This window comes from Lysobacter silvisoli, from assembly GCF_003382365.1.
Lineage (GTDB): Bacteria > Pseudomonadota > Gammaproteobacteria > Xanthomonadales > Xanthomonadaceae > Lysobacter > Lysobacter silvisoli.
In genome coordinates, this window is the sequence record NZ_QTSU01000001.1 from 842,849 (window position 1) to 956,847 (window position 113,999).

The following is a 113,999-nucleotide window of genomic DNA, read 5'->3' on the forward strand; positions in this document are numbered from 1 at the left end:
AACGGAGCATAGGCATGATCGCCATCCACGGTTTCTCGCCTTCGGGCAATTGCCACAAGCTGCGCATGCTGCTGGAGCCGCTCGGCCAGCCCTACGACTGGGTCGAGGTGGACAGCCCCAACGGCGCCACCCGCACGCCCGAGTTCCTGGCGCTCAACCCCAACGGCAAGGTGCCGGTGCTGCAACTGCAAGACGGACGCACGCTGACCGAATCCAACGCCATCCTGTACTACCTGGCGCAGGGCACGCCGTTCCTGGCCGAAGACCGCTGGGCGCGCGCGCAGACCTTGAGCTGGATGAATTTCGAGCAGTACAGCCACGAGCCCTACGTGGCGGTGGCGCGCTTCATCGCCGGCTGGACGCCGCTGGATTCGCCGCGCCGCGCCGAACTGCCGCGCCTGCGCGAGCGCTCGCACCAGGCGCTGGCGGTGATGGAGCGGCACCTGCAATCCAACGACTGGTTCAGCGCCGGCGCCTACGGCATCGCCGACATCGCCCTGTTCGCCTACACCGACGTGGCCGAGCACGGCGGCGTGGCGCTGGCGCCGTACCCGGCGCTGCGCGCCTGGCTGGCGCGGGTGCGCGCCACGCCGGGCTTCGTGCCCTTGCCCGAACCCGACGCCCTAGCGGCCGACCGCATCGCCCAAACCGCCTGACCCTTTCCCGATTGGCCGCCCTCGCGGGCGGCGGAGTGCCCGATGTCCGCGCAACCGCAGTCTCCGCTCTTCAACGGCTTCCCCAGCTTCAACACCGTGCCCAGCCCGATTCCGGCGCGGATGAAGGGGCTCAACCGCGCCGAAATCTGCGACGTCAACTTCGTCGAGTTCGTGCGCCACTGGGACGGCCGCGCCGACGCGCGCCCGGCCGCGCACGAGGCGGTGCTGGAGGGCAGCGCGCTGGACGCGCGAGGCTTCGCCGACTTGTTCGAGTCGCAGTTGATCAGCCGCCATCTGGATCTGATGGCGCGCGTGCTGCGCGTGCAGAACAAGGTCTTCTACACCATCGGTTCCAGCGGCCACGAAGGCAACGCGATGGTCGCGCGCCTGACCCGCCACACCGATCCGGCGTTCCTGCATTACCGCAGCGGCGGCTTCATGGCCGAACGCTTCCGCAAGCTGCCGGGCATGGACCCGGTGATGGATTCGGCGCTGTCCTTCGCCGCCAGCAAGGACGATCCGGCCTCCGGCGGCCGGCATAAGGTGTGGGGCAGCAAGCCCCTGTGGGTGCTGCCGCAGACCTCGACCATCGCCTCGCACCTGCCCAAGGCCTTGGGCACCGCCGTGGCCATCGAGACCGCGCGCCGCCTGGGCCATGCGCTGCCGATTCCCGACGACAGCATCGCGATCTGCTCGTTCGGCGACGCCTCGGCCAACCACGCCACCGCGCAGACCGCGTTCAACGCCGCGGCCTGGACCGCTTACCAGAAGCTGCCGGCGCCGGTGCTGTTCGTGTGCGAGGACAACGGCATCGGCATCTCGGTGAAGACGCCGGGCGGCTGGATCGGCAACCGCTTCCGCAACATGGACGGGCTGGATTACTTCGCCGCCGACGGTCTGGACCTGGCCAACGGCTACGGCCAGGTGCAGCGCGCGGTCGAGCATTGCCGCCGCAGCCGCCGCCCGACCTTCCTGCACCTGCGCACCACCCGGATCATGGGCCACGCCGGCACCGACTTCGAGATCGAATGGCGCTCGGTCGATGAGTTGTGCGCGGTGGAGGCCAGCGACCCGCTGTTGAGGTCCGCCGCGATCGCGCTGGAATCGGGGCTGATGTCGAAGGAGCAGGTGCTGGAGCTGTACGAGGCCACGCGCAAGCGCTGCTTCGCCGCGGCCGAAGAGGCCGACCGCCGGCCCAAGCTGGACCGCCTGGCCGACGTGGTCGCGCCGCTGGCGCCGTACACGCCCGCCGCGGTCCAGGCCGAGGCCCAGCGCGCCGATTACGGTACGCGCCGCCTGGAGGTGTTCGGCGGCGAAGCCAAGCTGCCGGAGCAGCAGCCGCCGCGGCATCTGGCGATCCAGATCAACAACGCGCTGCACGACCTGTTCGCCAAGTACCCCGAGACCCTGCTGTTCGGCGAGGACGTGGCGCAGAAGGGCGGCGTGTACACGGTGACCAAGGGCCTGCAGAAGGCGTTCGGCCCGCGCCGCGTGTTCAACACGCTGCTGGACGAAACCATGATCTTGGGCATGGCCCAGGGCTTCGCCAACGTTGGCCTGCTGCCGATTCCGGAAATCCAGTACCTGGCGTATTTCCACAACGCCTGCGACCAGATCCGCGGCGAGGCCGCGTCGCTGCAGTTCTTCAGCAACGACCAGTACCGCAACCCGATGGTGGTGCGCATCGCCGGCTTGGGCTACCAGCGCGGTTTCGGCGGCCACTTCCACAACGACAACTCGATCACCGCGCTGCGCGACATCCCCGGCCTGGTGGTCGGCTGCCCCTCGCGCGGCGACGACGCGGCGACCATGCTGCGCACCCTGGCCGCGCTGGCCAAGGTGGACGGGCGCGTGTCGGTGTTCCTGGAGCCGATCGCGCTGTACATGACCAAGGACCTGTACGAGGCCGGCGACGGCCAATGGATGACCAGCTATCCCTCGCCCGATGAAGCGATGCCGCTGGGCGAGGGCCGCGTGTACGGCGACGGCGACGACCTGGTGATCTTCAGCTACGGCAATGGCGTGCCGATGAGCCTGCGCGCCGCGCGCGCGATCGAGGCCAAGCACGGCTGGAAGACCCGCGTGGTCGACCTGCGCTGGCTGGTGCCCTTGAACGACGCCTACATCGTCGAACAGGCGCGCAGCGCCAAGCGCATCATCGTGGTCGACGAAGGCCGCCGCAGCGCCGGCGTGGGCGAGGGCGTGGTCACCGCGATCGCCGAAGGCGGCTACGGCGGCCGCCCGTTCCGCCGCGTGGTCGGCGTGGACACCTACACCCCGCTGGCCGGCGCCGCGTTCCTGGTGATCCCGGGCGACGACGACATCGTCGCCGCGGCCGACACGCTGGCTTGATCCACAGCGCCGGGATGCTTTGGGGTAGGAGCGGCGTGAGCCGCGACCACGCAACGCCCTGACGCCGCGCCGCTGTGCGCGGCGACGCATCGCGGCTTACGCCGCTCCTACCCCAAAGCAGGCCTCGGTTGGCGTTCTGTGGGAGCGGTGGGAGCGGCGTGAGCCGCGATCGCGCGACTGCGGGCTTGCTTCGCTACCGGCAATCTGCGTCGCGGCTCGTTTCCAGGGGAATGGGGCACGGCGTCGCCTCAGCGCGCCAAGCCAGCCAGCAGCGGCAGCACTTCGCAAGCCTGCCCGCCGACCAGCAACGGCACCGGCGCCGCATCCAACGGCATCACCGCCAGGCCTTCGTCCGCCGCCGCGCAAATCAACTGGCCGGCCACGCTCGTAGCCGTATCGGCCTGCGCCTGCACTTCGGCCGGCGCGCTCACCCCCGCGCCGCGCAAACGCATCAACCCCCGCTTCGCCTTCCCCAGGAAATGCGTGCGCGCCACGATCTCCTGGCCGGGGTAGCAGCCCTTCTTCACGCTGAAGGCCTGCAGCCGCTCCAGCGACAGCTGCTGCGGCGTCCATTGCTCGGCCTGGTCCGGGCCCAGGCGCGGCAGGCCGTGGCGCAGGTCGTCCAGGGCCCAGCGCCGGGCGAAGTCGGCGTCCTCCGGCCCGGCCGCGTCGGCGGCGACGATGCGCAGGCTGCGCTCGACGCCTTCGCCGCGGTAGTCCAACTCCAGGCCCGTGGCCTCGTCGTCGGCCAGAACGGCGCCCAGCGCCGCCTGCGGCGCGCCGTAGCGGCCGACCGCGCGCAGATCGTCGCGGACGACGATCGTGGTCTTGCTGCGGAACAGGAACCGGCGCAGGGCCGCGGCGAAGGCCTCGGCGTCGGCATCGGGCAGCAGCAGCCAGATCCGCTCATCGGCCAAACGCAGCAAAGCCATCAGCGCGATCACGCGGCCTTTCGGCGTCAGCCAGCCGCTCCACTGCCAGTGGCCGGGCGTCAGCGCGGCCACGTCGTTCATGAACTGCGCCTGCGCGAAAGCCGCCGCATCGCGGCCGGAAAGCTCGATCAGGCGGTGGCCGGGCAGGGCGGTGGCCTGTCCGGACGGGGCCTGCGGGTTGTCATGCATGGGGGCGGGAATTAAGATTTAACGCTGTGATGATAGGCCAAACCACCCCGGACGCAGCGGCGGACCCCGTGCCCCCCAGCCAGGTGTCCGAGATCCCCGCACCCTCGGTTCCGGCCTCCGGCAGCGCTGCGCCGCCGAGCCAGGAATTCGGCGGCCGCGACGGTCCCGAACCCACCCGCTACGGCGACTGGGAAAAGAACGGCCGCTGCATCGACTTCTAGCTACGCCCGTCCAGCCGCACCACCCCCGACCCTTCCCCGCCACGCGGCGCCGCCGCCCAGCCGAGACAGCCATACGCTCATGGCGAACCGCGAACGTCCCTTGTCGCCGCATCTGCAGGTCTATGCCTGGCAGATCCAGATGGTGACCTCGATCGTGCACCGGATTACCGGTTGCATCCTTTCCGTCGGCGCCCTGCTGATCGCCTGGGCCCTGGTCGCCCTGGCGGCCGGTCCGGAGGCCTGGGCCCAGTTCACCGCCTGCGCGCGCTCGCCGCTGGGCTTCCTGATCCTGTTCGGCTGGACCTGGGCCTTCGCCTACCACCTGCTCAACGGCATCCGCCATCTGATCCAGGACGCCGGCTACGCCTACAAGGTCGCGACCTTCGTGCGCAACGGCTGGATCAGCGTGATCGGCAGCCTGGTGGTGACCGCGCTGATCTGGCTGGTGGCGATGATGCAGCGGGGTGGCGCATGAGCATCTTCAGCCAGAAGCAGCTGCGCAATCCGCTCAAGACCGCGCGCGGCCTGGGCTCGGCGAAGGACGGCACCCACCACTTCGTGGTCCAGCGCGTCACCGCGATCGCGCTGATCTTCCTGTGCCTGTACGTGGTCGGGCTGGTGATCTCCTGGATCGGCGGCGACTATGCCTCGGTCCGCGCCTCGGTTGCCCACCCCTGCAACGCCGTGTTGCTGGTGGCGTTCCTGGTGGCGATGTTCTGGCACGCCAAGCTCGGCCTGCAGGTGGTCATCGAGGACTACGTGCACAGTCCCGGCCTGGCGGTGGCTTCGCAAATCGCCGTCGTTTTCGTCTGCGTCCTCGCTGCGCTCGCTAGCGTGCTCGCCGTTATCCGCATCGCGCTGGGAGCCTGACCGTGGCCGCTGCCTACAAGATCCAGGAACACAAGTTCGACATGCTCGTGGTCGGCGCCGGCGGCGCCGGCCTGCGCGCCACCTTCGGTCTGGCCCAGAAGGGCCTGAAGACCGCCTGCATCACCAAGGTGTTCCCGACCCGTTCGCACACCGTGGCGGCGCAGGGCGGCATTTCCGCCGCGCTGGCCAACATGGGCGAGGACGACTGGCGCTACCACTTCTTCGATACCGTCAAGGGTTCGGACTGGCTGGGCGACCAGGACGCGATCGAGTACATGTGCAAGGAGGCCATTCCGGCCATCATCGAGCTCGAGCACCAGGGCGTGCCGTTCTCGCGCACCGAAGAGGGCAAGATCTACCAGCGCCCGTTCGGCGGCATGACCACCAAGTACGGCGAAGGCCCGCCGGCGCAGCGCACCTGCGCCGCGGCCGACCGCACCGGCCACGCGATCCTGCACACCCTGTACCAGCAGTCGCTGGCGCACGACGCGCAGTTCTTCATCGAGTACTTCGCCCTCGACCTGATCATGGACGCCGACGGCGCCTGCCGCGGCGTGCTCGCCCTGGACATGGCAGAAGGCACGCTGCACCTGTTCCGCGCCCAGGGCACGGTGCTGGCCACCGGTGGCTACGGCCGCGCCTATTTCTCCGCGACCTCGGCCCACACCTGCACCGGCGACGGCGGCGGCATGGCCCTGCGCGCCGGCCTGGGCCTGCAGGACATGGAGTTCGTGCAGTTCCACCCCACCGGCATCTACGGCGCCGGCTGCCTGATCACCGAGGGCGTGCGCGGCGAAGGCGGCATCCTGCGCAACAGCAACGGCGAGCGCTTCATGGAGCGCTACGCGCCCAGCGTGAAGGACCTGGCGCCGCGCGACATGGTCAGCCGTTCGATGACCATCGAAATCCGCGAAGGCCGCGGCGTGGGCGAGCACAAGGACCACATCCTGCTCGACCTGACCCATCTGGGCCCGGAAGTCATCCACGAGAAGCTGCCGGGCATCGCCGAGTCGGCGCGCATCTTCGCCAACGTGGACGTGGAGAAGGAACCGATCCCGGTCATCCCGACCGTGCACTACAACATGGGCGGCATTCCGACCAACTACCACGGCGAAGTGGTGCAACTGCGCAACGGCGACCCCGACGCGGTGGTGCCGGGCCTGTACGCCATCGGCGAGGCGGCCTGCGTGTCGGTGCACGGCGCCAACCGCCTGGGCTCGAACTCGCTGCTGGACCTGGTGGTGTTCGGCCGCGCGGTGGCCAACCGCTGCGCCGAGACCGTCACCCCGGGCGCCACCCTGCCCAAGCTGGCGGCCGACGCCTGCGACACGGCGCTGGCGCGCCTGGACAAGCTGCGCAACGCCAACGGCGGCACCCCGACCTCGGTCATCCGCGACAAGATGCAGCGCACCATGCAGGCCGACGCCGCGGTGTTCCGCACCGGCGAGACCCTGAGCGACGGCGTGCGCAAGATCCGCGACATCCACGCCTCGTTCGCCGACGTCAAGGTGACCGACCGCTCGCTGATCTGGAACTCGGACCTGATCGAGACCTACGAGCTGTCGAACCTGCTCGGTCAGGCGCTGGCGACCATCGTCTCGGCCGAGAACCGCACCGAATCGCGCGGCGCCCATGCGCGCGAGGATTTCCCGACGCGCAACGACGCCGAGTGGCAGAAGCACACGCTGTGCTACGTGGACGAGAGCGGCCAGACCCGCATCGACTACCGCCCGGTGCACAACTACACGCTCACCGACGACGTCGCCTACGTCCCGCCCAAGGAGCGCAAGTACTGATCGGCCTCCATGGCGCGCACCCGCTGCGCGCCGCCCCCGACCCGTACCGACGCTAGCCCAGAGACCGCCAGCATGGCCCAATTCGTCCTACCGAAGAACTCGCAGATCCAGAAGGGCCGCCATTGGGCCTCGCCGGGCGCCAAGCAGCCGCGCACCTTCAAGGTCTACCGCTGGAACCCCGACGACGGCATGAACCCGCGCGTGGACACCTACGAGGTGGACATGGCGACCTGCGGTCCGATGGTTCTGGATGCGCTGATCAAGATCAAGAACGAGATCGACCCCACGCTCACCTTCCGCCGCTCCTGCCGCGAAGGCATCTGCGGTTCGTGCGCGATGAACATCGACGGCACCAACACCCTGGCCTGCACCAAGGCGATTTCCGACTGCAAGGGCAAGGCGGAGGTGCCGATCTACCCGCTGCCGCACATGGACGTGGTCAAGGACCTGGTGCCGGACCTGACCCACTTCTACGCCCAGTACGCCTCGATCAAGCCCTGGCTGCGCACGCAGAGCGCGGCGCCGTCCGACCGCGAGCGCCTGCAGACGCCGGAAGACCGCAAGAAGCTCGATGGCTTGTACGAGTGCATCCTGTGCGCCTGCTGCTCGACCAGCTGCCCCAGCTACTGGTGGAACGGCGACCGCTACCTGGGCCCGGCGATCCTGCTGCAGGCCTATCGCTGGATCATCGATTCGCGCGACGAGGACACCGGTGCGCGCCTGGACGATCTGGAAGACCCGTTCAAGCTCTACCGCTGCCACACCATCATGAACTGCGCGCGCACCTGCCCGAAGGGCCTGAACCCCGCGCAGGCCATCGGCGAGATCAAGAAGCTGATGCTGGCGCGCCGGGTCTGATCCCGGCCGCCATCGCCGGAGCGGCGCTACGTTCCGGCGCCGCGCTGGGCGGCCTCGCGCCAGCCGGGTATGCGCCGAGCCCCCCGCCGGCCCGCGCGCACCGCTACCATCCGCATCGATCCCCTCAACGCAGGCGAGCGATGGACCCCAAGACCCTGTTCCTTCCCGCCGCCGCGATGGCGGCGCTGAGCCTGCTGGTCTGGCTGCGCCTGTATTGGGTGCGCATCGGCCAGATGCGCCGCGACCGCATCCATCCGCAGGCGGTGGCGACGTCGGCCCAGGCCGCGGCCAGGCTCACCCAGAGCACGGCGGCCGACAACTTCCGCAACCTGTTCGAGCTGCCGGTGCTGTTCTACCTGGCGCTGACCATGGCCGCGCTGACCCAGTTGGGCGACCGCACCGTACTGGCGCTGGCCTGGGCCTTCGTGGTCTTGCGCGTGCTGCACAGCCTGATCCATTGCGGCTACAACAAGGTGATGCACCGCTTCCTGGCTTACGTCGCCGGTGCCCTGGTGTTGTGGGCGCTGTGGGGTTACCTGGCGTGGGGCCTGTTGCGCGCATGAACGGCGTATTCGTAGGGTTCGTTCCGCGTCAACGGCCACTGCCTCTGCGAGGCATCGATATGAGCATGGAGCCCATGACCCACCGTACCCCTGCGAGCCAGCCGCGCGCCTGTGGCGTTGCCAGGTTCTCGCTGTCGGCCGCGCTCGCGCTGGCATCGTTGTCCGCCGCTGCGGCCGAGCCGTCGGCCGAGTCGGTGGCGCTCGCACGCGACTACGTGGTCAGCGCGCGCTTCGTCGATCTGCTCGACGGCATCGTCAACCGTTTCGCCAGCGAAGCCAATGTCGCCACCGATCCCAAAGACCTGGAGATGAAGCGGCGCGTGGTGCGCGACATGTCGCGCGAGGTCATGGCCGATTCGCTGGCGCGCTCGCTGGCCGCCGATACGCCGGTCGCGGTGCTGCGCGACGGCGTTGCCCATGCCAAGAGCGACATAGGCCGGATCGAGTTCGGCTGTCTGGCGGACATGGCCAAGGGGCCGGAGGGTTATCCCGCCTGCCTGGAATCCAAGACCGACGAGGACCAGCGTTCGCGCATCCTGGCGCACAGCCAGACCGAGTCCGGCGTGGCGCTGATGACCAAGGTGCTGGAGAGTGATGCCATCGTCGATGCCCTGAACGCCAGCACCCGCGACCTGGTCGCGCGCGATCCCGAAGTGGCCGCGCAGCTGGCCGACTACTGCGAGCGCAAGCCCGACGAGGGCATGTGCGGATACCGGGCCGAGGCGGCGGCTGAGACCGGCGGGAAGAGCGATGAGCGACGCTGACGACACCGAGCTGCGCCGCCTGCGCTGGCGCAGCCGCCGCGGCATGCGCGAACTGGACCAGTTGTTCGGCCGTTATCTCGACCGCGCCTGGGCGCAGGATTCCGAAGCCCAGCGCGGGGTTTTCCTACGTCTGCTGGATTGCGAGGACGATAAGCTCTGGCGCTGGTTCATGGGCTACGAGGCCTGTCCCGATGCCGAGCTCGACGCGCTCATCCAACGCATCCGCGCCATGCCGGCCCCCGCCTAAGGCACGCGAGGGCAGGCTTGACTGGCTGCCCTCGCGCGGCCTGGCCGCCGCGCTGGCCCTGATCGGCCTGCTCGCCGCCGTGGCCGTGCTGAACTGCGAGCTGCCGCGGCCCTGGGCCTGGCCGCTGGCCGCCGTTGCGGCGCTGTACGGCGCCTGGCTGGCGCGGCGCGAACTGCGCCGGCCGCCGCAAGCCCTGGTCGTGGCCGCGGGCCGATTCCATCTGGACGGCGTGGAGTTGTGCCAGCCGCGCCTGCACTGGCGCGGCCCTTTGGCCTGCCTGTCGTTCCGGCAGGGGCGCCGCCGCCGTTACCGGATCGGCTGGCCCGACGCCCTGGGCGCCACAGCGCGGCGTGAACTCCGGCTGGCTGCTTCGGTCATAACGCCTACGCCAGACCCGCGTTCGATGGCACCATAGCCGGATATGTTCAAACCCGTCCCCGTCGCCATCGGCCTGCGCTACCTGCGCGCCAAACGCCGCAACGGCTTCATCTCCTTCATCTCGCTGGCCTCGGTGCTGGGCATCGCACTGGGCGTGATCGCGCTCATCACCACCCTGGCGGTGATGAGCGGCTTCCAGCGCGAGATCCGCGACCGCATGCTGCAGATGGCCGCCCACGCCACCGTCAGCGCCTACGGCGAGCCGCTGCTGGACTGGCAGCGCGCGGTGGACGTGGCGGTGGCCGACAAACGCGTCTCCGGCGCCGCGCCCTACGTGGAAAAAGAAGCCCTGCTGTCGGGCGCGCGCAATCAGCCGGCGATGGTGCGCGGCATCCTGCCCGAACAGGAGCGCAAGGTGTCGGTGCTGGCCGAGAAGATGGTGCAGGGTCGCCTGGAGGACCTGACCCCCGGCAGCTACAACATCGTGCTCGGCAAGGAGCTGGCGCTGTGGCTGGGCGTGGGCGTGGGCGATCACGTGGTGCTGATGACGTCCGACTTCCGCAGCACCCCGATGGGCGCGCTGCCGCAGCTCAAGCGCTTCACCGTCAGCGGCATCTTCGAGGCCGGCTACAACGAGTTCGACAAGGGTCTGGCCGTGGCCAACCTGCACGACATGCAGCGCGTGTTGCGCATGGGCGAGGGCGTCACCGGCGTGCGCCTGAAGCTGCACGACATGGACCGCGCCTGGGACGTGGCCCGCGACCTGGCGCTGAGCCTGGGCGGCCCGTATCAGGTCAGCGACTGGACCAGCGACAACGCCAACATGTTCCGCGCGCTGAAGATGGAAAAGACCATCATGGCGATCCTGCTGTCGCTGATCATCGCCATGGGCGCGTTCAACCTGGTGTCCTCGCAGGTCATGCTGGTCACCGACAAGCAGGCCGACATCGCGATCCTGCGCACCCTGGGTCTGACCCCGCGCGGGGTCATGCAGGTGTTCGTGGTTCAGGGCACCCTGATCGGCGTGATCGGCACCGTGCTGGGCGTGATCGGCGGCATCGCCCTGACCTTGAACCTGGAGCACATCCTCAAGGCCATCGAAACCGTGCTGGGCGTGCAATTGCTGCCCGAGGACGTCTACTACATCACCGGCCTGCCCACCGATCTGCAATCGAGCGACGTGATCGCGATCGCCGCGGTGGCCCTGGTCATGGCCTTTCTGGCCACCATCTATCCCGCCTGGCGCGCCGCGCGCACGGCTCCGGCCGAGGCGCTGCGTTATGAGTAAGGCTACCGACGCGGCGCCTGCGACCGACACCGACGGCGCGGTGATCCAGTGCACCGGCCTGGGCATGACCTATGCCGAAGGCAAAATGCGCACGCCGGTGTTCGACGGCCTGGATTTCGCCGTGCAGCGCGGCGAAACCGTGGCTATTCTCGGCGCCTCCGGCGCGGGCAAGAGCACCTTGCTGCACCTGCTGGGCGGCCTGGACACGCCCACCGCGGGTGAGGTCTTCGTGGCCGGGCAGCGCATGAGCGCGCTGTCGGACGCCGCGCGCGGCGCCTTGCGCAACCGCGCGCTGGGCTTCGTCTACCAGTTCCACCACCTGCTGCCCGAGTTCACCGCGTTGGAGAACGTGATGATGCCGGTGCTGCTGGCCGGCACCGCGGTGCCCGAGGCCAGCCGCCGCGCCCAGGCGCTGCTGGAATCGGTGGGCCTGGGCCACCGCCTGGCGCACAAGCCCGGCGAACTGTCGGGCGGCGAACGCCAGCGCGCCGCGGTCGCGCGCGCGCTGGTCAACCAGCCCGCCTGCGTGCTCGGCGACGAGCCCACCGGCAACCTCGACGAGAAGACCGCCGCCACCGTGTTCGAGCTGATGCTGGGTTTGAACCGGGAGCAGGGCACCAGCCTGGTCCTGGTCACCCACGACCGCCGCCTCGCGCGCCGCTTGGACCGCGTGCTGGAACTGCACGAAGGCCGGTTGCGGCAGCTGGCGCAGTCGGAAGTTTGAGCGACCTCACACGATCCGCCACCGATAGCGGAGGCGGCTTTGGGGTAGGAGCGGCGTTAGCCGCGACCGCGCAACTTCGATGACGACAAGCGCGCCGACCTGGCGCGCTCGTCAATCCCAATAGATCGTGTACACCCGGTAGCCCTCGGGCGGCTCAGGCGACGCGGCATGCTTGCCGTAAGGCCAGCCTTCGCTGATGCCGTCCGATTCCAGCCCTTCGATCCAGCTGTCGGCTACTTCCGGCGGCGCGCTGGAATACACGTGCACGTTCTCGGCCGCCGGCCACAGCTCGTCGTCGTCCAGCGCCTCGCCCCATTCCTGATGCAGGCCCACATATATGCCTTGCACATCGGCGCGTGCCTCAATGGCCTTGAGGCGCGCATACAGCTCGCGTAGCGGCGGCCGCCCGTAGCCCCATTGGTTCGGCGCGATCGAATCCTCCTGGTCGTTCTGGCTGAAGTACTGATCCAGAGTGACCAGCGGGAAATGGTCCGGGTCCTGATCGTCCAGGTCGCGCAGCAGGGCTAGTAGTTCGTTGCGGCTGGTCATTGACGGTCCTTGCGCGGAGGGGTGTGACGCGGCGGAAGTGGGTGGGTGTGACGGGTCGATCTTAGTGCGTGTCGCGTCTATTCGCTCCAGCGCCCGCGATCTTCTCGGCGGGCCCGCGGCGAATTGCACTACGCCAACATCAGGACATTCCTACATCGCCACCGCGGCAAGCCCGATGCCGCGCAGACCCTGCTGCCGCGAAGCTGATGCCATCTCCGCAGCAAGCGCAGGCATGGCCAACGCCCCACCAAATCCGCCGTTCGCTCCTCTAGGCCCCGCGGTCGCCGCAGCCGCGCTGCTGGGCGCCGTCGCCGGCCTGAGCGTGCCGCAGCTGTGGCCGGTGCCGGCCTTGCTGGCGTTGCTGCTCAGCGCACTGACGCTGTGGTGGCGCAGTCGCCGCAGCGTTCGCCTTTTGGGTGCGTTGATCCTGGGTTTCGCCTGGGCCGGTCTGCACGCGGCATATGCCTTATCGCTGCAGCTGCCGACCGATTGGGGGCGTAGACCGATCGAAGTAGCGGGGCGCATCGTCGACCTGCCGGTGCACGAGCCGCGGCGCACGGTGTTCCTGTTCCGCGTCGACGACGACGCCACGCAATCCAACGCCCTGCGCGGCCGCGAGCTGCGCCTGTCCTGGTACAGCGAGGATCGCGCCGCACGCGCGCGCCTGCGCGCCGGCCAGGCCTGGCGCTGGCAGGCGCGCCTGCGCGCACCGCGCGGTCTGCGCAACCCTGGCGTCGGCGATGCCGAGAAGTACGCGCTGATGCAGGGCCTCACCGCCACTGGCGTTCTGTTTGCGCCTGAGCGCGGCAGCTTGCTGACGCCCGCGAGCGGACTGCAAGCGCTGCGCGAACGTCTGTCAGGCCGCATCGCCGAGTCGGTCGTGGCGCCGTCTTCGCGCTTCGTGCGTGCACTGGCGCTAGGCGACACGCGGGCGCTGGACGACCGCGACTGGGAGCTGCTGCGCGCCAACGGCCTGACCCACCTGATCGCGATCTCCGGTTTTCACGTTGGCCTGGTCGCGGGCTTCTTCGCCTTGCTTGCGCGCGGGCTGTGGTGGGTCTGGCCGGCGTTGGGCCGGCAGGTACCCAGACCGATGGGCGCAGCTACGGCGGCAGCGATAGGCGCCTTGCTGTATGCGGCGCTGGCCGGCTTCGCCCTGCCGACCGTGCGCACCTTGCTGATGATCGCGGTGGTGGCCGGTTTGCGCCTGTCGCGTCGCCGCTTCGATGGCGCCGCGACGCTGGCGCTGGTCGCGCTGGCGGTATGGCTGGTCGATCCCCTGGCCCTGCTGGGCGCGGGCTTCTGGCTGAGTTTCCTGGGCGTGGCCTGGCTGATGTGGTGCCTGCCGCACGGCGCAGGCCAGCGCTCGCTCCTGCGCGACTTCCTGTCGGCGCAAGGCGTGGCCACGCTGGGTTTGCTGCCGCTGTGCGCGGCGTTGTTCGGCCAGGCTTCGCTGGCAGGCCCGTTCGCGAACCTGATCGCGGTGCCATGGTGGAGCCTGGTGGTGGTGCCGCTGGCGTTGCTGGGCACCGGTCTGGAGTTGCTGCACGCAGGATGGGGCAGTGCCGTCTGGCGTTTGGCCGCGTGGTGCTTCGATGCGAGCTGGCCGTTGTTCGAGCATCTGGGGTCGGGCCGGCTGGCGCTGTGGTGGCTGCCGGAGCCGCGCTGGTTCGCGCTGCCGTTGGCATTGCTGGGTGCGTTCTGGCTGCTGCTGCCGCGCGGCACGCCGGGCAAGCCGCTGGCGGCGTTGCTGTGGCTACCCCTGTTATGGCCGGACCGCGACCTGCCCGTGCCGGGGCAGGTGGAGCTGAACGTCATCGACGTAGGGCAGGGCTTGTCGGTGCACGTGCGCACCGCCCGTCACGAGCTGCTCTACGACTTCGGCCCCGCCGCGCCCGAGGGCTACGACGCTGGCGAGCGCGCGGTGGTGCCTGCCTTGCGCGCCTTGGGCGTGCGCAGCCTGGATCGCGTGGTGCTCAGCCACGGCGACAACGACCATGCCGGCGGATTGCAGGCGGTGTTGCGCGCCTATCCGGCCCGGCAGCGGTCCGCGCCCGAGGGCGTGGGCCTGACCGGCCTGCGGCCCTGTGTGGCCGGCGAGGCCTGGACCTGGGATGGCGTGCGTTTCCGCTTCCTGCACCCGCCGCCGTACTTTCCCTACCTGCGCAACGAATCCAGCTGCGTGCTGCGCATCGAGACCGACCGGGGCGCGGTGCTGCTGACCGGCGACATCGGCCAGATCGTCGAGCGCGATCTGGTCCGCCGCGCGCGCGAGCGCGGCGGCGGCGCCCTGCGCGCCGAGGTGGTGCTGGTGGCCCACCACGGCAGCCGCGGCTCCTCCGATCCGGCCTTCGTCGCCGCCACCGGCGCCCGCCACGCGCTGGTGTCCAGCGGCTACGGCAACCGCTATGGCCACCCCAAGCCGCAGGTGCTGGCGCGCTGGCGGGCGGCCGGCGCGCGGACCTGGGACACCGCCCAGGCCGGCGCGCTGCGCCTGCGCCTGGGGCCGCCGATCGCGGCCGGCACGGTCCGGGTGGAAACGCGACGCCAGGCACATCCGAGGCTGTGGGACGCGGCCCGGCGGACCGGGGCCGCACCGGCTGGGCTATCCTATCGGCCGGAATGAGGCGGCCGTTGGGCCGGAGGTTCGCGAGTGCTGGAACTGGTCAAGGCCGGCGGTTGGCCGATGATCCCGCTGTTGCTGCTGTCGGCCATCGCGCTGGCGATCATCATCGAGCGGCTATGGACCCTGCGGCGCAAGGCGGTGCTGCCGCCCGACCTGGGCAAGGAAGTCCGCGCCTGGGCCAGCCGCGGCAAGCTGGACCCGGCCCACATCGAGTCCCTGCGCGCCACCTCGCCGCTGGGCGCGCTGCTGGCCGCCGCGCTGGACGTGCGCGGCCGTCCGCGCGAGGAGATCCGCGAGCGCATCGAGGACGTGGGCCGCCATCTGGTCCACCGCATGGAGCGCTACCTCAACACCTTGGGCACGATCTCCGCCGCCGGCCCGTTGCTGGGCCTGTTCGGCACCGTGGTCGGCATGATCAAGATGTTCATGGTGATCGGCAAAAGCGGCATAGGCGACGTCAACGAACTCGCCGGCGGCATCGGCTACGCGCTGATCTGCACCGCCACCGGCATGATCGTGGCGGTGCCGGCGCTGGTCGCGCACCGCTGGTTCCGCGGCCGCATCGCCGAGTACATCGTGGCCATGGAGCACGAGGCGATCCAGTTGCTCGACACCCTGGACACGCGCCCGCTGGCGCGTCCGGCCGCCGCCAACCCGGCCGCCGCCGGCAGCGCGCCGCCGCCGGCGCAACCGCAGGCCGCGGGCTGAGACGGGGCGGGCAGGGCATGCGCATCCGCGACCACCGCGCCGACGACGAACCGGAGATCAACCTGGTCCCGTTGATCGACGTGATCCTGGTGCTGATCATCTTCTTCGTGGTCACCGCCACCTTCGACGCGCGTTCGGTGCTGAAGCTGGAGCTGCCGCGCGCCAGCGGCGAGCCGTCCAGCGACACCTCCAAGGCGCTGATCGTGCTGGTCAACGCCGAGGGCCGCTATTTCGTCGACGACCGCGAAGTGCTGCGCGACGATCTGCAATCGCTGAAGACCACCATCGCCGAAGTCGCCGGCAGCGACCGCGACCGCCAAGTGCTGCTGCGCGCCGATGCGCGCACGCCGTACCAGGCCGTGGTCACCGTCTACGACGCGCTGGGCCAGCTCGGCTTCCGCCGCATCATGAGCGCGACCGCGCCGCCCACCGGCGCCGGCGGCAGCGAGGGCCTGCGGTGACCGCCCAGGTCTCGCCCTGGCAGACCTACCGCCGCCTGCTGGGCTTCGCCCGTCCGTACGGCGGGCTGCTGTGGCTGGCGCTGATCGGCATGCTGATCGAGGCGGCGGCCGCCGGCGCGTTCACCACCTTGATGACGCCGATCATCAACCTGACCTTCATCGAGAAGGAAAAACAGCTCAGCACACTGCTGCCGCTGGCCATCGTCGGCCTGTTCCTGCTGCGCGGCATCGCCGGCTACATCACCGACTACCACATGGCCAAGGCCGGCCGCAGCATCGCCCGCGACCTGCGCGTGAACGTGCTGGGCAAGTACCTGCGCCTGCCCGGCCTGCGCTTCGACACCGAGCCAGTGCCGTCGATGCTGGTGCGCCTGGGCTCGGACAGCGACCAGGTCGCGCAGGCCGCGGTCGACGCGATGAAGGTGATGCTGCAGCAGAGCTTCCAGGCGCTGGCGCTGCTGGGCGCGATGCTCTACGCCAGCTGGCAGGTGACCCTGGCGGTGCTGCTGATGGCGCCGCCGCTGGCCTTCGTGATGGACAAGATCGGCCGCCGCTACCGCCGCATCAGCCACCGCATCCAGGAAAGCGCGGGCGCGCTGCTGCAGTCGGCCGACCAGGCCCTGGGCAACCAGCAGGAGGTCAAGGTCTACGGCGCGCAGGGCGTGGAGTTGCAGCGCTACGGCGCCATCGCCGACAACCACCTCAAACTGAGCATGAAGGTCGAGTCCACGCGTTCCATCGCCTCGGCGATGGTCCAGCTGATGGGCGCGGTGGGCCTGGCCCTGCTGCTGTTCGTCGCCGGCCGCGAGGCGCTGGCCGGACGGCTGGACGCGGGCAAGTTCGTGACCCTGATGACCTCGATGATCGCGATCATTCCGGCGCTGCGCCAGCTCACCAACGTGCAGAACATGCTCCAGCGCGGCGTGGCCTCGGCCGAGCGCCTGTTCTCGGTGCTGGACTCCGACGACGAGCCCGATAACGGCAGCCGTAGCGTGCAGCGGGTGCGCGGCGAGATCGAATTCCGCGACGTGGTCGCGCGCTATCCCGGCCAGACCCAGCCGGCGCTGGACGGGGTGAGCTTCAGCGCCCGTCCGGGCACGGTCACCGCCATCGTCGGCCGCTCCGGCAGCGGCAAGTCCACCTTGATCAAGCTGCTGCCGCGCTTCTACGAACCCGAATCCGGGCAGATCCTGCTCGACGGCGAGCCGCTGCAGGACTACCGACTCAGCGACCTGCGCCGGCAGATCGCCCTGGTCGGCCAGCAGGTGATGCTGTTCGACGGCACCGTCGCGGCCAACGTGGCCTACGGCGAACTGCAGGACGCCGCGCCCGAGCGCCTGCAGCGCGCGGTGGCCGGCGCCAACGCCCAGGAGTTCGTCGAACGCCTGCCCGAGGGCGTGCAGACCCACATCGGCGCCAAGGGCGGCCGTCTGTCCGGCGGCCAGCGCCAGCGCCTGGCGATCGCCCGCGCCATGCTCAAGGACGCGCCCATCCTGATCCTGGACGAGGCCACCGCCGCGCTGGACACCGAATCCGAACGCCTGGTCCAGGACGCGCTGGAACGGCTGATGCCCGACCGCACCACGCTGGTGATCGCGCACCGCCTGTCGACCATCGAACACGCCGATCAGGTGCTGGTCATGGATCAGGGCCGCATCGTCGAGCGCGGCAGCCACAGCCAGCTGCTGGCCCAGGGCGGGCTGTACGCGCACCTGCACCGCATGCAGTTCCGCGAGGCCGAGTAAGCCATGGCCGCAGGCAGCAACGAACGTCGCACCCGCGTGCCGGCGTACTGGTACGGCGATGCGCCCATTCCGGTCAGCGCGCGGCTGCTGTCGGCGCTGTACGGCGCGGTCACCGGCCTGCGCCGCAAGCTGTATTCGAAGGGTTGGCTGCGCCGCCGCCATCCCGGCGTACCGGTGCTGGTGGTGGGCAACATCACCGCCGGCGGCGCCGGCAAAACGCCGATGACCATCGCCCTGGTCGAGCGCCTGCGCAGCGAAGGCTGGACACCGGGCGTGGCCAGCCGCGGCTACGGCCGCGATGACGGCGCCGGCGCGCTCTGGATCGAAGCGAGCACCGACCCGCGCCTGGGCGGCGACGAGCCGGTGCTGATCGCCGCGCGCACCGGCGCCAAGGTGCGCGTGGACCGCGACCGCTACGCCGCCGCGCGCGCCCTGGCCGAGGCCGGTTGCGACGTGGTGATCTGCGACGATGGCTTGCAGCATTACCGCTTGGCGCGCGATATCGAAATCGAAGTGGTCGACGGCCGCCGACGCTACGGCAACGGCCAGCTGTTGCCGGCCGGCCCGCTGCGCGAACTGCCCGAGCGCGCCTCGCTCTGCGATTTCCGCGTGGTCAACATCGCCCAGGTCAACGGCGGCGCGGGCTTCGCCGCCGGCGAGACCGGCTTCGGCGAATGGCCGATGCGCCTGGTCGCCGACCAGGTGCAGCCGGTGCTGGGCGGCCGCGGGCGCAAGCTCAGCGCCTATTCCGGCCAGCGCGTGCACGCGGTCGCCGGCATCGGCGACCCCGAGCGTTTCTTCGGCATGCTGCGCGGCTTCGGCATCGCCGTGGTCCCGCACGCGTTTCCCGACCATCACCGCTACGTCGCCGCCGACTTCGAATTCGGCAGCCAGCTGCCGGTGCTGATGACCGAGAAGGACGCGGTCAAGCTGGCCGGCGTGGGCGAGGGCGGCTTCGTTACCGAGCAGTACTACAGCGTGCCGGTGCGCACCGAACTGCCCGAGGCGTTCTGGGTGGCGTTGCTGGCCAGGCTCGGTGCGCTGCGCACGCCGTAATCCGATCGTTGCGGCCCGGCGCCGCGCAAGCGAAGATCGACACCCCAAGCCCCAGCGCCACTATCGCCAGGAGCCCCATGCACAAGTACAGCGCACTACTGGCCGTTTGCTTGCTGCCAGGCTGGGCCCTGGCCGCCGACGACGACCAGGTCGATCCGGAACAGGCGGAAAGCGACATGACCGCTGCCTATCAGGCCACGCTGGATCGCCTGACCGCCTTGAGCGCATCGCGGCCCGAAGCCGCGGCGGCGCGCCAGCGCTTCATCGAGGCGCAGCAGCTATGGGAGCGCTACACGACCGAGCAATGCGCGGCCGAAGCGGCGCTGCACCCGTTCAAACAAAGCCCCAGTCGGGCCGAGGCCTATCAGAAGATCCTGAGCATGCAGTGCCGCGGCGTGCACGCGCAGTTGCAAGCCGATCACTTGAACAATTACTTGCGCAACATCCTGCCGCAAACCTGAGTTTCGAGGCATCGGTGCCGCCGACCCAACAGAGTCGGCGGCATCGCCACGCCCTCAGAATCGATAGTCCAGGCTCAACATCGCATTGCGCGGAGCGCCGTAATATCCCTGCGCCCAATACAGGCTATTGATGTATTTGCGATCGGTGACGTTGTCCAGGTTCAGGCTCGCGCTGAACTTTTCGTTGAAGCGATAGCGCGCCATCAAACCCAGCAGCGCATACGATGGCTGTCGGGTGACGATGGGGCGCCCGGCCGTGTCCTGCGCGCCCTGGTCGCGGTGGATCTCGTCCTGCCAGCGCAGCTGCGCGCCCACGCTCAATCCCTCGATCGCGGCGATGTCGTAGGTGGTGGACAGCCGCAGCGTGCGGCGCGGCACGTAGGTGCGCGCGTCGTCGCCGTCGGCGTCCTCGATGCGCAGCTGGGTGTAGCCCGCGGCCAGCTGCCAGCCCGGCGCAACGCGGCCGGTCACTTCCAGCTCGAAGCCGGTCGAGGTCGCGTCGATGCCGCGGTAATACGAACTCAGGGTCTGAGTGTCGTAACCCGCGTACTCGGCGGTGTTGTCCTGCTCCACGCGGAACAGCGCCAGGCTGGCGTTGAGGCGCTGCTCGAACCATTCGCCCTTCAAGCCCAGCTCGGTGTGGCGGCCCTGCACCGGCTCCAGCACCCGGTGGTTCACGTCCACCTCGGTCTGCGGATTGAAGATGCGCGCATAGCTGGCGTACAGCGACAGATTCGCGTCCAGGTCGTAGACCGCGCCCAGGTAGGGCGTGGTGCGGTCGGCGCGGTAGCGGTGCGCGGTACCGTAGCTTTGGCCGCTGCTTTCGATGCGGGTGTGGTTGGCACCGGTGATCAGCTTGAGCCGGTCCGACAGGTTCCAGCGCGCGCTCGCGTACAGGCTGTCGCGGCGGGTCAGGAAATCCGCGCCGTTGGCATAGGCGTCGAAGCTCGGACGCGGATAAGCGCCGGTCCATTGCTCCATCGGCGGCAGCGGCGTGCCGATGTCGGCGCTGTACCAGGACAACTGATTGGACTGGTTGCGCGCGCTGTTGAGGCCCAGCATGAGCTCGTGGCGGCGCCCGCCCAGTTCGAAGCCGCCGCTGGCGTACAGGTCGGCCAGGCTTTCGTACTCGGTGCTGTTGAAGTTGGATGGATACGAAAACAGGCCCAGGCCGGTAGCGCGGTCGGGCGTGCCGTAGACGTAGAACAGATCGCCGCCGCCTTCCAACTCGCGATAATTCAGCGCGGCGCGCAGGGTCCAGTCGCCGCCCAGCGCCTGCGACAGCTCGGCATAGGCGCGGGTGTCGGTGGTGTTCCAGTACGACCAAGGCACCGACGGATTGGTGGACACGTCGTAGTCGGTGGCGCTGCCGTCGCTGTAGTACAGCGGCAGCGCGCCCCACATCGGCGCGGTCGGCCGGTTGCGCTGCTGGCTGAAGCCGACGGTAAGCAGGGTGCCCGGGCCCAGGTCGGCCTCGAGCGCGCCGGCGAACACGCGCTTGTCCAGCGCATAGCGGTCCAGGTAGCTGTCGCCGTCCTGGTAGGCGGCCACCGCGCGGCCGCGCAGGCTGCCGGCCTCGTTGAGCGGGCCGGACAGGTCCAGGTCCAGGCGGCGGCGGTTCCAACTGCCCAGGCTGAGCCCGGCCGTGCCCTGGAACTCGCGGGTTGGGCGCTTGCGCACGAAGTTCACCGTGGCCGACGGGTTGCCGGTGGACGAGAGCAGGCCGTTGGCGCCGCGCAGCACCTCGATGCGCTCGTACACCGCGGTGTCCAGGTCGCCTTCCTGGCCGCCGTTGGTGAACGGCAGGCCCAGCCCGTCCATCTGGAAATTGGTCACGTCGAAGCCGCGCGCGCTGTAGTAGGTGCGGTCGGTCTCGATCTTCTCCACGTTGACGCCGGTGGCCGTGGCCAGCACCGCGTTGGCGTCGTCCAGGCCGAAATCGTCCATCTGCTCGCGGGTGATCACGCTGATCGACTGCGGCGTCTCGCGTGGCGACAGGTTCAGGCGGGTGGCGGTGGCGCTGTTGCGCACCGCGTAGCCGTCCAGGCGCTGCGCGGTGACTTCCACGCCTTGCAGGTCGGTGGCGTCGCTGCCGTCGGGCACGGTCTGCTGGGCCTGGGCCAGCGCGGGCGCGAGCGCGGCCAGCAGGCACAGCGCCAACGGCGAGCGCGGCAGGGAACGGAGGGGGAGCGGGGCGGTGACGCGCGGGCGAGGGGAGGGCATCGTGGTTGTCGATAGAATGAAAGGGGCACGGAAACGGACGCGCGCGCCGCCGGTGCGGCGGCGAACGGTCGTCGGAGGGATGGCTGGCCGGAGCGCTGGCAGGACCGGCTGGCTGGCGGCGCCCCGGGCGGGCGCGCGGCGCGGCATCCTTGCCGAATTGCTAATGAGATTTATTCTCATCTTTATCAGGACAAAGGTCAAACCATGACGGCTGCCGCCGCACTCGAATTCGTCGTCGCCATCCCCGCGCGCTACGCCGCCACCCGCCTGCCGGGCAAGCCGCTGCGCCTGCTCGGCGGCGAGCCGCTGGTGCTGCACGTGGCGCGGCGCGCCCTGGCCGCGGGCGCGCGCGAGGTCTGGATCGCCACTGACGACGAGCGCATCGCCCAAGCCCTGGACGGCAGCGGCGTGCGCATAGCCATGACCGACACTGCGCACGCCTCCGGCACGGACCGTCTGGCCGAATGCGCGCGCATCGCCGGCTGGTCGGACGACACCGTGGTGGTGAACCTGCAGGGCGACGAGCCGTTCGCGCCCGCGGCCGGCGTGCGCGCCTGCGCGCAGGCCTTGCTCGACAGCGGCGCACCCATGTCGACCCTGGCCGCGCCGGTGAGCGACGTGGAGACCCTGCTCGATCCCAACGCGGTCAAGCTGGTGCGCGCCGACAACGGCGATGCGCTGTACTTCAGCCGCGCGCCGATCCCATGGCCGCGCGACGAGTTCGCGCGCGACCGCACGCGCATGCCGCAGGGCGGCCCATGGCTGCGCCATATCGGCATCTACGGTTACCGCGCCGGCTTCCTGCAGCGTTTCGCCGCGATGCCGCCGGGCCGGCTGGAGCGGATCGAATCGCTGGAGCAGTTGCGCGTGCTCGAAGCCGGCCACCGCATCGCCGTGGCGCTCACGCCCGCGCCGTTCCCGCCCGGCGTGGACACGCCCGAGGACCTGGCGCGCGCCGAAGCGCAGCTGGCGCGGGAAGCCTGAGCATGCGATTGCTCGTTGTCTGCCTGGGCAACATCTGCCGCTCGCCGGTGGCCGAGGGCGTGCTGCGCGCGCGCATCCAAGCCTCGACCCTGGCCGGCCAGGTCGAGCTGGATTCGGCCGGCACCGGCGACTGGCACGTGGGCCAGCCGCCCGACCGCCGCGCGATCGCCAACGCCGCCGAGCACGGCATCGACATCGCCGGCCTGCGCGCGCGCCAACTAGGCCCCGCCGACTACCGCGACTTCGATTGGCTGCTGTGCGCCGACCGCGCCAACCTGCGCGACGTGCGCGCACGCATGCCGCACGGCGCTCACGCGCGCGCGGCGCTGTTGTTGGATTGGACCGGGGTGGAGCACGAGGGCGAGGTCCCGGACCCCTACACCGGCGGCCCGGCCCAGTTCGAGCATGTGTTCCAGCTGCTGGACCGCGCCGCCGACGGCGCGATCGCGCGTTTGCGCCAGGAATTGAGGCTGCGCTAGCTGACGCTTGCGAGCCTCAAGGCAAAGCCGCCCTCATCCGCCCTCCGGGCACCGTCTCCCGCAAGCGGGAGAAGGGACCGCTCTATGGCCCCTCTCCCGTTCACGGGAGAGGGGTTGGGGTGAGGGCTCGCGCAACGCCGCACTCGCGCCGCGAGCCTCCATCACCCACCTGAATCCAGATCCCGGATCGCGCATCTTGCGTTCGCGCATAATCGGCCTTATTCACCAACCGATGCCCGTGCCAGCGACCGCCCGCCCGAACCCAGCCTCATCGCCCGCCGCGCGGCGCGCACAGGAGCGCGCATGAACGCGGCCGCGTTCGACGGCAAGGCCTTCGTCAAGAAGCTCAGCACCGCGCCGGGCGTCTACCGCATGATCGGCGCCGACGACAAGGTGCTCTACGTCGGCAAGGCCGGCGCGCTGAAGAACCGCGTTTCCAGCTATTTCAACGCCACCCCCAAGTCGGCGCGGATCATGGCCATGCTGGCGCAGACCGCGCGCATGGAGGTCACGGTCACCCGTACCGAGACCGAAGCGCTGATCCTGGAAAACCAGCTGATCAAGTCGCTCAAGCCGCGCTACAACGTGCTGCTGCGCGACGACAAGAGCTACCCCTACGTGCTGATGACCCAGGAGGCCTGGCCGCGCATCGCCATGCACCGGGGCCCGCGCGCGATCCCGGGGCGCTACTTCGGCCCTTACGCCAGCGTCGGCGCGGTGCGCGACACCCTCAACCTGATGCACAAGCTGTTCCGCCTGCGCAGCTGCGAGGACAGCGTGTTCCGCAACCGCTCGCGGCCCTGCCTGCAGCACCAGATCGGCCGTTGCAGCGCGCCCTGCGTGGGCCTGGTGCAGGCGCGCGAATACGCCGAGAGCGTGCGCCGCGCCGGCCTGCTGCTGGACGGGCGCAGCGACGAGCTCACCGACGAGCTGGGCAAGGCGATGGAAGCGGCCAGCGCGCGCCTGGATTTCGAGAGCGCCGCGCGCCTGCGCGACCTGGTCGTGTCCATCCGCACCTTGCAGGCGCGCCAGTACGTGGACGGCCGCGCCGCCGACCTGGATGTGCTGGCCGTGGCCATGCAGGGCACCGCCGCCTGCGTGCTGCTGCTGGCCTTCCGCGACGGCCGCAACCTGGGCACGCGCGCCTTTTACCCGCAGACCCACGGCAACGACAACCCCGAGGAAGTGCTGGCCGCGTTCGTGTCGCAGTATTACGGCGAGCAGCTGCCCCCGGGCGAGATCGTGCTCGACCGCGACATTCCCGACCGCGAACTGATCGAACAGGCGCTGTCGGCCGCGGGCGAGCGCCGCGTGCAGATCAAGTGCAACGTGCGCGGCGAGCGCGCCGGCTATCTGGACCTGGCGCGCCGCAACGCCGAGCTGTCGCTGGCCGCCGAGCGCACCAGCCACGCCGCCCAGCTGGCGCGCGCCGAAGCGCTGCGCGACATGCTGGGCATGGCCGCGCTGCCGGCGCGCATCGAGTGCTTCGACATCAGCCACACCATGGGCGAGGCCACCGTGGCCTCGTGCGTTGTGTTCGACGCCGAGGGCCCGGTGCGCGGCCAGTACCGCCGCTACAACATCGCCGGGATCGAGCCGGGCGACGACTATGCGGCGATGAACCAGGCGATCGAACGGCGTTTCCGCCGCGCGGTGGAAGACAACGGCGTGGTCCCGGACCTGCTGCTGATCGACGGCGGCGCCGGCCAGGTCGCGCAGGCGCGCGCGGCGATGGCGGATTTGGGCGTGGAAGGCGTGATCCTGGTCGGTGTGGCCAAGGGCCCCGCGCGCCGCCCCGGCGACGAGGAACTGCTGCTGCCCGACGGCCGCACCCTGCGTCCCGGCGCCGAATCGCCGGCGTTGCAGCTGATCCAGCAGGTCCGCGACGAGGCGCACCGTTTCGCCATCACCGGCCACCGCGGCCGCCGTCAGAAGGCGCGCAACAGCAGCCGGCTGGAGGACATCCCGGGCATCGGCCCGCGCCGCCGCGCCAGCCTGCTGCGGCATTTCGGCGGCCTGGGTGGGCTAAAAGCGGCCGGCGTCGAAGAAATTTCCCGGGTCGAGGGCGTGAATGCCGCCCTGGCAGAGCGCATCTATGCGACCCTGCACGGGTTGGACGCGCCGGATGCCGGCGCCCCGGCCAAGGCCACCCCCAAAGCGGCCAACGGCGGCACGCGGAGCGAAGGATGAAGTTGACCGTACCCACCATGCTCACCCTGGCCCGGATCGTGCTGATCCCGGTCCTGGTGGTCGTGTTCTATCTGCCGTTCAAGTGGACCAACTTCGCGGCGGCCTTCATCTTCGCCTTCGCTTCGATCACCGACTGGCTCGACGGCTGGATCGCGCGCCGCTACAACCAGTACTCGGCCTTCGGCGCCTTCCTCGATCCGGTCGCCGACAAACTGATGGTGGCGGTGGCGCTGCTGCTGATCGTGCAGAAGCATCCGACGGTGTGGATGACGCTGTGGGCGGCGGTGATCGTGGGCCGCGAAATCGCGGTTTCCGCGCTGCGCGAATGGATGGCCGAGCTGGGCCAGCGCGCGACGGTGAAAGTGGCCAGCATCGGCAAGATCAAGACGGTGGTGCAGATGCTCGCGCTGGTCTGCCTGCTGTACCAGGAACCGCTGATGGGCCTGCCGACCTTCCGCATCGGCGAGTGGATGCTGGCCGCGGCCGCGCTGCTGACCTTGTGGTCGGGGCTAGCGTATTTGCGTGCGGCATGGCCTATAATGCGCGCAGACGCGAAACGGCCCACCAGTTGAAGCTGGCCGGTCCAATCGAGTCGCCGGACCCGGCAACGGGGCCGGGGCGCCAGGGCTGAACGCCGGGCGCCGGGCTGTAAAGAAAACGGCGACAGGGTGTTGACAGTTTTCTTTCCATGCCTAAAATGTCGCTTCCTCTGCGGGAATAGCTCAGTTGGTAGAGCACTACCTTGCCAAGGTAGATGTCGCGAGTTCGAGTCTCGTTTCCCGCTCCAAATTCGAACGAAAACAGGGCCCCCCGGGCCCTGTTTTCGTTTGCGCGCCTCTATATTGGCGCGCCTCTTTGAATGTTCGCGTAGCTCTTGCTCGTCATCCCCGCGAAAGCGGGGATCCAGAGACTTCAGAGTCGTGCTTCGATAGAGCCCGATGTCCGCTTCGCGGGAATGACCAGCAAACGCAGCACCAAGGAACCTCCGTGCCCGAACTCGCCCTGCAGATACTCCTGCTGCTGTTCCTGGCCGGCCTGCTGGCCGGCTTCATCGACGCCATCGCCGGAGGCGGCGGCATGGTCACCATTCCGGCCATGCTGCTGGCCGGCATACCGCCGCTGCAGGTGCTGGGCACCAACAAACTGCAGTCGCTGTTCGGTTCGGCCTCGGCCAGTTGGGCCTACGCGCGTCACGGCCACGTCGATCTGCGCGAACAACTGCCGATGGCGCTCACCGCCGCGCTGGGCGCGGTGCTGGGCGCCTTGCTCGCCACCGTGGTGCCTGCCGGAGTGCTCAAGGCGGCGCTGCCGTTCCTGCTGATCGCCATCGCCGTGTACTTCGGCCTCAAGCCCGGCATCGGCGATGTCGAACGCCACCGGCGCATGAGCGCGTTCGCGTTCGGCGCGACCGTGGTGCCGCTGATCGGTTTCTACGACGGCGTGTTCGGTCCGGGCACCGGCTCGTTCCTGATGCTGGGCTTCGTGAGCCTGGCCGGTTACGGCATTCTCAAAGCCACCGCGCACACCAAGTTCCTCAACTTCGGTTCCAACGTGGGCGCGTTCGCGGTGTTCCTGGCCTTCGGCGCGGTGCTGTGGAAGGTGGGCCTGGTCATGGGCCTGGGCCAGTTCGTCGGCGCGCAGCTGGGATCGCGTTTCGCGATGAAGCAGGGCGCCAAGGTGATCAAGCCGCTGCTGGTCACCGTATCGGTGCTGCTGGCGCTGCGCCTGCTCGCCGACCCCGCGCATCCCTTGCGGCTGTGGCTGGGATTCTGAGGCCCGCCGGCGTGGAGATTGCCTTGGGTGGTCGGATCGGGCCATAATCGCCAACCCGCTCGGGGCAGGGAGGCAGCACGTCCCCGCACCGTTCGGATCGAGGCAGGGCTTAGGCCCGCCTGCTCGGTATTCGGGGAGCGATCCCCAGACAGAGCCCCGCATGCGGGGTTTTGTTTTACCGGCGCGGCCCGTTTGGGCAATCGCCGGTGCAAGCGTTATGCTTGCGACCGTCACCTGGCCGGGTGGCAGAGTGGTTATGCAGCGGACTGCAAATCCGCGTACGCCGGTTCAATTCCGACCTCGGCCTCCAAATTGAAACCCCGCTACGGCGGGGTTTTTCTTTGCCCGCGATAGACGCACGGCCGCCGCGCCGTGGCGTAAGCTATCGCCGCGCGGTCCATGCCCGGATGGCGGAATCGGTAGACGCAGCGGACTTAAAATTCGCCGGCCTCGCGGCCGTGCCGGTTCGAGTCCGGCTCCGGGCACCATCAGGCCTTGATTTGAACCAGTTGGATCAAGTTGCCGCAGGTATCGTCCAGTATGGCCATGCGTACGTTGCCGGCATCCTTGGGCGGTAGTTGGAAGCTCACGCCCACCGCTCGCAGCCGTTGGTACTCCGCGTCGATATCGTCCACCTGAAACGAAGTCGCCGGAATCCCGTCCTCTACCAGCGCCGCCTTGTAAGGCGGGACGGCCGGGTGCGCGCCGGGTTCGAGCAACAGTTCGGTGCCGGCCGGATCCTCGGGCGAGACCAGGGTCAGCCATCGGTATTCGCCCAAGGGAATGTCGTGCTTGAGCACGAAGCCGAGCTTTTGCGTATAGAAGTCCAGCGCCGCAGCCTGGTCGTCGACGAACACGCTGGTGACATAGATTCTCATGGCCGATTTGCTCCGTTGAGGTGTTGGGACAGCCAGGCATCCGCCGCGTCTTGCAGCGGCTGCAGTTGCACGGTGTGCAGCTTGGTGCGGCCCGTCCAAGTGATGCCGATCAGCCCGGCCTTCTCCAGCATGTCCAGATGCTGGGTGACGGCCTGCCTGGACACGGCTTGGCCGCCCGACGCTGCTGCGAAGGCGCAGATCTGAAACAAGGACTGCCCGGGCTCGCGGCGCAGTTGATCGATGATCTGGCGCCGCCGCGGGTCGGCCAAGGCCTTGAAGATGCGGTCCATCTGCTCCGGGTCCATGGCTCATTAAATGCAATAAAAGTATTGCATGTCAATAGCCCGGGACCGAGCGCCGGTCGCTGCAGCGCGCCCGCGGTTGCTGCGGCTGCGCATCGACAGTCGTCAATCGCCGGTCATTTCGCGCTGGGTAATCCAGGCCGACTTGCGCGCGTCCACCTCCAGGGTTTCGCGCAGCAGGCGCAGCGCGCGCGCCTTGCGCGCCGGGGTCAGCGCCGCGGTGCAGTCCTCGGGCACGTACAGGCGGTAGTGGCGCATGTGCCCCTCCAGCGAAGTGGCCAGCACGCAGCTATCGGTGGCTATGCCGGTGATAACCAGCTTGCTCACGCCCAGACGCTCGAGCAGGGCCTGCAGCGGCGTGTCGTGGAACGCCGAATGCGCAGGCTTGAGTACGAAGTAGTCGTCTGCCTGTGGGTGCAGCAGTTTGATCAGGGGCGCACCCAGCTCGCTGTCGCCGCAGGTGGCGACTACTTGGCGGAAGTCCGATCGCCACTGGCCGTAATTGTCGTTGGCGTAGATGATCGGCAGGCCGAGCGCAGTCATGCGCGATTTCAAACCGGCGATGCGGCGCGCACACGGCAATGCCGCCCGCGCCAGCGCGTCCCCACCTGGGAAGTCGAAAGCGTTGATCATGTCGACCAGCAGCAGCGCGCTGGCTGTCGTCGGCTTGCGCCGAGGGGACGGGCGAGCCGCCTTGGCCATGCGTCAGCCGATTAAGGCCGGCATCGGCATCGCGCTGCGGCCCATGCGCAGCGACAGCAGCCGCTTCAGTGCGCTCAGATCGTTGCTGTCGCAGGAATAGCAGAAGTCGTTGCGCACGCCATGGTAGTACTCGTAACGGGCGCCATCGGCGCTCTTGCGGATCGTGCCGAGATCCTGCGTGCCGTGCGTGACGTTGATGCGCCAATTGTGATCGGCGCCGATCTCGTTGTAGCCCAGTTCCATGAGCACCTCCTGCAGCCGGATCCATGAATGGTTTTGGGCTGCTAAAGCCACCATAAACCCACACGGGTTGCTCAGAGGTGAAGCGAACGTTTTCTTGATGAATTGTTCAGTGTTGCTTTTCGTTCGTCGCCGTTCGTTCGACGCCCGCGTCACGCTCGCGCGCTCAGGCTGATGCAGGCGCAGATGAACACGCTGCTGCGTGCGTTAACCCACTTAAGGAGCGATGGACATGGCCAAGAAGCACGAATACCGCGCCGACCAATTGCAGGAACTGCTGCTGCAGGCGTTGGAAACTGAACGCGGTGGCATCAAGATTTACGAGACGGCGGTCACGCTGGCCGTCAACGAAGACCTGAAGAAGGAATGGGGCGAGTATTTGGAAGAAACGCGCACGCACGAACGTGTGCTGATGAACGTGTTCCAGACGCTGGGCCTCGATCCCGAGCAGCAGAGCCCTGGACGCAGCGTGGTCGCGCATCAGGGCGCGTCGCTGGTCGCGGCGATGGAAATGGCGCGCGATCAGGCCGGCGCCGATGCGGCGCAGTTGGTGGCCGGCGAATGCGTGGTGCTGGCCGAAACCAAGGATCATCTGAACTGGCACCTGATCGGCCATCTGGCCGAGCACGGCCGCGGCGATGAAGTCGCCGTGCTCAAGGCCGCGTTCGAAGCGGTGGAAAGCGACGAGGACCATCACCTCTATCACACCACCGGTTGGACCCGCGAGCTGTGGATCGAGTCGCTGGGCCTGCCGGCGGTGCTGCCGCCGCCGGAAGAGGTCAAGCAGGTCGAAACCGCCATCGGCGCCTCGCGCGCGGAGCAGGCGCGCGACGACATGGTCAAGCGCCGCCATTGATCTGCAGCGACGCTGAGGCCGCATCCAGACAGGAGCCACCGCCATGACCCGCAAGGCCGCGAAAGCCGATACCGGCGCCGACAAAACCGCTAGCCGCCAGCGTGCGATCCAGCGCGATGTGGACGCGCGCGACCGGCGCAAGCCCGACCAGGGCAAAGACGAACCCAAGCCCGTGCAGGCGGGCCTGGCCGAACAGCCGAAGAATCCGATGCCCGCACAGCATCTGCGCAAGCCCGGCAACGAGGCCGACCTGGCGCTGCAGCCGCGCTTCCTCGCACCGGATTACGCCGGCAGCGGCAAGCTCGAAGGCATGGTCGCGCTGATCACCGGCGGCGACTCGGGCATAGGCCGTGCGGTCGCGGTGCTGTACGCGCGCGAAGGCGCGCACGTGGCCATCGCTTACTTGAACGAGCACGAGGACGCGCAGGAAACGGCGCGGTATGTCGAGGAGGAAGGACGCCAATGCCTGACCCTGGCGGGCGACGTGCGCGATCCCGAGTTCTGTGCAGACGCGGTGCGGCGCACCGTCGAGGAGTTCGGCCGCCTGGACGTGCTGGTCAACAACGCCGCCTTCCAGCTCCACAGCGAACGCCTGGAAGACTTGAGCGACGCGCACCTGCAGGAAACGTTGCAGACCAACATCGCCGGTTATTTCCACATGGCGCGGGCGGCGCTGCCGCATCTGCAGCGCGGCGCGTCGATCATCAATTCCGGTTCCGAAACCGGCCTGTTCGGCAGCAAGGCGCTGCTGGACTACTCGGCGACCAAGGGCGCCATCCACGCCTTCACCAAGTCGCTGGCCAGCAATCTGCTCGAGCGCGGCATCCGCGTGAACGCGGTCGCGCCCGGGCCGGTGTGGACGCCGTTGAATCCGGCCGATCGCCCCGCCGAGGACGTGGCCGAGTTCGGGCGCGACAGCGACATGGGCCGGCCGGCGCAGCCGGAGGAAATCTCGCCGGCCTATGTGTTCCTGGCCTCGCCGGTGTGTTCGTCCTACGTCAGCGGCATCGTGCTGCCGGTGATGGGCGGTCCGCGCGGCTAGCCTTGCCGGCAACCGCGTCCGCTCGCGCTGCGCGGCTAACGACAGGCGCCGGCCACGTTGTAGGCCTATCCTTGGTCGTGGGATGCTGAGACCTGCTACCAGGCAGGGACGGCATGATCTTCTCGCGACGCGCGCAGCAGCGCCGGTTGGATACGTTGGCCACGGCGTTGCCGGCGGCCTCGCTGGCCGGTCTGGTGCAGCGCCTCAACGGCCCGGTCGATGGCCGCATGGCGGCGGAATGGGAACTGGTGTGGCTGGCGGCGTTGGCGCCCTCGGTATCGCTGGCTTATGAGCAGGCGCTGGCGGACGGGCGCGAGCCGGACCTGCATCTGACCCTTGCCGGCGGACGCGAGCTGGTCGGCGATATCACCTACGCCTCGGACAAGGGCCTCAACGAACGCAATCCTGTGGATCGGTTAGGGCCGGAGCTGAGCCGCCTTGCGCGCAAGCATGGATTGGTGGCGAATCATTTTCGCCTCGATATCGGCAGCGAGCGCGAAGGCGAGTACGGCGACGAGACGGTCAGGCTTGCCTTGCCGGAGAGGTCGCAGTTGCAAGCGCTGTTCAAGCGCCATGTCGAACCTTGGTTGCGCGCGGTCGCCAAAGAAGACTTGCGCGAGCCCCTGCGGTATCGCGAAGACGGCGTCGAGTTCACCCTGTCGTACCATCCTGAGCAGGCCTACTACAGCAGCAGCTATGCATCCTACGCCACGCCGTACTCGCTGACCCAGAACCCGATATACGCGGCATTGCGCAAGAAGGCGCGGCAACTGGGCGCGGCGCCCGAGGCTGCGCTCAAGCTGGTGCTGCTTTGCGACGGCGGCTGCAATGCGTTGCGGGCGAGCAACTACAACATGGGAGGAGCGGTGTCGGCCGAGCAGATCGTGCAGGAGTTCCTGCGGGGGACGAAGTCGGTGGATGCGGTTCTGCTGGTCGCGGTGGTGGAACCGGGTCCTATGCCGTTCGGACAGCGTAAGCCGCTGTACCTGGAGCATCGACTGCTGGTGTCGTCGCGACTGGGCGATCCACGCAGCGGACCGCACGCGCGCGACCTGGCCGAATTGGAGGCCTTATTGAGCGCTGCCGCCGGTCGCCTGCCGATGCCGGTGCGCACGCCGCTCAACGCCACGCACCGCCTGGACGAACTCAGGCGCAAGAAGCATGGATACCCTTCGCACACCGCGGGGCGATACCACTATGGGGGAGAGGGCTACATGATCTCGTCGCGACTGCTGCACGAGCTGCTGGCCGGCGCGCTCAGCTTCGAGGAATTCCAGCGCGCGCACGGCTGGGACCGTCCGGAGCGTCAACCCGGAAACATCTTCGCGCACATGCTGGCGCAAGGCCGGCCTATCGCGGCGATGGAGATCGTGCCGGGCGAGGCCGACGACGATGACGATTGGTATCGGGTGCGCTTCGGCGAAGCGGATGCGGCGATCGGGCCGTTCCGCCTGCCCGTTGCGCGGTCGGGCCGCGGGCAGGCGCCCGACTAGGGTAAGTTCAATCCTGCCGCTGCGTGGTCGCCAGGCGCAGGAAGGCTTCGTGCTGGTAGCGGCTCATGCGCAGCTGCTGGCCGGTGTCCATGGTGACCACGTGGTGGCCGTTGAACCAGGGGTGGATGGCCTGGACCCGGCGCACGTTGACGATGGCCGAGCGGTGGACGCGGGCGAAATGGCGCGGGTCCAGACGTTCGGCCAAAGCGGTCATGGTCTCGCGCAGTTCGTGCACACGGTCGGCCAGATGGATCTGCACGGTGTTGCGCGAGGCGCGGATCCAGACGATGTCGTCCACCGCCACGAACACCACGCGTTCGTCCACGCGGATAGGAATGCGCTCCAGGTAGTCCTCGCGCTTGCGCAGCGACTCCAGGGTTTGCAGGATGCGCGCGGCCGACACCGCCTCGGCGCCGGCCGAGGCCAGGCGCGCCTTGGCCCGCTGCAGGGTGGCGGCGAAGCGTTCGCGGCTGAAGGGCTTGACCAGGTAGTCCACCGCGTTGGCCTCGAACGCGCGCACCGCGTACTGCTCGTAGGCGGTGACGAACACGGTGGCCGGCATGCGCTCGGCGCCGATGCTGGCGACCACGTCCAGGCCGGTCATGACCGGCATCTGGATGTCCAGAAACACCAGGTCCGGCGCCTGATTGCGGATCGCCGCCACCGCCGAGGCGCCGTCGCCGCATTCGCCCAGGATCTCGATCTCCGGGTCCTGGCGCAGCAGGCGCAGGATCGCGTGGCGCGCGATCGGTTCGTCGTCGATGACCAGGGTCGCCAGGCTCATGCCGGTGCATGCTCCGGCGCGTCCTCGGATTCTTCCAGTTCGCGGTAGGGCAGGCGCAGGCGGCAGGCCACACCCTGCGGCCAGATCATGTCCAGACGCAGCTGGCCGGCCTCGCCGTACAGCTCCCGCAAGCGCAGGCGGGTATTGGACAGGCCGATGCCGTGGCCGGCCGGGCTGGCGTCGGCGTCGAGTTCGCTGTTTTGGTTGCGTACCTCGATGCACAGGCTGTCGCCTTCACGCCGCGCTTCGATCTCGATGCGGTCCTCGCCCAGGCGCTGGCCGATGCCGTGGCGGATGGCGTTCTCGACGATGGGCTGCAGCACCAGACTGGGCACGGCGCAGTCCAGCACGTCGGGGGCGACGTAGATGCGCGTGCTCAGTCGGTCCTTGAAGCGCCGGTTCTGGATGCCCAGGTACAGATCGAGCAGGGCCAGCTCGCGGCGCAGGGTGATTTCCTGACCGTCGTAATCCTCCAGGAACGCGCGCAGCAGATCGCTCAGGCGCAGCAGCATGTCCTCGGCCGACAGGGTGTCCTCGTCGAGCAGGGTGGCGATGGCGTGCAGGGTGTTGAACAGGAAGTGCGGCTGCAGCTGGGTCTTGAGCACCTGTAGGCGCGACTGCGCCAGTTCGGTGGCCATGCGGCTGGCCTCGAGTTCGCGCTGCGCCTTTTCGGCTTGCAGGCGCAGCAGGTGCTGGATGCCGAGCAGGGCCGAGTAGGTGATCAGACCGGTCAGGAACTGCTTGCCGACGAACTGGCCGAATTGGTCGCCGAAGGAACTGGGCTCGAAGGCGGTGGACACCGCCGCGCCGACGAACACCGCGACGAAGGTCAGGCCGACGCTGGCCAAGGCGTGCCGGAGGATCGAGCGTAGCCGCACCGGCGTCTGGATCGGATGGCGCTCGCCCAAGCCGAACACGATCGGCGCCAGCGCGGCCCAGGCGAACCATTGGATCGCCGACCAGCGCCAGTAATCGAACGGCGACCACACCGTGCCTTCCTGCACGTCGCGCAGGCAGCCGTGCAGGGCGAACACCAGCACCACCACCGACCACAGGGCCAGGTAACGGAACAGGCCGATCTCGTTGTGGCCCAAGCGGACGGTCATGGACGGGCGTGCTGGCGGGGTTTGCGCATCCTAGGCACAGGCCGGCGGAGCTGAAAAGCGCCATGAGCGCCCGGCTGCGATTGGTCACGCGGCCACGACGATTCGTCCCGAATCGCTATCGCGACCCCCGCCGCCTACGCGCAGATGGATGCGCCGGCAGCCCGCCGGCCCTCGCCGACCGACGGAGATCGCCCCATGCGTCCGATCCGCTATGCCGCCCCGATCCTGCTGTGCGCGCTCGCCGCGCAGGCCGATGCCCATGCGCGCACGCGCTACCTGGAACTGGTCAATCGCGCCCGCGACAGCGTGGTGTCGGTGGCCGTGACCGACGGCAGCGGCTCGCGCGAACTGCCGATCGGCGAGCCGCTGCGTGGCGGCGGCGCCTCGACCACGCTGCAGATCGACGGCGAAGGCTGCCGCTACGAACTGCGCGTGACCTACCTGGACGGCAGCAAGCAGCGTTATCCGGACCTGGACCTGTGCCGTCAGCGCAGCCTGCACTTGCGGCCCAGTCCGCGCGCGGCGGCCGGGCAGGGCGGCTGAGGCGCATTGCGCGAGCGCCCTGGTTTATGGCCAGGGCCGGTTTACTGCGGCAGCGCCACTTGGGTCAGATCGCCCGGCAGCAGCCGCAGCGGCGCACGCGGGGCCATGAGCTCGCTGTAGCGCACCTGGGTGCCGACCGTGAGCCGGCCGCAGGGGCCGAAGATCTGTACGCGCACGTCCACGCGGTAAGCCTTGGCGTGCTCGACCGCGTCGCGGCGTGCCGCTTCGCTGGCCGCGCGCAGGCTGGGGTGGCACTCCACCGTGGCCGGCGAGCAGATCGGGCGGCCCAGCGGCCGGGGTTCGTGCAGTTCGACGCGGTACGGCATGGGACGGTTCCGTGAGCCAGGAAGAACCGCGACGGCCGCGCAGGTGGGCGTCCCTGTCCGCCGCGGTGCGGCGTCCCTATCCCTGGACCCGGCGCGGCGGTCGGGCCAGGGCAGTGTGCGCGGGCGTCCGCGCCGTCGCAGTCGGGGGATGCCGCCAAGGCGTGTAGGAAAAGTCCGACAGCGCGGCCGCCGCCTATAATCCGGGAGGCCCGCCGCACGCACCGCGGCGGGCGCACGCACGGGGCCCCGGCTCCGCGGACGACTCCCAGCCAGGACCGCGCATGCCCAAGGTCGACCTCCCCAATGCGCGCATCGCCGTGGTCGGCCTGGGTTATGTGGGCCTGCCGCTGGCGATCGAGCTGGGCAAGCGCTACGACACCCTGGGCTACGACATCGACGCCGAGCGCGTGGCCGCGCTGCAGGCCGGCCGCGACGGCAACGGCGAAGCCGGCGCCGAGGAGTTTGCCGCCGCGACCCGGCTGCGCCTGAGCGCGGACGCCGCCGACCTGGCCGGGCGCGAGGTGTTCGTGGTCACCGTGCCCACGCCGGTGGACGAGCACAAGCGCCCGGACTTCGGCCCGCTGGTGCGGGCCAGCCGCGCCATCGGCGAGCGCATGCAGGCCGGCGCGCTGGTGATCTACGAATCCACGGTCTACCCGGGCGCGACCGAGGAGATCTGCGTGCCCGAACTCGAGCGCGCCTCCGGGCTGCGCTACAACGTGGACTTCTTCGTCGGCTACAGCCCCGAGCGCATCAACCCCGGCGACCGCCAGCGGCGTCTGGTCGACATACCCAAGGTCACCTCGGGCTCCACGCCCGAAGCGGCGGATCGGGTCGACGCGCTCTACGCCAGCATCATTCGCGCCGGCACCCACAAGGTCTCCAGCCTGCGCGTGGCCGAGGCGTCCAAGGTGATCGAGAACACCCAGCGCGACGCCAACATCGCCCTGGTCAACGAGTTCGCGCTGATCTTCCAGCGCCTGGGCCTGGACACTACCGAGGTGCTGGAGGCGGCGGGGACCAAGTGGAATTTCCTGCCGTTCCGCCCGGGCCTGGTCGGCGGGCATTGCATCGGCGTGGACCCGTACTACCTGATCCAGAAGGCGCAGGCGGCCGGCTACCACCCCGAAATCCTGCACGCCTGCCGCCGCATCAACGACGCCATGGGCGAGCACGTGGCCGGCGACCTGGTCAAGCGCATGATCCAGCGCGGCCTGGCCGTGGCCGATGCGCGCATCCTGATCCTGGGCCTGGCGTTCAAGGAAAACTGCGCCGACCTGCGCAACACCCGGGTCATCGACCTGGCCAGGCAGCTGGGCGAATACCGGGCGCGCGTGGACATCCACGATCCCTGGGTGGACGCCGGGCACGCGCGCCGCGAGTACGGCGTGGAGGTGCTGGCGCAGCCGCCGCAGGGCGCCTACGACGCGGTAGTGCTGGCGGTGGCGCACGAGCAGTTCCGCGCCCTGGGCGCGGCCGGCGCGCGCGCCTACGGCCGCCCCGGCGCGTTGCTGTACGACATCAAGAGCCTGTACCCGCGCGATCAAGTCGACGCGCGCCTGTAATCGCGGGGGTGGGTCCGGCGCGCGGCCCGGCGCGCTATGCTCGGCGCAGCCCGCGAATTCCCAGCCCGCCGATGCGTTACGCCGTCTACGTCGCCAGCCTGATCCTGTTCCTCGCCGCCCTGGTGGCGTCGCTGTGGTTGAGCCCGGATTGGTGGTGGGCGGTGGCCGTGTGCGGCGCGGTCGCCGCGCTGGGCACCTGGGACCTGCTGCAGACCCGCAGCACCTTGCGCCGCAACTATCCGGTGCTCGCGCATTTCCGCTACGGCCTGGAGTCGATCGGGCCGGAGATGCGCCAGTACTTCATCGAGGCCGATACCGCCGAGGTGCCGTACTCGCGCCAGCAGCGCGCCCTGGTCTACCAGCGCGCCAAGTCGGTCAACGACGTGCGCCCGTTCGGCACCCAGCAGGACGTGTACGGCCACGACTACGAATGGATCAACCATTCGCTGGCGCCCACACCGCACATCGATCACGACTTCCGCATCGTGATCGGCGCGCAGTCGGCGCAGCCGTATTCGGCCAGCGTGTTCAACATCTCGGCGATGAGCTTCGGCTCGCTGTCGGCCAACGCGATCCGCGCCTTGAACAAGGGCGCGCAGTTGGGCCGCTTCTACCACGACACCGGCGAGGGCTCGATCTCGCCCTACCACCGCGAGCACGGCGGCGATCTGGTGTGGGAACTGGGCTCGGGCTATTTCGGCTGCCGCGACGAGCAGGGTCTGTTCGACGAAGCGCGCTTCGCCGCGGCCGCGGCCGATCCGCAAGTGAAGATGATCGAGGTCAAGCTGTCGCAGGGCGCCAAGCCCGGCCACGGCGGCGTGCTGCCGGCGGCCAAGGTCAGCGCCGAGATCTCGGCCACGCGCGGCGTGCCGATGGGCTTCGACTGCGTGTCGCCGGCCAGCCACAGCGCCTTCGACACCCCGCGCGGGTTGCTGGAGTTCGTGGCCCGGCTGCGCGAGCGTTCCGGCGGCAAGCCCTGCGGCTTCAAGCTGGCCGTCGGCCATCCCTGGGAATGGTTCGGCATCGCCAAGGCCATGCACGAGACCGGGCTGCTGCCGGACTTCATCGTCGTCGACGGCGCCGAGGGCGGCACCGGCGCGGCGCCGGCGGAGTTCATCGACCACGTCGGCGTGCCCATGCACGAGGCGCTGATGCTGGTGCACAACACCCTGGTCGGGCTGAACCTGCGCGACCGCATCCGCATCGGCGCGGCCGGGCGCATCGTCAGCGCCTTCGACATCGCGCGCACCCTGGCGATGGGCGCGGACTGGTGCAACGCCGCGCGCGGCTACATGTTCGCGCTGGGCTGCATCCAGGCGCAGAGCTGCCATACCGACCGTTGCCCGACCGGCGTGGCCACCCAGGACCCCAAGCGCTGGCGCCGGCTGGACGTTCCGGACAAGGCCACGCGCGTGTTCCACTTCCACGACAACACGCTCAAGGCGCTGCGCGATCTGCTGTGCGCGGCGGGGCTGTCGCATCCGGAGCAGTTGGGGCCGGAGCATATCCTGCGCCGGGTCTCGGCCACCGAGGTGCGCTCGCTGGGCGCGCTGTACAACTTCCTGGAGCCGGGCGAACTGGTCGGCCGCATCCCGTCGCATGCGGTGTTCCAGCGCTATTGGGCCAGCGCGCGCAGCGACAGCTTCGCCGCGCCGGAGCAGGTGGCGTCGTTGCGCGCGAGCAAGTCGCTGTAGCCACGCTGCTTTGGGGTAGGAGCGGCGCAAGCCGCGGCCCTGAAGTGCGCACGGCCGCGTAATCCCATTGGGCTGGGATTTCCGGCGACGGCTTATGTCGTCACTGACGAGATGTTCGACTGACCGCGCGATGCGCCGCGACTGGATCGCCCGCACGTCCTCGGGCTTGCGCCGCCGTTCGTGTTTCAGGGTCGCGGCTTGCGCCGCTCCTACAGGGGGCGGTCGACTACAACAACTCCAGCACGCGCTCCGGCGGGCGGCCGACCACGGCGCGGTCGCCGTGGATGAAGATCGGGCGTTCGATCAGGCGTGGGTGCGCGGCCATCGCGGCGATCAGCGCGGCTTCGTCCAGGGCGGGATCGTCCAGGCCGAGCTGCGCGTACTCGGGCTCGCCGCTGCGCAGCAGGGCGCGTGCGGGCAGGTCCAGCAGGCGCAGCAGCGCGCGCAGTTCGGCCGCGTCGGGCGGGGTGTCCAGGTAGCTCACCAGCTCCGGCTCCAGGCCGCGTTCGCGCAGCAGTTCCAGCGCCCCGCGCGACTTGGAGCAGCCGGGGTTGTGGTACAGGCGGGCGACGGCCACGGCGGGGCTCCTGGCGATGCGGGCCCGCGGCGCGGGGGCCGGAAAGACGAAGGCCGGCTTGCGCCGGCCTTGTCCGTAAATGGTGGGCGGTACAAGTTTCGAACTTGTGACCCCTGCCGTGTGAAAGCAGTGCTCTACCGCTGAGCTAACCGCCCAATTACTTGGGCCGCAGATTGTAGGGGGCCGCCGCGAACTAGGCAAGCCCACCCGTTCATGCGGCCGCGGGGTTTATTCCAGCTGTTCGCGCGCGTAGGCCGCGTCCAGCGCTTCCATCGCGTCGGCGGGCTTGAGCTTGGCGGCCTTTTCGTAGGCCGCGGCGGCCGCGTCCTCCTGCTTGTCGCCGTGCAGCAGCATCAGCACGTTGCCCTGTTCGATGTGGGCGATGGGCGAGTCGGGGGTGAGCTTGAGCGCGGTCTTGATGTGCTTCTCGGCCTCGGCGGCCTTGGCGCCGTAGGTCAGGCCGCCGATCATCGAGCCGACCTTGCCGATGATCTCGGCGTGGTACAGCGCCATCGCCGTGTGCGCTTCGGCGTGCTTGGGCGACAGTTCCAGGGCGGCGTCCAGCGCGGCGCGGACCTTGCCTGCGATGCCGGCCTTGAGCGCCTTGGCGATGCTCAGGCCCTGGCTGTAGCGGCCCAGGGCGAAGGCGTGGCGGTAGTGGCTGTTGACGTCCTCGGGCAGCGCCTTGACCGCGGCTTCGGCGAGCTTGGCGGCCTGCTCGTAGCGCTTGAGCTTTTCCTCGTCGTCGTCGACCAGGTAGGTGGCGTGGATGCCCAGCGCCTTGACCGCGACCGAGGCGCCGACCGGGCCCAGCGCCTGGCCGGCATCGAAGGCGGCCTTGAAATCGCCGCGGTGGAAGGCGCGCCAGGCGTCCTGCAGCGCGGTCGCGAGGGCGTCGGCGTCCAGGCCCTTGGGCGCGGCCTTGCCGGCGGCGGCGATCAGCGCCGCGGCGCGCTTGGCGTCCGGGTAGGGTTCGGTGTCGCCGGCGTGCAGCTTGGGCCAGGCTTTCTTGAGGGCGTCGCCGGCATAGGCGTAGCCCTTGGCGTCGTGCGGAAAAGCGGCCCAGGCGGATTTCGCGGCCATCTGCTGTCCTAGTCGAAGGTCGGGAGCGCAGCATCCCGCCGCGGGCGGTGTCCTGGCAAGAGGCGCGCATGCGCGCGGCTAGTGTGATTGCTCGATCCGGCCGGGCCAGGATGCGCTCAAGAAACCGGCCGTCCGGTCGGTCAGCGGAGCACCCCCATGGCAACCGTCAAACGCAAATCCCGTCCGGCCAAGGAAACCACGCTGCGCCACCTGTGGCTAGCCGGCCTGGGCCTGGTCGCGATCGCCCGTCGCGAAGGTTTCAACGCCGCCGGTCGCGCGGTCGAACGCGCCGACCGCCTGCAGCGTCGCGCCACCCGTTTCGTCGCGCAGGCGCGCCAGAGAACGCGCGCGCAGCTGGACGGCGTGCGCGGTCAGGTCGAGCCGCAGGTGCTGAAGTTCAGCGCCCAGGTCGAGCGCCGCCTGGCGCCGGTGCTGGACAAGCTGGGCCTGTCGCCGAAGCCGCAGCGCGCCGCTCGCAAGGGCAAGGGCAAGACCCAGGCGCGCAAGGCCGCCAAGCCGGCGGCGCCGGCGCGCCGCGGCGTGCGCAAGCCGGCCGCCCGGCGCGGTGCGCGCAAGGCCTGAGGCCTGCGCCACTACGGTGGAAACGAAGGGCGCCCACGGGCGCCCTTCGCGTTTGCGCGACCGGCTCAGGGGATGGGGCAGCCGTAGCTCTGCAGGCAGCGGTAATAGGCCAGTTCGCAGGCGGTTTCGTCGCCGCCGCCATTCAGGCACTGGTGGTAGCGGGTGGCGCAGTTATTGGGGCGGCATACGGCCCAGGCGGTGCTGGAGCAGGCCAGCAGGGCGATGGCGACGAACAGGACGCGCTTGCGGCGGAATACGTTCATGACACTCCTCTCCTTGAAGTGATCGCGGGGTGGGCCCCCGCAAGGATCAGACTAGGGCGGGCAGGCACGTGAATTCGCGCGCGGCTGCGCGGTTTGCGTTGTTGCGCTACGGCAATGGGGCAGCGAGGGGAATCGTGGCTCACGCCGCTTGCGCGGCCGTGCGGATTTCAGGGTCGCGGCTCACGCCGCTCCTACCCCAAAGCGCAGGTTTGATGAGGCTTGCGCGGCCATGCGGTTTCAGGGTCGCGGCTTGCGCCGCTCCTACAGAAGGCGGGTGTCGTGCGGCTCTTGGGTAGGAGCGGCGTGAGCCGCGACCGGGTCCCGAGCGCGAACGCAGCTTGCGCGGCCGTGCGGATTTCAGGGTCGCGGCTCACGCCGCTCCTACCCCAAAGCGCAGGTTTAAAGAGGCTTGCACGGCCGTGTGGTTTCAGGGTCGCGGCTTGCGCCGCTCCTATAGAAGGCGGGCGTCGCGCGGCTTTGGGGTAGGAGCGGCGTGAGCCGCGACCGCGCCAGAGGGCGGCGAGCGTTAGCTTCGAAGGGGCATCGCGGCTGCGCGGACGACGGCAACCGGATCCGCGCCGGAGGCCCAGGGTTCGCGGTCGCGGCTTACGCCGCTCCTACTCCAAGGCATCGCCGGCTCAGTCGAGGTAGGCGCGGATCAGGGTGTTGAGGTGGACGCGTTCGGCGTCGCGCAGGAACGGGGCCAGCAGCATCATCACCTGGACGATGCCGTCGCGGATCGCGGCGTGCTCGTCCTTGTCGCCGCGGGCGGCGGCGTAGTTGAGCCAGAAGGTGGCGATCACCAGCACGTTGGTGGCGGTGGCGGCCAGTTCGTCGCTGGAGGCGCGCATGACCCCGGCCTGGGACAGGCCGCGCATGACGGTGTGGGCCTGCTCGTCGGCGCGCTTGAGGATGCGGGCGAAGCGCAAGCGCAAGCGGCGGTTGCGGCTGAGGATCTCGACCAGGTCGCGGTACAGGAAGCGGTAGTCCCAGATGCACTCGAACACCAGGTGCAACTGCAGCCAGATGTCCTCCAGCCCGGGCAGGCGGCCCTGCGGCGCGGCCAGGGCGCTGTCCATGCGCTCCTCGAAGCGCGCGAACAGCTGCTCGATGATGTCGTCCTTGTTGCGGAAGTGGTAATACAGATTGCCCGGGCTGATCTCCAGCTCGTCGGCGATATGGTTGGTGGTGACGTTGGGCTCGCCCTGGGCGTTGAACATGGTCAACGCCGCGTCGAGGATGCGCTGGCGGGTCTGTTTCGCCACGGGATCAACCCGCCCTGCAACGTCGCGCCGCCGGTCGGCGCTCCCGGCGCGGCATCAGCCGCGCAGCTTCTTCACGAGGTCGACGTACTTCTTCATCGCCTCGTCCTGGCCGGTGCCCGTGAGCTTGGCCCAGGCCTCGTACTTGGCGGTGCCGACGAAGTCGAAGAAGCCCGGCTTGGGGCCGCTGACGTCGCCTTCGGCGCCCTGCTTGTACAGCGCGTACAGGCGCAGCAGGGTGTCGTTGTCGGGGCGCTCGGACAGCGACTGCACATCCTTTGCGGCTTGCTCGAAACTGGACTTCAGATCGGACATGGCGTGCCCCTCCCGGCGGCCAAGGTGGATGCGGCATTACCGCATGCGTGGCCGGGGTGGTCAATACGGAAGGGAATTGTTCGCCGGCCCGGGCTCTGGCAAGTTAGGCGCATGTGGGTACCTGCCGCCGCCGCGCGGCCGAATGGGGTCAAGGAGAGGGGCATGAGTTATTTCGTTACCGGCGCGACCGGGTTCATCGGCCGGTTTCTGGTCAGCAACCTGCTCAAGCGCAAGGGCACGATCTATGTGCTGGTGCGCAAGGATTCGCAGAAGAAGTTCGAAGCCACGGCCAAGAAGATGGGCTGGGACATGAAGCGGGTGGTGCCGGTCAACGGCGATATGACCGCGGCCAAGTGCGGTCTGAGCGCCGCCCAGATCCGCAATCTGAGCGGCAAGGTCAGGCACTTCTTCCATCTGGCGGCGATCTACGACCTCACCGCCAGCGCCCAGGCCCAGCGCGCGGCCAACATCGACGGCACCCAGCACGCGCTGGACCTGGCCGCCGCGCTCAACGTGGGCTGCTTCCACCACACCAGCTCGATCGCCGCCGCCGGCCTGTACCCGGGCGTGTTCCGCGAGGACATGTTCGACGAAGCCGAGGGCCTGGACGATCCCTACCTGCGCACCAAGCACGACTCCGAGGGCCTGGTGCGCGCGGAGAAGCGGGTCAAGTGGCGCATCTACCGCCCCGGCATGGTGGTGGGCCACTCGCAGACCGGCGAGATGGACAAGATCGACGGCCCGTACTACTTCTTCACCTTCCTCAAGAAGCTGCGCGAAATGCTGCCGCCGTGGATGCCGATGCTGGGCATCGAGGGCGGGCGCATCAACATCATCCCGGTCGACTACGTGGTCGACGCGATGGACCACATCGCGCACAAGCCCAAGCTCGACGGCCACTGCTTCCACCTGACCGACCCCGAACCGCAGCGGGTGGGCGAGGTGCTCAACACCTTCGCCCGCGCCGGCCACACGCCGGAAATGACCATGCGCATCGACGCGCGCATGTTCGCCTTCGTGCCCAGCGGCATCCGCGGCGCGGTCGGCAACCTGCCGCCCGTCAAGCGCTTCGTCGGCATGCTGCTGCGCGACTTCAAGATCCCCAAGGAAGTGATGAAGTTCATCACCTATCCGACCCGCTTCGACAACCGCGAGACCGAACGCGCGCTGCGCGGCAGCGGGATCAAGGTGCCGAACCTGGACAGCTACGCCTGGCGCCTGTGGGATTACTGGGAACGCCACCTGGACCCGGACCTGTTCGTCGACCGCACCCTCAAGGGCAAGGTCCGCAACAAGGTGGTGGTGATCACCGGCGGCTCCTCGGGCATCGGCCTGGCGACGGCGGAGAAGGTGGCCGCGGCCGGCGCGATCACGGTGATCGTGGCGCGCGGCGAGGAGGAGCTGTACAAGGCGCGCGACGCGATGAAGGCCGCCGGCGGCAAGGTTTTCGCCTATACCGCGGACCTGGCCGACATGGCCGACTGCGACCGCCTGGTCAAGCAGATCCTGGACGAGCACGGCCACGTCGACATCCTGGTCAACAACGCCGGCCGTTCGATCCGCCGCTCGATCGAACTCAGCTACGACCGCTTCCACGATTTCGAGCGCACCATGCAGCTCAACTACTTCGGCAGCCTGCGTCTGATCATGGGCTTCATGCCGAAGATGACCGAGCGCCGCAAGGGCCACATCATCAACATCTCCTCGATCGGCGTGCTGGCCAATTCGCCGCGCTTCTCGGCCTACGTGGCCAGCAAGGCGGCGCTGGACGCGTTCAGCCGCTGCGCCCAGGGCGAGCTGTCGGGCAAGGGCATCAGCTTCACCACGATCAACATGCCGCTGGTGAAGACGCCGATGATCGCGCCGACCAAGATGTACGACAGCGTGCCCACGCTGACCCCGGACGAGGCCGCCGACCTGGTGGTCAAGGGCATCATCGAGCGGCCCAGCCGCATCGCCACCCGTCTGGGCATCTTCGCCTCGGTCATCAACGCGCTCGCGCCCAAGGCCTACGAAGTGGTGATGAGCACGGCCTTCGAGCTGTTCCCGGACTCGGCCGCGGCCAAGGGCGACCGCAAGGGTCTGAAGGACGAGCATGCCAGCAACGAACAGATCGCGTTCGCGGCGCTGATGCGCGGCGTGCATTGGTAAAGGTGGGGTAGCTCACCCATCCCTCCAACAGTTCCCCCCTTTGAAAAAGGGGGGCACAGCAAAGGGGGCTTTGTATGGGCGGGCTCAGTAAGGCGGCTAGGCGCGGACTACGCGCCTAAGCGCTCAATACGTCTTGCATTGCAAGAACCGCACGCGCTGGGTGCTGCCCGGCGGCGGTTGCAGTTGCAGGCGCGAGGAGCGCAGGAAGGCATAGCGCTCGAGGATGCCGCAGATCTGCTGCACGTCGGTGCTGGATTCGTCCAGGCGGTAGACCACCAGGGTCGAGGACGTGGACCACAGCGCGCGCTCCACGCCGGGCAGCGAGGACACCATGCGGATCACCTCGCCGCGCTCGTACTGCTCGCGGTTGGGGTCGGCCGGAGCGGCGGCGCTGAGCGCCGGCTCGGCGGCCACGGGCGCCGCGGGCGCAGGTTCGGGCGCGGCAGTCACCGGCGCCACAGGCGCGACGGGCGCCTGCGCGGGCTTGGGCAGCAGCAGGAACACCGCGGCGCCGACCACCACCGCGGCGGCCCAGCCGAACACGGTCTCGCGCACGACCTGCTTGCGCGCAGCGGCGCTGAGGTCGTCGCGCAGCGATGGCGGCAGCAACGGGCGCACCAGCGACCACAGCGCCGGGCCGTCGTAGAGCTCCAGTTCCACGCCGCGCACTTCCGACGCGGCGATGCGGCCGGGCGTGGCCAGCACGCCGCCGCTGGCGCCGGCGAAGCGAACCGCGTTGGCGAACTCGGCCACCACCGCCGCGCCGACCAGGTAGTTGGCATGGCCCTGCTTGCAGGCCAGCAGCCAGGGGTGGCCGTCGCGCTGCAGGCGCAGTTCCTCGGACTGGGTGCCGCGTTCCAGGGTCTGCTCCACCGATTCGGCCTCGAAGCCGCGCGGCTGCAGGGCCTCGATCACCAGCCGCGAAAACTCGCGCCAGCGCATGTTGGCCAGCGCCTCGATGCCGGCGCGGGTCTCGGCGCGGCGCCGCCGGTGCAGCCACAGATAAGCGCTGATCGCGCCTCCCAGCAGCAGGGCGACGATCAGAGCGGTCAGCAGCGACACGACTGGGGACATGCAGGCCTCAGGCCGGATGTGGGGCGCAAAATATACGCCACCCGGCACCCTTCGCCGCGGCCATGGTTCACGGTCCGGGGTGTGCTAGGCGCTGCGGCCGTGGTCCGGCGCCGGTTATCAGCCCAACGCGACGGCGCGCGGGCGGCGGACAAAGAAAGCCCGCCAGTCCGGAACCGTAAGGGGAGGGGAGCATACGGGCAGACGGACTGGCGGGCTTGGAGCGGCGCGCCGGACCGGCCGGCGCGCGGTATTGCGGTACCGCTGAACTTACGGCGCGACCGGCGGCTTGGGCTTGGCGACGGCCTTGCGCGGCGCCTTGGCGGCGGCCTTCTTCAGCGCCGGCTGCTTGGCCACCTTCTTGGCGGCGGTGACCTTCTGCGCCTTGGCGGCGGCGGGCTTGGCGGCCGCCTTGGCAGCGGGCTTGCCGCCCTGACGGCGCAGCTCGGCGGTCAGCGCATCCACGCGCTGGCTCAGTCCGGCCAGGTCGTCGCGGCCGGGCACGCCCAGCTTGACCAGGGCGCGCTGCACGCGCTCTTCGAACACCTTTTCCAGGCGATCCCAGGTGTCGGCGGCGCGTTCGCGCGCGTGGCCGACCTTGGACTCGACCGCATCGCGCAGGGCGTCGGCCTGGCCGCCGGTGAACTTGCGCGCGGTCTGCTCCAGGCTCAGGCCTTCCTTGACCAGGCCTTCGAACAGCTTGGTGCCCTCGGCCTGGGCGCGGCTGAAGGCGCCGACGCCGGCCAGCCAGATCTGCTGCGCCGATTCGCTCAGGGTCTTGGACAGGCGCTCGGCCTGTTCCTGGGCGCTGGCGCTGGCCGTGGTCTTGCTGGCGGAAGCGGTCTTCTTCGCGTTCTTCTTGAACTTGGCCATGAGCTGCCCTCCGAGCGGGCGTAGATTCGATGTCACCGCACGATGGCGGTGGTGTCTAGAGCTTTCACACCATTGGACGGCACGCGCCGCCAAGGCCGATGGAAATCAGCGAAGCCCGAGCGGCGCCAGCGCTTTCATCCATTCCCAGCGAACCCATCCAAGCCCGCGCACAGCGCAGTTACTTGGCCTTGGCCCGGCTGCGCCGGCGCTCGACCAGATGGTCCACGTCGTCCAGTGCGCGGCGCAGGCGTGCCGTGGTCTCGGTGTCGCGCGGTGGCGCGCCGATGCCGTCGAGGATGGAGCGGTCGGTCTGGGCCAGCACCTCGTCGCGCAAGCGGATGCCGTGCGCGGCCAGCACCGGACGCAGGGCGTCGGCGCGCTGGCGCAGGTCGGCCAGGGTGTTGCGGTAGGCGATCTCGCAGATGCGCCGGCGCGAGGAGAAGCTGAAGGCGTTGGTGAAGAACAGCTCGCCGTCGTCCGGATTGGGCTCGAACACCAACTGGTCGATGTTCGGGTACTGCTGGGCATAGCGCGCCAGGCCCACCTGCATGCGCGACTGCAGCAGGGTGCGGAAGGTCTGCGACAGCACCGCCGGCAGGCCGCCGGCGGCCAGGCTGCGGTCCTCGTCCACGCTGGCATCGCGGTTGTGGCTGAAGGGCACCAGCGGATTGATGCCGATCAGCAGGTCGATGCCCTGTTCCAGCACCAGCGAGGCGTGCATGGTGCGGCGCAGGGCGCCGTCGACGAAATGGCGGCCGCGGATCTGCACCGGCGGGTACAGGCCGGGCAGGGCGGCGCTGGCCTGCACCGCCTGGGAGATCGGGATGTCGTTCCAGTCGTCGCCGCCGAAGCGCACCGCGTCGCCGCTGTCGATGTCCACCGCGACCACGTACAGGCGCGCGTCCAGCTCGCGGAAATCGTTGCTGCGGCCGCGGCGGGTGAACACGTTGCGCAGGAAGCGCTCGACCTCGCCGTTGTCGAACAGGCCGTTGGGGATCAGGCCGCCGAAACGGGTGACCAGGTCCGACCAGCGCGCCTCGCGCGGCGAGAACAGCAGCTCGCGCCACCATTCCGCGGCCAGGCGCGGGAAGCTGGCGGCGCGCTTCATGTATTCGAAGAAGGCCGGGCGCATGAACGCCTCGGGGCGGAACTGGACGTCGTCGCTGTCGCCGGTGATGAAGATCCGGCACATCTGCGTGGTGTCCATGCGGTTGGCCAGTCCGGCGGCGAGGAAGGCGCCGCTGCTGACGCCGACGTAGCAGTCCAGCCGGGTCAGGTCCAAGCCTTCCAGGGCCTCGTCCAGCGCGCGCAGCGCGCCCAACTCGTACATGCCGCCGATCGGACCGCCACCGGCGATGGCCAGGCCGATTTTCGCCGGGGTGCCGGTGGTGCGCGCCCGTTGCCGGGCGGAGTGGAGTGACAGCATGGGGTGAGCGGCGACCGTGCGGAGGAGTATCCGTCCGAGTGTAGCCGACCGCGCCGGCCGCGCCAGACCCCGCCGCCGGCGGTTGCGGGGCGCAGCCGCGGCCGCGATCATGCAGGCGATGGCCAGGACGAACGATCTCTCCGCGCGCCTGGGCGGCCTGCTGGCGCGCCATCAGGCCCTGACCGACCCGCGCCGGGAGCCGCGCAACCGATTGCGCTGGCTGACCGAGCTGCGCAGCTGGCAGGCGCGCCGGCTGGAGGCCAGCTTCGACCGCTTCCTGCGCGACCCGCAGCGGCGGCCGGCGGCGCAGTTCTTCCTCAGCGACGTCTACAACGATCACGACTTCAGCCGCCGCGACGCCGACATCGCGCGGGTGCTGCCGATGATGCAGCGCCTGCTGCCGGCGGCGCTGCTGGCCACGGTGGCCGATGCGATCGAGCTGGGCCTGCTGACCCATGCCTTCGACCTGCGCATGGCCCAGGCGCTGCAGCGCCTGGCGCCGCGGCGCAAGCGCCTGGACGCGGCCTTGTACGCGCAGGCCTACCGCGACTGCGGCCTGCCGCGGCTGCGCGCGCACCAGATCGACCTGATCGCGCGCGTGGGCCTGGGGCTGGGGCGGGCGGTGCGGCTGCCGGGCATCTCCACCTTGCTCAAGCTCTCGCGCGGGCCGGCCAAGGCGGCCGGGCTGTCGGAACTGCAGGGCTTTTTGGAGCGCGGCTTCGCCGCGTTCGGGCAACTGGGCGACGTGCGCGAGTTCATCGCCGAGATCGAGGCCGACGAGCGCGAGGTGGCGCGGCGGCTGTTCGCGGGGGAGGCGCGGCCGTTTGCGGGGATGGAATAGGGACGGTCCGGACCGTCCCATCGCGCTGAAGCCACTGGTTCCCGCCTGCGCGGGAATGTCGGCGAAAGCAGCGGTGGTCACGGGTAGCGCGCGAATCTCCACCCGTCATTCCCGCGAACGCGGGAATCCAGTCGGCCGGCGTGGCTACGTGTCGGAATCGGGGTTCCCGCCTGCGCGGGAACGGCGGACCCCAGGCCCGCGGGCGCGTTCCGCCTTACTTGAAACGCTCGTCCAGCACCCGGCGGATCTCGCTTTCGATCGGGCCCTTGAGCGCGCCCAGCAGGAAGCCCAGGCTGGCGGTCACGCGCAACTGCTTGGGGCCCAGGGCGATCTTGCCGTCCACGCCGCTGCGGGCGAAGTTGAGGATGTCGCCGTTCCAGTCGTACTCGATGCCGAAGCGCTCGGCCAGTTTTTCGGCGACTTCCTCGACCGCCTTGCGCGCCTTGGCGTGGGTCAGCGAATGGTCGTGGCGGATATCGATGTTCGACATTGCGGTGGTTCCTCCCAGGTCGCGGCTATTGTGCGGCCGGGGCTGCGCGCATCCAAGCCCGGCGCGCACGATGCGCGCACTCCGACAACCTGCTAGATTGCCGCGGCGTGGAAGCCTTAAGACTGCGATACCCCAACCGTGAACATGCCGACCTGGCGTTGAGCCCGGGCGTGCATGCGATCGGCCGCGACGCCAGCGGACGCGCGGCGCTGGTCCGCGACGGCAACGACGCGGTGGCGCAAGTCTGCGTCGACCGCCGCGGGGTCTGGCTGCAGGTGCGCGAAGGCGTGCGCGGCCTGCACGTCAACGGCCGCCCGGTGCGGCGCATGGCCATGCTGCGCGCCGGCGACACCATCTTCCTCGACGGCGTGGAGCTGTTGCTGCTGGCCGGCGAACCGCTGCAGGCGCCGGTGGACTACGGCTTCGGCGAGGCCGCCGAAAGCCGCATGGTGGTGCGCGGCGTCGCCGGTCCGCATCACGGCCGCTGCTACACCCTGGACCGGCCGCGCACCATCGGCCGCGCCTCCGAATGCGACATCCGCATCGACGATGCCTCGTTCGCGCCGCGCCACGCGCGCCTGGAGGCCCATGCCGACGGCGTGGTCCTGCGCGACATGGGCTCGGTCGAAGGCAGCCTGGTCAACGGCCGGCCGGTGCGCAACGCCCTGCTGCAGCCCGGCGACCAGCTGGTGCTGGAATCGCAGCACCGCTTCGTGATCGAGGCGCCCAGCCGCCGCGGCGCGGCCGAGCCCGCGCCCGCACCGCACCTGGCCGAGTTCGAGGCCGAGGAACGCGCGCGCCCGGCGCCGGCCTTGCCGTCCTCGGTGCGGCGCATGCCCTGGCTGTTGCTGGCGGCGGCTTTGCTGGCGGCCGCGCTCAGCCTGCTGCTGCTGTACGGCGCGCGCTGAGCGCGCGCAGCCGCTTCCACAGCCGCCAGCCCAGCAGCGCGGCCAGGATCGCGGCGTACAGCGCCGGTTCGCGCACGTCCGATTTCACCAGCCACCAGAAGTGCAGCACCGCCAGCACCGCGATGGCGTAGATCAGGCGGTGCAGGCGACCCCATAGCCGGCCCAGGCGCCGCATCATGCCCTGGGTGGAGGTCAGCGCCAGCGGCACCAGCAGCAGCCAGGCGGCGAAGCCGACGGTGATGTAGGGGCGCTTGGCGATCTCTTCGAAAATCTGGGTCCAGTAGCCGCGCAGGTCCAGCACCAGGTAGGCGGCCAGGTGCAGGCTGGCGTAGGCGAAGGCGTACAGGCCGAGCATGCGGCGGAAGCGCAGCAGCACCGGTTGACCGCTGAGCTGGCGCAGCGGCGTGATCGCCAGGGTCAGCAGCAACAGGCGCAGCGCCCACAGGCCCAGGCGGTGCTCGATTTCGGCCACCGGGTCCGCGCCCAGGCCGCCGCTGCCGGTGAGGTATTCGGCGCGGATCTGCCAAGCCAGGATCGCGGCCGGGGTCAATGCGAGCAGGTGGACCAGGGTCTTGGCCGCGATCAGCGCCGGCGAGGCGCGGCGGCGTGGAGTGGGGGTCGGCTTGGCGGAACTCATGCGCTCAGAACCACCGCTTCAAATCCATGCCGGCGTACATCGACGCGACCTGGTCGGCGTAGCCGTTGTACAGGCGCGTGGGGATGCGTTCGGCGAACAGCTTGCTGGCGGTGCCGGCGATGCGGCGCTCGGTCTTCTGGGTCCAGCGCGGGTGGTCGACGTTGGGGTTCACGTTGGAGAAGAATCCGTACTCGCTGGCCTGGGCGTCGTTCCAACTGGTGAACGGCATGCGCTCGACGAAGGTGATGGCGACGATGGACTTGATGCTCTTGAAGCCGTACTTCCACGGCACCACCAGGCGCAGCGGCGCACCGTTCTGCTGCGGCAGCGGCTTGCCGTACAGGCCGGTGGCCAGCAGGGTCAGCGGATTCATGGCCTCGTCGATGCGCAGGCCCTCGCGGTAGGGCCAGTCCAGAGCGGGGTAGGCCAGGCCCGGCATCTGCTTGGGGTCGGACAGGGTGGTGAAGGCCACGTACTTGGCCTTGGAGGTGGGCTCGAAACGCTTGAGCACGTCGCCCAGCGGCACGCCCAACCAGGGGATCACCATCGACCAGCCTTCCACGCAGCGCAGGCGGTAGATGCGCTCCTGCGGGGTCAGGCCCTTGATCAGGTCTTCCAGCGCGAGTTTGCCGGGTTTGGCGCAGGCGCCGCCCACGGCCACGGTCCAGGGTTTGACCCGCAGCAGCTTGGGCGCGCGGCCGGGGTCGGCCTTGCCGGTGCCGTACTCGTAGTAGTTGTTGTAGCTGGTGACGTCCTCGTACCGGGTCAGGGTCTCGCTGGTGCGGAAACCCGAGGCGGCCTGGGCGGGGGTGATCGCGGTCTTGGGCGCGGGCGGCGGATCGGCGTCGGCGCAGCCGGCCAGGCCCAGCGCCGGCAGCGCGGCGAACGCGGCCAGCAGGCGCCGGCGTTCGCGGTAGACCGCCTCGTCGGTGATTTCGCGGGCGGGGACGGCTAGGGCATCGCGCAAGGACATCGGGGTACGGCTCCTGCGGGGCGGCCGGAACGGCCGCGGCGGCAATGATGGGTGTACCACCATAGAGGTCGCGACAGGGACAAAAGTTGCGCGGGAAACGAAGGCCCGCGGAAGTGTTGCAGTGCGGCATACTGGGGGTTCACCCCCTCAGCCTACGGAGCACCCGATGTCCCGCGCGTACAACTTCAGTGCCGGCCCCGCGACCCTGCCCGAAACCGTGCTGCAGCAGGCCCAGGCCGAGCTGCTGGATTGGCACGGCGTGGGTGCGTCGATCGTCGAGCTCAGCCACCGCGGGCCGGAATTCCTGCAGGTGGCCCAGGAGGCCGAAGCCGACCTGCGCACGCTGATGTCGATCCCGCAGGACTACGCGGTGCTGTTCCTGCAGGGCGGCGCCACCACCCAGCAGGCGCTGATCGCGCTGAACTTCGCCGCGCCGGGCCAGACCGTGGACTACGCCGTCACCGGCCACTGGGGCAAGACCGCGCTCAAGCAGGTCAAGCCCTACGTGGACGCCAAGGTGGCCGCCAACGGCGAGGCCGGCGGCTTCCGCGATATTCCGGCCTACGGGCAATGGCAGCTGTCCAAGGACGCCGCCTACGTCCACTACACCGCCAACGAGACCATCCACGGCGTCGAGTTCCGCGACATCCCCGACACCGGCGACGTGCCGCTGGTGGGCGACTTCAGCTCCAGCATCGTCTCCGAGCCGCTGGACGTGTCCAAGTTCGGCATCCTCTACGCCGGCGCGCAGAAGAACCTGGGCCCGGTGGGCGTGAGCGTGGTGATCGTGCGCCGCGACCTGCTCGAGCGCGCCGGCCAGCCGCGCGCCGAAATCCTGGACTACCGCGCCCACGTCAAGGGCGAGTCCATGCTCAACACCCCGCCGACCTGGAACTGGTACCTGGCCGGCCTGGTGTTCAAGTGGATGATCGCGCAGGGCGGCGTGAGCGAGTTCGCCCAGCGCAACGCGCGCAAGTCGGCGCTGCTGTACCGGACCATCGACGAGTCCGGCGGCTTCTACCGCAACGAGGTCGCCGCCGGCGCGCGTTCGCGCATGAACGTGCCGTTCTTCCTCAAGGACGAGGCGCTGGACAAGCCCTTCCTGAAGGAGGCCGAGGCTGCGGGCCTGATCTCGCTCAAGGGCCACCGCGCCCTGGGCGGCATGCGCGCGTCGATCTATAACGCGATGCCGGAGGAAGGCGTGCAGGCGCTGGCCGACTTCATGCGCGATTTCCAGAACAGGAACGGGTGAGCGCCCGCGCTTAGCCGATGCCCTATCGGCATCGGCTGCGGGCGCGAACGCCCGGCCATGGAGGGCCGGGCCGGGCGATCCGAAGCGCTCGAACGTCGCGCCAGGGACGGCAATACGCCAGTAGACGCAGCCCCGTTGTTGCCTCTCCGTCAACCGATTCGGTTCGCAGCTGGAACACGCGCAGCGCGAACTCACGAGACCCACGATGGCCACCAAACCCACCAAGCCGCGGTCCGGCGCGGCCAAGCCCGCCAAATCCAAGGCTGCCGCCGCGCAACCGGCTAAGGCCGCCAAGGGCAAGGCGGCAGCCGCCGCCGCCGCGCCCGAGACTCCCGCGCTGGACCTGCCGACCCTGCGCACGCGCATCGACGGCATCGACCAGCACATCCAGCAGCTGATCGCCGAGCGCGCCCAGTACGCCAACCAGGTCGGCAAGGCCAAGGGCAAGCTGGCCGCGGCGGTGGACTATTACCGGCCCGAGCGCGAAGCCCAGGTGCTGCGCCGGGTGGTGGACCGCAACGACGGCCCGCTGCAGGACGAGGTGCTGGTGCGGCTGTTCCGCGAAATCATGTCCGCCTGCCTGGCCCAGCAGGAGCCGCTGAAGATCGGCTTCCTCGGCCCGGAGGGCACGCATTCGCAGCAGGCGGTGTTCAAGCACTTCGGCCATTCCATCCACGGCCTGCCGCTGGGCAGCATCGAAGAGGTGTTCCAGGAAGTCGAAGCCGGCAACGCCGACTTCGGCGTGGTGCCGGTGGAGAACTCCACCCAGGGCACGATCCAGTCCACCCTGGACATGTTCCTGACCTCCAAGCTGAAGATCTGCGGCGAAGTCGAGCTGCGCATCCACCAGCACCTGCTCTCGCGCAGCGGCCGCATCGAGGACATCGAGCGCGTGTACTCGCACCCGCAGTCCTTCGCCCAGTGCAAGGCCTGGCTGCGCGAGTACCTGCCCAAGGCCGAGAAGATCGCCGTAGCCAGCAACGCCGAGGCCGCGCGCCGCGCGCGCAACGCCGACGACGCCGCGGCGATCGCCGGTGCCAGCGCCGGCAACGTCTACGGTCTTAAGAACGTGGCCGGCCCGATCGAGGACCGCCCCGACAACACCACCCGCTTCCTGGTGATCGGGCGCGAGCTGTTCACGCCTTCGGGCAACGACCGCACCTCGCTGCTGATCTTCATCAAGGACCAGCCCGGCGCGCTGTACAACGTGCTGTCGCCGTTCGCCAAGCGCGGTCTGAGCATGAACCGCATCGAATCGCGCCCCGGCCACACCGGCCGCTGGCAGTACGCGTTCTTCGTCGACATCGGCGGCCACGTGCTCGAAGACGCCATGCGCGAAGCGCTGGCCGAGCTGGACGAGCTGGCGCACGAAGTGAAGGTGCTGGGCTCCTACCCGGTGGCGATCGCATGAGCCAGGCGGCCGCGCAGGCTTCGGTGCCCGCCTACGACGAGGCCTGGTTCGCCGCGCGCGCGCAGGCGGGCGTGCAGGGGCTCAAGGCTTACGATCCGGGCCACGACCTGGTCGCGCTGCGCCGGCGCTTCGGTGAAGCCAACCTGGTCGAGCTGGGTTCCAACGAGAATCCCTACGGCCCGTCGCCGGCCGCGCGCCAGGCCGTGCTGGACTCGCTGCAGGCCTTGCATCGCTATCCCGATCCGCTGGGCGCCGACCTCAAGCGCGCGCTCGCACGCACGCACGGCGTGGACACATCGCAGATCCTGCTCGGCAACGGCTCGCACGAGCTGCTGATGCTGTTGGGCCAGGTCTTCGCCGGCCCCGGCGACGAGGTGGTGTTCTCGCGCTACGGCTTCGCCGTGTTCGCCCTGGCCACCCAGGCCGCGGGCGCGCAGATGCGCATCGTCGAGGCGCTGCCGCGCGAGGCGGCCATGCCTTGCGGCCACGACCTGGATGCGATCGCCGCCGCGGTGGGGCCGCGCACCAAGCTGGTCTATGTGGCCAACCCCAACAATCCCACCGGTACCTGGTTCGGGCGCGAGGCGCTGACCGCTTTCCTGGACAAGCTTCCGCCCCACGTCATCGTGGTCATGGACGAGGCGTATGCGGAAATGGCCGATGCACCGGACTACGAAAGCGCGCTGAACGTGTTGCAGCGCTACGCCAACGTCGCCGTCACCCGCACCTTCAGCAAGGCCTACGGCCTGGCCGGCCTGCGCGTGGGCTACCTGATCGCGCGGCCGGGGCTGGTGGCGGTGATGGAGCGTTTGCGCGAGAGCTTCAACGTCAACGGCCCGGCGCTGGCCGCCTGCGAGGCCGCGCTGGGCGACGGCGAACACCTGGCGGACTCGTGTGCGCGTAACGCCGAACAGCGTGCGGCGCTGAGCGCGGCCCTGGCCGAGCGCGGGCTGCGCGTGTTCCCGTCGCAGACCAATTTCGTCCTGGTCGAGTTCGGCGCCGACACCGCCCGCATCGAGACCGCCCTGGTCGCGCGCGGCGTGGTGCTGCGGCCCATGGGCGGCTACGGCCTGGGCGACTGCCTGCGCATCACCGTAGGCGACGCCGACGAGAACCGGCGCTTGCTGGCGGCGCTGGACGCGGTGCGCGCATGAGCGCGCGCCAGGACTGGATCGCCGGCAGCGGCGCGCCGCTGCGCGGCCGCGTGCGCGTGCCGGGCGACAAATCGGTTTCGCACCGCGCGGTGATGCTGGGCGCGCTGGCGCAGGGCGTCACCCGCGTCACCGGCTTCCTGGAAGGCGAGGACACCCGCGCCACCGCGCGCGTGTTCCAGCAATTGGGCGTGCGTATCGACACGCCCAGCGTCAGCGAACGCATCGTCCACGGCGTGGGTCTGCATGGCTTGCGCGCGAGCGCGGCGGCGCTGGACTGCGGCAATGCCGGCACCGGCATGCGCCTGCTCGCCGGTGCGTTGGCGGGGCAGGGCTTCGATTCGGTCCTGATCGGCGACGAGTCGCTGTCCAGGCGGCCGATGCGGCGCGTGACCGAACCGCTGGCGGCGATGGGCGCGCGCATCGACAGCATGGAGGGCGGCCTGCCGCCGCTGCGCATCCACGGCAGCCGCGCTTTGCAGGGCATCGAATACACGCTGCCGGTAGCCAGCGCGCAGGTGAAGTCGGCGCTGCTGCTGGCCGGCCTGTACGCGCAGGGCGAGACCGTGGTGCGCGAGCCGCACCCCACCCGCGACTACACCGAGCGCATGCTGGCCGCGTTTGGCTGGCCGATCGACTATGCGCCCGGCTATGCGCGCCTGAGCGGCGGCCATACGCTGCGCGCCACCGAGGTCGCGGTGCCGGCGGATTTCTCCTCGGCCGCGTTCTTCCTGGTCGCCGCCAGCGTGATCCCCGGTTCCGACCTGACCCTGGAGGCGGTGGGCATGAACCCGCGCCGCACCGGCTTGCTGCAGGCGCTGCGGCTGATGGGCGCCGACATCGACGAGACCGAAGCGCGCGAGCAGGGCGGCGAACCGGTCGCCGATCTGCGCGTGCGCCATGCGCCGCTGCGCGGCATCGCCGTGCCCGAGGCGCTGGTACCGGACATGATCGACGAGTTCCCGGCGCTGTTCGTGGCCGCGGCCTGCGCGCAGGGCACGACCACGGTCAGCGGCGCGGCGGAGTTGCGGGTGAAGGAATCCGACCGTATCGCCACCATGGCACAGGGTTTGCGCGCGCTGGGCGCGACCATCGACGAACGCCCCGACGGCGCCGCGATCCTAGGCGGTGCGGCGCTGCACGGCGGTACCGCGGACAGCCACGGCGACCATCGCATCGCCATGAGCCTGGCGGTGGCGGCGCAGCTGGCCGACGGGGATGTGCACATTACTGATGTATCAAATGTGGCCACGTCGTTCCCCGGCTTCGATGCGCTGGCGCGCGACGCCGGTCTCGCCTTGCGCATGGCGCAGTAGACAGCGGGACATCACCGGAATTCGCTAAACTGCGGCCACTGATCGCAACGCACTCCGGTGTGCGCGAACAGGGAGGTACAGGCCGTCGCGATCGCCCCCGCGGCGCGGCGGCCGCACGTATTCGCGCCATGCCCGGCGCGATGGCGAGAGGAACCGACGCGATGCCGATCCCCCGATACTGCGGACCTGTTCCGCGTGCTGGCGCCGCTTGCGATGGAGTCCGTGCATGAGCGGACCCGCCGCTGCAGCGCCGCCGTCCGCGCAAGCCGCAACGTCCTTGCCCGCATGGATGCGCCGCACCGCGATCGCAGCGCTGGCCTATACGGCGTTCTTCGCCTTCGCCGACTTCGATCTGTACCTGCGCCCGGAACTCGGCGCGGGCCTGCTGCTGTTGTTGATGTGCATGGCCGGCGCGCGCCCCTGGCGCGAGCTGCGGCGGCAGCCGGCGGTTTGGGCGCTGGCCGCGCTGATCGTCTATGCGATCGCGCAATCCTTGTATGCGGGCCTGCGGGTCATGCCTGCGCTGCCGTTGTCCGAGCACCTGACCGATACCGCCAAACTGGTGCGGCTGGCGGTGTTCACCGCGGTGGTCGGCTGGTGGCTGTCGGTGTTGCCGCGCACCCTGCCGATGCTGTTGGCGCTGATGGGCCTGGGGCTGGCGGCCTCGATCCTGACCTACCTGCCGTGGACGCAGCTGCCCGCGCTGTGGAGCGGTGCGCTGCGGCCCGAATTCGGCGTGACCGAAAACCTCACCGGCCTGCTCGCCGCGGTGGGCGGCTGGATCGCCTTGTGGCTGGCGATGACCGCCTGGAGCGCGCGCCAGGCGGGCGCGCTGCGTCTGACCCTGGCGGCGCTGGCCTACGCGGTGTGCTTCTGCGTGCTGCTGTTCTCGCAATCGCGCGGCGCCTGGCTGGCCTTCGCCTTGGTCGTGCCGGCGGCGGTGCTGGCCTATGCCTGGAATCACCGCCGTGCGGGGCCGTTGCCGTGGCTGCCGGTGCTGGCGGCCGCGTCGCTTTCGGTCCTGTTGCTGTGGTCCGCGCGCGATCTGGTCGCGTCGCGCTTCGCCGGTTCGCAAACCCTGGCGGCCGAAGCGCAACAGGCGGCGGTGCAGGGCAGCGTGGCGATCGCGCCGTCGGCGCCGGCCGCGGCATCGGCGGGCGCCGAAGCGACGACAGCTCCGTCCGACGCCGCGCAGGCGCAGCAGACCCAGGTCAACAACAAGGCCGTCGGCGTGCGCATGGCGCTGTATCGGCTGGGCGTGGAGCAGTGGCTGCAACGGCCGTTGCTGGGCTGGGGCCTGCGCAGCACGCCCGAGCTGATCGCCCAGAGCCGTCGCGACATGGCCGGACAGCACCACGTGCATCTGCACAACACCTATCTGGACGCGCTGGTCGGCTTGGGCGCGGTCGGCGTGGCCCTGCTGGCGCTGGCGCTGCTGGCGCTGCTGCGCGAACCCTGGCGCGCCTGGCGCCAAGGCCGGATGCCGGTGCCGGCGTTCTGGGCCTTGGCGGGCTGCGTGGGCCTGGTGCTGATCACCAACAACTTCGATTCGCTGCTGTGGCGTTTCGAATACGGCCGTGCGCCGCTGGAGTTCCTGTTCGGCCTGTGCCTGGCCTACGGACTGATCCGCCGCCGCGCCGCGGTCGGGCGCGACGGCGCCTGAGTCGTGCATCGCTCCGGCCGCGCCGATGCGCGGCCGGAGCCCGCTTCCCCTGATCCTGCTGCGCGTTCGTCGGGGCGCTTAGGCCTGCGGCTGGAACGTGATCGGCACTTCCACCACCGCCGGCACCGGCTTGCCGTTGCGGGTGGCCGGAGTAAAGCGCCACTTGCGCACCGCGTCCTGCGCGGCGCGGTCCAGATCGCGCGAGGCGCTGCGGCGGGCGAAATCGACCTCGCCGGGCACGCCGTCGCTGCCCACGTTCACGCGCAGCACCACTTCGCCGCCTTCGCCGCGACGCAGCGCGGTGGCCGGGTACTCGGGTTCGGGGCTGCGGCCGGCGATGCGCTCGGGCACCGTCTCGCGCGGCGTGGCCGCGATCGGCTTGTCGGTCTTGGGCTTGGACGCCTCGGCGGCCGGCTTGCGCGCCCCGGTGCGGTCGCCGCGCTCGGCGGGGGCCGGCGTATCGGTGGACTCGGCCGGCACCGGCGTCATGGCGGCATCGGGCGACACCACCACCGGCGCCGGCGCACGCTGGCTCAGCAGGTACCAGATCAACAGGATTGCGGCCAGCAACAGCAGCAGCCACAGACCGGTACGGTTGCGCGCGGGCGCGGCGGCGCCCGCGTCGGTCGGCGGGTTCGTTTGGCGGTTTTCCAGCGTGTTGTCCGTCATGTGTCCCTCCTCGTTCGCCCCGGCGGGGGCCGGGTCGATCCGAGCTTCCTCACGCCGGTGTTAGCGGGCGGTGGAGGCGAGGGGGCGGACGCGATCTTCGTTCAGCGATTGGCATCGAACGTGATGGGGACCATCACGGTACCCGGCACCGGCTGGCCGTTGGCCAGGGCCGGGCGGAAGCGCCAGCGCCGCACCGCGTCCTGGGCCGCGCGGTCCAGGGTGCGCGAGCCGCTGCTGGTGGCCACGGCCACCCCGCTGGGCACGCCATCGGGACCGATCTGCACGCGCACGGTGACCGTGCCGCTCTCGCCGCGGCGCAGCGCCTGCGGCGGATAACGCGGCGAGGGGTTCTGGCCCGCGATCGGGCTGGGGTCGGACGTGGCGGTCGCGGCCGGGGCCGCGTCCTGCGGGCGCGACGGCACCGCGGCATCGGCCGGCGGCGGGGGCGGCGCGGTTTCGACCAGGCGCGGCTGCTCGCCGCTGGCGGCGGGCGCGGCCGCCTGCGGCGTACCTACGCCGCTGCCCTCGTCGCCGGACATCGGCGCCGGCAGCGGCGCGTAGTCCGGGCCGGCCGCGGTCGGCGGCGCGATGTCGTTGGCGCGGTAGAAGTCGTACTCGCGGCTGCGCGACCACACCAGCAGGAACAGCGCCAGGCCCAGCGCGAACGCGCCGAGCACCCACCACAGGGCTTTGCGCTGCGGCCGCCACGCGGCCAGGTCGAAGGCGGGACGGGTGGGCGCGGGGACAGGCTTGGACATGCGGTATCCGGCAGAGGCGGGCAGGGCGGGGCTCCCGCATTCTGCCTTCATCCGGGTTAATCCGTCGGCAACCGGTCGCGATTTCCGCCCCCGGTTTGAGTCCGACCATGGCCCAGGGCGCGCCGGACACGCGATAATCGCGCTCCGCTTCCCCACCGGTTCCGTCATGCTCGATCCCGTCCTGCTGCGTCAGCACCTGTCCGATACCGCCGCGCGCCTGCGCCAGACCCGCGGCTATGAGCTCGACGTGGCGGCGCTGGAGTCGCTGGAAAGCGAGCGCAAGCAGATTCAGACCCGGACCCAGGAGCTGCAGAACCTGCGCAACACGCGTTCCAAGGCGATCGGCCAGGCCAAGGCCAAGGGCGAGGACACCAGCGCGCTGATGGCCGAGGTCGCCAGCTTCGGCGACGAACTCAAGGCCAGCGAAGTCCGCCTGGACGAGATCCGCGCCAAGCTCGACACGCTGACCGCCGGCATCCCCAACCTGCCGCACGCATCGGTGCCGCAGGGCAGCGACGAGAGCGGCAACGCCGAACAGCACCGCTGGGGCACGCCGCGCAGCTTCGATTTCGCGGTCAAGGACCATGTCGAACTGGGTGCGCGCAAGGGCTGGCTGGACGGCGACACCGCGGCCAAGCTCTCGGGTGCGCGCTTCACCGTGCTGCGCGGCTCGCTGGCGCGGCTGCACCGCGCGCTGGCGCAGTTCATGCTGGACCTGCACGTGGACCAGCACGGTTACCAGGAAGCCAATGTTCCGCTGCTGGTCAACGCCGATTCCATGCGCGGCACCGGCCAGCTGCCCAAGTTCGAGGACGATCTGTTCGCCACCGTGGTCGGCGAGGGCGAGGCGGCCAGCAAGCGCTATCTGATCCCGACGTCGGAAGTGCCGCTGACCAACATCGTGCGCGACGAGATCGTCGAGGCCGATGCGTTGCCGCTGCGCATGGCGGCGCATTCGATGTGCTTCCGCGCCGAGGCCGGCAGCCACGGCCGCGATACCCGCGGCATGATCCGCCAGCACCAGTTCGAGAAGGTCGAGCTGGTGACCATCGCCTCGCCGGAGCACAGCTACGACGAGCACGAGCGCATGACCCGCTGCGCGGAAGTGGTGCTGGAGAAGCTGGGCCTGCCTTACCGCCGCATGCTGCTGTGCACGGGCGATATGGGCTTCTCGGCGGCCAAGACCTACGACCTGGAAGTGTGGCTGCCCAGTCAGGACACCTACCGCGAGATTTCCTCGTGCTCCAACTGCGAAGACTTCCAGGCACGGCGCATGCAGGCGCGCTGGCGCAATCCGGCCAACGGCAAGCCCGAGCCGGTGCACACGCTCAACGGCTCCGGTGTGGCCGTGGGCCGGGCGCTGATCGCGGTGATGGAGAACTATCAGAACGCCGATGGCTCGATCGAGGTGCCCGAGGCGCTGCGGCCGTACATGGGCGGGGTCGAGCGGATCGACTGAGCCGGCGCGCGTTTCCTATCGGACGCGATTCTTCGCTTTGGGGTAGGAGCGGCGTAAGCCGCGACCGCGAATCCACAACCACGACGAACGCCGCGCCTGCCCCTGTAGGAGCTGCGCAAGCTGCGACCGCGAACCCACAGTTACGACCAAGCCCTCGGTCGGCGTGCTGTCTGCTCTGACGCTTTGGGGTAGGAGCGGCGTGAGCCGCGATCCGCTCCGAACTCGCGAAGGTGTATGGGTGTGTTGGTTGAAGCAACAGCAACAGCTTCCGTCCGCAAGCGGCCGGGTCACTTTCTTTTGATAAGCGTCAAAAGAAAGTAACCAAAGAAAAACGCTGTCCTTGGACAGAGCTCCCCTGCGAGAGCGCAGCGCGCGCCGGGATTTTCCGATCGGGCCTCCTGCCCGAACGGAAAACGGCGCACGTCCTGTGCGCCGCCCTCCGGGTCTCCTATTTGCGTGGCGAGTTCGGTGCCCGATCATGAGCATTCGCGCTTTGCGCTCATCCCCTCACCCTAGCCCTCTCCCGCAGGCGGGAGAGGGGACAGATCCGACGCCGCTTTGCTTTAGCCCCTCTCCCGCTTACGGGGTGAAGGGCAGCGCTTGCGAGCCATTGGCTCGCGCTGCACTGAACGCCCGACCGCTATGCGGGCGGGCCGGGGTGCGGGTTGGGGTGAGGGCACGCGAAGCCGCAGGCTTGCGGCGAAACTAGCGAAGCCCTATTCGCACCAATGCACGTGCAAAGGCGAAGCGTGCGCGGCGTCCAGGGCCGCGAGCACGGGGTAACGCTTCACATCCCCGCTGCGCAGCGCGGCCTCGAATACCTCGCGCTTGCGCTCGCCGGTGATCAGCAACAAACGCGTCTGCACGCGGGCCAGGCCGGCGGGAGTCAGGCTGACGCGGCGCGGCCAGCCTTGTGCGCCGGGTACGCCGTCGGCGTCGACGGCGACATAGGCCTGGCGGCTGCTCAAGGCGCGTTCCAGGTCGCGGCTGCCGGGGAACAGCGAGGCGGTGTGGCCGTCCTCGCCCATGCCCAACACCGCCGCGCTGGCGCCGAGTTGGGCGTGCGCATTGGCCGCGGCCACCGCGTCCTCGATGCGGCGCCCGGCCAGGGTCAGCGCTTCGAAGCGCGCGGCCGCGGCATGGTCCTGCAGCAGTTGGCTGCGCACGGTGCGGGCGTTGCTGTCGGGGTCGTCCGGCAGCAGCCAGCGTTCGTCGACCAGACCGATATCCACGCGGCTCCATTCCAGCGGCGCCTTGGACAGCGCGCGGTAGACCGGGCCGGGCGTGGTGCCGCCGGACAGCAGCAGGCGCGCGCGCGGGCGCAGCAGCAGATCGCGGCGCAGTTCGGCGGCGATGGCCACGGCGCAGGCCCACGTCCACACGTCGCGGCCGCGGTGCGCGTGCATCACATAGCGGGCTGTCTCCGGCTCCGGTGAGCCGGGCATGGCGGGCGACGGATCGTCGAGCATCGCCCGATCTTCGCACGATCCGCCTTAGCTTGGCGTGTGCCTGGCCAAGGCGGCCGCGCCGAGCAAACCGGGCTGCGGATGGGTCACGGCGAGGGTGGGAATGCGCGCCATCGCGGGCGAGAAGCGGCCCTTGTGCTCGAAGCGCTGACGGAAGCCGGAATGCTGCAGCCACGGCATCAGGCGCGGCACCAGGCCGCCGGGCAGGAACACGCCGTCCCAGGCGCCCAGGGTGAGCACCAGATCGCCGGCAGCGGCGCCGTAGACGGCGCAGAACACGTCGATCGCGCGCAGGCAGCGCGCATCGCCCTCGCGCGCCATCGCGGTGATGTCGGCCGGTTGCAGCGGGCCCGGGTCTTCGCCGGCGATCTGGCTCAGCGCGCGGTGCAGGTTGACCAGGCCGCTGCCGCTGACCAGACGCTCGTTGGAAACGCGGCCGAATTCGCCCGACAGGCGCTGCAGAATCTCGATCTCCTCCGGTGTGCCCGGCGCGAAGCTGACGTGGCCGCCTTCGGTCTGCAGCGGGTAGTAGCGGCCGTCGCGGCGGATCAATCCGCCGACGCCCAGGCCGGTGCCCGCGCCGATCACCGCATAGGTGCGGTCGCCGTCGCCATCGCCGCCGCGCCACGGCGCGCCGCCGATCGCCACCACGTCCTCGGGCTGCAGCAGCGACACCGCCATGGCCTGCGCGGCGAAGTCGTTGACCAGGCGCAGGCGTTGCAGGCCCAGTGCCTGGCCGGTGCGCGTGGCGGAGATCACCCAGGGATGGTTGGTGATGCGCGCCTCGTCGCCGTCGACGCGGCCGGCCACGGCGAACACGGCTTCGCCAGGCGCCGCGCCGACGCGATCCAGGTAGTGGCGCGCGGCGTCGGCCAGCGACGGGAAGTCGGCGACCGCGAACACCTGCACGCTGTCGGCGCGCAACGGCGCGTCCAGTTGCGGCGCGGCCAGGGCGAAGCGCGCGTTGGTGCCGCCGATGTCGGCCAGCAGTACTTCGCTCATGCCTGGCCTCCGCGCGACTGGCCCAAGGTGGCCGGCAGGAACGCTGCGGCTTCGGCCGGGCCCCAGGAGCCGGCCGGGTACTCGATCACCGGCTGCGCGGTCGCGCTCCAGGCGCGTTCCACGCTGTCGATCCATTGCCAGGCCGATTCGACTTCGTCGTCGCGCACGAACAGGGTCTGGTTGCCGCGCAGCGCATCCACCAGCAGGCGCTCGTAGGCGATGCGCCGCTGCGGCGAGTTCGACATCGACAGGTCCAGCGACATCGGCCGCAGTTCCAGCGCGCCCCATTCGGGCGCGGCCAGGCTGCCCATCAGGCCCAATTCCACGGTCTCGTCGGGCTGCAGGCGCATGCGCAGGCGGTTGGGGCGCTCGCGCCCGCGCGCGGGGCGTTCGAACAGCCAGTGCGAGACCGGCTTGAACGACACCACCACTTCGGTCGCGCGCGCAGCCAGGCGCTTGCCGGTGACCAGGCGGAAGGGCACGCCGGCCCAGCGCCAGTTGTCGATCCAGGTGCGCAGGGCGACGAAGGTTTCCACCGGCGCGTCGTGGACGAAGCCTTTGACCGCGCGGCCTTCGACCACGCCGGCGCCGTAGCGCCCGCGCACGGTGTCCTGGGCGGCGTCGGCCTGGCCCATCGGCCGCAGCGCGCGCAGCACCTTGCGCTTTTCTTCGCGGATGCTGTCGGCGTCCAGGTTGGACGGCGGCTCCATGGCGATCAGGGCGAGCAGCTGCAGCATGTGGTTCTGGACCATGTCGCGCAGCGCGCCGTAGCCGGCGTAGTACTCCTCGCGGCCGTCCACGCCGGCGGTCTCGGCCACCAGGATGTCGACCGATTCGATCCAGCGGTGCTGCCACACCGCTTCCAGCAAGGTGTTGCCCAGGCGCAGCGCGAGCAGATTCTGCACCGCGGCCTTGCCCAGGTAATGGTCGATGCGGAAGATCCGCGACTCGTCCAGGCAGGCGCGCAGCGCGGCGTTGATCTCGCGCGCCGAGGCCAGGTCGCGGCCGATCGGCTTTTCCAGCACCAGGCGCGAAGGATCGGCGAGCACGCCGGCCGCGCTCAGGCCCTGCGCCACCGGCACGAACAGATCCGGCGGCGTGGCCAGGTAGCTCACGCTGGGGCGGTCGGCGTAGGGCGACAGCGCCGCGGCGATCGCGGCGGTGTCGCGCAGGTCCACCGCCACGTAGTCGATGCTGCGCAGCAGGCCGTCCACGGCCGCGGCGTCGTCGGCCGCCTCGGCGGCCATGCGTTCGCGCAACCAGCTGCGGAAAGCCTCGCTGCTCATCTCCTGCCGGCCCACCGCGACCAGGCGGAAGCCCTCGGGCAGCAGCCGGTCCCGCCACAGGTGGATCAGCGATGGGAACAGGTAGCGCTGGGCCAGGTCGCCGGTGGCGCCGAACAGCAACAGGGTGTCGTGCATCGCGCCGGGACCTGATCGGGAAGGGGGACCTTAAGGTAGCGGCTCCGCCAGCGAGCGGCCATGGCTGGCGATCACGTTGGAGTACCAGCGCGCGCTGTCCTTGGGCGTGCGCTCCTGGGTGCCGTAGTTCACGTGGACCACGCCGAAGCGCTTGGAATAGCCCAGCGACCATTCCAGGTTGTCCAGCAGCGACCACACCATGTAGCCGCGGATGTCGCAGCCGGCCTGGATCGCGTCGTGCACCGCGCTGATGTGCTTTTGCAGGTAGTCCATGCGCAGCGGGTCGCGCACGCGTCGCTCGCCGCTGGCGTCGGGCTCGGCCACCGGCGGATCGAAGAAGGCCGCGCCGTTCTCGGTGATGTACATGGGAATGTCGCCGTAGCGCTGCTTGACCCAGGTCAGGGTGTCGGTCAGGCCCTGCGGGAACACTTCCCAGCCGGTCTCGGTGTAGGTGCCCGAGGGCTGGCGCACCACGCCGGTATTGAGCGGGTAGCTGATCGCGTCCTTGGTGACGCTGCGGGTGTAGTAGTTGACGCCGATGAAGTCCAGCGACTGCTTGATCAGGGCGTAGTCTTCGGCCGGCCATTCCGGCCAGGCCTCGCCGAAGATCTCGCGCAGCTCCGGCGGGTAGGAGCCGAGCAGGGCGGGATCGAGGTACTGCTCGTTCATGTAGGCGTGCGCGCGCTTGACCGCGGCCGCGTCGGCGGCCGAATCGGTGGCCGCGTACTTGGGCTCGATGTTCACCACCAGGCCGATCTCGTGCTGGCCGATCGCGCGGTAGGCCTGCACCGCGGCGCCATGCGCGCGCATCAGGTTGTGGCTGGCGATGGGCGCCTCGAAGCGGCTGCGGTGGCCCGGCGCGAGCGCGCCGTGCAGGTAGCCGCCGTCGGTGATGACCCAGGGTTCGTTGAGGGTGACCCACTTCTTCACCCGGCCGTCGAGGGCGCGGTAGAGCACGCTGCCGTACTCGGCGAACCAGTCGGCGCAGTCGCGGTTGAGCCAGCCGCCGCGGTCGTCCAGTGCCGCCGGCATGTCCCAGTGGTAGAGGGTCAACAGCGGCTCGATGCCGTTGGCCAGCAGTTCGTCGACCAGGCGCGAATAGAAGTCCACGCCGGCCTGGTTCACCCGGCCGGTGCCCTCGGGCAGGATCCGCGACCAGGACACGCTGAAGCGGTAGGCCTGCAGGCCCAGCTGCTTCATCAGCGCCACGTCGTCCTTCCAGCGCCGGTAGTGGTCGCAGGCGACGTCGCCGGTGTCGCCGTTGAGGGTCATCCCCGGGGTATGGGCGAAGCGGGTCCAGATGCTGGGGCCGGCGCCGTCGGCCAGGGGCGAGCCCTCGATCTGGTGCGCGGCAGTGGCCGCGCCCCACAGGAAACCCTCGGGAAAGACTCGAACTTGGCTCATCGCTGTTTGGCTCCGGTGCGGGGGCTCGTCGCTGGTTCGACGTGCATGTAAACGGTTACATGGCAGAATAGCCCAGGGCGGCGACAATTGCATCGTCGCTACACCGCATCTTGGAACCGGTTGGGAGAATTCATGGCGAAGGTCACGCTTGAAGGGCTGCGCAAGGTCTACCCGAACGGGTTCGTCGGCGTGGACGGCGCCAGTTTCGATATCCGCGACGGCGAACTGCTGGTGCTGGTGGGCCCCTCGGGCTGCGGTAAGTCGACCCTGCTGCGCATGATCGCCGGGCTGGAAACCATCAGCGCGGGCGAGCTGCGCATCGGCGAGCGCCGGGTCAACGAGGTCGCGCCCAAGGACCGCGACATCGCCATGGTGTTCCAGAGCTACGCGCTATACCCGCACATGACCGTGGCCGAGAATCTGGGCTTCGGCCTGAAGCTGCGCGGCGCGTCCAAGGACGAGATCGCGCGGCGCGTGGCCGAGGCGGCGGACATGCTGGAGCTGGCGCCGCTGCTGCAGCGCAAGCCGGCGGCGCTGTCCGGCGGCCAGCGCCAGCGCGTGGCCCTGGGCCGCGCCCTGGTGCGGCAGCCGCAGGTGTTCCTGCTCGACGAGCCGCTGTCCAACCTGGACGCCAAGCTGCGCATGGGCATGCGCGTGGAGATCGCGCGCCTGCACCGGCAGCTGGGCACCACCATGATCTACGTGACCCACGACCAGATCGAGGCCATGACCCTGGGCCAGCGCATCGTGGTGCTCAAGGACGGCAAGATCCAGCAGATCGACACGCCGATGGCGCTGTACCGCCATCCGGTCAATTTGTTCGTGGCCACCTTCCTGGGCAGCCCGAAGATGAACCTGCTCTGGGGCGAAGTGACCGAGCGCGAGGGCCGCCTGGCCCTGCGCATCGCCGAAGGTGTGGAGCTGCCGCTGCAGCCGGAGCCCGCATTGCGCGAGACCGTGCGCGGCTATCTGGGCCGCCAGCTCACCGTCGGCCTGCGTCCTGAGGACATGCACCTGGCGCAGGCCGCGCCCGAGCGCCTGCCCGCGCGCGTGGAAGCGGTGGAGCCGGTGGGCAACGAAGCCTTCCTCAACCTGGGCTGCGGCGGCTGCGAACTGGTGGTGCGCCTGCCGCCCTACGATCTGCCGGTGGCCGGCGACACCGTGCACCTGGGCTACGACGCGCAGCGCATGCATTACTTCGACCCGGAGAGCGAGCTCAATCTGCGGGTGCCGCCTGCGGCCGAGGCGGTCGAGCGCGCGGCGTGAACTCTGGAACCCGCATTTCGTGTGGAATTCAAGCGGGTGATGCGGGGCGAGGGGACGATGAGCCGTTGCAGGCGTCGTTGCCGTTGTAATTGCGTAGGCTGAAGTGCCGGTTCTTAGTGACTCGATGTGCTTGAATGCACCGTTGATGCGCAAGTCGAGTGCGAATGCAAGAAGTGATCTATGTAAGCGTTCCGCCTGCGCTTTCGCAGCGATTGCGACCGCCCTAAGTTAGCCTGCACACTGTACTTCAGGGGACCGGTCAGGCCGGTTTTAGTTCGAACTCAGCATCGCCCGATCGGGCCGGCAGTACCTCATCGCATGCATATCCAATCTTATGCTTCCGCTCCCGCGCTGTCCGGCGGGGACGCGGCTTGTTTCGTTCGTTCCGTGCTTCGACAAGCGGGCCAAGTCGCGTTAATGCTCGCAATGGGGATCGGATCGGTCGGCGCCCAATCCATCACCTCCGAAGCCGAGTACCAAAGGAAGATTCAGGCCGCATCCACGATCACCGCTGCCGCCGAGGGTCTGTTCGGAAACAGGACATCGGACGCCACGGGCAAGACCGAGTTCGTCAACGTCGATATCGACGTGCCGGGCAACAATGGCTTGCCCGTGCAACTCGGCCGGCGCCTGCCGATCGACTGGCTGTACTTACCCGAGCAACTAGGAGGTTTCGGCAATTGGGATGTCGAGGTTCCGTACATCCAGACCACCGTGTCCAGCAACATGGGCTGGTCCGTTGCCTCCAGTTCGTCTCCCAACCGCTACAAGCGCTGCTCGTTTCCGAGCCTGCCGTTCGTCGAAGGGCTGTTGATCAGCCCGGAAGAGGTGTCCCACGGCTACCGCCTGCATATGCCGGGCGTCGGGGACGAGTCGATGCTGGTCGATCATAATCTCAACACCGACCCGTCCAACGGCAGCAGTTACCCCTGGGTGCTGAAATCGATGGGGCGACTGAGCTGCCTGTCCACCGTGAAGAACGGCTACCCAGGCGAAGGCTTCCTACTGCTCACTCCCGAGGGAGTGAAGTACTACTTCGACTATCCGGTCGAGCGCACCGCCATGACCATCCGCAAGGGGCCGAAAGGATTGCCCGGCTACACCATGGCGCGAAAGAACGTGTACATGCTGGCGTCGCGCATCGAGGACCGCTTCGGCAACACCGTCGACTACAACTACAGCAATGGACGGCTGTCCAGCATCGTCGCCAACGACGGCCGCCAGATATCCCTGCAGTACGGGACTAACTCGGTGACGGCCAGCAGCCACGGGCGCACCTGGACCTACACGCTGGCCAATGGTCATTTGACGCAGGTGGCCAATCCGGACGGTTCGACCTGGCAGTACCCCGCATTCGGATTCACTTCGCCCTACGATCAGCAGCAGTCGGACATGCTGCAGCTGTCGTACTTCGATCCTGGCGTCATGTGCCAGAGCGAAATCAGTCGCGAACGCTATGCCGGAACGTTCCCGTTCGTGGTCAAGCATCCTAGCGGTGCCCAGGCAGCATTCCAGTTCGAAGGACGGCGGTTCCATCGCAGCCGCGTTCCTTATTTGTGCTACATCGACTTCTTCGATCACCAGGTCAGGAAGTCTGGCGGAAGCACCAACATCACCGCCAGCTATATCGATTGGAATCAGATATTCAAAGCTCTCATAGAGGGCGATGACCTGCCGACAGTCATTGAAAACTACGACACTCAAATGCTCACGGAGGAGTATGTCGACGTTTCAGGCTACGCACGCATTGGTACCCCCAACTACTTCGATGTGTTCTCGCTCAAGTCGCTGAGTATCTCGGGCCCAGGGCTGGCCACGCAAACGACCGGCTACGCGTATCAGGAAGATACCTACCCCTACTGCGACGTTTACGATCACCAGAGCGGCGTGCCGAGCGGCTCGGCGTGCAATGAGGATCCATGCGCGGGGCAAGCCTGCGGCGACGGCGTGGGCAGGGCGACCACGATCACGCTGCCGAACGGAGTGGTCGTCAAGAAGCGCTATGGCGTGATCTTCGAAAAAAACGAAGGCATGCTGCTCAGCGAGCAAGTGCTGGACGCTAGCGGCGCTCAGGCGCAGAAAACCGACTACGTTTATGTGCAAGACGAGCAAATGGCGCAACAGCCATTCCCAAGCCTGGCAGGGTACGACTTCGGCGACCAGATGGCGTCGAAGATTCGCCCGCTGATATCGACTTCGTTGTTGCAAGACGGCGTCACCTACACCCGCACCGTCAACGCCTTCGACGCCATGGCTCGGCCCACCTCGGTGACCCGCGCCAGCAACATCAGCTACGGCTACAGCCGCAGCGACGGCATCGCGTATCACGACAACCTGAGCAAGTGGGTGCTGGGCCAGAGCGCCTCGGTCAGCACCGGCAACGCCGTGCCCGCGCAGACCACGTACGATCCCGTTACCGCGTTGCCGCTGCACAGCTACGAGTTCGGCATCCGCAAGCAGAGCTTGAGCTACAACGCCGACGGCACCGTCGCCACGGTCACCGACGCCAACAACAACGTCACCACGCTATCGAGCTGGAAGCGCGGCATTCCGCAAACCATCCAGTACCCGGCCACCGCCGAGTCGCCGGCAGGCAGCACCGAGTCGGCGGTGGTCAACGACAGCGGCTGGGTCATCGCTACCAGCGACGAGAACGGCTACACCACCAACTACGGCTACGACGCCATGGGCCGGGTGAGCAGCATTACGCAGCCCACTGGCGACAGCGTCGACTGGTACCCCACCACGCGCACGTTCGAGCTGATCAACACGCCCGAACTGGGCCTGCCCGCCGGCCATTGGCGCCAGTCGGTCAGCACCGGCAATGCGCGGCATTACACCTACTACGACGCGTTGTGGCGGCCGGTGGCCAGCGAAAGCCACGACATCACCGATTTCGCCAACACCCGCACCCAGACCTTCCAGCGCTACGACTTGGCCGGGCGATCGGCGTTCGCGTCCTATCCGCTCAACAACGGCACCGACTTCCAGCAGGTGGTCGCCGGCACCTACACCGACTACGACGCGCTCGGGCGGCCGGTGCGGGTGCGCCAGAGCAGCGAGCTGGGCACGCTGAGCACCAGCACCGAGTACCTCAGCGGCGGCGAGATCAGGGTCACCAACCCGCGCGGCCAGGTCACGCGCACGCGCTACGCCGCCTGGGACGAGCCGACCACCGACTATCCCATCGAGATCTTCCAGCCCGAGGGCGCCGTCACCCAGATCTGGCGCGACGCGTTCTTCAAGCCCACCCAGCTGCGCCGCTCCGGCCCCTACGCCGGACAAACCGTGGAAGCGGTGCGCAAGTACTACTACGACGGCGCCCACCGCCTGTGCCGCAGCGACGAGCCCGAAACCGGTTCGACGGTGATGGGCCTGGACAACGCCGGCAACCTGGTCTGGTCCGCCGCGGGCCTGAGCGGGCTGAACACCACCGACTGCGACCACCTGGCCGCCTACAACGGCGGCCGTACCGTCACCCGCAGCTACGACGCCCGCCACCGGCTGACCGCGCTGACCTTCCCCGACGGCCTGGGCAATCAGGTCTGGACCTACACCAAGGACGGCCTGCCGGCTCAGGTCACCACCTACAACGGCGCCGACAACACCCTGCCGGTGATCAACGCCTATCACTACAACAAGCGCCGCCTGCTGGGCGGACAGGGCGAAACCGTCGGCCAGACCAACTGGTACACCTGGGCCCTGGGCTACGGCTACGACCGCCACGGCAACCTGTCCACGCACAGCTACCCCACCGGCCTGACGGTGGCCTACGCGCCCAACGCGCTGGGCCAGCCTACCCAGGCCGGCAGCTACGCCACCGGGGTGAAGTACCACCCCAACGGCGCGATTAGCAGCTTCACTTATGGCAACGGCGTGGCGCACGCCATGTCGCAGAACCTGCGCCAGCTGCCGCAGGTGGTCAGCGACGTGGGTGTGGCCGGCTACACCTACACCTACGATGCCAACGGCAACCCCACGCGCATCGACGACAATGCGCAAGGCACCAGCTTCAACCGCTACCTGGATTACGACGGCCTGGACCGCCTGACCCGCGCCAGCTCGGCCATGTTCGGCGGCAGCCTGCACCGCATCGATTACGCCTACGACCCCATCGACAACCTGCGCGCGGTCACCCACGCCGGCGTGCGCGAACACAGCTACTGGTACAACGGCAAGAACCAGCTGACCAACGTGCTCAACACCGCCGGCGCCTCGGTGGTGGGTTTGGACTACGACCCGCAAGGTAACCTGCGGCAGAAGAACGGCCAGGCCTACGGCTTCGACCACGGCAACCGCCTGCGCTGGGTGACGGGCAAGGAGACCTACTGCTACGACGCCCTGGGCCGACGCGTGGAAACCGTGCAGGACGACGGCACGCTACGCCTGTTCCAGTACAGCCAGGCCGGCCAGTACCTGTTCGGCTGGAAGAAGACGCCGGCCGGCGCGGAGACCACGACCGAGAACGTCTACCTGGGCGGCAGCCTGGTGGCGACCATCGACCATAACTGGCCCAGCAATACGGTCATCGCGACCAAGTACCAGCATACCGATGCGCTAGGCAGCCCCGTGGCGGTGACGGATGCGAGTGGCGCGTTGGTCGAGCGCACGGATTACGAGCCGTACGGCAGTGCGATCAACAAGACGGTAGACGGGATTGGGTACACCGGGCATGTGATGGATGGGGCCACCGGTCTGACCTACATGCAGCAGCGGTATTACGATCCGACATTGGGGCGGTTTCTTTCGGCTGATCCAGTTGCTGCGCGCCTGCTCGGTGATAATTTCAATCGGTACTGGTACGCAAATGGCAATCCATACAGGTTCACGGACCCAGATGGGCGCGACTCTGTAGGCGAAATGATCGACAAGGCTGCAACTGGCTGTGGGCCTGTGACGTGCGCGGGCTGGGCTGCGACCCATGCCCTTTGGGAGGTCTTTGGAGCAGAGGGTGTCAGCCAAGTTTACGGCGGAAGAGCGGCGCCGGGCCGTGGCACTATGGTGTTGGCAACGTTTGAAGTTGTCACTCTGGGGAAGGGCAATGCTGTCGCTAAGCCGATTAAGTCACTCATTAAAGCGGATTCCCTGCTTGTGAAAGCGGCTCAAGCGGCCGGAAAATCGGTTCAAGGGTCGCTTGACAATCTGATCAGTCGACTGGCTAGCGGAAATATGAATCCGGGAACTGGAACAAGGCATTTGTTCTCTGGTGTTTACGAAGCGCGCGCACGTGACGGTGCCAGGGTATATTATCGACAATCAGGGGATGGTTTAGAGATACTTGCGAAAAGTTCAAAGGAAAATCAGGATCAGGTCATTGCTCGCCTAAAGAGTTTGTATGGAAAATAACGCATATCCGATTGAAATAGAGATTCTGCATACGATTGAGGATATGCATGACGATAACGTCGATGTGCATGTGGTTCTCTCGAATGGAGAAAGGTATTCGGCCACGTTCTTCACGCTAAAGAATGTGGAGAGGTTGATGCGCAGTTATCAGGAAAGTGGGGAATGCTTGAATGGAAGTTTCTTTTGGGCAAGAGATATGATTATTGTTACGATGATTACGCCGGAAGAGGTTTCTAGGGTTGTATGGGATTTAGTAAGTAGTGGTGAGTTGAAAGGTGCTATGAGTCTCATACGTAAAAACCCATAGAGGTCTGTGAGAACGTGGTCACCGGACTCATGCCACCGCGATACGCGCCTCGGCCCGCTGCGACTGCCGGCGCAGGCCGACGATGGCCAGCAGCAGCAAGGCCATCGGCAGCAGCGACAGGTAGAACGCGGTTTCGCCGCCGGCGCGCTGGAACAGCTGGCCGGTGAGGAAGGAGCCGGTGGTGCCGCCCAGGGCCGAGAACACCACGATCAGGCCGGTCATGGCCGCGTGCCGCGACTTGGGCAGGGCGCTGAGCACCACCGAATTGATCGCGGGGTAGATCGGCGCCATGAACAGGCCGATCAGCGGGAACACGTAGGCCGCGGCCGGCGCGTGGGTCCAGCTCGCGTTCGCGTCCGGGCGCACGCCGGCCGCCAGCGGCAGCGCCAGCAGCACCAGCGCGGCCATCGCCAGCACGCAGCCGATCAGCAGCCAGTGCCAGGCCAGGCGCCGCAGCAGCAGGCCCGCGCCCAGGCGGCCTAGTGCCAAAGACACGGCGAAGATGCTCGCCGCCTGCACGCTCATGGTCGTGGGCAGGTGCAGGATTTCGCGGTTGAAGGTCGGCAACCAGGTGCCGATGCTCTGTTCGATCAGCACGTACAGGAACGCCGAGACCAGGAACACGCCGATCAGCGGCTGCGCGAGCAGGCGGAACATGTCCAGGAACGCGGCGCCGGCGGCGTGGCCGTCGCTGGCCGCGGATTCGTCGATGCGCGTGCTCGCCAGCAGCAGCGCGGTGAGCGCGGCCACCGCGGCGATCACCCAGTACACGCGCAGCCAGCGCGGGTCGGCCGGCGCGTCCGCATCGATGAACGCGGCGAACAGCCAGTAGCCGGCGAGCACGCCGACCATGAACCAGCCTTCGATGGTGCTGGTCAGGCTGGCGTGCTGCTGGCGGTCGTCGGTGAGCAGGCCGATGGACGAGTACACCGACACCTTGGCCAGCGCGAACGAGGCGCCGACCGTGGCGAACAGCAGCTTGCTGGCCCAGAACGCATGCAGCAGCGGCATCAGCGCGCAGGCCGCGGCCACCAGCGACAGGCCCAGCATCATCGCCCGGCGGTAGCCCAGGCGCGGCAGCAGCGAAGCGGTGAGAAAGGACACCAGCGCGATCGGCAGGTCCTTGAACGCTTCCAGGTAGCTGGCCTCGGCCTTGCTCACGCCGAAGCCCTGGATCGCCTGCAGGATCACCGTGCCCACGCTGTTGAGCAGCACGGCGAAGACCATGTAGGTCAGGATCATCGCCAGGATCATGCGGCTGCGCTGCGGGCTGGAGGTCATGCCTGGCTCCGACGCGCGGTCATGGCGCGTGCTTGGATGAAGAAAGATGCGTTCGCGGGCGGCGCCGACGCCGCGCGTCCCGTGGGGGCGGATGCGCGCCGTGGGATACGGCGCCGCACCGCGAACGCAGGTGAAACGCGTCCAGGTGGATCCGTTGGAACTCGGCGCGGCGACCGCGGGCGCAGCATCGCATGCGCGCCCGCCGTCGCCGCCACCGTCACCAGCGGTAGGCCACCGAGAACTGGTAGGCCCGCCCGGCGATGGGCCGGCCCAGGAACACGCCGCCGGTGGCCGCGCCGGGCACGCGTACGTTGCCTTCGGTCAGGCCCAGCTCGTTGCTGACGTTGCTGCCGCTGGCGGTGAACTCCCAGTGTTCGCCCACGTGCAGGTTCGCGCCCACGTCCAGGGTGTGGTACGAGGGCAGACGCTGGGTGTTGGCCAGGTCGGCGTAGCGGTCGCCGATGTAGCTGTAGGTGGCGAACAGCTTCAGATCGCCCACCGGCAGGGTCCAGTAGTAGCTGGGGGTGAGCCGGAACTGGCGCTTGGGCTGGCGCATGACCTGGTTGCCGGTGAACTCGCGGTAATTCTCGTACTTGGCGTCCAGCCACACGCCGGTGGCGGCCAGCTCGAAGCCGCCGAACGGCCGCACCGCGCCTTCGACTTCCAGGCCGTAGGCGCGCGAATCGCCGACGGTGGTGAAGTTGGTGCCGTCGTCCAGGAAGGCCTGGAACGGCGAGTTGGTGAAGCTGTTGTAGAACGCGGTCAGGTACAGGTCGTAGACCTGGTTGCCGGCTTTGAAGCCCAGTTCGTACTGGTCCACTTCCTGGATCTTGGTATTGCCGTCGCGCAGGTTGTCGAAGGCCGGCATCTTGTAGCCCGAGTTGGCGCGGGCGAACACGCTGGCGCTGTCGTTGAGCTTGTAGTTCAGGCCCAGGGTCCAGGAGAAATGCTGGTCGTCCTGGTCGATGCGGCGGGTGCTGGGCAGCGAGATCGAGGTGTTGTTGTCGTACAGGGTGGCGGGGTTGCCGTCCAGGTCCACGGTGGCCACGTTGTGCACGGTGCCGTCCACCTGCTGCCACTCGTAGCGGATGCCGGCGTCCAGGCGCAGGCGGTCGTTGACCTGCCACTCGTCGGCCAGGAACACGGCGGTGTTCTGGCCGTCGTAGTCGCCGCGCAGCGAGAAGAACGAGGTGCCGACGAAACCGTCGCGGGTGACCCGGCGGCCGTCGGCCAGGACCACGTCGATGCGGCGCGCGTTGTTCTCCGCGCTGAGCAGCATGTTGTTGCCCAGGTACCAGGTGTCGGTGGACGAGTAGCGCGCGTAGTACACGCCCGCGGTCAGGGTGTTGCCCTCGAACAGGTCGCGGCTGAAGCGCAGGTCGTTGGTGAAGGACTGGATGTCCTTGTCCACCACCCAGAAGCCGGCGGTCAGCACCTGCTGGTTCGGGTCCACCGCGCCGCCGCCGTTGGTGTAGGTGGCGGTGCCGGGGCTGCCGAAGCTGGCGATGTAGGAGCTGATGGTCTGCGGGCTGGCGCCGGTGAACAGGCCGTTGGTCGGCGCGTTGCCGTCGACGAAGTTCATGCGGTCGCTGATGGTCCAGTCGCCCACGTAGAAATCCATCGAGGCGCCGAACACGTCCAGCTTGAGGCCGCGCCCGTCGGCCAGATCGCGGCTGATGGTCTGGCCGTTCGGGCCCACCGGCAGGGTCACCCGGCGGAAGTCGTTGCCCAGCAGGGTGCCGGTGAGCGCGTCCAGGCCGGGGAAACTGGACAAGTGCTCGCCGTTGTTGCGCGACAGCAGCGGGATCGGGGTGAAGAAGGCGTTCTTGTCGTCGGTGTGGCGCGCGTACAGGGTGATCTCGCCGCTGTCCCAGCTGCGGGTCACGGTGGCGCTGAACTGGCCGCCCTTGTCGGCCGGAAACTGGGTGTCGCGCACGCCGTCGGTGACGCGGTAGAAGCCGCCGATGCTGTAGTACCAGCCTTCGCCGAGCTTGCCGCTGTTGAACACGTCGACGCGGCGCAGGTTGTCGCTGCCGGCGGTCACGCGCAGGCTGCCTTCGGTTTCCTCGCCGCCCTTCTTCTGGATGAAGTTGACCGTGGCGCCGGGCTGGCCGTTGGAGAAGATCGGGCTGGGACCGCCGCGCAGCACTTCCATGCGGTCGATGGTGTCGTCCATGCGGAACAGGGTGGAGTTTTCCAGGAACGACAGGGTCGGCGGCGGGAACAGCGGCGCGCCGTCCATCTGCACGGTCACGAACGGCGCGTCGCCCTCGGAGGGCATGCCGCGCACGAAGATGTTGGCGCCGGTGCTGCCGCCGGCCGATTCGGCCCAGATGCCGGGCACCACCTTGAGCGCGTCGGCGGTGCTCAGCGGCACGGCCTCCTGCAGCTGTTCCAGCGAGGCGGTGGTGATGGAGAAGCTGGCGTCGCGCTTGCGCACGCCCTTGAAGCGCGCGGTGCCGCTGACCACCACCGCGTCCAGGGTGGTGGCGTCGCTTTCGCTGGCCGGCGCCGCGTCGGCGGCCGGCGCGGCGTCCTGCGCCAGCGCGGTGGCCGGGACCAGGGCGGCGGCGATGGCCACCGACAAGGCGTAACGCATGAGCTTGGGCCGCATCAACGAAGCTTGGATCGACGACGACTGCATGATTCTCTCTCCCTCTCTCTCAAGAATGTCAGGTCGGCGCGCCGTTGCGGCGCGCGGTGTGCTCAACGGCTAACGAAAGCGTTCAGATCGAATGCGGCGATGGCCGGCAGCCAGGCGTCGGCGCCGGGCAGGTCGGCGGGCGCGCCGATGCCGACCGCGGGCATGCCGGCGGCGCGGATCGCGGCGATGCCGGCGGCCGCGTCCTCGATGCCGATGCAGGTCTGCGGCGCCACGCCCAGCGCGCGCGCCACGCTCAGGAAAATCTCCGGGTTGGGCTTGGCGCGCGCGATCGCGCCGGCGTCGGCCACGTAGTCGAAGCGGTCGGCGATGCCCAGGCGCCGCAGCAGCGCCGGCGCGTTCTTGCTGGCCGAGGCCAGGCCCAGCTTGAGCCCGCGCGCGCGCGCTGCGTCCAGCAGCGCGAGCACGCCGGGGAACAGGTCCTGTGGCCCGACCTGTTCGATCGCCGCGCGGTAGTAGCCGTTCTTGCGCTCGGCCAGGGTGTGGCGTTCCTCGGCGCCGTACTCGCGCGTGGCGCGTTCCAGGATGATCGCCAGCGAAGCCTCGCGGTCCACGCCCTTCAGGCGCAGGTTCACAGTCTCGTCGAAGGGCACGCCGATCTCGTCGGCCAGGCGCTTCCAGGCCTGGTAGTGGGTGTGCGCGGTGTCGGTGAGCACGCCGTCCAGGTCGAAGATCAGCGCCTGCGCGGGGCGCGGGAACGTTGCCGCTGCGGGCGCCAGCGCGACGTCCACCGGCTGCGCCACGCTCAGGCGCAGGCGCTGACCGTGGTGCGCGATCTCCAGCGGCTCACCGTCGAGCAGGGCGTAGCGCACGCGCTCGCCGTCCACGCGCAGTTGCAGTTCGCGCCCGCGCCAGCGCAGGCCGAAGCCGTAGCCGCGCCAGCGCGCGGGCAGAGTGGGGGCGAAGCGCAGCTCGCCCGCGCTCACGCGCAGGCCGGCGAAGCCCTGCACCAGCGCCAGCCAGCTGCCGGCCATGGCCGCCATGTGCACGCCGTGGTCGGTGTTGCCGTGCAGGTCGTCCAGGTCCACGCGCAGGCTGGCGTCGAAATAGTCCAGCGCCTTGTCGGCCAGGCCGACTTCGCTGGCCAGGATGCCGAACATCGACGCCGACAGGGTCGAGTCGTGGGTGGTGACGGCTTCGTAGTAGTCGTAGCTGCGGCGCTTGCGGCCCGCGTCCACGTCGTCGCCGGCCAGCACCAGGGCCATGACCACGTCGGCCTGCTTGCATACCTGGTAGCGGTACAGGGTCAGCGGGTGGTAGTCGAGCAGCAGCGGGCGGTGTTCGCCTTCGCGGCGCGGGAACGGCCACTGCGGCTTGTCCAGGAAACCGTCGTCCTGCGCGTACACGCCCAGCGCCTGGTCGTAGGGCAGGTACATGGCGTCGGCGGCACGGCGCCACAACGCGACCTCGCTCTCGTCCAGGCCCAAGCGCGCGGCTAGCGCCGCGGCCTGTTGCGGGCGCTGCGCCCGCAGCTGTTCCCAGGCCTGCGCCGCGCGGCGCAGGTGCTGCTGGGCCATGCGGTTGGTGTAGTAGTTGTTGTCGACCATGGCCGTGTACTCGTCCGGCCCGGTGACCTCGTGGATGCAGAACGCGCCGCCGCGGCGAGCGTTGAAGTGACCGACCTGCGGCCAGATGCGCGCGGTCTCGAACAGCATTTCGGCGCCGGCCTCGGCGAGGAAGTCCGGGTCGTCGCTGGCGTCCAGGTACAGGCCGATGCCGTAAGCGATGGCGGCGTTGATGTGGTACGCGGCCGAGCCGGAGGGGTAGTGGGCCGAACATTCGCCGCCGGCGATGGTGCGCCAGGGATAGAGCGCGCCGGCCGGGTGGTTCATCTCGCGCGCGTGCTCGCGCGCGGCAGCGAGCATGCGGTAGCGCGCGAGCAGCATGGCGCGGGCGACCTCGGGCGCGGTGAAGGCCATCACCGGCAACACGAAGGCTTCGGTGTCCCAGAAGCAATGGCCTTCGTAGCCTTCGCCGGTCAGGCCCTTGGCCGCGGTGCCGGACACGCCGTCGCGGCCGGCCGACTGCCACAGGTGGAACAGGTTGAAGCGCAGCGCCAGTTCGGCGCCCGGGTCGCCGTCCACGGCGATTTCTGCGTCGCGCCAGAACTCGGCCAGGGCGCCGGCCTGCAGCGCGGCAAGGGCCTCGTAGCCGGCGCCCACGGCGGCGGTCAGGGCTTCGTCGGTGCGCTCCTCCAGCCCCTGCGCTTGCGCGGCGCTGGCGTAGGCGACGAACTTTTCCAGCACCGCTTCGCCGCCCGGCTGCAGTCGCGCGCTGAAGATCTGCGCGGCGCGGGTGTCGTCGGCTTGCGCGGCCGCGAAGGCCAGCGGCGCGCTCGCCGCCGGCAGGCGATGGCTCTGCGCGCACAGCACCGCGCCGGTGCCGTGCTGGGTGCGCTGGCCGTAGCGCGCGCGCTCGCCGTCGGCCTGGCTGCCGGTGGACAGCAGCCCCGCGCTGGCGGCGCCGATGCGCGGATCGTCGCCTTGCGCGGCCGCGCGGCGCGCGCTTTCGATCGCCGACACCAGGCGCAGTTCGCCGCTGTAGTCGATCGAGCGCACGCGGTAGCGGATCGCCAGCAGGTCGCAGGCGCCGGGGTGGACGTGGGCCGGCACCACGCGCTCGGATTCGATCTCGACCGTGGCGCCCTGCGCGCTGCGCAGGCGCAGGCGCCGCCGCAGCACGCCGCTGCGCAGGTCCAGTTCGCGTGCGAAGGCCAGCACCTCGGCGGTCTCGGGCTGCAGCCGGTGCTCGCCCAGCCAGACCTCGATGCGCTTGCCGTCGGCCACCGGCACGCGGGTGTCGGTGCGCAGGGCGAAACCGCGGAAACGTTCGTGGTAGTGGATCGGGTTCTGTTCGTAGACCGCGGCCAGGTAGCAGCCGTCGCCTTCGCCGTCGCCTTCCTCGAAACCGCCGCGCACGCCCAGCGAGCCGTTGGCCAGGGCGTACAGGGTCTGGTCGCGTTGCCGGCGCGCGGGTTCGTAGCGGTCCTGGCGCAGGCACCAGGCGGCTGCGTCGTGGGCGTCGGCGGGGGTGGGGTGGGGCTGGGTCACGCGGGTTCGGCCTCGTCTTGCATCCGCTGGGGGTAGCGGTCGGGCTGGACCCTAGGAGGTCATTGTTATCGATGTCAAGTTATCGATAACAAGAGCGGCGACCCACGCGCGGCTGGCGACGAAATCGCATCTGACGCGGTGCGAGCACGGTGTGCGGAAGTTTGTTTATGTTTTTGATTTGAAAGGAATGCATCGCGTCGATCACGCCGCCCGAGCGGGCGGCGCTGGCGGCGGCCCGTGCGATCGCTTCACGCTGCGGCGCAGCAAGCGCCAGCGCGACACGGAGGGGCGGTAGCTCCTCGCTTTGGGGTAGGAGCGGCGTAAGCCGCGATCCGGCAATACGAACGGCCGCGACCTACCCACCGCCGGAATGGGCGGTCGCGCTTACGCCGCTCCCACCGTGGGGTCTTAGGAGTTGCGTGATTTACCGCCGGGGCCTCAGGTCACCCGCACCACCAGATTGGTCGGCAGGATTTCCGACTGCGCCGGCCGGCCTTCGATCAGCGCCAGGATCTTGCGCGCCAGCAGCACGCCGGCGTCGGTGAAGTTCTGGTGCACCGAGCTCAGCGGCGGCAGATAGGTCGCGCCCAGCGGGGTGTCGTCGTAGCCGATCACCGACACGTCCTCGGGCACGCGCCGGCCGCGCTCGATCAGGGCGCGGATCGCGCCGATGGCGAGCAAGTCGCTGGCCGCGAACAGGGCGTCGAACTGCGGCTGGTTGTCGAGCAGGGCATGCACGGCCGCGGCGCCGGCGCTGACGGTCAGGCCGTGCACCGGCGGCGTCAGCGGGCTGAGGCCGTGCCCGGCCAGGGCGCGGCCGTAGCCCTCCAGGCGCTCGGCGAACTCGCCGTGCGCGGCATCGCCCAGGAACACCGGCTGGCGCCGGCCCAGAGCCATGAAGCGTTCGGCCGCGAGCGCGCCGCCGCGCTGATTGTCGCTGCCCACCACCACCTGCGATTCGTGGCGGCTGACCGCGCCCCAGACCACCATCGGCCGGCCCCAGCGCCGGACCTGGTGCATGGCGTCCTCGTGCGCGCCCTGGCCGAGCAGGATCACGCCGTCGGCGGCCTGCACGCTGGGCAGCGCGCCGCCCTGCAGCGAGGTCAGCAGCACGGCGTAGCCGGAGGACGTCAGCTCCTGGCTGATGCCGCCGAGCAGGTCCAGGGGATAGGGGCCGGACATCTGCCGTTCGATGGTGGGGGTCATTTCCACCACCACCGCCACGGTCATGCTGCGGCGCAGGCGCAGGTTGCGCGCGGAGATGTTGAACATGTAGCCCTGGCGCTCGGCCAGGGCCTTGATCTGGGCGCGGGTCTCGGGATTGACTAGCGGGCTGTCGCGCAGCGCGCGCGAGACTGTGATCGCCGAGACGCCGGCCAGCTTGGCCAGGTCGGCCATGGTCGGGCTGTCGCCAGGTTCCTTCTTGCGGCGCTGGGCGCGGGGGCGGCTCATGCGGGCGGATCGTTCCAGGATCGCAACAAACGTCGGACCGCCCCTATTTACCATGCGCCGCCGTTCGCGCGCGTGTCGGCACTTGACCGGGTGTGTCGGCCGCGAACCCGGTGCGGAGAACCGTTTCCGGGAAGCCGGCGATCGAAACGGCGAACCCCGCTGGCGCACGGACAGGGCCGAAAAGGCGGCCGTTCCAGCGCCTGGGCGCGCGCCCGTCGGCTCCGAGCGGCGGCCTAGCCCCCGGCCCGCTATACTCCGGGGTGAGCGCGGCCAAGAACCGCTGCTGGCCTTGATGATTCAATCACTTGGCCGCACTGTCTAACCTAATTTCACGGTCGCGTCCGCCGCGTCCCTAAAGGCCCACACGCCGCATGCGTCTGTCCACGATCAAGCTGTCCGGTTTCAAGTCCTTCGTCGATCCGACCACCTTGCACCTGCCCACCAACATGACCGGTGTGGTCGGTCCCAACGGCTGCGGCAAGTCCAACATCATCGACGCGGTGCGCTGGGTCATGGGCGAAAGCTCGGCCAGCCGCCTGCGCGGCGACTCGCTGACCGACGTGATCTTCGCCGGCTCCTCGGCGCGCAAGCCGGTGTCGCAGGCGATGGTCGAGCTGATCTTCGACAACTCCGACCACACCATCACCGGCGAATTCGCGGCCTTCAACGAAATCTCGGTCAAGCGCGTGGTCAGCCGCGACGGCCAGAGCCAGTACTACCTCAACGGCGGCAAGTGCCGGCGCCGCGACATCACCGACCTGTTCCTGGGCACCGGCCTGGGCCCGCGCAGCTACTCGATCATCGAGCAGGGCATGATCTCGCAGATCATCGAGGCCAAGCCCGAAGACCTGCGCGTGTATCTGGAGGAAGCCGCCGGCATCTCCAAGTACAAGGAACGGCGCAAGGAAACCGAAACCCGCATCCGCCACACCCGCGAGAACCTGGACCGCCTCAACGACCTGCGCGAGGAAGTGGGCAAGCAGCTCGAGCACCTGCGCCGCCAGGCGCGCCAGGCCGAGCAGTACCAGGCGATCCAGGCCGAGCGCCGGATCAAGGACGCCGAGTGGAAGGCGCTGGAACACCGCGCCCTGGATCAGAAGCTGCAGTCGCAGCGCGAGAAGCTGTCGCAGCAGGAAACCCGCCTGCAGCAGCTGATCGCCGAGCAGCGCGAGGCCGAGCGGGAGCTGGAAACCGGCCGCGTGCGCCGCGAGGAAGCCGCCGAGGCCTTGAACAAGGCCCAGGCCGCCAGCTACGAGGTCGGCGGCGCGCTGGCCCGGATCGAACAGCAGATCCAGCACCAGCGCGAAATGACCAGCCGCCTGCAGCGCGCGCGCGACGAAGCCGCCGCGCAGCTGGCCGAACTGGGCAGCCACATCGGCAGCGACCAGGACCGCCTGGACGCGCTGCGCGCCGCGGTCGAGGACGCCGAACCGCGCCTGGAAGCCTTGCGCGACAACGACGAAGCGCGCCAGGACGCGCTGCGCGAGGCCGAAACCAAGCTCGGCGACTGGCAGCAGCGCTGGGACGCGCACAGCCGCGAGCAGGCCGAGGCCGCGCGCGCGGCCGACGTCGAGCGCACCCGCATCGAAGGCCTGGACCGCCAGGCCCTGGACGGCGACCGCCGGCGCGAGGCGCTGAGCAACGAACGCATCGGCCTGGACGTGGCCGCGCTGGCCGCCGCCTTCGAGCAGATCCAGTCGCAGCACGATATCCAGAAGGAATCGCTGGAAGGCCTGACCCACGAGCTGGAAACCCGCAAGCGCAGCGTGACCGAGCTGCAGGAACAACAGCGCGGCACTCAGTCCGAACTGGCCGAAGTGCGCAAGCAGGCGCAGGCCGCGCGCGGTCGCCTGTCCTCGCTGGAAACCCTGCAGCACGCGGCGCTGGGCCAGGAGCAGGGCGCGGCCCTGAGCTGGCTGAAGGCGCGCGGGCTGGACAGCGCGGCACGCGTGGGCGAACGCCTGGACGTGGACGCGGGCTGGGAAAACGCGGTCGAAGGCGCGCTGGGCCAACTCATCGAAGGCGTGCTGGTGGAATCGCCGGAAGCCCTGGTCGAGGCCATCGGCGAACTCGGCGACGGCCGCCTCAGCCTGGTCTCGCCCGAGACCGACGACAGCCACTATCCCGCGACCTCGCTGGCGGCCAAGGTGCGCGGCCCGCGCGCGATCCGCCGCCTGCTGGCGCGCCTGCACGCGGCCGAAGACCTGGCCGCCGCGCGCGCGCTGCAGCCCAGCCTGGGCGAGGGCGAATCGGTCGTCACCCGCAACGGCGAACGCCTGGGCGAGGGTTGGCTGCGGGTGACCCGCGCAGGCAGCGCCCAGCAGGGCGCGCTGCTGCGCGAACGCGAAATCCAGAGCCTGCGCGGCGACATCGACGCGCTGATCGCGCGCGAGCGCGAGCTCGAATCGCTGCAGGTACAGCTGCGCGACCGCACCCTGGCCGCCGAACAGCAGCGCGAGGACGCGCAGCGTTCGCTGTACATGGCCCACCGCGGCGTGTCCGAACTGGCCGGTCAGCTGCAGAGCCAGCAGGGCCGCCTGGATTCGGCGCGCGGCCGCATCGAGAAGATCGACGCCGAACTCGAACAGCTGATCGCCACCCTGGACAGCAGCCGCGAGCAGGCGCGCGACGCGCGCGCGCGCCAGGAAGCCGCGGTCGAACGCATGGGCGAGCTGGAAGACGCGCGCCAGCAACTGGAATCCGAACGCCGCGCGCTGGGCGAGGCCCGCGACGCTGCGCGCAACGCCGCGCGCGAATCGCGCGACACCGCCCATGCGCTGGCCCTGACCCTGGAGGCGCAGCGCACCCAGATCGTCGGCCTGTCGCAGGCGCTGGACCGCATGGGCGGCCAGCGCGGGCAGTTGGACACGCGCCTGGGCGAACTGGCCGCGCAGCTGGCCGAGGGCGATCAGCCGGTGCAATCGCTGGAAGCCCAGCGCCAGGTCGCGCTGGAGCAGCGCGTGCTGGCCGAGCAGACCCTGACCAGCGCGCGCAGCCACCTGGACGGCATCGACAACGACCTGCGCCGTTTCGAGCAGACCCGTCACCAGCGCGACGAGCAGGCCCTGCAGCAGCGCGAGGGCATCGGCCAGCGCCGCCTGGAGCAGCAGGCACTGGTGCTCAAGGCCGAGCAGTTGGCCGCGGCCGTGGTCGAGGCCGGCTTCGTACTCGAGGACGTGACCAACACCCTGACCGACGACATGTCGCCGCAGGTCTGGGAGCGTACCGTAACCGAGCTGGACGCCAAGATGCGCCGGCTCGAGCCCGTCAACCTGGCCGCGATCGCCGAGCATGCCGAGGCCGCGCAGCGCAAGGACTACCTGGACGCGCAGCACACCGACCTGACCACCGCGCTGGAGACCCTGGAAGACGCGATCCGCAAGATCGACCGCGAGACCCGCGGCCGCTTCAAGGACACCTTCGACCGGGTCAATTCCGGCGTGCAGGAGCTGTATCCGCGCCTGTTCGGCGGCGGTCACGCCTACCTGGAACTCACCGGTGAGGACCTGCTCGACACCGGCGTGGCGATCATGGCGCGCCCGCCGGGCAAGCGCGTGTCCAACATCTCGCTGCTGTCCGGCGGCGAGAAGGCGATGACCGCGGTGGCCCTGGTGTTCGCGATCTTCCGCCTCAACCCGGCGCCGTTCTGTCTGCTGGACGAGGTCGACGCGCCGCTGGACGAAGCCAACGTCGGCCGTTTCACGGCGATGGTCAGCGAGATGAGCGAACAGGTACAGTTCCTGTTCGTGAGCCACAACAAGGCGACGATGGAGGCCGCGCATCAGCTGTCCGGCGTCACCATGCGCGAACCCGGCGTCAGCCGCCTGGTGTCGGTGGACCTGGCCGAGGCCACGCGCCTGGCCGGCGCGGCTTGAGGTTCGATTCGCAACCGGCCACGGCGGCCGGCGCGTCGTACCGATGCGTCATCCCCGCGAAGGCGGGGATCCAGGGCTGTATCGCGGCATGCGTCTGAAGTCTTGGGTTTCCCGCTCGCGCGGACACGACGAGCAAAAGCAACAACCTAAAATTCAAGGAGCTACCGAATGTCCGAAGTGACCCTGCTGCGGATCGGCATCCTGATCGCTGGCTTGATCCTGATCGCCGCGATCGTGTTCTTCGGCCGCCCGCGCAAGCCCGGCCAGGGCAAGCGCCTGGCGCGCGAGTCCGGCGACGAGGCCCGCGGCAAGGGCGACAGCGGCCGGCGCGAGCCGACCCTGGGCGAGATGATCGAAGGCGATGCGCAGACCGCGTCCGCGGCCGGCGATGCCACCCGCCAGGCCGAGCTGGAACTGTTCGAGCGCACCCTGGACGGCGGCGCCGCGACCAGCGAGCTGGGCCGCCGCGCCACCGAGGAATTCGACAAGATCGTCACCCTGTACCTGGCCGCGCGCGCCGGCGCCAAGCTGCACGGCCCCGACATCGTCGTGGCGGCCGAGAAAGCCGGCCTGGTCTACGGCCACATGGGCGTGTTCCATCGCCTGGTCGAGGGCCATCCCGAGCGCGGCCCGGTGTTCAGCGTGGCCAACATCATGAAGCCCGGCAGCTTCGACATGGCCCAGATCCAGGCCCTGGAAACTCCGGCCATCGCCTTCTTCCTGACCCTGCCCGCGCCGGTGCCGGCGCTGGACGCCTGGGAAACCATGCTGCCCACCGCGCAGCGCATGGCCGAACTGCTGGACGGCGTGGTCCTGGACGAGCAGCGCAACGCGCTGGGCCGCCAGCGCATCGCCCACCTGCGCGACGAACTGCGCGCCTACGACCGCCAGCGCGAAGCGCCGCCGCTGACGCGGCCTACGCGCTGGTAACAGCGCAGGCAAAGCAAAAGCGAATCCCCTCAATCCTCCTCTCGCAAAGGGGGAGACGGCATTCGCGTGCGATCTAGCTTTGGCTGTTCCCCCCTTTGAAAAAGGGGGGCAGGGGGATTTGCTTCACCCGCATCTAACTAACAACGCCCCAAACCGTTCAAAATGCATCCACCGCACTGCCCACCGCAGCGCCCTGGATCGCCCGCGATGACCGACGCCGCCCAAGCCGCCAAACGCGCCGCGCAACTGCGCAGCCAGCTCGAAGACGCCAACTACCGCTATCACGTGCTCGACGATCCGAGCATGGCCGACGCGCAGTACGATCGCCTGCTGCGCGAGCTGGACGAACTGGAGGCCGCGCACCCCGAGCTGGTCAGCCCCGATTCGCCGACCCAGCGCGTGGGCAACGCGCCGTCCTCGGCCTTCGCCCCGGTGCGCCACGCCATTCCCATGCTGTCGCTGGGCAACGCCTTCACCGACGAAGAGGTGGCCGACTTCGAACGCCGCATCGAGGAGCGCCTGGACCGCAGCGCGCCCACGTTCTCGGTCGAACCCAAGCTCGACGGCCTGGCCATCAGCCTGCGCTACGAGGACGGCCGATTCGTCCAGGGCGCGACCCGCGGCGACGGCGCCACCGGCGAGGACGTCACCGCCAACCTGCGCACAGTCAAGGCCATTCCGCTGCAATTGCGCGGCCAGGGCTGGCCGCAGGTGCTGGAAGTGCGCGGCGAGGTCTACATGCCGCTGGCCGCGTTCAAGGCCTACAACGAACGCGCCCTGGCCGAGGGCGGCAAGGTGCTGGCCAATCCGCGCAACGGCGCCGCCGGTTCGCTGCGCCAGCTCGATCCGCGCATCACCGCGCAGCGCCCGCTGGCCTTCTACGCCTACGCCGTGGGCGTGGTCGAAGGCTACGAGCTGCCGGCCACGCATTCGGCCACGCTGGCCAAGCTGCGCGACTGGGGTTTCCCGGTCAGCGGCGAAAGCCAGGTGGTGTCCGGCACCGAAGGCCTGCTGGGCTACTACCGGCGCATCGGCGAGAAGCGCCACGCGCTGCCGTTCGACATCGACGGCGTGGTCTACAAGCTCGACGACTACGCCGGCCAGCGCGAGATGGGCTTCGTCTCGCGCGCGCCGCGCTGGGCGATCGCGCACAAGTTCCCGGCCCAGGAACAGTCGACCACGGTCGAATCGGTCGAGGTCAACGTCGGCCGCACCGGCGCGGTCACGCCCTGGGCGCTGATGGCGCCGGTGCAGGTGGGCGGCGTGGTCGTGACCCGCGCCACCTTGCACAACGCCGACCAGGTCGCGCGCCTGGACGTGCGCAACGGCGACACCGTGATCGTGCGCCGCGCCGGCGACGTGATTCCGGAAGTGGTGCGCGTGGTGGTCGAACAGCGCCCGCCCGGCACCCAGCCCTGGTCCATGCCCAGCCACTGCCCGGTCTGCGGTTCGGAACTGGTGCGCGAGGAGGGCGAAGCGGTCTGGCGCTGTTCGGGCGAACTGATCTGTCCCGCGCAGCGCAAGGAAGCGGTGATCCATTTCGCCTCGCGCCGGGCCATGGACATCGAAGGCCTGGGAGAGCGCTACGTCGAAGTGCTGTCGGACCTGGGTTACGTGCAGTCGGTGGCCGACCTGTACAAGCTCAGCGTCGACGACCTGCTGGAAATGAAGCGCCGCGCCGACGAGCGCGACGGCACCACGCCCGAGACGGTGAAAGCCGGCAAGGTCGCCAGCAAATGGGCCGAGAACCTGATCGAGGCCATCGACCGCAGCCGCGCCACCACCCTGGAGCGCTTCCTCAACGCCCTGGGCATCGAACACGTCGGCGAGAGCACGGCCAAGGCGCTGGCCGCCTGGTTCGGCGACATCCAGCTGATCCGGCGCCTGCCGTGGCCGCTGTTCAAGCGCGTGCCCGATATCGGCGGCGAAGTCGCGCGTTCGCTGGGCCACTTCTTCGACCAGGCCGGCAACCAGCAGGTCATCGACGATCTGCTCGAACGCGGCGTGCGCATCGAAGACAGCCGCGAACCCTCGCCCAAGCTGCGCGAGGGCCTGGACCTGGCTACGGTGCTGGCCGACATGGAGATCGCCAAGGTCACCAAGGTGCGTGCGCCGCAGGTGGTGGCCACCGGCGCGCTCGATACCGCCAAGCCCGCGGACGCTGCGGCGACGCTGGCGGCGTCGGACCTGCCCAAGGACGTGATCGACAGCCTCAGCGCCTGGCTGGACGAACCCGGCCACTGGGCTTTGCTGCAACAGCTGCGCACCGCGTTGCCCGAACTGCTCGCGCGCCTGCCGGCCGGCGCCGAGGCGGCGGCCGGCCCGCTCGACGGCCAGACCGCCGTGCTCACCGGCACCTTGTCCGCGCTCAGCCGCGACGAGGCCAAGGCCAAGCTGGAAGCGCTGGGCGCCAAGGTCGCCGGCAGCGTGTCGAAGAAGACCAGCTTCGTGGTCGCCGGCGAGGCCGCCGGTTCCAAGCTGGACAAGGCGCAGGAGCTGGGCGTCGAAATCTGGGACGAGGCGCGCCTGCTCGCGTTCCTCGAGCAGCACGCGTGAATCGATGAGCGCGTTCGAATGAGCACGTCCCAAACCGGCCCCGGCTGGCGCCACGGCCTCGATGCGCCTGCCCAGTGGACGCCCAGCGCCTCGCCCGACGCGCTGCGCCTGCGCGCCCGGGTCAACCGCCTGATCCGCGAGTTCTTCCACGCCCGTAACGTGCTCGAAGTGGAAACGCCGGTGCTCTCGCGCGCCGGCAACACCGATCCCAACATCGCCTCGTTCTCGCTGACCTTCGCCGGACGCACCGACGGCGCGCCGCGCACGCGCTGGCTGCGCACCTCGCCCGAATATCCGCTCAAGCGCCTGCTCGCCGCGGGCCTGGGCGATTGCTACGAACTGGGCCGGGTCTTCCGCGACGGCGAGGCCGGCGGCCGCCACAACCCAGAATTCAGCATGCTCGAGTGGTACCGTCTGGGCTACGACCACCAGCGCCTGATCGACGAGACCGCCGAACTGGTGCAGGCCGCGCTGGCCCTGGTCGGCCGCAGCGCCACGCTGCGCCGGGTGAGCTATCGCGAGTTGTACCGCGAGCGCCTGGGCCTGGATCCGATGCAGGCCGGCGAACCCGAATTGCGCGCCGCACTAGGGGACGTCGTGATCGATCCCCAAGGCCTGACCCGCGACGACTGGCTGGACCTGCTGATGACCCACCGCCTGCAGCCGGCCTTCGCCCGCGACGAACTGCTGGCCGTGTACGACTACCCGGCCTCCCAGTGCGCGCTGGCGCGCGTGCGCGCGGACGATCCGCCGGTGGCCGAGCGCTTCGAGCTCTACCTGGGCCCGCTGGAACTGGCCAACGGCTACCACGAACTGGCCGACGCGGACGAGCAGGGAGAACGTTTTCAGCGCGACCTGGCGCTGCGTGCGCAACGCGGCGATGCCGCGCCGCCGCGCGACGAATTCCTGCTCGCCGCACTGGGCGCGGGCCTGCCGGCCAGTGCCGGCGTAGCGCTGGGCGTGGACCGCCTGCTGATGGCCCTGCTCGACAGCGGCCGCATCGCCGATGTGCTGGCGTTCGATTTCGCGCGCGCATGACATCGCTGAACGACAGGCGCACGCCGCCAAACTTGGACCAGGTTTTGATTGACCGTTCAGGGACGCGGGTTAGAGTGATCGCGTCTGACCTTGGGGAGTCTCGGATGCGCGTACGCACGGCCACGATGGTGACGCTGGCGCTGGCCTTTGCGGCCGGCACGGGGACGGCGTCGGCGCAAGCCGGCGGCGAAACCCTGTACGGCGACCGCGTGCTGCGCTGCGAATCCGCCGGCGACGCCCCGCGCCAGTGCCCGGCCGACACCAGCGGCGGCGTGCGCCTGCTGCGGCGTCTGTCCGGCAGCGACTGCGACGAAGGCAAGAGCTGGGGCGTGGACCGCAGCGGCGTCTGGGTCGCGCGCGGCTGCAGCGCCGATTTCCTGCTCGGCCAGGGCGGCAGCGGCAAGGACAGCCGCAGCGGCGACCGCGTGCTGCGCTGCGAATCCAAGGGCGGGCGCTGGAACCATTGCCGCGCCGACGGCAGCGGCGGCGTGCAACTGGTGCGCCAGCTGTCCAAGCGCCCCTGCATTCGCGACCAGACCTGGGGCGCGGACGGGCAGGGCCTGTGGGTGTCCGGCGGCTGCCGCGGCGAATTCCAGGTGGTGTCCAGCGATCCGCGCGTGGTCTACCCCACGGTGCCGCGCGCGCGCCTGGTGCGCTGCGAATCGATCAAGAGCCTGGCCCAGCGCTGCGCGGTGGAAACCGGTGCGGGCGTGCGCCTGCACAAGCAGCTTTCGCGCTCGCAGTGCGTGGAAGGCCGCAGCTGGGGCTACGACCGCAACGGCATCTGGGTCGAAGAAGGCTGCCGCGCCGAGTTCGAAGTGGGCGTGGCGCGCAACGGCGGCTGAGGCGCGGCCGGACCATGGCGCCCCTGCCGTTGGTCATGACACGCTTAAGCCGTAGATGAACGCAATACCGGCGGGCAGGACCTCGCCACGAAATCTTGAACTCGCGTTAAGCGGACGCGGCTAGAGTTTTCCTCAACTGACAACGGAGTGACGGACATGGTCGTACGCATCGTTTCCACTATCGCCCTGGCGCTCGGCGTCAGCGCAGCCGCGCACGCCCAATACGGCGGTTATCCGGGTTACGGCGACCAGCAGAACGTGCGCTGCGAATCCGACGACGGACGCAGCCGCACCTGCTATGCCGACACCCGCGGCGGCGTGCGCCTGGTGCGCCAGCTGTCCAAGTCGCAGTGCGTGCAGGGCCAGACCTGGGGCTACAACCGCGACGGCATCTGGGTCAGCAACGGTTGCCGCGGCGAGTTCGAAGTCGGCCGCGGCGACGGCGGCTGGAACGGCGGCGGCGGTTGGAACGGCGGCGGTGGCGACACCGTGCGCTGCGAGTCCGACGATGGCCGCTACCGCACCTGCAACATCAACGGCAACCGCGCGCGCCTGGTGCGCCAGTTGTCCAAGTCGCCCTGCGTGGAAGGCCAGAGCTGGGGCTCGCAGCGCGGCAGCGTGTGGGTCAGCAACGGCTGCCGCGGCGAGTTCAGCAGCGGCCGCGGCAATGGCGGCTGGAACGGCGGTGGCGGTTGGAACGGAGGCGGCGGCAACCAGTGGCGCAGCATGACCTGCGAGTCCAACGACGGCCGCGAAGGCCGCATGCGCCGCTGCAACACCACCATCCGCGACGGCGCGCGCCTGATCCGCCAGACCTCCAAGAGCGCCTGCATCGAAGGCCGCACCTGGGGCTGGGACAACAACGGCATCTGGGTGCAGATGGGTTGCCGCGGCGAGTTCAGCGTGCGCTGATCGTCCGCAACACCCGCACCAGCGAAGGCCCCGCAGCGATGCGGGGCTTTTTCTTCCCCCTTTGAAAAAGGGGGATTGAGGTGGATTGGCTCCGCACTCGCCGTCCTCCCACACCCCCTGCGATAAACTGGCCGCATGACCGACATCGACTTCGACCGTTACGACCGCATCCGTCCCATCCGCTGGACCGGCGACGCCCTGGAACTGCTGGACCAGCGCCGCCTGCCGTTCCAGGTCGAGTACGTGCGCTGCGGGGACAGCGACGCGGTGGCCGCGGCCATCCACGCGCTGACCGTGCGCGGTGCGCCGGCGATCGGCATCGCCGCCGCCTGGGGCGCGGTGCTGGCCGCGCGCGAGGTCGAAGCCGCCGACGGCGTGGCCGCGCTGGCCGCGCTGGAGCCGGCGCTGCAGCGCCTCAACGCCGCACGTCCGACCGCGGTCAACCTGGCCTGGGCGCTGGCGCGCATGCGCGGCGCGCTGGCCGGCGCGGGCGCCGACTGGCGCGCGCGCCTGGAGCGCGAAGCCCAGGCCATCGCCGAGGAAGACCTGGCTGCCAACCGCCGCATGGGCGCGCTGGGCGCGGCCCTGATCGCGCCCGGCAGCGGCGTGCTCACCCATTGCAACACCGGCTCGCTGGCCACCGCCGGCTTCGGCACCGCGCTGGGCGTGATCCGCGCGGGCGTGGCCCAGGGGCGCATCGACCGCGTCTACGCCGGCGAGACCCGGCCCTGGCTGCAGGGCGCGCGCCTGACCGTGTGGGAGCTCGAGCAGGACGGCATCGCCCCGACCCTGATCGCCGACGCCGCCGCCTCGCACCTGATGAAGAGCGGGCAGGTGCAGTGGGTGGTGGTCGGCGCCGACCGCATCTGCGCCAACGGCGACACCGCCAACAAGATCGGCACCTACCAGCTGGCCATCGCCGCGCGCCACCACGGGCTGAAGTTCATGGTCGCCGCGCCTTCGTCCACGGTGGACATGGCCACGCCCTCGGGCGACGCGATCGAGATCGAGGAGCGCGACCCCGGCGAGCTGTTCGGCGTGGGCGGAGTGCGCACCGCGGCCGAGAACGTGGGCGCCTGGAACCCGGTGTTCGACGTGACCCCGCACGAGCTGATCGACGCCATCGTCACCGAGCGCGGGGTGATCGAGCGCCCCGACGCCGCCGCCATGCGAGCCGCGTTCCCGGGCTGAACCCGAGTCCCGCGCGGGGCCTGTGCCAGGCCCCGCAATTCACCCCGCAAGTGCTTGTTTCTGCGTGGGAATCGGACTGCCGTGAAAGCGGCGTTCGTGCTATCATTTCCTGTCCTCCTACGCCGCTGCGCGCGGGCCGCGAATCCAGCCCGCGCGGGCCGGTTTTTGCCGCCGCCCGGCACGGCCGACGGGGACGCCACACCACCGCCCGTACGGAACCCTGATGGCCGAACTCGCCAAGGAAATCATCCAGGTCAATCTCGAAGACGAGATGCGCCGCAGCTACCTCGACTACGCCATGAGCGTGATCGTGGGGCGCGCGCTTCCCGACGTCCGAGACGGCCTCAAGCCGGTCCACCGTCGCGTCCTGTACGCGATGAACGAACTCGGCACCCACGCCAGCAAGCCGCACGTGAAGTCGGCGCGTATCGTCGGCGACGTGATCGGTAAGTACCACCCGCACGGCGACCAGTCGGTCTACGACACGCTGGTGCGCATGGCCCAGCCGTTCTCGCTGCGTTACCTGCTGGTCGACGGCCAGGGCAACTTCGGTTCGGTCGACGGCGACGACGCCGCGGCCATGCGTTACACCGAGGCGCGCATGACGCGCCTGACCCACGAGCTGCTGGCCGACATCGACAAGGAAACCGTCGACTTCCAGCCCAACTACGACGAGAAGGAACTCGAACCCACGGTCCTGCCGACGCGGGTGCCGAACCTGCTGGTCAACGGCTCGGCCGGCATCGCGGTGGGCATGGCCACCAACATCCCGCCGCACAACCTCACCGAGGTCATCAACGCCACCATCGCGCTGATCGACGAGCCGGAGATCGACGTCGACGGGCTGATGGCCTACATCCCCGGCCCGGACTTCCCGACCGCGGGCATCATCAACGGCACCGCCGGCATCGTCGCCGCCTACCGCACCGGCCGCGGCCGCGTGCGCATGCGCGCGCGCGCCGAGATCGAGGTCAACCAGGACACCGGCCGCGAGGCCATCGCGGTCACCGAGATCCCGTACCAAGTCAACAAGGCGCGGCTGATCGAGAAGATCGCCGAGCTGGTGAAGGAAAAGAAGCTCGAGGGCATCAGCGAGCTGCGCGACGAGTCCGACAAGGACGGCATGCGCATCTTCATCGAGATCAAGCGCGGCGAATCGGCCGAGGTAGTGCTCAACAACCTCTATCAACAGACGCAGATGGAGTCGGTGTTCGGCATCAACATGGTCGCCCTGGTCGACGGCCGTCCGCAGCTGCTGAACCTCAAGCAGGTGCTGGAAGCGTTCGTGCGCCACCGCCGCGAAGTGGTCACCCGCCGCACCATCTTCGATCTGCGCAAGGCGCGCCAGCGCGCGCACATCTTGGAAGGCCTGACGGTCGCGCTGGCCAACATCGACGAGATGATCGAACTGATCAAGACCTCGGCGAACCCGAACGAAGCGCGCGAGCGCATGCTGGCCAAGACCTGGGAGCCGGGCCTGGTCGGCGCGCTGCTGGCCGCGGCCGGCGCCGAGGCCTCGCGTCCGGAAGACCTGCCGCCGGGCGTCGGCCTGACCGATGGGCGCTACCAGCTGACCGAGGTCCAGGCCACCCAGATCCTGGAAATGCGCCTGCACCGCCTGACCGGCCTGGAGCAGGACAAGCTCACCGAGGAATACCGTGCGCTGCTGGACACCATCCGCGGCCTGATCGAGATCCTGGAAAACCCCGACGTGCTGCTCGAGGTGATCCGCACCGAGCTGCGCAACCTGAAGGAAGAGTTCGGCGACGAGCGCCGCAGCGAAATCCGCGCCAGCGAAGAAGACCTGGACATCCTCGACCTGATCGCGCCGGAAGACGTGGTGGTCACACTGTCGCACTCCGGCTACGCCAAGCGCCAGCCGGTCAGCGCCTATCGCGCGCAGAAGCGCGGCGGCAAGGGCCGCAACGCCGCGGCGACCAAGGACGAGGATTTCATCGACAAGCTGTGGCTGGTCAACACCCACGACACCCTGCTGACCTTCACCAGCACCGGCCGGGTGTTCTGGCTGCCCGTGCACCAGCTGCCCGAGGCCGGCCCGAACGCGCGCGGCCGCCCGATCATCAACTGGCTGGCGCTGGAGCAGGGCGAGCAGGTGCAGGCGGTGCTGCCGGTGCGCGAGTACGACGAGGACCACTTCGTGTTCTTCGCCACCCGCAACGGCCGGGTCAAGAAGACGCCGCTGACCGAGTTCGCGTTCAAGCTCGCGCGCGGCAAGATCGCGATCAACCTGGGCGAGGGCGACGCCCTGGTCGACGTGGCCCTGACCGACGGCCAGCGCGACGTGATGCTGTTCGCCTCCAACGGCCGCGCCGCACGCTTCGCCGAAAGCACGGTGCGCCCGATGGGCCGCACCGCCGGCGGCGTGCGCGGCATGCGCCTGCTCGCGGCCTCGGCCGCCGAGAGCGAAGCCGACGATGCCGTCCTCCCCGCCGAGGGCGATATCGACACCGGCGACGCGCCCAACGACACCGGCACCGTGGTGGTGAGCCTGGTCGTGGTCGAAGGCGACGGCGACATCCTCACCGCCAGCGAACGCGGCTACGGCAAGCGCACGCCGGTGGACGACTACCCGCGCAAGGGCCGCGGCACTCAGGGCGTGATCGCGCTCAAGACCACCGAGCGCAACGGCGCCCTGGTCGGCGCGATCCAGCTCAGCGACCACCACGAAGTGCTGATGATCTCCGACGGCGGCACCCTGGTGCGCACGCGCGCGGCCGAGATCTCGCAGGTCGGCCGCAACACTCAGGGCGTGACCCTGATGCGTCTGGCCGACGACGAGAGCCTGCAGACCATCGAGCGCGTGGACGCCTCGCTGGACGAGGACGAGGTCGGCGAGAGCGCGGCGGGCGAGGGCGAGACCCTGCCGCCGCCGGCCAGCGGCGAGACCGCCGGTGAATCGCCGTCGGCCGACAGCTGACCGGTTCGCGATAGGCCACACGGACAACGCCGCCTTCGGGCGGCGTTGTCTTTTGTGCCAGCCCAGGCGGTATGCGCGCCATCCGCGGCGCCAAAATTCCCCACTTTCTGGACCTTGATGGCGATTTGCGTCCCGTGGTCGACTTTGCGGGCTGGAAACCGCCGGCATTCGTGGGCCATAGGGACGTGAACCAATCCGATGTCACCGCCGTCGGTTACCTGCTGGTAACGGCTTGCGTCGCCAGCAATTTCTATGCGGCCAGCCTTATAGACGACTCCGCGCTGAGAAAACGCGCCAAGAACATTGCGGCTTTGGTGGTGATCGCGCTTTTCGGTTATTCGCACTGGCTGACCTACCTTGCCGCGGACCTATGAGGGCGACCGTGGCGGCAGGCAAAAAAGAACCCCGGCTCGCGCCGGGGTTCTTGGTTTGCTTGTTGATCTTGACTTGGGCCAGGATCAGAACGTGATGCTCCAGCTGTTGATGTAGCCCACGTCGATCGCCGCACGGTCGGACACGCGCAGCTTCCAGGTGCCGTTGAGGGCTTCCGTGGTCAGGTTGCGGCTGTACGTGGTCACGATGTTGTCGGCGCTGCCGCCGCTGCGGTTGTGCAGGTTGTAGACCGAGCCGTCCGGCGCGATCAGGTCCACGATCAGGTCGCCCTTGTAGGTGTGGACGATGTTGACCGCGATCGAGGCGTTGCTCGGCGCATTGCCGGTACGGCCCGACACCGTGATGTTGCTGGTCACGCCGGTGGCGTTGTTGTCGGGAATGTTGACGTCGGTGGCGTTGGTGTAGGTCTGGGTGCCGCCGGTGCCGCCCACCGTGACCGAAGCGGTCTTGGTGTTGGTGGCGCCGTCGTCGTCGGTGACCGTCAGCGCGACCGTGTAGGTGCCGGCGGTGCTGTAGGTCTTGCTGGGGTTGGTCGCCGTCGAGGTGGTGCCGTCGCCGAAGTTCCAGCTACGCGAGGCGATGGTGCCGTCGCTGTCGGTGGAGGTGTCGGTGAAGGTGGCGGTCAGGCCGCTGACCGAGGAGGTGAAGTTGGCCACCGGTGCGGCATTGCCGCCGCCCGGGCAGTCCACACCCACCAACGCGAACGCCGCGCTGACGTCGGCGACGTTGTAGCCCAGGTCGGTGGCCGCGGTTTCGACGCCGCAGGAGCCCTGGATGAAGTTCGTGCTGGCCGTCCAGTACAGCTGGTTGGCGCGGGCGAAGGCCTTGAACGCCTTCTGCGTATCCCAGCCGGAGGTGGTGGCCAGCTTCCAGAACGCCTTGTTGTACACGCCCGACGAGTAGTGCACGTCCATGCCGTTGGTGTAGTTCGAGGCGTGGCCGATCGAGCGGCCGTCCTGCGGCGGGTTGGCCATGTAGCGCAGCGCGCCGGTGGCCTTGAAGATCTGCGCGCCGACCAGGAAGTCGTTGCTGCCGTTCATGTAGAACTCGGCGGCTTCGCCGGCCATGTCCGAGAACGCTTCGTTGATGCCGCCGGACTGGCCGGAATAGATCAGGCCCGAGTTCTGCTCGGTGAAGCCGTGCGAGACCTCGTGCGCGGACACGTCCAGGCTGACCAGCGGGTAGAAGGTCGAGCCGCCGTCGCCGAAGGTCATCGCCGAGCCGTCCCAGAACGCGTTCTGGTAGCTGTTGCTGTAGTGCACGCGCATGGTCAGCTGGAAGCTCAGCGGCGCGGTGCCCACGTAGGCGCCGTACATGTCGTAGACGACCTTGCCGAAGTAATGCGCGTCGTTGAGCGGCGAGTAGGCGCCGTTGATGGTCTTCACGGTGTTGCGCGGGCAGGTGTACGAGAACGCGGTGCTGCCGCTGGTGCCATGGTTGAGGTTGACCGTCTTCACGTTGGCGTTGTTCATGGTGCAGGTGCTGCCGCTCTGCGCCACGTCCAGATAACCGAAGTTGGTGCCGTACTCGTACTGGCCGGTCTTCTGGTTGCCGCCGGGGCCGGTGCCGTTGGCGTGCGCCAGCGCATCCCACTGCTTAAGCACGCGGCCGTTGTCGGCATCGACGATCACGAACGGGCGGCTCGGCTCGCCGCCGCCGGCGATGTCGGCGACGTAGGACACCACATAGGCCAGGTGGGCGCGGCCGGCGTCGTCGACGTAGATGACCTGCTCGGTCTTCTCGTCGCGCGTGGCCATCAGGCCCTGGCGGCTGCCCAGGCCGGCACGCTTGCCCAGGTTCAGGGCCTGCGCGCGCGCGATGCGCGGGGTGACGGTGGGCACTTCGGCGGACAGGTCGGTGACCATGCGGCCGAACAGGGTGCGCACGTTGCCCGACGCGTCCTCGCTCACCACCACCTGCTCGCCGAAGATCGGCACGCCGCGGTAGCTCTGCTGGTAGCGATAGTGGCGGGTGCCGTTGCGGTCGGACTTGACCGCCACGGCCTTGAGGCTGGAGTTGGCGTCCAGCGCCAGCATTTCGGCGTGGCGCAGGCCGGCGTCGGCGTTGGCGCCCACGCGTGCGGTGGCGCTGCGGTACTGCTGGCTGACCTGGCCCACGTCGAGCTGGTGCAGGTCGTGACGCTGGGCCGCGTCGGCGACGCCGGCGACCAGGATCAGCGCGGCTGCGGCCGACAAGGCATGCAACTTCGGTACGGAACGACGATTCATTGGTATTACCCCCGAACAGGTGTGTAGGTAGGCCGCATCCGCGGCCGGCTCACTGCAGGTGGTGCATCCGCCCCCTGTCACCAGCACGCCCGCCCTGCGCACCGTTACGTCCTTGTGCGTGCGGAAGGTCGTGGGTCCATCGGATACCGCCGCGGACTCCTACGCGGCGGCGGGGGGGACGCTAGGCCCGCCTGCGTTGCGGGGTCAAAGCGGCGGAACTGAATCACATCCGTTAAGCAAGGCCGGCGTACGGATGCGGTGCAGCATGTTTGCAAGGGAAACCGTTTTTTTGCCGGGTTTGGCGCGTGAATCTTTCATTAATGAGAAGGAAATCTGTTTGTAATAATGTTTTAAAACTTTTGTTGCAGCGCGTCATGATGGAGCGCGTTTACCGCTGGCGCCGAAAGTGCATTATGTGATCGACAACATCTTTAACGAAATCAGTCACTTTCATTCATAGTCTGGAGCGTGCTCCAGGCCGGTTTTGAATATTCAAGTCCGCGCTGTGACGAGATTCTCACGTGAAAATGAGCGGCGGGTTACGGATCGCTCCGCGGCCGGCAAAAAGAAAACCCCGGCCGGAGCCGGGGTTGTTGGTCGAGCGCGGCAGGCGGGTGCGCGGACCCGCCCGGCGATCAGAAGGTCAGGCTCCAGCTGTTGATGTAGCCCACGTCCTGGCCGGCGCGATCGGCCGCACGCAGCTTCCAGGCGCCGTTGAGCGTCTCGCTGCTCAGGTTGATGGCCTGGTTGCTGATGATCACGTTGTCGCCGCTGGTGCCGGTGCGGTTGTGCAGGTTGTAGACCGTGCCGTCCGGGGCCAGCAGGTCGACGATCAGGTCGCCCTTGTACGGGTGCTGGATGTTCACCGACACCTGCGAGTTGCTGGGCGCGTTGCCCGAACGGCCGGAGACGGTGATCGTGCTGGTTACGCCGGTGGCGTTGTTGTCCGGGATGTTGACGTCGGTGGTGTTGCTGTAGGTCTGCACGCCGCCGCCGCTGCTGACCGTGACCGACGAGCTCTTGGTGTGGGTGGCGCCGTCGTCGTCGGTGACCGTCAGGGTGACGGTGTACGTGCCGGCCGCGGCGTAGGTGCGGCTGGGGTTGGTCGCGGTGGAGGTGCCGCCATCGCCGAAGTTCCAGCTGCGCGAGACGATGCTGCCATCGCTGTCGCTGGAGCTGTCGGTGAACGTGGCGGTCAGACCGCTGGTGCTGGAGCTGAAGTTGGCCACCGGCGCCGCGTTCGCGCCCGGGTCGGCGCGGAACGCCGCCATGGTCGCCTTGGTCTGCACCAGCACGCGCTGGTTGTGGCTGAGGTTGGTGTTGCCCATGGCCACGCCGTTGTAGGTCACGTCCGGGTTGGACCAATAGTTCAGGCGGGTGCAGGCCGCGCCGCTGCACTGGTAGGCCATGATCGTGCGCCAGCGCGCGCCGCTGGCCGGCGCGTACTGGTAGCCGTGACCGTAGGCGTAGGGGGTGCTGGTCGGGTCGTTGGCCGGATCGTGGCGCGCCGACAGCAGGTGGCCGATCTCGTGGGCGAAGCTGTAGTAGCCGGTCGCGCAATCCCAGTACACGGTGGCGAAGGCGCTGGCGGCGTTGGAGCCGATCGCGCGGGCGCGGCCGCAGTTGCTGTCGTCGTCGATGACCAGCACGTTGACGTCGGCGGCGTTGGCGTCGCGGCTGGCATGGATGTCGTCCATGTAGCCGTCGTTGGTGACGGCGAAGCGCGCCACGTCGGTGGCGTGGCCGTCGCCGACCGAGGTGTACTCGACCGTGCGGTAGTTGGCCAGGACCATGTTGATGCCGACGTTGGAATTCACGTAGCCCTGATTGCTCTCGGCCACGGCCAGTTCGATCAGCGCCTCCATGTCGCCGCCGTAGGCCGCGACGGCCTGGTTGGTGGCCACCACCTGCACGCGGATGGTCGCGGTGGCGCCGGGATCGATCGCGGCCGCGCCGACCAGGCCGCCGGAGCGAGCGGCCGTGCCGCGCATGTCGAACTGCGGCATCGAGGCTTCGTTGTAGTCCGCGGCGTGGTCCGGCGGCATCCGGCTTTCGTCGACTTCGATCACCGCGTTGGTGCCGTCGGGCAGCGACTGGATGCGGTACAGGGTGCCGTCGACGCGGGCATTGCCGGTGATGCGGTCGCCGTGGCGGACCAGGGTGACGGTGTTGCGTGCGTCGCGACCGACTTCGCGCGCGCCGCGCAGGGCGGCGGCGTTGCGCGAGTCGCGCAGGCGGCCTTGCCAGACGGTGTTGCCGCGCGGGGTCTTGCGCGCATCGTCCAGCACCGCGGTGACCAGCTGCGAGCCCAGGCGCAGTTCGATCTCGCGCGTCTGCGCGCTGACCACCGAGGCGTCGGCGCGCTGGATGCGCATGGCGCGGGTGGGGGCGGCCTGGGCCAGGTGCCGGGCGGCGGCGAGCGCGGCGCGCTGCGGGGCCGGCGCTTCGCCCACGAACAGCGGCTTGGCGGCGAAGGCCGGCGCGCTGGCGATGGACAGGAGCAGGGCGGCCCGGGCGAGGGGCGCGGCGTAGTGACGGGTGGTCATCGGGTTCTCTCTCTGGTCGGCCGCGGACGGCCGTGGCGATGGCGGTGTCTCCGCGCGCGGCTTCCGTGCTCGCCGACGCGCCGAGGGTGGCAGGAGCCGCGCGGCGATCGACGCACGCCGCGCTGCGCTCCTTTTCCAACCTAGCCAAGCAGCGGCCGGCCTGGAGAGAGGGAAAGACCCGCCGGCGGCGCGCGCAAGCGTGACCGCAATCAAGCATCGGCGTTTACGTTGCGCTGCGGGATACACACTGGTTATGAATTGAAACAGTGTTCTAAATCCGGTCTTGGCACATCCGGCATGCAAGTGCCGTGCCGGTAACGCCGCCGAACCGGTCGCTAAATATTTGCCAACGTCGCTGCTGCGTAACACATGCGCCGCTCTATACTCGTCGCAACCCGAGGGGAGACGACATGGAAAGCGTGGGTTCGGCTGCACGTGCTGTGGTAACTGCGTTGGTAACTGATTCTTTCCGCCGCGCCTCGCGCGCCGTCGCCACCCTGGCCCTGACGGCCCTGATCGTCGCCGCGCCGGTGGCCTGCAAGCGCGACACCTCCGGGCAGTTGCCCGACGTCAGCGGCGAGACCATCCAAGCCAAGCGCGAGGTGGTACAGGGCTTCGGCCTGGTCGCCGCCTACCCGGACCAGAAGTCCGACGAACAACTGGCGATCGCGCTGGAATTCAGCCAGCCGCTGGTCGGCACCCAGGCTTTCGACGAACTGATCGCGGTCACCGACAAGAACGGCGCGGTGGTCAAGGGCAGCTGGGTGCTGGACGAAGGCGGCAAGCTGCTGCGCTTCCCGCACGTTGAAGCCAGCAAGGACTATGTAGTCACGATCAAGGGCGGGCTGACCGCCGCCGACGGCGACCGCATCGGCAAGACCGTGACCCGCAACGTCTACACCGGTCCGCTGGACCCGGTGGTCGGCTTCGCCTCGCAGGGCAGCGTGCTGCCGGCGCGCGAGAGCCGCGGCCTGCCGGTGGTGTCGATCAACGTGGCCGAGGTCGACGTCGAATTCATGCGGGTCAAGGACAAGGAACTGCCCAAGTTCTTCGCCGAGTACCAGCGCGGCGGCCGTCGCGGCAGCTGGGAGCTGGAACGCGACTGGGACGACAAGACGCCGCTGTCCAAGCTGGCCGAGCCGGTCTACGTCAACCGCTTCGTGCTGGGCGGCAAGCCCAACGAACGCGTGCTGACCTACCTGCCGCTGCAGGACATCGAGGAACTGCAGAAGCCGGGCCTGTACTTCGCGGTGATGAAGCGCGCGGGCCAGTTCAAGGACGAGTTCGAGACCGCGTTCTTCACCGTCAGCGACCTGGGCCTGCACGCGCGCGCCTACAAGGACAAGCTGTTCGTGCACACCGCCTCGCTGGAGAACGGCGGCGCGGTCGGCGGAGTGGAACTGAAGGTGCTCGACGGCAGCGGCGAGACCGTGCTCAAGGGCGAGACCGACCGCAACGGCAATGCGCTGCTGAACTACAAGCTCGACGCCGCGCACGTGCTCGTGGCCCAGCGCAGCAACGACGTGTCGATGCTGCCGTTCAACCAGCCGGCGCTGGACCTGTCCGAATTCGCCGTGTCCGGCCGCGAGCAGGCCTGGTTCGACGTATTCGCCTGGTCCGGCCGCGACCTCTACCGCCCCGGCGAAACGGTGCGGCTGTCGGCGCTGCTGCGCGACCAGGACGGCAAGCCGGTCGCGCTCAAGGGCAAGGCGCTGCAGCCGGTGTTCCTGCGCTACGTGCAGCCCGACGGCAAGACCTTCCTGGAAACGCGCCTGCAGCCCGATACCCAGGGCTACGTTCGCCACGCCCAGGTAATTCCGGCCGACGCCGCCACCGGCCGCTGGCGGGTGGAGTTCCGCACCGACCCGGCCAGCAAGGAAGCGGTGCAGGGCATGACCCTGCGCATCGAGGAATTCCTGCCCGAACGCCTGAAGCTGGACCTGAGCGCGCAGCCGCTGATCAAGCCCGGCGAGGCGCTCAAGCTCGACGTGACCGGCGCCTACCTCTACGGTGCGCCGGCGGCCGGCAACCGCTTCACCGCCAAGCTGGCGGTGGCGGTGGAACAGCACCCCTTGGAGCAACTGCCCGGCTACTTCTTCGGCGACCCGACCCTCAGCCTGCCCAAGGAAGCCAAGGACGTGGTCGACACCGCGCTCGACGCGCAGGGCAAGCTGCAGCAGGACGTGGTCCTGCCCAGCGAGGCCAAGCCGCTGAGCCCGATCGCCGCGATCCTGACCGGCAGCGTGTACGAGAGCGGCGGCCGCAGCGTCAACCGCAGCCTCAAGCGCGTGCTGTGGCCGGCCGACGCGCTGGTCGGCGTGCGCCCGCTGTTCGACGACAAGGAGGGCACCGACGCCAACGGCAACGCCGGCTTCGAGCTGACCCGCGTGGGCGCCGACGGCAAGCCGCGCCCGGGCCGTGCCCTGCGCGTGACCCTGGTGCGCGAACACCGCGACTACCACTGGAACTACGACGCCGACGGCGGCTGGGACTACGACTTCAACCGCCGCTACGAGGACGTGGAAACCCGCACCGTCGACAGCGGCGCCGCGCCGCTGCGCCTGGACTTCCCGGTCGAATGGGGCGAGTACCGGGTGGACGTGTACGACCCGGCGACCAAGCTGACCTCGCGCTATCCGTTCACCGCCGGCTGGAGCTGGGACGACCAGAACCGCGGCCTGGACGCGCGCCCCGATAAGGTCAAGCTGGCGTTGGACAAGACCGCCTACAAGGCCGGCGACACGCTCAAGGTCACCCTGACCCCGCCGCACGCGGGCAAGGGCCTGCTGATGGTCGAAAGCGACCGCATGCTCTATGTGCAGGCGATCGACGCAAAGGCCGGCAGCACCTACGAGATTCCGGTCACCAACGACTGGGAGCGCCACGACGTCTACGTGACCGCGCTGGTGTTCCGCGGCGGCAGCGCGCCCAGCAAGATCACCCCGGCGCGCGCGGTGGGCGTGGCCCACGTGCCCATGGACCGGCGCGACCGCACCGTGGCCGTCGGCCTGAGCGTGCCCAAGCTGATGCGGCCGGAGCAGAACCTGCCGGTGACGGTGAGCGTGCCGCAGCTGGCCGGGCAGGAGGCCTACGTGACCGTGTCCGCGGTGGACGTGGGCATCCTCAACATCACCCGTTTCCCGGTGCCCGACGCGGCCGCGCATTTCTTCGCCCAGCGCCGTCTGGGCGTGGACGCCTACGACGTCTACGGCCGGGTGATCGAGAGCTTCGAAGGCGGCTCGGCCAAGATCCGCTTCGGCGGCGACGCCGCGCTGGAAGCGCTGCCGCAAGCGCGGCGTCCCACCGCCAAGGTGCAGACGGTGGACCTGTTCGCCGGGCCCGTGCGCCTGGACGCCAAGGGCCTGGCCCAGATCAAGCTGGCGGTGCCGGACTTCAACGGCACCCTGCGGGTCTCGGCGCTGGTGTACTCCAACGGCAAGTACGGCAAGCGCGACCGCGAAACCATCGTGCGCGCGCCGGTGCTGGCCGAGGCCAGCACGCCGCGCGTGCTCGCGCCGGGCGACCGCAGCAACGTGACCCTGGACGTGCAGAACTTCACCGGCCGCGCCGGCGAGTTCGACGTGCGCGTGGAGGGCATCGGCCCGCTGAGCCTGAGCGAGGGCAACCGCAAGGCCAGCCTGGGCGTGGACGCCAAGACCACCTACACCTTCCCCATCGTCGCCCGCGAGGGCTACACCGTGGCGCAGGTGCGCGTGCGTGTGGAAGGCAACGGCTACAAGGTCGACCGCCGCTACGACGTGCCGGTGCGGCCGGCCTGGCCGCAGGTGCTGCGTGCGCGTACCCAGGTGCTGGACTCGGCAGCAACGGTGCGGTTGGGCGCCGACTTCGCCGACGGCCTGATGCCCGGCTCCGTCAACGCGCGCATGACCGTCAGCGCGCTGCCGCCGATCCCGTTCGCCAGCGCGCTGCAGGGCGCCTTGGAGTACCCCTACGGCTGCGCCGAGCAGACCACCAGCAAGGGTTACGCCGCGCTGGAGCTGGACGAGGCCACGGCCAAGATGCTGGGCGTGAAGGGCCTGGACGCCAAGCAGCGCCGCGCGCGCATGGAAGGCGCGTTCGGCCGGTTGGCGGCGATGCAGATCGGCTCCGGCCACTACTCGATGTGGGGCGACGGCGACTACGTCAATGCCTCGATCACGCCCTACGTGGTCGAGTTCCTGCTCGACGCGCGCGAGGCCGGCTTCGCCGTGCCCGAGGCGATGCTGCAGAAGTCGCTGAAAGTGCTCAACGAGGACCTGCTGTCCGGCGGCCCGCCGTTCTTCGGTTACGACCGCCGCGAGCACCTCAAGTTCGCCTACCAGGCCCACGCCGGTTACGCGTTGGCGCGCGTGAACCGCGCGCCGCTGGGCACCTTGCGCGCGCTGTACGATAACGAGCGCAAGCACAGCCTGACCGGCCTGCCGCTGGTGCACCTGGGCCTGGCGCTGTCGCTGCAGGGCGACAAGGCGCGCGGCAAGAAGGCCATCGCCGAAGGTTTCGCGCGCGACTCCAAGGACCGCCCGGAATACCTGGGCGACTACGGCAGCCGCGTGCGCGACGACGCGCTGATGATCGCGCTGGTGCACGAACGCGGTTACGCGCAACCGTCCTTCGACGCGCGTGCGGTGACCCTGGGTCAGGAACTGGATGCGCGCCGCAACAGCGGCTGGCTGTGGCTGAGCACGCAGGAGCAGGTGGCGCTGGCGCGGCTGGGCAAGGCGCTGATGGCCGACCAGGGCAAGACCGTATCCGGCCAGTGGAAGGTCGGCGACGCGGCCTCGGACGCCAGCGCGGCCAAGATCGTCGGCCGCGTGTTCGACTACGACGCGCTGGCCGCGGGCGTGGCTTTCGACCCGGTCGGCCAGCCGCCGCTGTACGCGAGTATGGAAGTGGCCGGCGTGCCGCGCCGCGCACCCGAGCCCGACGCATCGGTGATCGAGGTCAAGCGCAAGTACTACACGACCAAGGGCGAGGAATGGACAGGCGGCACCCTGGAAGAGGGCGACGCCTTGATCGTGCAGGTCAGCATCAAGGCCAGCCGCGCCATGCCCGACGCCTTGCTCACCGACCTGCTGCCGGCGGGCCTGGAGATCGAGAACTTCAACCTGGGCGACGCCAAGCAGTGGGCCGGCGTGGTGGTGGACGGCATCGAGATCGCCGACCGCGACGACGCGGCCGAGGTGCGCCACGAGGAGTTCCGCGACGACCGCTACGTGGCCGCGCTGAAGCTGGACGTGGGCGACACCGCACGCGTGTTCTACCTGGTGCGCGCGGTCACGCCGGGCACCTACACCGTGCCGCCGTCGCTGGTGGAGGACATGTACCGTCCGGACCTGCGCGGCGTCGGCCGCGCGGTGCCGGCGATGCTGACGGTGAAGCAGCCGGGGCGGTGACGCCCCGGCATTCCGGCTCCGCCGTCGATTCCTGGACTCCACATCCGGTCATTCCGGCGTAAGCCGGAACCCATCTTGATTTTCGCTTGCGCTCGCACCAGACCTAAGCGGGAACAGCAACGGCAACATGGGTTCCGGCTTGCGCCGGAATGACGGTAAGGGGAGGGCGGCATCGGCTTGGTGGAGCGCAGCGCCTCCTCTATCAGTTTCGTAATCGAGCAGCACCCTTATCTCCGCCCAGCCCGCCAACGCCGCCGCCGAGCACCCGCGCCAGCCACGCCGCCTGGCCCTGAAATCGCTGCTGGCCGCGCTGCTGTTCGTCACCGCGGCCATGCTGCTGGACCTGGCGTTTCCGCTGCCGTTGCCGCGTGAGGGCCAGGCCGGCGCGGTGGTGGTCGCCGCCGACGGCACGCCGCTGCGCGCCTTCGCCGACCGCGGCGGCATCTGGCGCTATCCGGTGCGCACCGAACAGGTGTCGCCGTTGTACCTGCAGGCCTTGTTGAACTACGAGGACCGCTGGTTCTGGAAGCATCCCGGCATCAATCCTTACGCGCTGGGCCGCGCCGGCCTGCAATGGCTGCGCAGCGGCCGCGTGGTCTCCGGCGGTTCGACCCTGACCATGCAGGTCGCGCGCATCCTGGACCCGCATACGCGCACGCCCTGGGGCAAGTTCAAGCAGCTGCTGCGCGCGCTGCAGCTGGAAGTGCACCTGTCCAAGCACGAGATCCTGGCGCTGTACCTGCAGCGCGCGCCGTTCGGCGGCACCGTGGAAGGCGTGGAGGCGGCGAGCTGGGCCTACCTGGGCAAGCCCTCTGCGCGCCTGTCGCACGCCGAGGCGGCGCTGCTGGCGGTATTGCCGCAGGCGCCCAGCCGCCTGCGCCCGGACCGCGAGCCCGAGCGCGCGCGCAAGGCGCGCGACAAGGTGCTGGCGCGCATGGCCGAGCTGGGCGTGTGGTCGCAGGCGCTGGTCGCCGACGCGCGCATCGAGCCGGTGGTGGCGCGCTCGCTGCAGCCGCCGCAGCACGCACCGCTGCTGGCCCAGCGCTTGCGCTTCGAGCAGCCGCGCGCGGCGCGGCTGGTGTCGACCATCGACATCGAACTGCAGCGCACCCTGGAAGACCGCGTCGCCTCGTACTTCTCCAATCTGCCCGAGCGGACCTCGGCGGCGTTGCTGGTGATCGACAACGCCAGCCTGGAGGCGCGCGCCTACGTGGGCTCGGCGACCTTCGCCGACGCCGCGCGCCTGGGCCATGTCGACATGGTCCAGGCCTGGCGTTCGCCGGGGTCCACGCTCAAGCCCTTTCTGTACGGCCTGGCCCTGGACGACGGCCTGATCCATTCCGAAAGCCTGCTGGTGGACGCGCCGCAGACCTTCGGCGATTACCGGCCCGGCAATTTCGACGCCGCCTTCAACGGCCCGGTGAGCGCGGCGCAGGCGTTGCGGCTGTCGCTCAATGTGCCGGCGGTGGACCTGCTCGATCGCGTCGGCCCCAACCGGTTCTCGGCGCGGCTGGCGCATGCCGGCATCGAACTGCATTGGCCGCGCGGCGCCACGCCGAACCTGGCGATGATCCTGGGCGGCACCGGCGCGCGCCTGGAAGACCTGGTCGGCGCCTACGCCGCCTTGAACCGCGACGGCGTCGCCGGTCGCGTGCGCTATCGCCCGGATGCGCCGCGCCTGGAACGCCGCCTGCTGTCGCCGGGCTCGGCCTGGATCGTGCGCGAGATACTCGAAGCCAATCCGCGCCCCGGCAGCGTGGCCGACACCTTCGACACCTCCGGCCGCCCGCGCGTGGCCTGGAAGACCGGCACCAGCTACGGTTTCCGCGACGCCTGGGCGCTGGGCGGCACGCGCCGTTACACCGTCGGCGTCTGGGTCGGCCGCCCCGACGGCACGCCGCTGCCGGGCCAGTACGGCGCGGTCACCGCCTTGCCGCTGCTGTTCGAAGTGGTGGACAGCCTGCCGCGCCAGCGCGGCGATGGCGCGCAGCGGCCGCCACCGGCCAACGTGGAGCGCATCGAGGTGTGCTGGCCGTTGGGTTTGCCGCCGGATCCGGACGCGCCTGGGCTGTGCCAGAAGAAGCTGGACGCCTGGACCCTGGACGGCTCGGTGCCGCCGACCTTCGCCGAGCGCGATGCGCGCCTGTGGAATGCGGGCGTGGAACGCTACGAGGTGGATGCGCGCAGCGGACTGCGCTTGTCGGCCGATTGCAGCGCGCCGCACCAGCGCCGCCAGGCGCAGCTGGCGCGCTGGCCGGCGCTGGCCTCGCCCTGGCTGGCCGCCGATACCCGCCATGCCTCGCGCCTGCCGGCGCTGGCGCCGGACTGCGCCGACGACGGCCGCGACGCCGCCGAGGAACTGCTGATCGAAGGCATCGCCGACCGCGCCACGCTCGCGCGCGCGCCCGGCAGCGTCAAGCCGCTGAGTTTGTCCTTGCAGGCCATCGGCAGCGAACGCCGCGTGCGCTGGCTGCTGGACGGGCGTTTGATCGGCGAGTCGCAGGGGCAGGCGAGCTTCGCTCACGATTTCGCCGAGCCCGGCGACCATCAGCTGACCGCGCTGGCCGATAGCGGCGCGTGGGCGAGGGTGAGGTTCCGGATCCTGCGCTAGCGCTAGGCTGCGGCGGCAACCGCATCATCGCGGCATCCGGCGCTGCGGTTATTCGCTTTCGCCGCGCGTCTGGTAGGCCGCGACCACGTCGCCGATCGAATCCGCGCCGGGCGCGTAGCGCGCGCCGGCATAGCCCATGCCGGCCAGCAGCAGGGCGATGGTCAGGGTGGGCAGGAAAGTCTGGCGCAACACCGTGCGTAACCAGTATTCCGAGCGGATGCGGCGCAGGCGGCGGTATAGACCGCCGGCCAGGGCGACGTCGAGCAGCACCTCGGCCATCAGCGAGGGCGCGATCCACACCACCCAGGTAGTGAGCAACAGCAGCGCGGCCAGGGCCGCCAGCGCGGCGATGGCGGCGAGCAGGAGCCAGCCCAGGCCGTCGTCGCCGGCGCAGCCGTCGGCGCCGGGCAGGTCGAGTTTGGGCAGGGGTTGTTCGGCCAGGGACGTTTGCATCGAGGAGGCCGGTGAGTCGAACGAAGCCGATGCGCCGCCACCGCCGCTTTGGCCGCCACCGCCGCCGAAGCTGCCACTGGAGCCGCCGTTGCCCGGGGACACATCCAGATACTCGTAGGCGCGGCTTTGGAAGGTGACCGCCCACAGCCACAGCAGCGCCATGAAGACGAGATAGGCAATGCCCACTGCGGCCGGGTAGCGCTGCCACATCGCCGTCATGCCCGCGTCCAGCAGCAGGTAGGAGGCGAGGAAGCCGATGCCGCCGGTGAGGGCGACGATCACCATCATCTGCAGGCGCGGCCAATGCGCGTGCTCCAGGTGGCTGCGCAGGCGGGCTAGGTGGAGCATGCGGCTCATGCGCCGAGTCTAGCCGCAACTGCACCCGGCCGCCGTACGCGGCCGCCGGGCCGTGCCCGGGCGCATTGCGGCGGCGCTCAGCCGCCGGTCCAGCCGTCGAGCAGGTCGGCCAGCTCGTCGGCGTGTTCCTCTTCCTGGGCCAGGATGTCTTCCATCATCCGCTTGGTGGTGGTGTCGCGGTCGCCGAGGTAGTCGATGATGGCGCGGTAGCTGTCGATGGCGATGCGCTCGGCGACCAGGTCTTCTTTGACCATGTCGCGCAGGTCGCTGCCTTCCACGTACTCGGCATGCGCGCGCGAGGACAGCACGTCGGGATTGAGGTCCGGTTCGCCGCCCAACTGCACGATGCGTTCGGCGATGCGGTCGGCGTGGGCCTGTTCCTGGTTGGCGTGCTCGAGGAACTCGGCCTTGACCGCGTCGGCCATCAGGCCGCTGGCCATGAAGTAATGGCGCTTGTAGCGCAGCACGCAGACGATTTCGGTGGCCAGCGCCTCGTTGAGCAGCTTGATCACGGTGCCGCGGTCGGCGGTGTAGCTGTCGGTGATGGCGCCGTCTTCGATGTGCTTGCGCGCGCGCTCGCGGATGGCGCGGATGTCGGTGACCACGGCCGCCTCAGGCGGGCGGCCTGCGCCGGCGGCGGGAGTCGCGCCGGCGCGGGGGCGAGCGGGTTTGGCGCTCATGTCGATCTCCTGGCGATGGCTGGGAGGGGCCCAGCCACCTTGCCCAGGCGGCGGTGACGGCGGCGTGGTCGCCGCCGTGCCGTTCAGACCAGCGTCAACATGTGTTCGGCGGAAGACACGCGATACTCGCCCGGCGCTTCCACCTCCAACTGGCGCACCACGCCGTCTTCGGCGTACAGGGCGAAGCGCTTGGCGCGCGTGCCCATGCCGTAGGCGCTGGCGTCCAGCTCCAGGCCCAGGGCGCGGGTGAAGTCGCCGTTGCCGTCGGCGAGCATGAGCAGGCCGTCGGGCACGTGCTGGCTCTGCGACCAGGCCTGCATCACGAAGGGGTCGTTGACCGACAGGCAGGCCACGTCGATACCCTGTTCGCGGAAACGCTCGAAGTTTTCCACGAAGCTGGGCAGGTGGCGCTCCGAGCAGGTGGGCGTGAACGCGCCGGGCACGGCGAACAGCACCGCTTTCTTGCCGTCGAACAGGCTGCGGGTGTCCACGGTTTCGATGCCGTTGTTGATGCGCTTGAGTGCGACTTCGGGCAGGCGGTCGCCGATCTGGATGCTCATGCTGTCTCCTGTGGGGTGGGAGGCTCGCCGCACGCGGCAAACCCTGGGACCCCGGCATTGTGCGCGCAAGCATTGAAAAACGCAGGTGTCGCAGCCATTTGGTCTTGATCCAGACTTCACGCGCCGCCGTGCGCGGCCTACGCTGTGGGCCGGTACGGGCCGTGCGCCAGCGAGCTTGAGGGAGCCGCAATGCAGTTCAAGGATTACTACGACACCCTGGGGGTGGAGCCCAGCGCCGGCGAGGCTGAGATCAAGACGGCCTACCGCCGGCTGGCGCGCAAGTACCACCCGGACGTCAGCAAGGAGGCCGGCGCCGAGGACAAGTTCAAGGCCGTCAACGAGGCCTACGAGGCGCTGCGCGATCCGCAGAAGCGAGCGGCCTACGATCAACTGCGCGCGCGCGGCTACCGGCCCGGCGACGAAGTGCAGCCGCCCCCGGGCGGATTCGGCGGCGGCTACGGCGGCCCGGATTTCGACGAGATCTTCGCCGGCGGCGGCGCGGGCGGCGGTTTCAGCGATTTCTTCGAAAGCCTGTTCGGCCGCGGACGCGGCCCGGGCGGCCCCGGTTTCGGCGGTGCGGCGGGGCGCGCGCCGCCGCGCGGCGACAGCCGGGCCAAGCTGGCGGTGGCGCTGGAGACGGTCTACGAGGGCGGCATGGTGCGCATCTCGGTCAACGACCGCACCTTGGAAGTGCGCATTCCCAAGGGCATCAAGCCGGGCCAGATGATCCGTCTGGCCGGGCAGGGCACGCACGGCGATCTGCTGTTGGAGATCGAATACGCCGCGCACCCGCAATTCGAAGTGGACGGGCGCAATGTGATCCACGTGCTGGCGCTGGCGCCGTGGGAAGCGGCGCTGGGCGCGACCATCGGCGTGCCCACGCTGGGCGGCGAGGTCGAGCTGAAGATTCCGCCGAATTCCGAAGCCGGCCGCAAGCTGCGCCTGCGCGGGCGCGGCCTGCCGGGCACGCCGGCAGGCGATCAGATCGTGGAGCTGGAGGTGCTGGCGCCGCGGCCGCAGGACGAGGCCCAGCACGAGGCCTACGAGCGCATGCGCGACGCGTTCGGGGACGATTGGCGCCGCGCGTGAGCGCGGCTACAGGCCAGCGTGCGCGCACCGGCGCAGATGCGGTTCGCTGCGCTCACCGCATCCTACGGGTCGGGTTTGGGCAACGCGTGCGGAGGGCGCTCAGCCCGGCAGCAACTGGCCGATGATCTCGGACAGGTCGCTTTCGCTGAAGGGCTTGGTGATGTAGGCCTTGGCGCCCTGGCGCATGCCCCAGACGCGGTCGGTGTCCAGGTCCTTGGTGGTCACCAGCACGATCGGGATGTGCTTAGTGGTGGGCTCGCGGCAGATCGAGCGCGTGGCCTGGAAGCCGTTGAGGTTGGGCATGACCACGTCCATCAGGATCAGGTCCGGCACTTCGCGCTTGGCCGCCTCGACGCCGGCCGCGCCGTCTTCGGCGGTCAGGGCCTCGTGCCCCAGCTTTTCGACGATGCGGCGGATGCCCATCAGCTGGGACGGTGAGTCGTCGACGATCAGAATTCGCGCCATGTGTAAGTTTCCCCGTGATCCCTTGATTGTAGCGATGCGCGCTGACGCCGCAATGCCAACTACATCACGACCAGGGTCCGGCCCAGGGAGCCCCCGGCGAGCATGGTCGAGAAGGCCTTGGGCAGGTCGGCCAGGCCGACCTCGCGGGTGCAGATGCGGTCCAAGTGCGCCGGCTTCCAGTCGCTGCCCAGGCGGCGCCAGACCTCGTCGCGGATCTGCCGCGCGGTGCCGGCCGAGGCCACGCCCAGCAGCGACACGCCGCGGATGATGAACGGCATGACCGTGGTGTCCAGCTCGGCGCTGGCGGCCAGGCCGGCGCTGGCGACGTTGCCGTAGGGCGCGGTCTGCGCCAGCAGGCTGGCCAGCATGGGCCCGCCGACGTTGTCCAGGGCGCCGCCGAAGCGCGCCGATTCCATCGGCCGGGCGGTGGCCAGCGCCTCGCGGCCCAGCACCTGCGCCGCACCGATCTCGCTCAGGTAGGCGGCCTGCTCGGGCTTGCCGCTGATCGCGTACACCTCGTAGCCGGC

Annotated in this window: 93 protein-coding genes, 4 tRNA genes and 2 pseudogenes (2 of these 99 running past the window's edge); 59 read left to right on the top strand and 40 right to left on the bottom strand. The window is 69.3% G+C overall.

Features of this window, described 5'->3' with window-relative positions:
- From DX914_RS03915 to DX914_RS03925, 3 genes are all read left to right on the top strand, one after another.
- Window positions 1-12, top strand: partial view of a GNAT family N-acetyltransferase gene (locus DX914_RS03915; RefSeq protein WP_115859121.1) — the 3' portion only. It extends 537 nt beyond the left edge of the window; 12 of the gene's 549 nt are visible here — the last part of the coding sequence; its start codon lies off the left edge, out of view; its stop codon occupies window positions 10-12.
- Window positions 13-14: 2 nt separating this feature from the next.
- A complete protein-coding gene (locus DX914_RS03920; protein ID WP_115857740.1) occupies window positions 15-656 on the top strand; it encodes a glutathione S-transferase family protein in 642 nt (213 codons plus the stop codon).
- Window positions 657-776: 120 nt separating this feature from the next.
- Window positions 777-3,008 carry a thiamine pyrophosphate-dependent enzyme gene (locus DX914_RS03925; RefSeq protein ID WP_425480669.1) on the top strand — a complete coding sequence of 744 codons (2,232 nt, stop codon included), beginning with the start codon at window positions 777-779 and terminating at the stop codon, window positions 3,006-3,008.
- 248 nt (window positions 3,009-3,256) lie between these two features.
- On the opposite strand, the gene ygfZ is transcribed toward DX914_RS03925, so the two are convergent.
- On the bottom strand, window positions 3,257-4,129 hold the full coding sequence (ygfZ, locus tag DX914_RS03930; RefSeq protein ID WP_115857742.1) for a CAF17-like 4Fe-4S cluster assembly/insertion protein YgfZ: 873 nt from the start codon (window positions 4,127-4,129) through the stop codon (window positions 3,257-3,259).
- Window positions 4,130-4,197: 68 nt separating this feature from the next.
- Here ygfZ and DX914_RS03935 point away from each other — a divergent pair, with 68 nt between their 5' ends.
- The 11 genes from DX914_RS03935 to lolD all read left to right on the top strand — a co-directional run bounded on the left by DX914_RS03935 (window position 4,198) and on the right by lolD (window position 11,838).
- The gene (locus tag DX914_RS03935) at window positions 4,198-4,350 is read left to right on the top strand and encodes a DUF1674 domain-containing protein (protein WP_115859122.1); all 153 of its coding nucleotides are present in this window, start codon (window positions 4,198-4,200) and stop codon (window positions 4,348-4,350) included.
- Window positions 4,351-4,429: 79 nt separating this feature from the next.
- Entirely contained in the window at window positions 4,430-4,825 is a 396-nt protein-coding gene (gene sdhC / locus DX914_RS03940) for a succinate dehydrogenase, cytochrome b556 subunit (RefSeq protein ID WP_115857743.1), read from the top strand.
- The gene (gene sdhD / locus DX914_RS03945; RefSeq protein WP_115857744.1) at window positions 4,822-5,220 is read left to right on the top strand and encodes a succinate dehydrogenase, hydrophobic membrane anchor protein; all 399 of its coding nucleotides are present in this window, start codon (window positions 4,822-4,824) and stop codon (window positions 5,218-5,220) included. The genes sdhC and sdhD overlap by 4 nt, the downstream gene beginning before the upstream one ends.
- A gap of 41 nt (window positions 5,221-5,261) precedes the next feature.
- The gene (gene sdhA / locus DX914_RS03950) at window positions 5,262-7,016 is read left to right on the top strand and encodes a succinate dehydrogenase flavoprotein subunit (RefSeq protein ID WP_231118217.1); all 1,755 of its coding nucleotides are present in this window, start codon (window positions 5,262-5,264) and stop codon (window positions 7,014-7,016) included.
- A gap of 72 nt (window positions 7,017-7,088) precedes the next feature.
- On the top strand, window positions 7,089-7,874 hold the full coding sequence (locus tag DX914_RS03955) for a succinate dehydrogenase iron-sulfur subunit (protein ID WP_115857746.1): 786 nt from the start codon (window positions 7,089-7,091) through the stop codon (window positions 7,872-7,874).
- Between the two features lie 140 nt (window positions 7,875-8,014).
- On the top strand, window positions 8,015-8,437 hold the full coding sequence (locus DX914_RS03960; protein ID WP_115857747.1) for an MAPEG family protein: 423 nt from the start codon (window positions 8,015-8,017) through the stop codon (window positions 8,435-8,437).
- A 74-nt stretch (window positions 8,438-8,511) separates the two neighbouring features.
- Entirely contained in the window at window positions 8,512-9,201 is a 690-nt protein-coding gene (locus DX914_RS03965) for a hypothetical protein (protein WP_147300598.1), read from the top strand.
- Window positions 9,188-9,448, top strand: coding sequence for an FAD assembly factor SdhE (locus DX914_RS03970; RefSeq protein ID WP_115857749.1), 261 nt, complete (start codon window positions 9,188-9,190; stop codon window positions 9,446-9,448). Before DX914_RS03965 ends, DX914_RS03970 begins: the two co-directional genes overlap by 14 nt.
- 79 nt (window positions 9,449-9,527) lie before the next feature.
- The gene (locus DX914_RS03975) at window positions 9,528-9,863 is read left to right on the top strand and encodes a hypothetical protein (protein ID WP_231118136.1); all 336 of its coding nucleotides are present in this window, start codon (window positions 9,528-9,530) and stop codon (window positions 9,861-9,863) included.
- A 6-nt stretch (window positions 9,864-9,869) separates the two neighbouring features.
- Window positions 9,870-11,114, top strand: coding sequence for a lipoprotein-releasing ABC transporter permease subunit (locus DX914_RS03980; protein ID WP_115857751.1), 1,245 nt, complete (start codon window positions 9,870-9,872; stop codon window positions 11,112-11,114).
- Window positions 11,107-11,838 carry a lipoprotein-releasing ABC transporter ATP-binding protein LolD gene (gene lolD / locus DX914_RS03985; RefSeq protein WP_115857752.1) on the top strand — a complete coding sequence of 244 codons (732 nt, stop codon included), beginning with the start codon at window positions 11,107-11,109 and terminating at the stop codon, window positions 11,836-11,838. The genes DX914_RS03980 and lolD overlap by 8 nt, the downstream gene beginning before the upstream one ends.
- Window positions 11,839-11,949: 111 nt before the next feature.
- Here the strand turns inward: lolD and DX914_RS03990 are convergent, their stop codons facing one another.
- Window positions 11,950-12,387 carry a hypothetical protein gene (locus tag DX914_RS03990; protein WP_115857753.1) on the bottom strand — a complete coding sequence of 146 codons (438 nt, stop codon included), beginning with the start codon at window positions 12,385-12,387 and terminating at the stop codon, window positions 11,950-11,952.
- Between the two features lie 232 nt (window positions 12,388-12,619).
- Here DX914_RS03990 and DX914_RS03995 point away from each other — a divergent pair.
- The 6 genes and pseudogenes from DX914_RS03995 to DX914_RS04020 form a co-directional block, all read left to right on the top strand.
- A pseudogene (locus DX914_RS03995) lies at window positions 12,620-15,147 on the top strand (ComEC/Rec2 family competence protein); the annotation flags it as partial.
- Complete coding sequence (locus DX914_RS04000) at window positions 15,041-15,721, top strand: MotA/TolQ/ExbB proton channel family protein (protein ID WP_115857755.1); 681 nt, start codon at window positions 15,041-15,043, stop codon at window positions 15,719-15,721. The pseudogene DX914_RS03995 and the gene DX914_RS04000, both read left to right, overlap by 107 nt.
- Window positions 15,722-15,738: 17 nt before the next feature.
- Window positions 15,739-16,182 (top strand): ExbD/TolR family protein, encoded by a 444-nt coding sequence (locus tag DX914_RS04005; protein ID WP_115857756.1) that lies wholly within the window; start codon window positions 15,739-15,741, stop codon window positions 16,180-16,182.
- Window positions 16,179-17,927 carry a lipid A export permease/ATP-binding protein MsbA gene (gene msbA / locus DX914_RS04010; protein ID WP_231118137.1) on the top strand — a complete coding sequence of 583 codons (1,749 nt, stop codon included), beginning with the start codon at window positions 16,179-16,181 and terminating at the stop codon, window positions 17,925-17,927. The genes DX914_RS04005 and msbA overlap by 4 nt, the downstream gene beginning before the upstream one ends.
- A 3-nt stretch (window positions 17,928-17,930) precedes the next feature.
- Window positions 17,931-18,983 (top strand): tetraacyldisaccharide 4'-kinase, encoded by a 1,053-nt coding sequence (lpxK, locus tag DX914_RS04015; protein ID WP_115857757.1) that lies wholly within the window; start codon window positions 17,931-17,933, stop codon window positions 18,981-18,983.
- A 77-nt stretch (window positions 18,984-19,060) separates the two neighbouring features.
- A complete protein-coding gene (locus DX914_RS04020; protein WP_115857758.1) occupies window positions 19,061-19,444 on the top strand; it encodes a lysozyme inhibitor LprI family protein in 384 nt (127 codons plus the stop codon).
- A gap of 54 nt (window positions 19,445-19,498) precedes the next feature.
- Here DX914_RS04020 and DX914_RS04025 read toward each other — a convergent pair whose 3' ends face one another.
- A complete protein-coding gene (locus DX914_RS04025; RefSeq protein WP_115857759.1) occupies window positions 19,499-21,667 on the bottom strand; it encodes a TonB-dependent siderophore receptor in 2,169 nt (722 codons plus the stop codon).
- A 204-nt stretch (window positions 21,668-21,871) separates the two neighbouring features.
- On the opposite strand from DX914_RS04025, the gene kdsB reads away from it, so the two are divergent.
- From kdsB to DX914_RS04065, 8 genes are all read left to right on the top strand, one after another.
- Entirely contained in the window at window positions 21,872-22,651 is a 780-nt protein-coding gene (gene kdsB / locus DX914_RS04030) for a 3-deoxy-manno-octulosonate cytidylyltransferase (protein WP_115857760.1), read from the top strand.
- Window positions 22,652-22,653: 2 nt separating this feature from the next.
- Window positions 22,654-23,130: a low molecular weight protein-tyrosine-phosphatase gene (locus DX914_RS04035; protein WP_115857761.1), complete on the top strand. Its 477-nt coding sequence runs from the start codon at window positions 22,654-22,656 to the stop codon at window positions 23,128-23,130.
- A 303-nt stretch (window positions 23,131-23,433) separates the two neighbouring features.
- Complete coding sequence (gene uvrC, locus DX914_RS04040) at window positions 23,434-25,320, top strand: excinuclease ABC subunit UvrC (protein WP_115857762.1); 1,887 nt, start codon at window positions 23,434-23,436, stop codon at window positions 25,318-25,320.
- The gene (gene pgsA / locus DX914_RS04045) at window positions 25,317-25,892 is read left to right on the top strand and encodes a CDP-diacylglycerol--glycerol-3-phosphate 3-phosphatidyltransferase (RefSeq protein ID WP_115857763.1); all 576 of its coding nucleotides are present in this window, start codon (window positions 25,317-25,319) and stop codon (window positions 25,890-25,892) included. Before uvrC ends, pgsA begins: the two co-directional genes overlap by 4 nt.
- A 139-nt stretch (window positions 25,893-26,031) precedes the next feature.
- Window positions 26,032-26,107: transfer RNA gene (locus tag DX914_RS04050), tRNA-Gly, on the top strand.
- A gap of 200 nt (window positions 26,108-26,307) precedes the next feature.
- The gene (locus DX914_RS04055; protein ID WP_115857764.1) at window positions 26,308-27,093 is read left to right on the top strand and encodes a TSUP family transporter; all 786 of its coding nucleotides are present in this window, start codon (window positions 26,308-26,310) and stop codon (window positions 27,091-27,093) included.
- 236 nt (window positions 27,094-27,329) lie between these two features.
- Window positions 27,330-27,403 (top strand) — tRNA-Cys (locus DX914_RS04060).
- A gap of 91 nt (window positions 27,404-27,494) precedes the next feature.
- Window positions 27,495-27,581 (top strand) — tRNA-Leu (locus DX914_RS04065).
- Here the strand turns inward: DX914_RS04065 and DX914_RS04070 are convergent.
- The 4 genes from DX914_RS04070 to DX914_RS04085 form a co-directional block, all read right to left on the bottom strand.
- Window positions 27,582-27,971, bottom strand: a complete 390-nt coding sequence (locus DX914_RS04070; RefSeq protein ID WP_115857765.1) for a VOC family protein — start codon at window positions 27,969-27,971, stop codon at window positions 27,582-27,584. It abuts the tRNA gene before it with no gap.
- Window positions 27,968-28,261, bottom strand: coding sequence for an ArsR/SmtB family transcription factor (locus DX914_RS04075; RefSeq protein ID WP_196778815.1), 294 nt, complete (start codon window positions 28,259-28,261; stop codon window positions 27,968-27,970). The genes DX914_RS04070 and DX914_RS04075 overlap by 4 nt, the downstream gene beginning before the upstream one ends.
- Before the next feature lie 117 nt (window positions 28,262-28,378).
- The gene (locus DX914_RS04080; protein WP_115857767.1) at window positions 28,379-28,975 is read right to left on the bottom strand and encodes a cysteine hydrolase family protein; all 597 of its coding nucleotides are present in this window, start codon (window positions 28,973-28,975) and stop codon (window positions 28,379-28,381) included.
- Window positions 28,976-28,978: 3 nt separating this feature from the next.
- Window positions 28,979-29,218, bottom strand: coding sequence for a hypothetical protein (locus DX914_RS04085; RefSeq protein ID WP_115857768.1), 240 nt, complete (start codon window positions 29,216-29,218; stop codon window positions 28,979-28,981).
- A gap of 229 nt (window positions 29,219-29,447) precedes the next feature.
- Here DX914_RS04085 and DX914_RS04090 point away from each other — a divergent pair, with 229 nt between their 5' ends.
- From DX914_RS04090 to DX914_RS04100, 3 genes are all read left to right on the top strand, one after another.
- The gene (locus DX914_RS04090) at window positions 29,448-30,071 is read left to right on the top strand and encodes a hypothetical protein (RefSeq protein WP_115859124.1); all 624 of its coding nucleotides are present in this window, start codon (window positions 29,448-29,450) and stop codon (window positions 30,069-30,071) included.
- A 43-nt stretch (window positions 30,072-30,114) separates the two neighbouring features.
- On the top strand, window positions 30,115-31,113 hold the full coding sequence (locus DX914_RS04095; RefSeq protein WP_115857769.1) for an SDR family oxidoreductase: 999 nt from the start codon (window positions 30,115-30,117) through the stop codon (window positions 31,111-31,113).
- Window positions 31,114-31,226: 113 nt separating this feature from the next.
- A complete protein-coding gene (locus DX914_RS04100) occupies window positions 31,227-32,606 on the top strand; it encodes a hypothetical protein (RefSeq protein WP_115857770.1) in 1,380 nt (459 codons plus the stop codon).
- A gap of 7 nt (window positions 32,607-32,613) precedes the next feature.
- Here the strand turns inward: DX914_RS04100 and DX914_RS04105 are convergent, their stop codons facing one another.
- Together DX914_RS04105 and DX914_RS04110 are read right to left on the bottom strand one after the other, a co-directional pair.
- The gene (locus DX914_RS04105) at window positions 32,614-33,390 is read right to left on the bottom strand and encodes a LytR/AlgR family response regulator transcription factor (RefSeq protein ID WP_115857771.1); all 777 of its coding nucleotides are present in this window, start codon (window positions 33,388-33,390) and stop codon (window positions 32,614-32,616) included.
- Window positions 33,387-34,496 carry a sensor histidine kinase gene (locus DX914_RS04110; protein ID WP_115857772.1) on the bottom strand — a complete coding sequence of 370 codons (1,110 nt, stop codon included), beginning with the start codon at window positions 34,494-34,496 and terminating at the stop codon, window positions 33,387-33,389. Before DX914_RS04110 ends, DX914_RS04105 begins: the two co-directional genes overlap by 4 nt.
- A gap of 195 nt (window positions 34,497-34,691) precedes the next feature.
- On the opposite strand from DX914_RS04110, the gene DX914_RS04115 reads away from it, so the two are divergent.
- Complete coding sequence (locus tag DX914_RS04115; protein WP_115857773.1) at window positions 34,692-35,039, top strand: hypothetical protein; 348 nt, start codon at window positions 34,692-34,694, stop codon at window positions 35,037-35,039.
- Window positions 35,040-35,080: 41 nt separating this feature from the next.
- On the opposite strand, the gene DX914_RS04120 is transcribed toward DX914_RS04115, so the two are convergent.
- Window positions 35,081-35,365 carry a hypothetical protein gene (locus tag DX914_RS04120; RefSeq protein ID WP_115857774.1) on the bottom strand — a complete coding sequence of 95 codons (285 nt, stop codon included), beginning with the start codon at window positions 35,363-35,365 and terminating at the stop codon, window positions 35,081-35,083.
- 281 nt (window positions 35,366-35,646) lie between these two features.
- Between DX914_RS04120 and DX914_RS04125 the strand changes: the two genes are divergently transcribed.
- On the top strand, window positions 35,647-36,930 hold the full coding sequence (locus tag DX914_RS04125) for a nucleotide sugar dehydrogenase (protein ID WP_115857775.1): 1,284 nt from the start codon (window positions 35,647-35,649) through the stop codon (window positions 36,928-36,930).
- A 71-nt stretch (window positions 36,931-37,001) separates the two neighbouring features.
- Window positions 37,002-38,624 (top strand): FMN-binding glutamate synthase family protein, encoded by a 1,623-nt coding sequence (locus DX914_RS04130; RefSeq protein ID WP_115857776.1) that lies wholly within the window; start codon window positions 37,002-37,004, stop codon window positions 38,622-38,624.
- A 226-nt stretch (window positions 38,625-38,850) separates the two neighbouring features.
- Here DX914_RS04130 and arsC read toward each other — a convergent pair whose 3' ends face one another.
- The 3 genes from arsC to DX914_RS04145 form a co-directional block, all read right to left on the bottom strand.
- Window positions 38,851-39,201 carry an arsenate reductase (glutaredoxin) gene (arsC, locus tag DX914_RS04135; RefSeq protein WP_115857777.1) on the bottom strand — a complete coding sequence of 117 codons (351 nt, stop codon included), beginning with the start codon at window positions 39,199-39,201 and terminating at the stop codon, window positions 38,851-38,853.
- 80 nt (window positions 39,202-39,281) lie between these two features.
- Window positions 39,282-39,356 (bottom strand) — tRNA-Val (locus DX914_RS04140).
- Window positions 39,357-39,429: 73 nt separating this feature from the next.
- Window positions 39,430-40,284, bottom strand: a complete 855-nt coding sequence (locus tag DX914_RS04145) for a tetratricopeptide repeat protein (protein WP_115857778.1) — start codon at window positions 40,282-40,284, stop codon at window positions 39,430-39,432.
- 156 nt (window positions 40,285-40,440) lie between these two features.
- Here DX914_RS04145 and DX914_RS04150 point away from each other — a divergent pair, with 156 nt between their 5' ends.
- On the top strand, window positions 40,441-40,866 hold the full coding sequence (locus DX914_RS04150) for a phasin family protein (RefSeq protein WP_115857779.1): 426 nt from the start codon (window positions 40,441-40,443) through the stop codon (window positions 40,864-40,866).
- A gap of 65 nt (window positions 40,867-40,931) precedes the next feature.
- Here DX914_RS04150 and DX914_RS04155 read toward each other — a convergent pair whose 3' ends face one another.
- The 3 genes from DX914_RS04155 to DX914_RS04165 all read right to left on the bottom strand — a co-directional run bounded on the left by DX914_RS04155 (window position 40,932) and on the right by DX914_RS04165 (window position 42,706).
- Window positions 40,932-41,129, bottom strand: a complete 198-nt coding sequence (locus tag DX914_RS04155; protein ID WP_115857780.1) for a hypothetical protein — start codon at window positions 41,127-41,129, stop codon at window positions 40,932-40,934.
- 638 nt (window positions 41,130-41,767) lie between these two features.
- Window positions 41,768-42,394 carry a TetR/AcrR family transcriptional regulator gene (locus tag DX914_RS04160; RefSeq protein ID WP_115857781.1) on the bottom strand — a complete coding sequence of 209 codons (627 nt, stop codon included), beginning with the start codon at window positions 42,392-42,394 and terminating at the stop codon, window positions 41,768-41,770.
- Window positions 42,395-42,448: 54 nt separating this feature from the next.
- Window positions 42,449-42,706, bottom strand: a complete 258-nt coding sequence (locus tag DX914_RS04165; protein WP_115857782.1) for an acyl-CoA-binding protein — start codon at window positions 42,704-42,706, stop codon at window positions 42,449-42,451.
- A gap of 162 nt (window positions 42,707-42,868) precedes the next feature.
- Here DX914_RS04165 and DX914_RS04170 point away from each other — a divergent pair, with 162 nt between their 5' ends.
- Complete coding sequence (locus tag DX914_RS04170; protein WP_115857783.1) at window positions 42,869-44,857, top strand: SDR family oxidoreductase; 1,989 nt, start codon at window positions 42,869-42,871, stop codon at window positions 44,855-44,857.
- Between the two features lie 123 nt (window positions 44,858-44,980).
- Here DX914_RS04170 and DX914_RS04175 read toward each other — a convergent pair whose 3' ends face one another.
- From DX914_RS04175 to DX914_RS04185, 3 genes are all read right to left on the bottom strand, one after another.
- Window positions 44,981-45,931, bottom strand: coding sequence for a restriction endonuclease (locus tag DX914_RS04175; protein WP_115857784.1), 951 nt, complete (start codon window positions 45,929-45,931; stop codon window positions 44,981-44,983).
- 267 nt (window positions 45,932-46,198) lie between these two features.
- Window positions 46,199-46,801, bottom strand: a complete 603-nt coding sequence (locus DX914_RS04180; RefSeq protein WP_115857785.1) for a phasin family protein — start codon at window positions 46,799-46,801, stop codon at window positions 46,199-46,201.
- A gap of 178 nt (window positions 46,802-46,979) precedes the next feature.
- The gene (locus DX914_RS04185; RefSeq protein WP_115857786.1) at window positions 46,980-48,227 is read right to left on the bottom strand and encodes a patatin-like phospholipase family protein; all 1,248 of its coding nucleotides are present in this window, start codon (window positions 48,225-48,227) and stop codon (window positions 46,980-46,982) included.
- 118 nt (window positions 48,228-48,345) lie between these two features.
- On the opposite strand from DX914_RS04185, the gene DX914_RS04190 reads away from it, so the two are divergent.
- Window positions 48,346-49,068, top strand: a complete 723-nt coding sequence (locus DX914_RS04190) for a DUF8198 family protein (RefSeq protein ID WP_115857787.1) — start codon at window positions 48,346-48,348, stop codon at window positions 49,066-49,068.
- Window positions 49,069-49,282: 214 nt separating this feature from the next.
- Here DX914_RS04190 and DX914_RS04195 read toward each other — a convergent pair whose 3' ends face one another.
- Window positions 49,283-49,558 (bottom strand): polyhydroxyalkanoic acid system family protein, encoded by a 276-nt coding sequence (locus tag DX914_RS04195; RefSeq protein WP_115857788.1) that lies wholly within the window; start codon window positions 49,556-49,558, stop codon window positions 49,283-49,285.
- 107 nt (window positions 49,559-49,665) lie between these two features.
- Here DX914_RS04195 and DX914_RS04200 point away from each other — a divergent pair, with 107 nt between their 5' ends.
- Window positions 49,666-50,466 (top strand): FHA domain-containing protein, encoded by an 801-nt coding sequence (locus tag DX914_RS04200; protein ID WP_115857789.1) that lies wholly within the window; start codon window positions 49,666-49,668, stop codon window positions 50,464-50,466.
- On the opposite strand, the gene msrQ is transcribed toward DX914_RS04200, so the two are convergent.
- Both msrQ and msrP read right to left on the bottom strand, forming a co-directional pair.
- Window positions 50,435-51,103 carry a protein-methionine-sulfoxide reductase heme-binding subunit MsrQ gene (gene msrQ, locus DX914_RS04205; RefSeq protein ID WP_115857790.1) on the bottom strand — a complete coding sequence of 223 codons (669 nt, stop codon included), beginning with the start codon at window positions 51,101-51,103 and terminating at the stop codon, window positions 50,435-50,437. The genes DX914_RS04200 and msrQ overlap by 32 nt on opposite strands.
- A 4-nt stretch (window positions 51,104-51,107) precedes the next feature.
- Window positions 51,108-52,076 carry a protein-methionine-sulfoxide reductase catalytic subunit MsrP gene (msrP, locus tag DX914_RS04210; protein WP_115857791.1) on the bottom strand — a complete coding sequence of 323 codons (969 nt, stop codon included), beginning with the start codon at window positions 52,074-52,076 and terminating at the stop codon, window positions 51,108-51,110.
- A 166-nt stretch (window positions 52,077-52,242) separates the two neighbouring features.
- Here msrP and serC point away from each other — a divergent pair, with 166 nt between their 5' ends.
- From serC to DX914_RS04235, 5 genes are all read left to right on the top strand, one after another.
- A complete protein-coding gene (gene serC, locus DX914_RS04215) occupies window positions 52,243-53,328 on the top strand; it encodes a 3-phosphoserine/phosphohydroxythreonine transaminase (protein ID WP_115857792.1) in 1,086 nt (361 codons plus the stop codon).
- 205 nt (window positions 53,329-53,533) lie between these two features.
- Entirely contained in the window at window positions 53,534-54,739 is a 1,206-nt protein-coding gene (pheA, locus tag DX914_RS04220; protein WP_115857793.1) for a prephenate dehydratase, read from the top strand.
- Window positions 54,736-55,893, top strand: coding sequence for a histidinol-phosphate transaminase (gene hisC, locus DX914_RS04225; RefSeq protein ID WP_115857794.1), 1,158 nt, complete (start codon window positions 54,736-54,738; stop codon window positions 55,891-55,893). The genes pheA and hisC overlap by 4 nt, the downstream gene beginning before the upstream one ends.
- Window positions 55,890-57,206: a 3-phosphoshikimate 1-carboxyvinyltransferase gene (gene aroA, locus DX914_RS04230; protein WP_115857795.1), complete on the top strand. Its 1,317-nt coding sequence runs from the start codon at window positions 55,890-55,892 to the stop codon at window positions 57,204-57,206. The genes hisC and aroA overlap by 4 nt, the downstream gene beginning before the upstream one ends.
- 226 nt (window positions 57,207-57,432) lie before the next feature.
- On the top strand, window positions 57,433-58,869 hold the full coding sequence (locus tag DX914_RS04235; RefSeq protein ID WP_115857796.1) for an O-antigen ligase family protein: 1,437 nt from the start codon (window positions 57,433-57,435) through the stop codon (window positions 58,867-58,869).
- Window positions 58,870-58,947: 78 nt separating this feature from the next.
- On the opposite strand, the gene DX914_RS04240 is transcribed toward DX914_RS04235, so the two are convergent.
- A complete protein-coding gene (locus DX914_RS04240) occupies window positions 58,948-59,538 on the bottom strand; it encodes an energy transducer TonB (RefSeq protein ID WP_115857797.1) in 591 nt (196 codons plus the stop codon).
- Window positions 59,539-59,639: 101 nt separating this feature from the next.
- Entirely contained in the window at window positions 59,640-60,296 is a 657-nt protein-coding gene (locus DX914_RS04245; protein WP_115857798.1) for an energy transducer TonB, read from the bottom strand.
- 166 nt (window positions 60,297-60,462) lie between these two features.
- Here DX914_RS04245 and serS point away from each other — a divergent pair, with 166 nt between their 5' ends.
- Complete coding sequence (gene serS, locus DX914_RS04250; RefSeq protein WP_115857799.1) at window positions 60,463-61,755, top strand: serine--tRNA ligase; 1,293 nt, start codon at window positions 60,463-60,465, stop codon at window positions 61,753-61,755.
- A gap of 716 nt (window positions 61,756-62,471) precedes the next feature.
- Here the strand turns inward: serS and pgl are convergent.
- The 4 genes from pgl to DX914_RS04270 form a co-directional block, all read right to left on the bottom strand.
- The gene (gene pgl / locus DX914_RS04255) at window positions 62,472-63,161 is read right to left on the bottom strand and encodes a 6-phosphogluconolactonase (RefSeq protein WP_115859125.1); all 690 of its coding nucleotides are present in this window, start codon (window positions 63,159-63,161) and stop codon (window positions 62,472-62,474) included.
- 87 nt (window positions 63,162-63,248) lie between these two features.
- Window positions 63,249-64,223 carry a glucokinase gene (gene glk / locus DX914_RS04260; RefSeq protein WP_115857800.1) on the bottom strand — a complete coding sequence of 325 codons (975 nt, stop codon included), beginning with the start codon at window positions 64,221-64,223 and terminating at the stop codon, window positions 63,249-63,251.
- Window positions 64,220-65,644, bottom strand: coding sequence for a glucose-6-phosphate dehydrogenase (gene zwf, locus DX914_RS04265; RefSeq protein ID WP_115857801.1), 1,425 nt, complete (start codon window positions 65,642-65,644; stop codon window positions 64,220-64,222). Before zwf ends, glk begins: the two co-directional genes overlap by 4 nt.
- 30 nt (window positions 65,645-65,674) lie before the next feature.
- On the bottom strand, window positions 65,675-67,048 hold the full coding sequence (locus DX914_RS04270) for a GH1 family beta-glucosidase (RefSeq protein ID WP_115857802.1): 1,374 nt from the start codon (window positions 67,046-67,048) through the stop codon (window positions 65,675-65,677).
- 132 nt (window positions 67,049-67,180) lie between these two features.
- Here DX914_RS04270 and DX914_RS04275 point away from each other — a divergent pair, with 132 nt between their 5' ends.
- The 3 genes from DX914_RS04275 (at window position 67,181) to DX914_RS19970 (ending at window position 73,967) form a co-directional block, all read left to right on the top strand.
- The gene (locus DX914_RS04275) at window positions 67,181-68,314 is read left to right on the top strand and encodes an ABC transporter ATP-binding protein (RefSeq protein ID WP_115857803.1); all 1,134 of its coding nucleotides are present in this window, start codon (window positions 67,181-67,183) and stop codon (window positions 68,312-68,314) included.
- Between the two features lie 318 nt (window positions 68,315-68,632).
- Complete coding sequence (locus tag DX914_RS20495) at window positions 68,633-73,660, top strand: RHS repeat domain-containing protein (protein WP_115857804.1); 5,028 nt, start codon at window positions 68,633-68,635, stop codon at window positions 73,658-73,660.
- Entirely contained in the window at window positions 73,650-73,967 is a 318-nt protein-coding gene (locus DX914_RS19970) for a hypothetical protein (protein ID WP_147300599.1), read from the top strand. The genes DX914_RS20495 and DX914_RS19970 overlap by 11 nt, the downstream gene beginning before the upstream one ends.
- 27 nt (window positions 73,968-73,994) lie before the next feature.
- Here DX914_RS19970 and DX914_RS04285 read toward each other — a convergent pair whose 3' ends face one another.
- The 4 genes from DX914_RS04285 to DX914_RS04300 all read right to left on the bottom strand — a co-directional run bounded on the left by DX914_RS04285 (window position 73,995) and on the right by DX914_RS04300 (window position 82,412).
- Window positions 73,995-75,248, bottom strand: coding sequence for an MFS transporter (locus DX914_RS04285; RefSeq protein ID WP_231118138.1), 1,254 nt, complete (start codon window positions 75,246-75,248; stop codon window positions 73,995-73,997).
- Between the two features lie 217 nt (window positions 75,249-75,465).
- Window positions 75,466-77,862 carry a TonB-dependent receptor gene (locus tag DX914_RS04290; protein ID WP_115857805.1) on the bottom strand — a complete coding sequence of 799 codons (2,397 nt, stop codon included), beginning with the start codon at window positions 77,860-77,862 and terminating at the stop codon, window positions 75,466-75,468.
- Window positions 77,863-77,954: 92 nt separating this feature from the next.
- The gene (pgmB, locus tag DX914_RS04295; RefSeq protein ID WP_115857806.1) at window positions 77,955-80,960 is read right to left on the bottom strand and encodes a beta-phosphoglucomutase; all 3,006 of its coding nucleotides are present in this window, start codon (window positions 80,958-80,960) and stop codon (window positions 77,955-77,957) included.
- Window positions 80,961-81,398: 438 nt separating this feature from the next.
- Complete coding sequence (locus DX914_RS04300) at window positions 81,399-82,412, bottom strand: LacI family DNA-binding transcriptional regulator (protein WP_115857807.1); 1,014 nt, start codon at window positions 82,410-82,412, stop codon at window positions 81,399-81,401.
- 371 nt (window positions 82,413-82,783) lie between these two features.
- On the opposite strand from DX914_RS04300, the gene smc reads away from it, so the two are divergent.
- The 9 genes from smc (at window position 82,784) to DX914_RS04345 (ending at window position 97,071) form a co-directional block, all read left to right on the top strand.
- Window positions 82,784-86,287 (top strand): chromosome segregation protein SMC, encoded by a 3,504-nt coding sequence (gene smc / locus DX914_RS04305; RefSeq protein ID WP_115857808.1) that lies wholly within the window; start codon window positions 82,784-82,786, stop codon window positions 86,285-86,287.
- Window positions 86,288-86,455: 168 nt separating this feature from the next.
- Window positions 86,456-87,217 carry a cell division protein ZipA gene (zipA, locus tag DX914_RS04310; RefSeq protein WP_115857809.1) on the top strand — a complete coding sequence of 254 codons (762 nt, stop codon included), beginning with the start codon at window positions 86,456-86,458 and terminating at the stop codon, window positions 87,215-87,217.
- Window positions 87,218-87,424: 207 nt separating this feature from the next.
- Complete coding sequence (gene ligA, locus DX914_RS04315; RefSeq protein ID WP_115857810.1) at window positions 87,425-89,773, top strand: NAD-dependent DNA ligase LigA; 2,349 nt, start codon at window positions 87,425-87,427, stop codon at window positions 89,771-89,773.
- Between the two features lie 18 nt (window positions 89,774-89,791).
- Window positions 89,792-90,811: an EF-P lysine aminoacylase EpmA gene (gene epmA / locus DX914_RS04320; RefSeq protein WP_115857811.1), complete on the top strand. Its 1,020-nt coding sequence runs from the start codon at window positions 89,792-89,794 to the stop codon at window positions 90,809-90,811.
- Window positions 90,812-90,915: 104 nt separating this feature from the next.
- On the top strand, window positions 90,916-91,656 hold the full coding sequence (locus tag DX914_RS04325) for a DUF3011 domain-containing protein (protein ID WP_158549186.1): 741 nt from the start codon (window positions 90,916-90,918) through the stop codon (window positions 91,654-91,656).
- A gap of 156 nt (window positions 91,657-91,812) precedes the next feature.
- The gene (locus DX914_RS04330) at window positions 91,813-92,568 is read left to right on the top strand and encodes a DUF3011 domain-containing protein (protein ID WP_115857813.1); all 756 of its coding nucleotides are present in this window, start codon (window positions 91,813-91,815) and stop codon (window positions 92,566-92,568) included.
- 135 nt (window positions 92,569-92,703) lie between these two features.
- The gene (gene mtnA / locus DX914_RS04335) at window positions 92,704-93,759 is read left to right on the top strand and encodes an S-methyl-5-thioribose-1-phosphate isomerase (RefSeq protein WP_115857814.1); all 1,056 of its coding nucleotides are present in this window, start codon (window positions 92,704-92,706) and stop codon (window positions 93,757-93,759) included.
- 298 nt (window positions 93,760-94,057) lie between these two features.
- Window positions 94,058-96,697 (top strand): DNA gyrase subunit A, encoded by a 2,640-nt coding sequence (gene gyrA, locus DX914_RS04340; protein ID WP_425480670.1) that lies wholly within the window; start codon window positions 94,058-94,060, stop codon window positions 96,695-96,697.
- A gap of 71 nt (window positions 96,698-96,768) precedes the next feature.
- Complete coding sequence (locus DX914_RS04345) at window positions 96,769-97,071, top strand: hypothetical protein (protein ID WP_115857816.1); 303 nt, start codon at window positions 96,769-96,771, stop codon at window positions 97,069-97,071.
- A gap of 84 nt (window positions 97,072-97,155) precedes the next feature.
- Here the strand turns inward: DX914_RS04345 and DX914_RS20680 are convergent, their stop codons facing one another.
- From DX914_RS20680 to DX914_RS04355, 3 genes and pseudogenes are all read right to left on the bottom strand, one after another.
- A complete protein-coding gene (locus tag DX914_RS20680) occupies window positions 97,156-99,318 on the bottom strand; it encodes a M4 family metallopeptidase (protein WP_115857817.1) in 2,163 nt (720 codons plus the stop codon).
- Between the two features lie 635 nt (window positions 99,319-99,953).
- On the bottom strand, window positions 99,954-100,589 hold the full coding sequence (locus DX914_RS20760) for a PKD domain-containing protein (protein ID WP_231118219.1): 636 nt from the start codon (window positions 100,587-100,589) through the stop codon (window positions 99,954-99,956).
- A pseudogene (locus DX914_RS04355) lies at window positions 100,575-101,864 on the bottom strand (M12 family metallo-peptidase); the annotation flags it as partial. The gene DX914_RS20760 and the pseudogene DX914_RS04355, both read right to left, overlap by 15 nt.
- 410 nt (window positions 101,865-102,274) lie before the next feature.
- On the opposite strand from DX914_RS04355, the gene DX914_RS04360 reads away from it, so the two are divergent.
- The gene (locus tag DX914_RS04360; RefSeq protein ID WP_115857818.1) at window positions 102,275-107,257 is read left to right on the top strand and encodes an alpha-2-macroglobulin family protein; all 4,983 of its coding nucleotides are present in this window, start codon (window positions 102,275-102,277) and stop codon (window positions 107,255-107,257) included.
- Between the two features lie 283 nt (window positions 107,258-107,540).
- Entirely contained in the window at window positions 107,541-109,868 is a 2,328-nt protein-coding gene (gene pbpC, locus DX914_RS04365; protein WP_231118220.1) for a penicillin-binding protein 1C, read from the top strand.
- Between the two features lie 48 nt (window positions 109,869-109,916).
- On the opposite strand, the gene DX914_RS04370 is transcribed toward pbpC, so the two are convergent.
- The 3 genes from DX914_RS04370 to DX914_RS04380 form a co-directional block, all read right to left on the bottom strand.
- The gene (locus tag DX914_RS04370; RefSeq protein WP_115857820.1) at window positions 109,917-110,678 is read right to left on the bottom strand and encodes a hypothetical protein; all 762 of its coding nucleotides are present in this window, start codon (window positions 110,676-110,678) and stop codon (window positions 109,917-109,919) included.
- A gap of 77 nt (window positions 110,679-110,755) precedes the next feature.
- Window positions 110,756-111,358 (bottom strand): ferritin-like domain-containing protein, encoded by a 603-nt coding sequence (locus tag DX914_RS04375; RefSeq protein WP_115857821.1) that lies wholly within the window; start codon window positions 111,356-111,358, stop codon window positions 110,756-110,758.
- Between the two features lie 83 nt (window positions 111,359-111,441).
- Window positions 111,442-111,918: a peroxiredoxin gene (locus tag DX914_RS04380; protein WP_115857822.1), complete on the bottom strand. Its 477-nt coding sequence runs from the start codon at window positions 111,916-111,918 to the stop codon at window positions 111,442-111,444.
- A gap of 189 nt (window positions 111,919-112,107) precedes the next feature.
- On the opposite strand from DX914_RS04380, the gene DX914_RS04385 reads away from it, so the two are divergent.
- Window positions 112,108-113,007, top strand: coding sequence for a DnaJ C-terminal domain-containing protein (locus tag DX914_RS04385; RefSeq protein ID WP_115857823.1), 900 nt, complete (start codon window positions 112,108-112,110; stop codon window positions 113,005-113,007).
- A 99-nt stretch (window positions 113,008-113,106) separates the two neighbouring features.
- On the opposite strand, the gene DX914_RS04390 is transcribed toward DX914_RS04385, so the two are convergent.
- Both DX914_RS04390 and DX914_RS04395 read right to left on the bottom strand, forming a co-directional pair.
- Window positions 113,107-113,472, bottom strand: a complete 366-nt coding sequence (locus DX914_RS04390; protein ID WP_115857824.1) for a response regulator — start codon at window positions 113,470-113,472, stop codon at window positions 113,107-113,109.
- A 59-nt stretch (window positions 113,473-113,531) separates the two neighbouring features.
- Window positions 113,532-113,999 carry the end of a YhdH/YhfP family quinone oxidoreductase gene (locus DX914_RS04395; RefSeq protein ID WP_115857825.1) on the bottom strand. It continues 525 nt past the right edge of the window, so only the last 468 of its 993 coding nucleotides appear in the window; the start codon falls outside the window, past its right edge — the gene reads right to left on this strand; it ends in the stop codon at window positions 113,532-113,534.

Excerpts from the sequence above, each read along its gene's own strand:
- DX914_RS04125 (WP_115857775.1), top strand. The coding sequence starts at position 35,647 with ATGCCCAAGGTCGACCTCCCCAATGCGCGCATCGCCGTGGTCGGCCTG.
- DX914_RS04380 (WP_115857822.1), bottom strand. The coding sequence starts at position 111,918 with ATGAGCATCCAGATCGGCGACCGCCTGCCCGAAGTCGCACTCAAGCGC.
- mtnA (WP_115857814.1), top strand. The coding sequence starts at position 92,704 with ATGACCGACATCGACTTCGACCGTTACGACCGCATCCGTCCCATCCGC.
- DX914_RS04145 (WP_115857778.1), bottom strand. The coding sequence starts at position 40,284 with ATGGCCGCGAAATCCGCCTGGGCCGCTTTTCCGCACGACGCCAAGGGC.
- DX914_RS03980 (WP_115857751.1), top strand. The coding sequence starts at position 9,870 with ATGTTCAAACCCGTCCCCGTCGCCATCGGCCTGCGCTACCTGCGCGCC.
- aroA (WP_115857795.1), top strand. The coding sequence starts at position 55,890 with ATGAGCGCGCGCCAGGACTGGATCGCCGGCAGCGGCGCGCCGCTGCGC.
- DX914_RS04195 (WP_115857788.1), bottom strand. The coding sequence starts at position 49,558 with ATGTCGAACATCGATATCCGCCACGACCATTCGCTGACCCACGCCAAG.
- DX914_RS04115 (WP_115857773.1), top strand. The coding sequence starts at position 34,692 with ATGCGTCCGATCCGCTATGCCGCCCCGATCCTGCTGTGCGCGCTCGCC.
- ligA (WP_115857810.1), top strand. The coding sequence starts at position 87,425 with ATGACCGACGCCGCCCAAGCCGCCAAACGCGCCGCGCAACTGCGCAGC.
- DX914_RS04325 (WP_158549186.1), top strand. The coding sequence starts at position 90,916 with ATGCGCGTACGCACGGCCACGATGGTGACGCTGGCGCTGGCCTTTGCG.
- hisC (WP_115857794.1), top strand. The coding sequence starts at position 54,736 with ATGAGCCAGGCGGCCGCGCAGGCTTCGGTGCCCGCCTACGACGAGGCC.
- DX914_RS03955 (WP_115857746.1), top strand. The coding sequence starts at position 7,089 with ATGGCCCAATTCGTCCTACCGAAGAACTCGCAGATCCAGAAGGGCCGC.
- DX914_RS04165 (WP_115857782.1), bottom strand. The coding sequence starts at position 42,706 with ATGTCCGATCTGAAGTCCAGTTTCGAGCAAGCCGCAAAGGATGTGCAG.
- epmA (WP_115857811.1), top strand. The coding sequence starts at position 89,792 with ATGAGCACGTCCCAAACCGGCCCCGGCTGGCGCCACGGCCTCGATGCG.
- DX914_RS20495 (WP_115857804.1), top strand. The coding sequence starts at position 68,633 with ATGCATATCCAATCTTATGCTTCCGCTCCCGCGCTGTCCGGCGGGGAC.
- DX914_RS03990 (WP_115857753.1), bottom strand. The coding sequence starts at position 12,387 with ATGACCAGCCGCAACGAACTACTAGCCCTGCTGCGCGACCTGGACGAT.
- zipA (WP_115857809.1), top strand. The coding sequence starts at position 86,456 with ATGTCCGAAGTGACCCTGCTGCGGATCGGCATCCTGATCGCTGGCTTG.
- DX914_RS04275 (WP_115857803.1), top strand. The coding sequence starts at position 67,181 with ATGGCGAAGGTCACGCTTGAAGGGCTGCGCAAGGTCTACCCGAACGGG.
- glk (WP_115857800.1), bottom strand. The coding sequence starts at position 64,223 with ATGAGCGAAGTACTGCTGGCCGACATCGGCGGCACCAACGCGCGCTTC.
- DX914_RS04360 (WP_115857818.1), top strand. The coding sequence starts at position 102,275 with ATGGAAAGCGTGGGTTCGGCTGCACGTGCTGTGGTAACTGCGTTGGTA.
- DX914_RS04035 (WP_115857761.1), top strand. The coding sequence starts at position 22,654 with ATGCGATTGCTCGTTGTCTGCCTGGGCAACATCTGCCGCTCGCCGGTG.
- DX914_RS04070 (WP_115857765.1), bottom strand. The coding sequence starts at position 27,971 with ATGAGAATCTATGTCACCAGCGTGTTCGTCGACGACCAGGCTGCGGCG.
- DX914_RS03920 (WP_115857740.1), top strand. The coding sequence starts at position 15 with ATGATCGCCATCCACGGTTTCTCGCCTTCGGGCAATTGCCACAAGCTG.
- DX914_RS04025 (WP_115857759.1), bottom strand. The coding sequence starts at position 21,667 with ATGCCCTCCCCTCGCCCGCGCGTCACCGCCCCGCTCCCCCTCCGTTCC.
- DX914_RS04300 (WP_115857807.1), bottom strand. The coding sequence starts at position 82,412 with ATGAGCCGCCCCCGCGCCCAGCGCCGCAAGAAGGAACCTGGCGACAGC.
- DX914_RS04155 (WP_115857780.1), bottom strand. The coding sequence starts at position 41,129 with ATGAACGTATTCCGCCGCAAGCGCGTCCTGTTCGTCGCCATCGCCCTG.
- DX914_RS04095 (WP_115857769.1), top strand. The coding sequence starts at position 30,115 with ATGACCCGCAAGGCCGCGAAAGCCGATACCGGCGCCGACAAAACCGCT.
- gyrA (WP_425480670.1), top strand. The coding sequence starts at position 94,058 with ATGAGCGTGATCGTGGGGCGCGCGCTTCCCGACGTCCGAGACGGCCTC.
- sdhC (WP_115857743.1), top strand. The coding sequence starts at position 4,430 with ATGGCGAACCGCGAACGTCCCTTGTCGCCGCATCTGCAGGTCTATGCC.
- DX914_RS04270 (WP_115857802.1), bottom strand. The coding sequence starts at position 67,048 with ATGAGCCAAGTTCGAGTCTTTCCCGAGGGTTTCCTGTGGGGCGCGGCC.
- DX914_RS04175 (WP_115857784.1), bottom strand. The coding sequence starts at position 45,931 with ATGTCCCCAGTCGTGTCGCTGCTGACCGCTCTGATCGTCGCCCTGCTG.
- uvrC (WP_115857762.1), top strand. The coding sequence starts at position 23,434 with ATGAACGCGGCCGCGTTCGACGGCAAGGCCTTCGTCAAGAAGCTCAGC.
- DX914_RS04345 (WP_115857816.1), top strand. The coding sequence starts at position 96,769 with ATGCGCGCCATCCGCGGCGCCAAAATTCCCCACTTTCTGGACCTTGAT.
- DX914_RS04110 (WP_115857772.1), bottom strand. The coding sequence starts at position 34,496 with ATGACCGTCCGCTTGGGCCACAACGAGATCGGCCTGTTCCGTTACCTG.
- DX914_RS04120 (WP_115857774.1), bottom strand. The coding sequence starts at position 35,365 with ATGCCGTACCGCGTCGAACTGCACGAACCCCGGCCGCTGGGCCGCCCG.
- DX914_RS03925 (WP_425480669.1), top strand. The coding sequence starts at position 777 with ATGAAGGGGCTCAACCGCGCCGAAATCTGCGACGTCAACTTCGTCGAG.
- DX914_RS04235 (WP_115857796.1), top strand. The coding sequence starts at position 57,433 with ATGAGCGGACCCGCCGCTGCAGCGCCGCCGTCCGCGCAAGCCGCAACG.
- DX914_RS04100 (WP_115857770.1), top strand. The coding sequence starts at position 31,227 with ATGATCTTCTCGCGACGCGCGCAGCAGCGCCGGTTGGATACGTTGGCC.
- sdhA (WP_231118217.1), top strand. The coding sequence starts at position 5,262 with ATGCTCGTGGTCGGCGCCGGCGGCGCCGGCCTGCGCGCCACCTTCGGT.
- serS (WP_115857799.1), top strand. The coding sequence starts at position 60,463 with ATGCTCGATCCCGTCCTGCTGCGTCAGCACCTGTCCGATACCGCCGCG.
- DX914_RS04240 (WP_115857797.1), bottom strand. The coding sequence starts at position 59,538 with ATGACGGACAACACGCTGGAAAACCGCCAAACGAACCCGCCGACCGAC.
- ygfZ (WP_115857742.1), bottom strand. The coding sequence starts at position 4,129 with ATGCATGACAACCCGCAGGCCCCGTCCGGACAGGCCACCGCCCTGCCC.
- DX914_RS04330 (WP_115857813.1), top strand. The coding sequence starts at position 91,813 with ATGGTCGTACGCATCGTTTCCACTATCGCCCTGGCGCTCGGCGTCAGC.
- DX914_RS04290 (WP_115857805.1), bottom strand. The coding sequence starts at position 77,862 with ATGCGGCCCAAGCTCATGCGTTACGCCTTGTCGGTGGCCATCGCCGCC.
- DX914_RS04090 (WP_115859124.1), top strand. The coding sequence starts at position 29,448 with ATGGCCAAGAAGCACGAATACCGCGCCGACCAATTGCAGGAACTGCTG.
- lolD (WP_115857752.1), top strand. The coding sequence starts at position 11,107 with ATGAGTAAGGCTACCGACGCGGCGCCTGCGACCGACACCGACGGCGCG.
- DX914_RS04075 (WP_196778815.1), bottom strand. The coding sequence starts at position 28,261 with ATGGACCGCATCTTCAAGGCCTTGGCCGACCCGCGGCGGCGCCAGATC.
- DX914_RS19970 (WP_147300599.1), top strand. The coding sequence starts at position 73,650 with ATGGAAAATAACGCATATCCGATTGAAATAGAGATTCTGCATACGATT.
- DX914_RS04185 (WP_115857786.1), bottom strand. The coding sequence starts at position 48,227 with ATGCTGTCACTCCACTCCGCCCGGCAACGGGCGCGCACCACCGGCACC.
- DX914_RS04080 (WP_115857767.1), bottom strand. The coding sequence starts at position 28,975 with ATGGCCAAGGCGGCTCGCCCGTCCCCTCGGCGCAAGCCGACGACAGCC.
- DX914_RS04370 (WP_115857820.1), bottom strand. The coding sequence starts at position 110,678 with ATGAGCCGCATGCTCCACCTAGCCCGCCTGCGCAGCCACCTGGAGCAC.
- pgsA (WP_115857763.1), top strand. The coding sequence starts at position 25,317 with ATGAAGTTGACCGTACCCACCATGCTCACCCTGGCCCGGATCGTGCTG.
- DX914_RS04385 (WP_115857823.1), top strand. The coding sequence starts at position 112,108 with ATGCAGTTCAAGGATTACTACGACACCCTGGGGGTGGAGCCCAGCGCC.
- kdsB (WP_115857760.1), top strand. The coding sequence starts at position 21,872 with ATGACGGCTGCCGCCGCACTCGAATTCGTCGTCGCCATCCCCGCGCGC.
- DX914_RS04170 (WP_115857783.1), top strand. The coding sequence starts at position 42,869 with ATGAGTTATTTCGTTACCGGCGCGACCGGGTTCATCGGCCGGTTTCTG.
- DX914_RS04150 (WP_115857779.1), top strand. The coding sequence starts at position 40,441 with ATGGCAACCGTCAAACGCAAATCCCGTCCGGCCAAGGAAACCACGCTG.
- zwf (WP_115857801.1), bottom strand. The coding sequence starts at position 65,644 with ATGCACGACACCCTGTTGCTGTTCGGCGCCACCGGCGACCTGGCCCAG.
- DX914_RS04005 (WP_115857756.1), top strand. The coding sequence starts at position 15,739 with ATGCGCATCCGCGACCACCGCGCCGACGACGAACCGGAGATCAACCTG.
- DX914_RS03965 (WP_147300598.1), top strand. The coding sequence starts at position 8,512 with ATGACCCACCGTACCCCTGCGAGCCAGCCGCGCGCCTGTGGCGTTGCC.
- DX914_RS04020 (WP_115857758.1), top strand. The coding sequence starts at position 19,061 with ATGCACAAGTACAGCGCACTACTGGCCGTTTGCTTGCTGCCAGGCTGG.
- sdhD (WP_115857744.1), top strand. The coding sequence starts at position 4,822 with ATGAGCATCTTCAGCCAGAAGCAGCTGCGCAATCCGCTCAAGACCGCG.
- DX914_RS03970 (WP_115857749.1), top strand. The coding sequence starts at position 9,188 with ATGAGCGACGCTGACGACACCGAGCTGCGCCGCCTGCGCTGGCGCAGC.
- DX914_RS03960 (WP_115857747.1), top strand. The coding sequence starts at position 8,015 with ATGGACCCCAAGACCCTGTTCCTTCCCGCCGCCGCGATGGCGGCGCTG.
- DX914_RS04390 (WP_115857824.1), bottom strand. The coding sequence starts at position 113,472 with ATGGCGCGAATTCTGATCGTCGACGACTCACCGTCCCAGCTGATGGGC.
- DX914_RS04180 (WP_115857785.1), bottom strand. The coding sequence starts at position 46,801 with ATGGCCAAGTTCAAGAAGAACGCGAAGAAGACCGCTTCCGCCAGCAAG.
- DX914_RS04105 (WP_115857771.1), bottom strand. The coding sequence starts at position 33,390 with ATGAGCCTGGCGACCCTGGTCATCGACGACGAACCGATCGCGCGCCAC.
- smc (WP_115857808.1), top strand. The coding sequence starts at position 82,784 with ATGCGTCTGTCCACGATCAAGCTGTCCGGTTTCAAGTCCTTCGTCGAT.
- serC (WP_115857792.1), top strand. The coding sequence starts at position 52,243 with ATGTCCCGCGCGTACAACTTCAGTGCCGGCCCCGCGACCCTGCCCGAA.
- DX914_RS04130 (WP_115857776.1), top strand. The coding sequence starts at position 37,002 with ATGCGTTACGCCGTCTACGTCGCCAGCCTGATCCTGTTCCTCGCCGCC.
- DX914_RS04375 (WP_115857821.1), bottom strand. The coding sequence starts at position 111,358 with ATGAGCGCCAAACCCGCTCGCCCCCGCGCCGGCGCGACTCCCGCCGCC.
- lpxK (WP_115857757.1), top strand. The coding sequence starts at position 17,931 with ATGGCCGCAGGCAGCAACGAACGTCGCACCCGCGTGCCGGCGTACTGG.
- DX914_RS20760 (WP_231118219.1), bottom strand. The coding sequence starts at position 100,589 with ATGGCGGCGTTCCGCGCCGACCCGGGCGCGAACGCGGCGCCGGTGGCC.
- DX914_RS04085 (WP_115857768.1), bottom strand. The coding sequence starts at position 29,218 with ATGGAACTGGGCTACAACGAGATCGGCGCCGATCACAATTGGCGCATC.
- pgl (WP_115859125.1), bottom strand. The coding sequence starts at position 63,161 with ATGCACGCGCACCGCGGCCGCGACGTGTGGACGTGGGCCTGCGCCGTG.
- DX914_RS04285 (WP_231118138.1), bottom strand. The coding sequence starts at position 75,248 with ATGACCTCCAGCCCGCAGCGCAGCCGCATGATCCTGGCGATGATCCTG.
- DX914_RS04245 (WP_115857798.1), bottom strand. The coding sequence starts at position 60,296 with ATGTCCAAGCCTGTCCCCGCGCCCACCCGTCCCGCCTTCGACCTGGCC.
- DX914_RS04190 (WP_115857787.1), top strand. The coding sequence starts at position 48,346 with ATGGCCAGGACGAACGATCTCTCCGCGCGCCTGGGCGGCCTGCTGGCG.
- msrP (WP_115857791.1), bottom strand. The coding sequence starts at position 52,076 with ATGTCCTTGCGCGATGCCCTAGCCGTCCCCGCCCGCGAAATCACCGAC.
- msrQ (WP_115857790.1), bottom strand. The coding sequence starts at position 51,103 with ATGAGTTCCGCCAAGCCGACCCCCACTCCACGCCGCCGCGCCTCGCCG.
- pheA (WP_115857793.1), top strand. The coding sequence starts at position 53,534 with ATGGCCACCAAACCCACCAAGCCGCGGTCCGGCGCGGCCAAGCCCGCC.
- DX914_RS20680 (WP_115857817.1), bottom strand. The coding sequence starts at position 99,318 with ATGAATCGTCGTTCCGTACCGAAGTTGCATGCCTTGTCGGCCGCAGCC.